Source organism: Brevibacterium sp. RIT 803 (assembly GCF_016892625.1).
Classification (GTDB): Bacteria; Actinomycetota; Actinomycetes; order Actinomycetales; family Brevibacteriaceae; genus Brevibacterium.
The window spans coordinates 57672-173014 of record NZ_JAFEMW010000006.1; the positions used below are offsets into that span (position 1 = coordinate 57672).

General features: G+C 63.0%; 108 protein-coding genes and 1 tRNA gene (1 of these 109 only partly in view). 32 read left to right on the forward strand and 77 right to left on the reverse strand.

Going from position 1 to position 115343, the window contains the following annotated elements; translation table 11 throughout:
• The 7 genes from JTF07_RS18230 to JTF07_RS18260 all read right to left on the reverse strand — a co-directional run.
• A protein-coding gene (locus tag JTF07_RS18230; RefSeq protein ID WP_353844018.1) for a transglycosylase family protein crosses the window boundary here: on the reverse strand, window positions 1–32 show its beginning. The gene continues 415 nt to the left of window position 1, outside the view; the window shows 32 of its 447 coding nt (coding positions 1–32); the start codon lies at window positions 30–32; the stop codon falls past the left edge of the window.
• 221 nt (window positions 33–253) lie between these two features.
• Complete coding sequence (locus tag JTF07_RS18235) at window positions 254–2635, reverse strand: ATP-binding cassette domain-containing protein (protein WP_204235646.1); 2382 nt, start codon at window positions 2633–2635, stop codon at window positions 254–256.
• A gap of 5 nt (window positions 2636–2640) precedes the next feature.
• Entirely contained in the window at window positions 2641–3060 is a 420-nt protein-coding gene (locus tag JTF07_RS18240) for a VOC family protein (RefSeq protein WP_204235647.1), read from the reverse strand.
• 1 nt (window position 3061) lies between these two features.
• Entirely contained in the window at window positions 3062–3505 is a 444-nt protein-coding gene (locus tag JTF07_RS18245) for a helix-turn-helix transcriptional regulator (RefSeq protein ID WP_204235648.1), read from the reverse strand.
• Complete coding sequence (locus JTF07_RS18250) at window positions 3502–5046, reverse strand: APC family permease (RefSeq protein ID WP_204235649.1); 1545 nt, start codon at window positions 5044–5046, stop codon at window positions 3502–3504. Before JTF07_RS18250 ends, JTF07_RS18245 begins: the two co-directional genes overlap by 4 nt.
• Window positions 5047–5070: 24 nt before the next feature.
• Window positions 5071–6423, reverse strand: a complete 1353-nt coding sequence (locus tag JTF07_RS18255; RefSeq protein ID WP_204235650.1) for a flavin monoamine oxidase family protein — start codon at window positions 6421–6423, stop codon at window positions 5071–5073.
• A 102-nt stretch (window positions 6424–6525) separates the two neighbouring features.
• Window positions 6526–7497, reverse strand: a complete 972-nt coding sequence (locus tag JTF07_RS18260) for an SDR family oxidoreductase (protein ID WP_204235651.1) — start codon at window positions 7495–7497, stop codon at window positions 6526–6528.
• Between the two features lie 64 nt (window positions 7498–7561).
• On the opposite strand from JTF07_RS18260, the gene JTF07_RS18265 reads away from it, so the two are divergent.
• Window positions 7562–8518: a helix-turn-helix transcriptional regulator gene (locus JTF07_RS18265; RefSeq protein WP_213018927.1), complete on the forward strand. Its 957-nt coding sequence runs from the start codon at window positions 7562–7564 to the stop codon at window positions 8516–8518.
• 16 nt (window positions 8519–8534) lie between these two features.
• On the opposite strand, the gene JTF07_RS20990 is transcribed toward JTF07_RS18265, so the two are convergent.
• Together JTF07_RS20990 and JTF07_RS18275 are read right to left on the reverse strand one after the other, a co-directional pair.
• On the reverse strand, window positions 8535–9356 hold the full coding sequence (locus JTF07_RS20990) for a septal ring lytic transglycosylase RlpA family protein (protein ID WP_204235653.1): 822 nt from the start codon (window positions 9354–9356) through the stop codon (window positions 8535–8537).
• 176 nt (window positions 9357–9532) lie between these two features.
• Window positions 9533–9856 carry a hypothetical protein gene (locus tag JTF07_RS18275; protein WP_252199936.1) on the reverse strand — a complete coding sequence of 108 codons (324 nt, stop codon included), beginning with the start codon at window positions 9854–9856 and terminating at the stop codon, window positions 9533–9535.
• Window positions 9857–9911: 55 nt separating this feature from the next.
• Here JTF07_RS18275 and JTF07_RS18280 point away from each other — a divergent pair, with 55 nt between their 5' ends.
• Together JTF07_RS18280 and JTF07_RS18285 are read left to right on the forward strand one after the other, a co-directional pair.
• Window positions 9912–10655, forward strand: a complete 744-nt coding sequence (locus JTF07_RS18280) for a glycerophosphodiester phosphodiesterase family protein (protein ID WP_204235655.1) — start codon at window positions 9912–9914, stop codon at window positions 10653–10655.
• 77 nt (window positions 10656–10732) lie between these two features.
• Window positions 10733–11074 carry an RNA polymerase-binding protein RbpA gene (locus tag JTF07_RS18285; RefSeq protein ID WP_143921669.1) on the forward strand — a complete coding sequence of 114 codons (342 nt, stop codon included), beginning with the start codon at window positions 10733–10735 and terminating at the stop codon, window positions 11072–11074.
• A 108-nt stretch (window positions 11075–11182) separates the two neighbouring features.
• Here the strand turns inward: JTF07_RS18285 and JTF07_RS18290 are convergent, their stop codons facing one another.
• Together JTF07_RS18290 and JTF07_RS18295 are read right to left on the reverse strand one after the other, a co-directional pair.
• Window positions 11183–11956: a polyprenol monophosphomannose synthase gene (locus tag JTF07_RS18290; protein WP_204235656.1), complete on the reverse strand. Its 774-nt coding sequence runs from the start codon at window positions 11954–11956 to the stop codon at window positions 11183–11185.
• 284 nt (window positions 11957–12240) lie between these two features.
• A complete protein-coding gene (locus tag JTF07_RS18295; protein ID WP_204235897.1) occupies window positions 12241–13194 on the reverse strand; it encodes a metal-dependent hydrolase in 954 nt (317 codons plus the stop codon).
• A 77-nt stretch (window positions 13195–13271) separates the two neighbouring features.
• Between JTF07_RS18295 and JTF07_RS18300 the strand changes: the two genes are divergently transcribed.
• Together JTF07_RS18300 and secA2 are read left to right on the forward strand one after the other, a co-directional pair.
• Window positions 13272–14987 (forward strand): 5'-3' exonuclease H3TH domain-containing protein, encoded by a 1716-nt coding sequence (locus tag JTF07_RS18300; protein WP_353844019.1) that lies wholly within the window; start codon window positions 13272–13274, stop codon window positions 14985–14987.
• Window positions 14988–15029: 42 nt separating this feature from the next.
• Complete coding sequence (gene secA2, locus JTF07_RS18305) at window positions 15030–17291, forward strand: accessory Sec system translocase SecA2 (protein WP_204235657.1); 2262 nt, start codon at window positions 15030–15032, stop codon at window positions 17289–17291.
• A 124-nt stretch (window positions 17292–17415) separates the two neighbouring features.
• Here the strand turns inward: secA2 and JTF07_RS18310 are convergent, their stop codons facing one another.
• The 5 genes from JTF07_RS18310 to JTF07_RS18330 form a co-directional block, all read right to left on the reverse strand.
• A complete protein-coding gene (locus tag JTF07_RS18310; protein WP_204235658.1) occupies window positions 17416–20139 on the reverse strand; it encodes a DEAD/DEAH box helicase in 2724 nt (907 codons plus the stop codon).
• Window positions 20140–20146: 7 nt separating this feature from the next.
• Window positions 20147–20974, reverse strand: coding sequence for a twin-arginine translocase subunit TatC (gene tatC / locus JTF07_RS18315; RefSeq protein WP_485933161.1), 828 nt, complete (start codon window positions 20972–20974; stop codon window positions 20147–20149).
• Complete coding sequence (tatA, locus tag JTF07_RS18320) at window positions 20971–21252, reverse strand: Sec-independent protein translocase subunit TatA (protein WP_204235659.1); 282 nt, start codon at window positions 21250–21252, stop codon at window positions 20971–20973. Before tatA ends, tatC begins: the two co-directional genes overlap by 4 nt.
• Before the next feature lie 99 nt (window positions 21253–21351).
• The gene (locus tag JTF07_RS18325) at window positions 21352–22239 is read right to left on the reverse strand and encodes a WYL domain-containing transcriptional regulator (protein ID WP_204235660.1); all 888 of its coding nucleotides are present in this window, start codon (window positions 22237–22239) and stop codon (window positions 21352–21354) included.
• Window positions 22223–23197 (reverse strand): helix-turn-helix transcriptional regulator, encoded by a 975-nt coding sequence (locus tag JTF07_RS18330; RefSeq protein WP_204235661.1) that lies wholly within the window; start codon window positions 23195–23197, stop codon window positions 22223–22225. Before JTF07_RS18330 ends, JTF07_RS18325 begins: the two co-directional genes overlap by 17 nt.
• Before the next feature lie 88 nt (window positions 23198–23285).
• Between JTF07_RS18330 and JTF07_RS18335 the strand changes: the two genes are divergently transcribed.
• Window positions 23286–24410: a DUF3866 family protein gene (locus tag JTF07_RS18335; protein ID WP_204235662.1), complete on the forward strand. Its 1125-nt coding sequence runs from the start codon at window positions 23286–23288 to the stop codon at window positions 24408–24410.
• A 29-nt stretch (window positions 24411–24439) separates the two neighbouring features.
• On the opposite strand, the gene JTF07_RS18340 is transcribed toward JTF07_RS18335, so the two are convergent.
• From JTF07_RS18340 to dop, 7 genes are all read right to left on the reverse strand, one after another.
• The gene (locus JTF07_RS18340) at window positions 24440–24814 is read right to left on the reverse strand and encodes an FKBP-type peptidyl-prolyl cis-trans isomerase (protein WP_204235663.1); all 375 of its coding nucleotides are present in this window, start codon (window positions 24812–24814) and stop codon (window positions 24440–24442) included.
• A gap of 61 nt (window positions 24815–24875) precedes the next feature.
• Window positions 24876–25832, reverse strand: coding sequence for an FKBP-type peptidyl-prolyl cis-trans isomerase (locus JTF07_RS18345; RefSeq protein ID WP_353844020.1), 957 nt, complete (start codon window positions 25830–25832; stop codon window positions 24876–24878).
• Window positions 25833–25868: 36 nt separating this feature from the next.
• The gene (gene pafA / locus JTF07_RS18350) at window positions 25869–27272 is read right to left on the reverse strand and encodes a Pup--protein ligase (protein WP_213018929.1); all 1404 of its coding nucleotides are present in this window, start codon (window positions 27270–27272) and stop codon (window positions 25869–25871) included.
• Window positions 27272–27961, reverse strand: coding sequence for a proteasome subunit alpha (gene prcA / locus JTF07_RS18355; protein WP_204235664.1), 690 nt, complete (start codon window positions 27959–27961; stop codon window positions 27272–27274). Before prcA ends, pafA begins: the two co-directional genes overlap by 1 nt.
• Window positions 27962–28027: 66 nt before the next feature.
• On the reverse strand, window positions 28028–28771 hold the full coding sequence (prcB, locus tag JTF07_RS18360) for a proteasome subunit beta (protein ID WP_353844021.1): 744 nt from the start codon (window positions 28769–28771) through the stop codon (window positions 28028–28030).
• Window position 28772: 1 nt separating this feature from the next.
• Entirely contained in the window at window positions 28773–28964 is a 192-nt protein-coding gene (locus JTF07_RS18365) for a ubiquitin-like protein Pup (RefSeq protein ID WP_204235665.1), read from the reverse strand.
• Complete coding sequence (dop, locus tag JTF07_RS18370; RefSeq protein ID WP_204235666.1) at window positions 28961–30502, reverse strand: depupylase/deamidase Dop; 1542 nt, start codon at window positions 30500–30502, stop codon at window positions 28961–28963. The genes JTF07_RS18365 and dop overlap by 4 nt, the downstream gene beginning before the upstream one ends.
• A 32-nt stretch (window positions 30503–30534) precedes the next feature.
• Between dop and JTF07_RS18375 the strand changes: the two genes are divergently transcribed.
• Window positions 30535–30927, forward strand: a complete 393-nt coding sequence (locus JTF07_RS18375; RefSeq protein WP_204235667.1) for a DUF3054 domain-containing protein — start codon at window positions 30535–30537, stop codon at window positions 30925–30927.
• A gap of 39 nt (window positions 30928–30966) precedes the next feature.
• Here JTF07_RS18375 and arc read toward each other — a convergent pair whose 3' ends face one another.
• From arc to JTF07_RS18390, 3 genes are read right to left on the reverse strand one after another with little or no spacing between them, the layout of a single operon-like run.
• Window positions 30967–32619 (reverse strand): proteasome ATPase, encoded by a 1653-nt coding sequence (gene arc, locus JTF07_RS18380; protein ID WP_204235668.1) that lies wholly within the window; start codon window positions 32617–32619, stop codon window positions 30967–30969.
• Window positions 32616–33683, reverse strand: coding sequence for a tRNA (adenine-N1)-methyltransferase (locus JTF07_RS18385; RefSeq protein ID WP_204235669.1), 1068 nt, complete (start codon window positions 33681–33683; stop codon window positions 32616–32618). The genes arc and JTF07_RS18385 overlap by 4 nt, the downstream gene beginning before the upstream one ends.
• A 46-nt stretch (window positions 33684–33729) precedes the next feature.
• The gene (locus tag JTF07_RS18390; protein ID WP_204235670.1) at window positions 33730–34890 is read right to left on the reverse strand and encodes a site-2 protease family protein; all 1161 of its coding nucleotides are present in this window, start codon (window positions 34888–34890) and stop codon (window positions 33730–33732) included.
• Window positions 34891–34996: 106 nt separating this feature from the next.
• On the opposite strand from JTF07_RS18390, the gene JTF07_RS18395 reads away from it, so the two are divergent.
• Window positions 34997–35806 (forward strand): RecB family exonuclease, encoded by an 810-nt coding sequence (locus tag JTF07_RS18395; RefSeq protein ID WP_204235671.1) that lies wholly within the window; start codon window positions 34997–34999, stop codon window positions 35804–35806.
• Here JTF07_RS18395 and JTF07_RS18400 read toward each other — a convergent pair.
• Window positions 35784–36443 carry an HAD family hydrolase gene (locus JTF07_RS18400; RefSeq protein ID WP_252199937.1) on the reverse strand — a complete coding sequence of 220 codons (660 nt, stop codon included), beginning with the start codon at window positions 36441–36443 and terminating at the stop codon, window positions 35784–35786. The genes JTF07_RS18395 and JTF07_RS18400 overlap by 23 nt on opposite strands.
• Window positions 36444–36465: 22 nt before the next feature.
• On the opposite strand from JTF07_RS18400, the gene JTF07_RS18405 reads away from it, so the two are divergent.
• Window positions 36466–37296 carry a proteasome assembly chaperone family protein gene (locus tag JTF07_RS18405; protein WP_204235673.1) on the forward strand — a complete coding sequence of 277 codons (831 nt, stop codon included), beginning with the start codon at window positions 36466–36468 and terminating at the stop codon, window positions 37294–37296.
• An 11-nt stretch (window positions 37297–37307) separates the two neighbouring features.
• Here the strand turns inward: JTF07_RS18405 and mshC are convergent, their stop codons facing one another.
• Genes mshC through JTF07_RS18420 form a run of 3 tightly spaced genes read right to left on the reverse strand, consistent with a single transcriptional unit; the run spans window position 37308 to window position 40011 of the window.
• Window positions 37308–38567 carry a cysteine--1-D-myo-inosityl 2-amino-2-deoxy-alpha-D-glucopyranoside ligase gene (mshC, locus tag JTF07_RS18410; RefSeq protein WP_204235674.1) on the reverse strand — a complete coding sequence of 420 codons (1260 nt, stop codon included), beginning with the start codon at window positions 38565–38567 and terminating at the stop codon, window positions 37308–37310.
• Between the two features lie 60 nt (window positions 38568–38627).
• The gene (locus JTF07_RS18415) at window positions 38628–39440 is read right to left on the reverse strand and encodes an SCO1664 family protein (protein WP_204235675.1); all 813 of its coding nucleotides are present in this window, start codon (window positions 39438–39440) and stop codon (window positions 38628–38630) included.
• Between the two features lie 7 nt (window positions 39441–39447).
• Entirely contained in the window at window positions 39448–40011 is a 564-nt protein-coding gene (locus tag JTF07_RS18420) for a DUF3090 domain-containing protein (protein WP_143921690.1), read from the reverse strand.
• A gap of 57 nt (window positions 40012–40068) precedes the next feature.
• On the opposite strand from JTF07_RS18420, the gene JTF07_RS18425 reads away from it, so the two are divergent.
• On the forward strand, window positions 40069–40350 hold the full coding sequence (locus JTF07_RS18425; RefSeq protein WP_198396201.1) for a hypothetical protein: 282 nt from the start codon (window positions 40069–40071) through the stop codon (window positions 40348–40350).
• Between the two features lie 24 nt (window positions 40351–40374).
• On the opposite strand, the gene JTF07_RS18430 is transcribed toward JTF07_RS18425, so the two are convergent.
• Window positions 40375–41277 carry an aldo/keto reductase gene (locus JTF07_RS18430; RefSeq protein WP_204235676.1) on the reverse strand — a complete coding sequence of 301 codons (903 nt, stop codon included), beginning with the start codon at window positions 41275–41277 and terminating at the stop codon, window positions 40375–40377.
• A gap of 69 nt (window positions 41278–41346) precedes the next feature.
• On the opposite strand from JTF07_RS18430, the gene JTF07_RS18435 reads away from it, so the two are divergent.
• Window positions 41347–42180 (forward strand): undecaprenyl-diphosphate phosphatase, encoded by an 834-nt coding sequence (locus JTF07_RS18435; protein ID WP_204235677.1) that lies wholly within the window; start codon window positions 41347–41349, stop codon window positions 42178–42180.
• Between the two features lie 40 nt (window positions 42181–42220).
• On the opposite strand, the gene JTF07_RS18440 is transcribed toward JTF07_RS18435, so the two are convergent.
• Window positions 42221–42925 (reverse strand): histidine phosphatase family protein, encoded by a 705-nt coding sequence (locus tag JTF07_RS18440; RefSeq protein WP_204235678.1) that lies wholly within the window; start codon window positions 42923–42925, stop codon window positions 42221–42223.
• A gap of 37 nt (window positions 42926–42962) precedes the next feature.
• Here JTF07_RS18440 and JTF07_RS18445 point away from each other — a divergent pair, with 37 nt between their 5' ends.
• The gene (locus JTF07_RS18445) at window positions 42963–43166 is read left to right on the forward strand and encodes a DUF5703 family protein (RefSeq protein WP_232488267.1); all 204 of its coding nucleotides are present in this window, start codon (window positions 42963–42965) and stop codon (window positions 43164–43166) included.
• A gap of 10 nt (window positions 43167–43176) precedes the next feature.
• Window positions 43177–44154, forward strand: coding sequence for a DMT family transporter (locus JTF07_RS20995; protein ID WP_204235679.1), 978 nt, complete (start codon window positions 43177–43179; stop codon window positions 44152–44154).
• Here JTF07_RS20995 and JTF07_RS18455 read toward each other — a convergent pair.
• From JTF07_RS18455 to JTF07_RS18475, 5 genes are all read right to left on the reverse strand, one after another.
• Window positions 44108–45415 carry a M20/M25/M40 family metallo-hydrolase gene (locus JTF07_RS18455; protein WP_204235680.1) on the reverse strand — a complete coding sequence of 436 codons (1308 nt, stop codon included), beginning with the start codon at window positions 45413–45415 and terminating at the stop codon, window positions 44108–44110. The genes JTF07_RS20995 and JTF07_RS18455 overlap by 47 nt on opposite strands.
• A gap of 186 nt (window positions 45416–45601) precedes the next feature.
• Window positions 45602–45689, reverse strand: a tRNA-Leu gene (locus JTF07_RS18460).
• Between the two features lie 115 nt (window positions 45690–45804).
• Entirely contained in the window at window positions 45805–46662 is an 858-nt protein-coding gene (locus tag JTF07_RS18465) for a MaoC family dehydratase (RefSeq protein ID WP_252199938.1), read from the reverse strand.
• Window positions 46659–48011, reverse strand: a complete 1353-nt coding sequence (locus JTF07_RS18470; RefSeq protein ID WP_204235681.1) for a 3-oxoacyl-ACP reductase — start codon at window positions 48009–48011, stop codon at window positions 46659–46661. The genes JTF07_RS18465 and JTF07_RS18470 overlap by 4 nt, the downstream gene beginning before the upstream one ends.
• Window positions 48008–49297: an acetyl-CoA C-acetyltransferase gene (locus JTF07_RS18475; protein WP_204235682.1), complete on the reverse strand. Its 1290-nt coding sequence runs from the start codon at window positions 49295–49297 to the stop codon at window positions 48008–48010. Before JTF07_RS18475 ends, JTF07_RS18470 begins: the two co-directional genes overlap by 4 nt.
• A gap of 58 nt (window positions 49298–49355) precedes the next feature.
• Here JTF07_RS18475 and JTF07_RS18480 point away from each other — a divergent pair, with 58 nt between their 5' ends.
• Window positions 49356–49943: a TetR/AcrR family transcriptional regulator gene (locus JTF07_RS18480; protein ID WP_204235683.1), complete on the forward strand. Its 588-nt coding sequence runs from the start codon at window positions 49356–49358 to the stop codon at window positions 49941–49943.
• Window positions 49940–52006, forward strand: coding sequence for an acyl-CoA dehydrogenase family protein (locus tag JTF07_RS18485; RefSeq protein WP_204235684.1), 2067 nt, complete (start codon window positions 49940–49942; stop codon window positions 52004–52006). Before JTF07_RS18480 ends, JTF07_RS18485 begins: the two co-directional genes overlap by 4 nt.
• A gap of 143 nt (window positions 52007–52149) precedes the next feature.
• Here the strand turns inward: JTF07_RS18485 and metX are convergent, their stop codons facing one another.
• The 6 genes from metX to JTF07_RS18515 form a co-directional block, all read right to left on the reverse strand.
• Entirely contained in the window at window positions 52150–53184 is a 1035-nt protein-coding gene (gene metX, locus JTF07_RS18490; RefSeq protein WP_204235685.1) for a homoserine O-acetyltransferase MetX, read from the reverse strand.
• Between the two features lies 1 nt (window position 53185).
• Window positions 53186–54508 (reverse strand): O-acetylhomoserine aminocarboxypropyltransferase/cysteine synthase family protein, encoded by a 1323-nt coding sequence (locus tag JTF07_RS18495; protein WP_204235686.1) that lies wholly within the window; start codon window positions 54506–54508, stop codon window positions 53186–53188.
• Between the two features lie 152 nt (window positions 54509–54660).
• The gene (locus JTF07_RS18500; protein WP_502710972.1) at window positions 54661–58041 is read right to left on the reverse strand and encodes an error-prone DNA polymerase; all 3381 of its coding nucleotides are present in this window, start codon (window positions 58039–58041) and stop codon (window positions 54661–54663) included.
• Window positions 58014–59720, reverse strand: a complete 1707-nt coding sequence (locus tag JTF07_RS18505; RefSeq protein ID WP_353844022.1) for a Y-family DNA polymerase — start codon at window positions 59718–59720, stop codon at window positions 58014–58016. The genes JTF07_RS18500 and JTF07_RS18505 overlap by 28 nt, the downstream gene beginning before the upstream one ends.
• Window positions 59710–60390, reverse strand: coding sequence for a DnaE2-dependent mutagenesis accessory factor ImuA' (gene imuA' / locus JTF07_RS18510; protein ID WP_252199939.1), 681 nt, complete (start codon window positions 60388–60390; stop codon window positions 59710–59712). The genes JTF07_RS18505 and imuA' overlap by 11 nt, the downstream gene beginning before the upstream one ends.
• A gap of 39 nt (window positions 60391–60429) precedes the next feature.
• Complete coding sequence (locus JTF07_RS18515; protein ID WP_204235688.1) at window positions 60430–62169, reverse strand: HNH endonuclease signature motif containing protein; 1740 nt, start codon at window positions 62167–62169, stop codon at window positions 60430–60432.
• A 262-nt stretch (window positions 62170–62431) separates the two neighbouring features.
• Here JTF07_RS18515 and JTF07_RS18520 point away from each other — a divergent pair, with 262 nt between their 5' ends.
• The 3 genes from JTF07_RS18520 to JTF07_RS18530 all read left to right on the forward strand — a co-directional run bounded on the left by JTF07_RS18520 (window position 62432) and on the right by JTF07_RS18530 (window position 64647).
• A complete protein-coding gene (locus JTF07_RS18520) occupies window positions 62432–63136 on the forward strand; it encodes a class I SAM-dependent methyltransferase (protein WP_204235689.1) in 705 nt (234 codons plus the stop codon).
• Window positions 63137–63312: 176 nt separating this feature from the next.
• On the forward strand, window positions 63313–63777 hold the full coding sequence (locus tag JTF07_RS18525) for a tRNA (cytidine(34)-2'-O)-methyltransferase (RefSeq protein WP_204235690.1): 465 nt from the start codon (window positions 63313–63315) through the stop codon (window positions 63775–63777).
• Window positions 63778–63822: 45 nt separating this feature from the next.
• Complete coding sequence (locus tag JTF07_RS18530) at window positions 63823–64647, forward strand: PfkB family carbohydrate kinase (RefSeq protein ID WP_204235691.1); 825 nt, start codon at window positions 63823–63825, stop codon at window positions 64645–64647.
• 115 nt (window positions 64648–64762) lie between these two features.
• Here the strand turns inward: JTF07_RS18530 and JTF07_RS18535 are convergent, their stop codons facing one another.
• Complete coding sequence (locus JTF07_RS18535; RefSeq protein ID WP_143921718.1) at window positions 64763–65017, reverse strand: type B 50S ribosomal protein L31; 255 nt, start codon at window positions 65015–65017, stop codon at window positions 64763–64765.
• A 176-nt stretch (window positions 65018–65193) separates the two neighbouring features.
• On the opposite strand from JTF07_RS18535, the gene JTF07_RS18540 reads away from it, so the two are divergent.
• Entirely contained in the window at window positions 65194–65745 is a 552-nt protein-coding gene (locus JTF07_RS18540; RefSeq protein WP_204235692.1) for a YbaK/EbsC family protein, read from the forward strand.
• Window positions 65746–65790: 45 nt separating this feature from the next.
• Here the strand turns inward: JTF07_RS18540 and JTF07_RS18545 are convergent, their stop codons facing one another.
• From JTF07_RS18545 to JTF07_RS18560, 4 genes are all read right to left on the reverse strand, one after another.
• Window positions 65791–66561: a phosphatase gene (locus JTF07_RS18545; protein WP_204235693.1), complete on the reverse strand. Its 771-nt coding sequence runs from the start codon at window positions 66559–66561 to the stop codon at window positions 65791–65793.
• 179 nt (window positions 66562–66740) lie between these two features.
• The gene (locus tag JTF07_RS18550; RefSeq protein ID WP_204235694.1) at window positions 66741–67673 is read right to left on the reverse strand and encodes a TrmH family RNA methyltransferase; all 933 of its coding nucleotides are present in this window, start codon (window positions 67671–67673) and stop codon (window positions 66741–66743) included.
• Window positions 67674–67677: 4 nt separating this feature from the next.
• A complete protein-coding gene (locus tag JTF07_RS18555; protein ID WP_204235905.1) occupies window positions 67678–68490 on the reverse strand; it encodes a sulfite exporter TauE/SafE family protein in 813 nt (270 codons plus the stop codon).
• Window positions 68491–68510: 20 nt separating this feature from the next.
• Entirely contained in the window at window positions 68511–69296 is a 786-nt protein-coding gene (locus tag JTF07_RS18560; RefSeq protein WP_143921723.1) for an ABC transporter ATP-binding protein, read from the reverse strand.
• Between the two features lie 44 nt (window positions 69297–69340).
• Here JTF07_RS18560 and JTF07_RS18565 point away from each other — a divergent pair, with 44 nt between their 5' ends.
• Window positions 69341–70075 (forward strand): hypothetical protein, encoded by a 735-nt coding sequence (locus tag JTF07_RS18565; RefSeq protein WP_204235695.1) that lies wholly within the window; start codon window positions 69341–69343, stop codon window positions 70073–70075.
• The gene (gene serB, locus JTF07_RS18570; protein WP_353844023.1) at window positions 70072–70752 is read left to right on the forward strand and encodes a phosphoserine phosphatase SerB; all 681 of its coding nucleotides are present in this window, start codon (window positions 70072–70074) and stop codon (window positions 70750–70752) included. The genes JTF07_RS18565 and serB overlap by 4 nt, the downstream gene beginning before the upstream one ends.
• Window positions 70753–70826: 74 nt before the next feature.
• On the opposite strand, the gene JTF07_RS18575 is transcribed toward serB, so the two are convergent.
• The 3 genes from JTF07_RS18575 to JTF07_RS18585 all read right to left on the reverse strand — a co-directional run bounded on the left by JTF07_RS18575 (window position 70827) and on the right by JTF07_RS18585 (window position 72939).
• On the reverse strand, window positions 70827–71330 hold the full coding sequence (locus tag JTF07_RS18575; protein ID WP_204235696.1) for a SixA phosphatase family protein: 504 nt from the start codon (window positions 71328–71330) through the stop codon (window positions 70827–70829).
• Window positions 71331–71372: 42 nt separating this feature from the next.
• Entirely contained in the window at window positions 71373–72131 is a 759-nt protein-coding gene (fabI, locus tag JTF07_RS18580; protein ID WP_204235697.1) for an enoyl-ACP reductase FabI, read from the reverse strand.
• A 97-nt stretch (window positions 72132–72228) separates the two neighbouring features.
• Entirely contained in the window at window positions 72229–72939 is a 711-nt protein-coding gene (locus JTF07_RS18585) for a beta-ketoacyl-ACP reductase (RefSeq protein ID WP_204235698.1), read from the reverse strand.
• A gap of 147 nt (window positions 72940–73086) precedes the next feature.
• On the opposite strand from JTF07_RS18585, the gene JTF07_RS18590 reads away from it, so the two are divergent.
• The 3 genes from JTF07_RS18590 to JTF07_RS18600 are packed head-to-tail and all read left to right on the forward strand — an operon-like array spanning window position 73087 to window position 74590.
• Window positions 73087–73479: a DUF3099 domain-containing protein gene (locus JTF07_RS18590; RefSeq protein WP_204235699.1), complete on the forward strand. Its 393-nt coding sequence runs from the start codon at window positions 73087–73089 to the stop codon at window positions 73477–73479.
• Entirely contained in the window at window positions 73476–73688 is a 213-nt protein-coding gene (locus JTF07_RS18595; protein ID WP_204235700.1) for a hypothetical protein, read from the forward strand. Before JTF07_RS18590 ends, JTF07_RS18595 begins: the two co-directional genes overlap by 4 nt.
• Entirely contained in the window at window positions 73688–74590 is a 903-nt protein-coding gene (locus JTF07_RS18600; RefSeq protein ID WP_204235701.1) for an SURF1 family cytochrome oxidase biogenesis protein, read from the forward strand. The genes JTF07_RS18595 and JTF07_RS18600 overlap by 1 nt, the downstream gene beginning before the upstream one ends.
• Before the next feature lie 39 nt (window positions 74591–74629).
• Here the strand turns inward: JTF07_RS18600 and JTF07_RS18605 are convergent, their stop codons facing one another.
• The 10 genes from JTF07_RS18605 to JTF07_RS18650 all read right to left on the reverse strand — a co-directional run bounded on the left by JTF07_RS18605 (window position 74630) and on the right by JTF07_RS18650 (window position 83702).
• The gene (locus JTF07_RS18605) at window positions 74630–76228 is read right to left on the reverse strand and encodes an ABC-F family ATP-binding cassette domain-containing protein (RefSeq protein ID WP_204235702.1); all 1599 of its coding nucleotides are present in this window, start codon (window positions 76226–76228) and stop codon (window positions 74630–74632) included.
• Complete coding sequence (locus JTF07_RS21000) at window positions 76225–76929, reverse strand: ribonuclease H family protein (RefSeq protein WP_204235703.1); 705 nt, start codon at window positions 76927–76929, stop codon at window positions 76225–76227. Before JTF07_RS21000 ends, JTF07_RS18605 begins: the two co-directional genes overlap by 4 nt.
• A 217-nt stretch (window positions 76930–77146) precedes the next feature.
• Window positions 77147–77482: a metal-sulfur cluster assembly factor gene (locus JTF07_RS18615; RefSeq protein WP_009881355.1), complete on the reverse strand. Its 336-nt coding sequence runs from the start codon at window positions 77480–77482 to the stop codon at window positions 77147–77149.
• A 2-nt stretch (window positions 77483–77484) separates the two neighbouring features.
• Window positions 77485–77952, reverse strand: a complete 468-nt coding sequence (sufU, locus tag JTF07_RS18620; protein ID WP_204235704.1) for a Fe-S cluster assembly sulfur transfer protein SufU — start codon at window positions 77950–77952, stop codon at window positions 77485–77487.
• A 10-nt stretch (window positions 77953–77962) separates the two neighbouring features.
• Entirely contained in the window at window positions 77963–79213 is a 1251-nt protein-coding gene (locus JTF07_RS18625; RefSeq protein ID WP_204235705.1) for a SufS family cysteine desulfurase, read from the reverse strand.
• The gene (gene sufC, locus JTF07_RS18630) at window positions 79213–79971 is read right to left on the reverse strand and encodes a Fe-S cluster assembly ATPase SufC (RefSeq protein ID WP_204235706.1); all 759 of its coding nucleotides are present in this window, start codon (window positions 79969–79971) and stop codon (window positions 79213–79215) included. Before sufC ends, JTF07_RS18625 begins: the two co-directional genes overlap by 1 nt.
• A 50-nt stretch (window positions 79972–80021) precedes the next feature.
• Entirely contained in the window at window positions 80022–80345 is a 324-nt protein-coding gene (locus JTF07_RS18635) for a non-heme iron oxygenase ferredoxin subunit (RefSeq protein WP_143921737.1), read from the reverse strand.
• Window positions 80342–81517 carry a Fe-S cluster assembly protein SufD gene (gene sufD, locus JTF07_RS18640; protein ID WP_204235707.1) on the reverse strand — a complete coding sequence of 392 codons (1176 nt, stop codon included), beginning with the start codon at window positions 81515–81517 and terminating at the stop codon, window positions 80342–80344. The genes JTF07_RS18635 and sufD overlap by 4 nt, the downstream gene beginning before the upstream one ends.
• Before the next feature lie 38 nt (window positions 81518–81555).
• Entirely contained in the window at window positions 81556–82986 is a 1431-nt protein-coding gene (gene sufB / locus JTF07_RS18645) for a Fe-S cluster assembly protein SufB (protein ID WP_143921739.1), read from the reverse strand.
• Entirely contained in the window at window positions 82983–83702 is a 720-nt protein-coding gene (locus JTF07_RS18650) for a helix-turn-helix transcriptional regulator (protein ID WP_143921740.1), read from the reverse strand. Before JTF07_RS18650 ends, sufB begins: the two co-directional genes overlap by 4 nt.
• Before the next feature lie 103 nt (window positions 83703–83805).
• Between JTF07_RS18650 and JTF07_RS20725 the strand changes: the two genes are divergently transcribed.
• From JTF07_RS20725 to JTF07_RS18670, 4 genes are read left to right on the forward strand one after another with little or no spacing between them, the layout of a single operon-like run.
• Window positions 83806–84732 (forward strand): ABC transporter ATP-binding protein, encoded by a 927-nt coding sequence (locus tag JTF07_RS20725; RefSeq protein ID WP_204235708.1) that lies wholly within the window; start codon window positions 83806–83808, stop codon window positions 84730–84732.
• 50 nt (window positions 84733–84782) lie between these two features.
• Window positions 84783–85514, forward strand: a complete 732-nt coding sequence (locus JTF07_RS18660; protein ID WP_252199940.1) for an ABC transporter permease — start codon at window positions 84783–84785, stop codon at window positions 85512–85514.
• An 8-nt stretch (window positions 85515–85522) separates the two neighbouring features.
• Complete coding sequence (locus tag JTF07_RS18665; RefSeq protein ID WP_204235709.1) at window positions 85523–86425, forward strand: COX15/CtaA family protein; 903 nt, start codon at window positions 85523–85525, stop codon at window positions 86423–86425.
• Window positions 86388–86852, forward strand: coding sequence for a VOC family protein (locus JTF07_RS18670; protein WP_204235710.1), 465 nt, complete (start codon window positions 86388–86390; stop codon window positions 86850–86852). The genes JTF07_RS18665 and JTF07_RS18670 overlap by 38 nt, the downstream gene beginning before the upstream one ends.
• A 134-nt stretch (window positions 86853–86986) precedes the next feature.
• On the opposite strand, the gene JTF07_RS18675 is transcribed toward JTF07_RS18670, so the two are convergent.
• Window positions 86987–87964: a heme o synthase gene (locus tag JTF07_RS18675; protein ID WP_204235711.1), complete on the reverse strand. Its 978-nt coding sequence runs from the start codon at window positions 87962–87964 to the stop codon at window positions 86987–86989.
• A gap of 255 nt (window positions 87965–88219) precedes the next feature.
• On the opposite strand from JTF07_RS18675, the gene tkt reads away from it, so the two are divergent.
• From tkt to JTF07_RS18690, 3 genes are read left to right on the forward strand one after another with little or no spacing between them, the layout of a single operon-like run.
• Window positions 88220–90301 (forward strand): transketolase, encoded by a 2082-nt coding sequence (gene tkt, locus JTF07_RS18680; protein WP_204235712.1) that lies wholly within the window; start codon window positions 88220–88222, stop codon window positions 90299–90301.
• On the forward strand, window positions 90298–91401 hold the full coding sequence (gene tal, locus JTF07_RS18685) for a transaldolase (RefSeq protein WP_204235713.1): 1104 nt from the start codon (window positions 90298–90300) through the stop codon (window positions 91399–91401). The genes tkt and tal overlap by 4 nt, the downstream gene beginning before the upstream one ends.
• A complete protein-coding gene (locus JTF07_RS18690) occupies window positions 91398–93020 on the forward strand; it encodes a phosphoglucose isomerase-related protein (RefSeq protein ID WP_204235714.1) in 1623 nt (540 codons plus the stop codon). The genes tal and JTF07_RS18690 overlap by 4 nt, the downstream gene beginning before the upstream one ends.
• A gap of 210 nt (window positions 93021–93230) precedes the next feature.
• On the opposite strand, the gene secG is transcribed toward JTF07_RS18690, so the two are convergent.
• From secG to JTF07_RS18740, 10 genes are all read right to left on the reverse strand, one after another.
• Window positions 93231–93476 (reverse strand): preprotein translocase subunit SecG, encoded by a 246-nt coding sequence (gene secG, locus JTF07_RS18695; RefSeq protein ID WP_198396247.1) that lies wholly within the window; start codon window positions 93474–93476, stop codon window positions 93231–93233.
• 43 nt (window positions 93477–93519) lie between these two features.
• Window positions 93520–94305 (reverse strand): triose-phosphate isomerase, encoded by a 786-nt coding sequence (gene tpiA / locus JTF07_RS18700; RefSeq protein WP_204235715.1) that lies wholly within the window; start codon window positions 94303–94305, stop codon window positions 93520–93522.
• Window positions 94306–94319: 14 nt separating this feature from the next.
• The gene (locus JTF07_RS18705; RefSeq protein WP_204235716.1) at window positions 94320–95537 is read right to left on the reverse strand and encodes a phosphoglycerate kinase; all 1218 of its coding nucleotides are present in this window, start codon (window positions 95535–95537) and stop codon (window positions 94320–94322) included.
• Entirely contained in the window at window positions 95534–96535 is a 1002-nt protein-coding gene (gene gap, locus JTF07_RS18710) for a type I glyceraldehyde-3-phosphate dehydrogenase (protein ID WP_204235717.1), read from the reverse strand. The genes JTF07_RS18705 and gap overlap by 4 nt, the downstream gene beginning before the upstream one ends.
• Window positions 96536–96544: 9 nt before the next feature.
• Complete coding sequence (gene whiA, locus JTF07_RS18715) at window positions 96545–97528, reverse strand: DNA-binding protein WhiA (protein ID WP_009881375.1); 984 nt, start codon at window positions 97526–97528, stop codon at window positions 96545–96547.
• A 26-nt stretch (window positions 97529–97554) separates the two neighbouring features.
• Window positions 97555–98550, reverse strand: coding sequence for a gluconeogenesis factor YvcK family protein (locus JTF07_RS18720; protein ID WP_204235718.1), 996 nt, complete (start codon window positions 98548–98550; stop codon window positions 97555–97557).
• Window position 98551: 1 nt separating this feature from the next.
• Window positions 98552–99448 carry an RNase adapter RapZ gene (gene rapZ / locus JTF07_RS18725; RefSeq protein ID WP_143921753.1) on the reverse strand — a complete coding sequence of 299 codons (897 nt, stop codon included), beginning with the start codon at window positions 99446–99448 and terminating at the stop codon, window positions 98552–98554.
• A 113-nt stretch (window positions 99449–99561) separates the two neighbouring features.
• The gene (gene uvrC / locus JTF07_RS18730) at window positions 99562–101421 is read right to left on the reverse strand and encodes an excinuclease ABC subunit UvrC (RefSeq protein WP_204235719.1); all 1860 of its coding nucleotides are present in this window, start codon (window positions 101419–101421) and stop codon (window positions 99562–99564) included.
• Entirely contained in the window at window positions 101414–104284 is a 2871-nt protein-coding gene (gene uvrA / locus JTF07_RS18735; protein ID WP_204235720.1) for an excinuclease ABC subunit UvrA, read from the reverse strand. The genes uvrC and uvrA overlap by 8 nt, the downstream gene beginning before the upstream one ends.
• A gap of 15 nt (window positions 104285–104299) precedes the next feature.
• Window positions 104300–106825, reverse strand: a complete 2526-nt coding sequence (locus tag JTF07_RS18740; protein ID WP_204235721.1) for a DEAD/DEAH box helicase — start codon at window positions 106823–106825, stop codon at window positions 104300–104302.
• Window positions 106826–106891: 66 nt separating this feature from the next.
• On the opposite strand from JTF07_RS18740, the gene JTF07_RS18745 reads away from it, so the two are divergent.
• Window positions 106892–107182: a YciI family protein gene (locus JTF07_RS18745; protein WP_204235722.1), complete on the forward strand. Its 291-nt coding sequence runs from the start codon at window positions 106892–106894 to the stop codon at window positions 107180–107182.
• Window positions 107183–107291: 109 nt separating this feature from the next.
• Here JTF07_RS18745 and JTF07_RS18750 read toward each other — a convergent pair whose 3' ends face one another.
• The 5 genes from JTF07_RS18750 to rpsA form a co-directional block, all read right to left on the reverse strand.
• Window positions 107292–108359, reverse strand: coding sequence for a TerC family protein (locus JTF07_RS18750; protein ID WP_204235723.1), 1068 nt, complete (start codon window positions 108357–108359; stop codon window positions 107292–107294).
• Window positions 108360–108561: 202 nt separating this feature from the next.
• Window positions 108562–110694 carry an excinuclease ABC subunit UvrB gene (gene uvrB, locus JTF07_RS18755; protein ID WP_252199941.1) on the reverse strand — a complete coding sequence of 711 codons (2133 nt, stop codon included), beginning with the start codon at window positions 110692–110694 and terminating at the stop codon, window positions 108562–108564.
• 65 nt (window positions 110695–110759) lie between these two features.
• The gene (coaE, locus tag JTF07_RS18760) at window positions 110760–111917 is read right to left on the reverse strand and encodes a dephospho-CoA kinase (RefSeq protein ID WP_204235724.1); all 1158 of its coding nucleotides are present in this window, start codon (window positions 111915–111917) and stop codon (window positions 110760–110762) included.
• Window positions 111918–111926: 9 nt separating this feature from the next.
• Window positions 111927–113747 (reverse strand): hypothetical protein, encoded by a 1821-nt coding sequence (locus JTF07_RS18765; RefSeq protein WP_204235725.1) that lies wholly within the window; start codon window positions 113745–113747, stop codon window positions 111927–111929.
• A 46-nt stretch (window positions 113748–113793) separates the two neighbouring features.
• Entirely contained in the window at window positions 113794–115281 is a 1488-nt protein-coding gene (rpsA, locus tag JTF07_RS18770) for a 30S ribosomal protein S1 (RefSeq protein WP_069600240.1), read from the reverse strand.
• Window positions 115282–115343 lie beyond the last annotated feature (62 nt).

A 115343-nucleotide genomic window follows, 5' to 3' on the forward strand; every position in this document is an offset into this window, starting at 1 on the left:
ACCTTGCGGAGGCTTGTGCTGTAGAGGTTCACTGTGTCATCTCCGTAATACGATTGCATTTCGGTTTTGTCACCCGGTCGTTACCGAGTCGTTATACACCGTAACGGATCTGACGCAAGGAGTGAACTGAAATCCACTCGTCCGCCCTCAGAATCGACACACAGAAGCCACAACGCGAACTGAAAGCGCTGCGTCTCTGCTCGACTCCCCTGATGGCGCTCGACTCCCCGTTGTCAGGCTCATACACACAGGTTCATACATCTGCGACATAGGCCGCCAGGTGCTGCGCAGTCAATGTCGCGTTCGGCCCTGGAACAGAGGCGACGAGTTGTTCCGGAGTGCCTTCGAAGACAACTCGACCTCCGTCGTGACCAGCACCGGGACCGAGATCGATGATCCAATCGGAGTGGGCCATGACCGCCTGATGGTGTTCGATGACGATGACCGTCTTCCCTGAATCTGCGAGACGATCCAGCATGTCCAACAGGTTCTCCACATCGGCAAGATGCAAGCCCGTCGTCGGTTCGTCGAGGATGATGACAGGTGCAGAGTCCGCAGCCTTGGCCGAGAGATGCGCAGCCAGTTTGAGGCGCTGCCGCTCGCCACCTGAGAGGGTCGTCAGAGGCTGACCCAGACTGACGTACCCGAGACCCACCTCGGAGAGGTGCCCGATGATCTTGCTGACAGCAGGGATTCGTGACTCCCCTGCGGCAAAGTAGTCGATCGCCGCAGTCACCGGCAGATCGAGCACCTCACGAATGTTCTTGCCGGCCAGGGTGTAGTCGAGGACTTCTGCCTGGAATCCCTTGCCCTCACACACATCACAGGGAGCCGACATTCCCGCCATCATTCCGAGGTCGGAGTAGATGATTCCGGCACCATTGCAGACCGGACAGGCCCCTTCCGAGTTGGCACTGAACAGAGCGGGCTTGACGCCGTTGACCTTGGCGAAGGCCTTGCGGATGGGCTCGAGCATGCCAGTGTAGGTGGCCGGGTTGCTGCGTCGTGAGCCTTTGATCGCCGCCTGGTCGATCATGATCACGCCGTCCCGGCGGCGCAGTGATCCTGCAATGAGAGTGCTCTTGCCGGAACCGGCCACTCCTGTGATGGCGGTGATCACACCCAGCGGCACATCGACGTCGACGTCGCGTAGGTTATGCGTCTTCGCTCCCCTGATCTCGAGATTCCCGGTGGGTTCGCGAGTTGTCTTCTTCACTTGGGAGCGGTCGTTCAGGTGTCGGCCTGTCAGCGTGTCGCTGGCTGTGAGCTGATCGAGGTTTCCGATGAAGCAGACCTCTCCTCCGGCCGTTCCTGCCCCCGGCCCAAGATCGACGATGTGATCGGCGATTCTGATGGTCTCTGGCTTGTGTTCGACGACGAGGACGGTGTTGCCCTTGTCGCGCAATGCGATGAGCAGCCCGTTCATCGCGGCGATGTCGTGAGGGTGCAGCCCGATCGTTGGTTCGTCGAAGATATAGGTGACATCCGTCAGCGAGGATCCGAGGTGACGCACGAGCTTGATCCGCTGAGCCTCTCCCCCGGACAGGGAACCAGCCGAACGGTCAAGGGAGAGGTACCCGAGTCCGATGTCGACGAAGGCCTGCACATCTGCCCTCAGCGACCTCACAAGGGGGCCGACTCCCCCGTCATCGATCTGTGCCAGCCAGTCGAGGAGGTCAGAGATCTGCAGAGCACACACTTCGGCGATGGAGAGTCCTGCCAGCGACGATCCCCGAGCCGCAGCGTTCAGCCTCGTGCCGGCGCATTCGGGACACTGCGTGTATACGACTGCCCGGTCGACGAACTCCCGCACATGCTTCTGCATCGCGTCGCGGTCTTTGGACAGAAACGAACGCCTGATCCGCGGAATGAGACCGTCGAAGGTCATGTTCGTGCCGTTGATGACGATCTTCTCGCCCTCGGCATAGAGAAGATAGTGCCGTTCGTCCTCTGAATAGTCAGCGATCGCCTTGTCTGGGTCGAAATAGCCCGACTCGGAATAGAACCGCACAGTCCACCCACCGGGTTTGTACCCCGGTATCGTGATCGCGCCCTCGTTGAGAGATTTCGCCTCATCGACCACCTCGGCGATGTCGATGTCTGTGGCTGTGCCCATTCCCTCGCAGTGCGGACACATGCCGCCGTTGACGGTGAAGGTCCGTCGCTCGACCTGTTTGTCGGCGCCTTTGTCGATCGTCACGGCACCCTTGCCGCTGATCGAGGCTACGTTGAACGAGTAGGCATTGGTCGACCCGAGATTCGGTTGAGCCAACCTGGAGAACAGCGTTCTCAGCTTTGCGTTGATGTCGCTGACTGTGCCCACGGTCGAACGCGGATTAGCTCCGATGCGTTCCTGATCGACGATGATGGCGGTGGTCAGACCGTCCAGCACATCCACTTCAGGTCGTGCCATCGCGGGCATGAACCCCTGAACGAAGGCACTGTAGGTTTCGTTGATCAGGCGTTGGGATTCGGCGGCGATCGTCGAGAAGACCAGGGACGATTTGCCGGACCCGGAGACACCGGTGAATACGGTGAGCCGCCGTTTGGGAATGTCGACGGAGATGTCCTTGAGATTGTTCTCACGGGCACCCTGGACGCGAATCAGGTCATGGTTGTCGGCTTGATACGGCATGCCGGTCAGCCGCGCTGCTGGACGCGCATCATGTTGCCGGCAGGATCGCGCAGTGCGAAATCCCGCAGACCATAGGGCTGGTCCATCGGCTCCTGCACGATGTCTGCTCCCCTGGCCTCCACCTCGGCGAATGCCTCATCGACGTTCGTGCTGGCCAACACGATGGCCGCATAGCTGCCCTTGGCCATGAGGGATTCAATGACCTCGCGCTCGGCATCGCTGATGGTCGGGTCGGTGATCGCCGGAGTGAGCACGATCGAGGTGTCAGGCTGGCCTTCGGGGCCCACTGTCAGCCACCGCATCTGTCCGGATCCGACATCGAGGCGGACCTCGAACCCCAGAACGTCGCGGTAGAAGATCAGCGATGCCTCGGCATCGGTGTGGGGCAGGAAACTGGCGTTGATCGAGATATTCATGATCGACATCCTAGTTCGGGTCGTCGGGCGGCACTTCTCGATTCCTGACTGGTCGAAGAACATTCTTGACGATGAACGTGGGCAAGTCGTGATCCCCGTGGGCGAGTCCGGCACGATATCGAGACGGTGAGAGCCCTACGAGTTCACTGAACCGAGTGCTGAACGTGCCCAACGACGAGAATCCGACCGCAAAGCAGATATCCGTGATCGATAGGTCACCGCGACGGATCAGTGCCATGGACCGTTCGATCCGACGCGTCATGAGATACGAATAGGGCGATTCGCCGTAGGCGGCTCTGAACTGGCGGCTGAGGTGACCGGCCGACATGTGCACCCCGGCGGCGAGCTCCTCAACATTGAGGGGACGGTCGAACTCTCTGTCGATCCGGTCGCGCACGCGTCGCAGGAGGACCAGCTGGTGCACAGGCACATGGTCGCTGCTGAACGTGTTCACCCCTCGTGGACTCCCTGGCTCAGGGTCTCACCACGGAAGTAGCCGGGATGCCTGCGGGATTGGATGATCATGATGACCACGCCCAGGAGCAGGACTCCGATGCCCAGCACGAAGACCAGTCCGATGCCGAAGACCGAGGATCCTGAGCCGTAGCTGGGGTCGAGGGAGTCGATCGCGGTGGTCACGAAGATCACCAGCAGGGTCACTCCCCCGACCAGTGGGAAGAGGAACCTGAAGAAGAAGTTCTTTGCCCCCGCAAACAGCGACCGGCGGAAGTACCAGATGCAGGCCAGACCGGTCACGCCGTAGTAGAAGCAGACCATGAGGCCCAGTGCCGTGATCGTGTCCCACAAGGCGTTCTCCGACAGCAGCCGCATCACGACGTAGAAGATGATCGCGGCGCCCGCCGAGGTGACAGTGGCCACCGACGGTGACTTGTACCTGGGTGAGATGTTGCCGTACTTCTTCGGCAGAGCACCGTAGTGGCCCATGGCCAGGATCGTGCGTGAGGGTGAGACCATCGTCGACTGCAGCGAGGCCAAGGAACTCGAGAGGACGGCGATCGAGATGAGGACTGCGAAGGGTCCCATCACCGGTTCGGCGATGGCTGCGAAGATGGATTCCTGATTCTCCGGATTCCCTGCACCCAATCCGTCTGTGCCGACTCCGGCGAATGAGATGACGGCGACGGTGCATGCGAGGTAGATGATGACGATGGCCACAATTGTGAGCATTGCTGCGCGGCCGGGGGTCTTCTGCGGGTCCTTCGCCTCTTCGTTCATGGTGATGACGGTGTCCCAGCCCCAGAAGAGGAAGATCGACAGGGACACTGCCGCCGCGACGGTCGAGAAGTCGCCGGCCTCGGCGGGGTTGAACCAGCCGAGTTCGACCGGTGTCGCGTCGAAGGCGGTCCCGTTGGACACGTGGACGAATGCCGCAATGACGAACCAGCCGAGGGCAAGGACTTGGAATGCGACCAGCCAGACCTGAATCTTCTGGGTTGCTTCGACGCCTCGGTAGGAGATCCATGCGGCACCCGCAGTCAGGAGGACGGTGACGGGAATGTTGATCCACAGCACCCGGGTGAGATCGGCGATCCCGGGGTCGGAGAAGATCTGAGCCAGCAGCAGGAACAGGAAGTCCACGGCTACTGCGGCCAAGTTCGAGAGCACGAGGACCGTGGCCGAGATCAGCCCCCACCCTCCCATCCAGCCCAGCCAAGGACCGAAGGCACGTGTCGCCCAGGTGAAGGTGGTGCCGGAATCGGGCATGGCGGTGTTGAGCTCGCGGTAGCCGAAGACGACGAGCAGCATCGGAACGAAGCCGATCAGCAGAATCGCCGGAGTGTGGACTCCGACCTGAGAAATCGTCGGCCCAAGACCCGAGGTCAGCGTGTAGGCAGGGGCAATGCAGGAGATGCCGATGACGGCACCGCCGATGGCGCCGACCTTGCCCGCGGACAGCCCCTTGGAGCTCAGGCCCGAGCCGGAACCGACCGACGGGCTTCCGGGCGGGCTGGAAGTTGGAGTTGCCGAGGTCATCAGCTCAACCTTTCAGGGGTGATTTCAGGTGCTCAGGATCTTTTCGGCAGTGTCGTGCCCGATTCTGACCGCACCGTCGACGTGCTGGTAGCCGTGTGCTGCGATGTCCGAACTCGCGAAATGGATGGGGCCGACCGGATCGTTCTGGAACCGCCCCCACCGGTGCAGTCCCCCGAGATCGTAGCTCGTGGCATAGGCACCTCGGGTCCATTCCTCGGCACCGAAGTCAGACAGGTAGAACACTTCGGGTTCCAGGGCCTGCGGGCCCAGGAAGTCAGCCAGTGATTCGAGGATACGCTGTTTGCGGGTGTCCTCGTCGAGGGCGAACATGGCATCAGCATTGACGTCGGAGATGAATCCGACGAGCGTCCCCTGCTCTTCACCGTAGTTGGTGTTGTCATAGACCTCCTGCACCAGTTGACCGGCACCGAATCCGGTTCCGCACAGGCCGTCTTCTCGCCAGAACGGTGTCTGATACGTGGCGTGAACCTTGATCACCAGGCCCATCGACTGGTGCTGGTGGAAGACCTGCTGGAGTCGGGGCAGATGCGGGGTGTAGCTGATACGCGAGTACAGGTTCGGTGGGACGGCCACAATGGCACGAGCGGCCGAGACACTCATCGCATCGGTGCCGACTCTCACAGAGTCGTCGGTCCACTCGATCGTGCGAACGGGGCTGTCCAGGAGGACGACGCCTTCCCCGAGGTCGGCTGCCATCTGCTCGGAGACCGACTGCATTCCACCCACGACACGGCGGTCGAGAATGAAATGGTCATCCACGAGGTGAGTGAACGATCCCGCCGAGGCGGCCATGAGGATCGCCTGCAGTGCGGAGAATGCAGTGGCAGGCTTGGTCAGCATTCCCCCTGCGATGAACATGCCGATGTTCGCGCACGCCGTCTCATCGTCGGATTGATTCCGGAGCCAATGATGGAAGGACACCGAATCGAGTTCGGCCGCGTCTTCGGCTTCCCACGGGGCGGTGGGTCCGATGCGGGCGGCGAGCTCGTCCAACTTCGCGATCAGGCGTTCCATCTCTGCTTGGGTGGACTCCCCCACCGGGAACATATCGCCGCTGTAGACGGTGCGTGTGCCGTCGGGTGCGATATAGACGCTCTCGCCCTCCCGGTAGCGCTGGTAGGTTTCCTTGCCCAGCTCAGTGACGAGTTGAAGCAGCGCCGTCTGGTCCGGTGAGATCCACTGGCCACCGATTTCGTACATCTGACCGTCGATGTGATCGGTCCAGGTTCGACCGCCGACCCTGTCTCTTGCCTCGAGGACGACGACGTTTTGGCCTGCAGCCTGCAACGTCCTGGCCGCACTCAGGCCGGTCGGACCGGCTCCGACGATGACCACATCGCATGTTCGATCCGACATTCCGCACTCCTTCGACAGTTCCGCTTATGTGCTCACAGTAACCAGGGAACATCACCCTGCCAAGGCGGGTTCAGGATCGCCTGCGGCGGTGCGAAATCGGTTTCAGCGGTAGTCACGTGCGTCCGCGCCCGAGTCGGCCTCTTTCGCTGCCATGAACGCCCAAGAATCCGGCCTGGAACCATCGATATCGTCGATGTCATAGAGATCGCCCAGTTCGCAGCTGTTGAGGGTTCTCGTATTGAAGCGGTGTCGGTCGGGATCGGATGCGAGTGCCACGAGCGTTCGTCCCAGAAATTGCGGAGTCTCCGAGATCGCGAATTCTGCAGGCGGCAGCTCGCGGCTCGGGTCGAGGGAATCCTTCAGCCAGCTCTGCTCGGTCGTGTCGAAGAAATCGAGCATCATCTCCGATCTCAACCAGCCGGGGGTGATCGCTACAGCTGTGCACCCAGATTCCGCCAGTTCGTGGCCGAGCCCGAATGCCAGCCGGCTGACTCCGGTCTTCGTCAGATCGAGATAGATGCTCTCCCGGTAGTGTGAAGCATTGAACTCGTCCGTTCCATCGGTGATCTCGATGTGCAGACCTCCGGGTCTGCGAGTGAGCAGCGGCAAGGCGGCGTGCGCCGTGTTCAGGTGCGTGATCAGTCCTGCATTCACCAGCCGCATTCCGGATTCGAAGTTAGTGTTCCAGAATTTCTCGCCCCAGGAGACATAGGCCTCTCCCCCGATGTCGTTGAGCAGAATGTCGAGTCGTCCGTGCTGCTCATCGATCCTCCGAATCACCTCGTCGATCATCGGCCGTTGCAGGTGATCGCAGACGATCGCCTCGGCGCGGCCGCCTTCTGCGCGTATCAGTTCGGCAGTGCCCTCGACGGTCTCGCTGCGGTCGTAGTCGGAGGGCCGTGTCGAGGTTGACCGACCAGTGCAGTACACGAAGGCACCGGCTCGGGCGAGGTCCCGGGCGATGGCACGTCCGGCACCGCGTGTGGCGCCGGCGACGAGAGCGACTCGGTCAGTGAGTGACCGCTGGTTGAGAGGAGCGAACTGGGATGCTGTCGATGCGTTGTGAGAAGTCATGGTGACACCGTCTCGTGCAATCACTGACACGCTATGTCAGTGTCCATGATTATTCTTGGTGGTTATGAAGGCAGCACGCTTGGTGTCGGAGATCGTCATCCTCAGTGCGCGGACGGTGCCCATCACTGCTGCACGTCTGGCGGCTCGCCTCGAGGTCACGCAGCGCACTGTCTATCGCGATCTCGCTGATCTGTCTCGTATTGGTGTCCCCGTCGTGTCGGAGTCCGGACCGGGCGGTGGTATCAGTCTGCTCGGGTCCTGGACCTCTCCCCTGTCGGGGATGACCCGTGATGAGCTGGATTCCGTGCTCATCGGAGGTTTCGCTGCGGCTGATCTCGGCTACTCCGGGGAGCTGGCGACCGCACGGGAGAAGATCCTCTCCGAGACAGATTCAGTCTTCTCATCGGATGTGCTCATCGACGGGCCCGATTGGTTCATGACACACGAGCGACCGGAGGAGCTGTCGGTCATCGTGGCGGCGCTGCGTTCGCACCGGGGTCTGCGATTCGACTACACAAGCGGCAGTGATTGCCTGAGTCGCACCGTCATACCGTTGGGACTCGTCGTCAAGGCAGGGCGGTGGTATCTGGCCGCACAGCCACCTGGTGGCAGGCCACGGACCTACCGGGTCTCGCGCATCAATGAGATCAGTCTCCACTACGTCTCAGTCTCACGCCCGCCGGGCTTCCACCTCGGCGACTACTGGGCGAGGTCTCAGACCGAATTCGACCGTTCGATCCGATCTGCGACGGTGAAGCTGCGGGTACCCAGAGAACGCCTCGGCGATCTGAGACGTGCGATTCCCGGTCGAATCACGGACGAGGCGATCGAGGCCGCCTCAATGGCAGATGGTGCCTCCTCAACAGAGGAAGCCATTGTCATCGACCTGCCGATGGAGCCAATGGATGTCGCTGTCTCGCAGCTGATCACCATTCGCGGGGTCGAGGTGATATCACCTCTGGAAATCCGTATGGCGCTGCGCGAACAGGCACGCCACACAGCTGTATGCAACGGCCTCTGAGGAATCAGAACGACACTTACTGAACCTCGTACTTGCCGTTGATCTGCCCGGCTCCGACTCCGCCGACCGCTTCCATGGCCGCTTTGGACAGGTCGATGCAGCGACTGCCGTGATAGGGGCCACGGTCATTGATGCGCACCGTCACGGACTTCCCGTTGGCCGTGTTGGTGATCTTCACCTGCGAGCCGAACGGCAGCGACTTATGCGCTGCAGTCAGCTTGTTGGTATCGAACAGTTCGCCACTGGCGGTCGGTTGACCATCGAATCCGTCGCCTCCACCGTAGTACGACATTGGGCAGGTACCTGACTGACCTGCAGAGTCGCCGGACTTGGACGGCTCGTCGTTGGCATCGGGCGTCGGCTCCTTCGAGTCTGAGCCACCGGTGGCGGCATCCTCGCTCGTCGTATCCTTGCTTGCGTTGTCCTTGGCTGCGGACTCGGTCGGGGTCGGGCTCGGTGTCTCGATCTTGGACTCGAGAGAGATCTTGCCCGGCTTCTCTTCGGCCTGCTTCTTCGCTTTGGCCAGGGACTCGTCGGGGGATTGTGTCGCTTCGGCTGCTGCGACGACCGGGGCTTCAGCAACGACCTGCTGGCCATCGCTCGTGCTGTCGGGAACCATCGCCAAGCTGGAGGCGACGACTGCGGCGGTCGCCACGGTGGGAACGATGAATGCGGAGAGGACCGGGCGCGAACGCACTGATGCCAGCACTCCCCCTGCGGTGTTCCCAGCGCCATCGGCCTGTTGCGGCGAATGCCTTCCGGACTTCTTCTTTGGTGCCTTGAGCGCAGAGAAGAGCGAGCCCGTCGTCGTCGAACGGGGCGAAGAGTGTTTTCCCACAGTGAGTCCTCGTAGTCATCGGCCGGTGTTTCGGCAACCAGGAGACTCAATGATCGAGTGCACCTCAACACTGGCTCCAAGTTATCGGATCGTTACCTGAAGACAGTGTAATTAAGAAACTGTTACAAAAGCAATGCGGCACGCTCGACGAGTATGCCGCAGTGGTGGGTCTCAGGTCACTTCGACTTGCGCGTCACCAGTCTGCGCATGCCATCGGCACCGGTGGTCACTGTTTCCTGTGCTTTGTCGAACGCACGTTCGACCTTCCCGCTGCGCACGGCGTCGTCGATCGCCTGGGAGACATTGCCCAGCGCCTTCTTCACGTTCGCCTCGGTCGTTTCGATGAGGCGGGAACCCGACGTCGCCTCGCGAACATTCCTCACGCTGCTGCTGGCCGCACCGTAGGCTCTGGTCGCGGCCGAACGCGCCTTCTCGGTCGGGGTCCTCTTGGTGGAATCGATGACGTAATCAGGTTCGATCGGATCTTGTGTTCGGCTCATGTCTCCATAGTTGTCGACCCCGACTCCAAGGTCAACAGCAACATAGGATTGGACCATGAATTCTCAGGCAGAGATCATCGCCCACAGAGGCGGGCAGTGGCCCGGTATGAGTGAGAACACTCTCGAGGCATTCACCGCCGCCCATCGGGCAGGTGTGCGGTGGATGGAGACCGACGTCCACGCCTCGGCCGACGGCGTCCTGTTCGCGGCCCATGATGCCGACTTGGACCGCATTGCCGATCGCCCGCACCGCATCGGCGATCTCACCGCCACCGAACTCGACTCCGTCGAACTCCTGGCCGGCGGTCATCTTCCTCGGCTGTCTGCTCTCCTCGAGTCGATTCCTGAGGCGGCGTGGAACATCGATGTCAAGGCTGCCGTCAGCATTGCGCCGATGGTTCGCTTCGTTCGCAGCCTCAACGCCGAAGGGAGGATCCGGCTTGCTTCGTTCTCGTCGTCGACCCTGCGCAGCCTGCGAGAGGCACTGCCCGGGGTCCGATCCTCAGCAGGAGTCTTGGAGTCCGCGCTGTTTGCGGCGGGAGGACTGCCCGGCGTAGCCGGGTCCGGGCCCTGTCCCCTGCCGGCCGGCCTCGATTCGCTGCAGGTGCCGATGTCGTTCAAAGGCGTACCCGTCATCACCGAGGATTTCGTGTCTCGGGCTCACCAGTCGGGTCTGCAGGTCCATGTATGGACCATCAACGACCCTGCTTCGATGCGCGTTCTCCTCGACCTCGATGTCGATGGGATCGTCACCGACGACGTTCCGGCGGGGCTGCGCGAGCTCGCGGCTCGGACCTGAGTGCTGGGAATAGGCGCAGACGGTAGACTGTTCTTTCGTATGAGACGTCTGCAGTCGAGTCGGAAGGTGAGAGAGATATGAGCGAACGCAGTCTCCGCGGTACACAGTTGGGCTCACGCAGCCTGGAAACGGAAGAGGGCGTCGAACCAGCGCCTCGCCAGATGGTCGAATTCGAGTGCGAAGACGGAACCAGGTTCAAGGTTCCCTTCTCGATCGAAGCTGAAGTTCCCTCCACCTGGGATTCGGGCATCCACGGCGTCGGCACCCGTGTCGGCGTGAACGAGCCCGATGGCGAGCCGGGCAAGCACGTGCGCTCCCACTGGGACATGCTGCTCGAGCGCCGCTCCTTCGACGAACTTCAGGTTCTGCTCGATGAGCGGCTTGCTGTGCGCCGCGGTGAGGTGCCCGCACAGGCCTGAGGGCCTCAGCGCTGAATCGCACGAGCACACCTGAGCAAGAAGGGCGGGGTGCAGGTCATCGGACCTGCACCCCGCCCTTCTTGACTGCCCGGAGCCTCCTCGGCGCCCTCAGGAAGTCGTCCTGCGAGCAGCGATTCGCTCGATGAAGTCTCGAGCCTGTCGTCTCCGGCGCGTCAGCCCCCAACCGGCCACCTTGGTGAATGCCTCGGAGATGATCGATCCGCTCATCTTCGATTCGCCCAGTTCTCGTTCGACGAAGACGATGGGAACCTCGGCCACGCGGAATCCGGCCTCAACCGTGCGGTAGGTCATGTCGATCTGGAAGCAGTACCCCTGGGACTGCACTCCGGAGAGATCAAGACTCTGCAGCACCTCTCGCGAATATGCACGGAACCCTGCTGTCGCATCCTTGACCCCGAGCCCCATGACCGCATTGACGTAGATATTGGCTCCGCGGGAGAGGAAGAAGCGAGAGCGAGGCCAATCGACGATCGCCCCACCCCGAACCCACCTCGAGCCGATGACGAGGTCGGCATGTCCCGCCTGGGTCACAGCCAGAAGCTGCCCGAGGTCCAGAGGACGGTGAGATCCGTCGGCGTCGAACTCGCAGATGATGTCGTAATCGCGCTCGAGCGCCCATTCGAATCCGGCGATGTAGGCCATCCCCAGGCCGGACTTCTCAGTGCGGTGCAGAACGTGCAGGCGCGAATCGGCGCGTGCCTGGTCATCGACCCAGTCGCCGGTGCCGTCGGGTGAACCGTCATCGACGACGAGAACGTCGACGTCGGGCTGATTCTCGAACAGGCCGGCCAATGTCACAGGAAGAGCGAGTCGTTCGTTGTAGGTCGGAATGACGACCAGAGTCTTAGAAACCACGGCCACAACGATACGCCGAGGGTGGCGGAATATATGAGCCGACACTCTCGCCTTCGGACCACGTTGGGAAACGAGTTATCTAATGACGAGAGTGCCGGCTCCATCCCAGCTGCTGTGGAATGTCAACAACGAATCTAGTGGCTGTCGTGATCTTTGCAAAATCTCTCTGACCTGCGGTTATGTTCAAATCTCCAGGTCAGACGCAAGGCAGAATGATAAAAATACTTCGCTTATCGGCGTGTCGTGTTGAATCGTGCGAGCAGGGCCGAGCAACACCACGTCGACGGGTGCTAAGCATCCTCGCGGAATGCGATGCGAGTCGGCAGCGCGACGTCGGGCGAGAGTTCCGGCAGTCCGGGTGTGCCCGAACGCGGATCGGTGCTCCACGCGGCAACGCGTGCATCTGCGACCTGAACGACGAGTCGTTCGACCTGCCACCGCACGAAGTCAGCGTCGGCTCCGGGAGCGAGGACTCCACCGTCCGGGTTGCCAGCGGCACGGTGAGCGAACCGGGTGGCTGCGTTGAACGCTGCACGTGCTCCGATTCCGTTCTCGCCGACGACGGCCGAGCGCACAGTAGCCCACGGTGAGCCCTGTGAGTTTGTCCACGACACTTGCGCACCTGCCGACAGCAGCTGCGCCAGCGGCTGCTGCTGCGCGGGGTCGAGGGTGATCGCGATGCCGGAGTAGCCCAGCGGCGTGATGAAGTCCTCAGTGACGCTGAAATTCAGCAGCAGCCGGTATCCGTTGCGCTGTGCCAGCGCGGCATGGTCGCGCACACGGTCCAGGACCTCGCCGAGGCGCTGATTCGACTCGACCTGGATGTACAGGGCCGTCTCCGGCAGCGTATCGAGGCGGAGGAAGTCGAGAGCAGCGATGCTCGCTCTGTCGGTGGTCGGGCCCGCCGCTTCAGAGGCCTCGGCGCTGATCTGGGGATACGCGACGATCCTCAGAGTCTTGGGCGCGCGATCGCTGAAGTCCTGCACAGCCTCAGCGGACCCGAGGACGTGCACGTGGGTGAATCCGGACTCGACGAGCCGGTCACCGTCGGGAGCGCCCTCGCGAAGAGTCAGCCCCGCGTGAACGAAACCGGGGGTGAGGAAATCCCCGTCGAGGTTGATTGCGTCGGGCTCCGATGCAAGCGCTGCCTCATCGGAGCCGATGAACGAGACCGTCCCGTCCTTCGTGCCCAAGGCGGTCGCAAAGGGGTCGACACTGCTGTATACATCTCCACCAAAGTACATAGTCACAGCCGATAGGCTACACCTCCGTGTCGGCGTCTTTGCACTCGAGTCAGGGGTGTCGGGTATCGTCAGCGAGTGTGAAGCCCTTGGTCCTGATCGATACGCCCGCCCTGTACTACCGTGCCTTCTACTCGGTCCCCGATTCGATCGTCAACGACGACGGCCAGCCGGTCAACGCCGTGCGCGGTGTCCTCGATGCGATCGCCCAGATGATTCGCCGATTCGACTCCCCGCGAGTTGTGGCGACCATGGACGCGGATTGGCGACCCGCCTTCCGAACCGCGATCATGCCCGAATACAAGGCGGCCCGGGTCAAAGATGCCGAAGCAGGCACCGAGATCCCACCCGAGCTGGCTGTGCAGCTGCCGATCATGACTCGCGTTCTTCAGTCTGCAGGAATCCCCATCGCCGAGGTGGACGGGACCGAAGCCGATGACGTGATCGCGACCATGGCCGCCCAGTCGCGCACCCCTGTGGTCATCGTCTCCCCCGATCGTGATCTGCTCGCACTCATCGATGAGGCCGCAGACGTCAGTGTGCTTCGCCCGCGTAAGGGCGGAGAGTGGGAGGCCATCACCCAGGCAGATCTGCCTGAGGCCTATGGTGTGCCCGACGGCACCCGATACCGTGAGCTCGCCGCGATGCGCGGCGATCCCTCGGACGGTCTGCCTGGCGCACCGGGGATCGGGGAGAAGACCGCCGCCACGCTGCTCTCGAACTTCGGTTCCCTCGCATCGGTCATCAAGGCCGCGAAGGCCGGTGTGAAGACTGGTGGTCTCAGCCCCAAACGAGCGGCGACGCTGATCGAAGAGGAGGACACGCTCTACAAGACCCTCGAGGTTATGCGGTGCCTGACCGATGTCGCTCACGGGCTCGATCTCGAATCCGTACCCGGCGAGCTTGATCGCACTGCGGTGGAGACTGCAGCCCGAGGCCAGAATATCCGCCGTTCGGTCGACACCCTCATCGCCGCCCTCGGCAGCGCCGATACAGACTCCGGTGCGAAGGCATCGGGCGAGTCTTCCCCTATGGCCACCGGCACAAGCGCGATCTCTCCGATTCAGGCGCCGGCTGCACAGCCCGCGGCCGCGTCGAATCCGAGCGTATCCACCGCTGATTCCTGGTCGCAGTCGCGGCTGGTCGGTTTCGATCTCGAGACGACAGGTGTCGACCCGTCGACTGCCAGGATCGTGACTGCTGCATTCGTCGAGTCCGTCGACAGCTCACGCACCTGGCTGGCCGACCCCGGAGTCGAGATTCCCGAACCGGCACGAGCCGTTCATGGAATCACCACCGAATTCGCTCAAGCCAACGGCGCTCCGGTGGCAGAGGTCGTCGCCGAGCTCTGCGCGGTCCTGGCAGATCTCAGATCGGAAGGCGCCGTCGTCGTCGGCCACAACATCGTCTATGACCTCAGCGTCATGGCGGCCGAAGTCAGACGCCATCAGCCCCATATCGATTTCGCGGCACAGCTGCCGACGATCGTCGATACATTTGTCCTGGACAAGCGCATCGAGCAGTTCCGTCGTGGCAAACGGACTCTCACGGAGACAGCCAAACGATGGAAGGTCACCCTGCTCGACGCCCACGATGCCGCAGCGGATGCCCTTGCCGCTCTGGACATTTCCCGAGCATTGGCCGAGAGCTCGGAGGAAATCGCGAATCTCACTCGGGCCGATATCATGTCCGCCCAGGGTGACTGGAAACGCGCCCAGGCCGCTGACCTGCAGTCTTGGTTGCGCAGAAAGGGCAACGCCGAGGCCGTCGTCGATGGCTCCTGGCCCATGGCCTGAACGATAGAATCAATTGCGACCATCACTCGACGAAGGACGATAATGGGTTTCTTTTCACGACTGCTCAACCGACCCGGCGCACAGGCCGACAAAGCCACGGGATGGTTCGATAGGGCCGCTGACGATATGGCGGCCGCGAGTCGTGAGTACGCGAAGATGGAAGACAGCGAGCTGACAGAGGCCGCTGCGGAGATCTTCACCTCAGGCTCCGCGCAGGACAATCTCATTCGCTATTGTGCGCTGGCTCGTGAGGCTGCCGAACGGTCGCTCGACGAGCGCGCCTATGACACGCAGATCAAGGGCCTGGTGGGACTGCTGCAGGCGAATATCGTGCAGATGGCCACCGGTGAGGGCAAGACCCTCGTCGGCGCTCTCGCTGCAGCCGGGTACGCTCTGCAGGGTCGTCGAGTCCACGTAGTCAGCGTCAACGATTATCTCGCTGTTCGCGACCGCACCTGGATGAAGCCGCTCTTCGACCTCCTCGGTGTCAGATCAGCAGCGATCTCCGGTACTCAGAGTGAGTCCGAGCGACGCGAAGGCTATGGTGCTGAGGTTCTCTATGCTTCCGTGACGGAGGTCGGCTTCGACGTGCTGCGCGACCGTTTCGTCACCGATGACGACCAGATTCGCGTCCCGGATCGTGATGTCGTCATCGTCGACGAAGCTGACTCTGTGCTCATCGACGAAGCGCGTGTCCCCCTTGTCCTCGCCGGATCGGCCAGCGTCGAAGACGCCAACGCTGCGATCGCGGCACTCGTCGAGACCCTCGATCCCGGCGTCGATTACGAGATCAGCCCGGATCATCAAGCGGTCTCACTCACAGACGAGGGAATCAACCGCGTCGAGGCTGAACTCGATGTCGAGCTCTTCGGTGAAGACGCATCCGATCTCGCTGCGGTCAACCTGGCCCTGTATGCGAAATCCCTGGTCAAGCGTGATGTGGACTATCTTGTCGTCGACGGACGGGTCAAACTCATCTCGGCTTCCCGTGGACGAGTGGCCGAACTGCAGCGCTGGCCAGACGGGCTCCAGGCAGCGGTCGAGGCCAAGGAAGGCGTCGGCACCACTGAGAGCGGTGAGATCCTCGACCAGATGACCGTCGAAGAACTCATCCACGGCTACGAGACCGTCTGCGGTATGACGGGAACCGCACTGGCTGTCGGCGATGACCTGCGCGAGTTCTACGACCTTGAGATCGTCCCCGTCGACACGCACCTGCCCGTCATCCGCAACGACGAACCAGACAGGCTCTACACGTATCAGGAGTCGAAGGAACGCGCGATCGTCGACGAGGTCGCCGATAACCATGCCAAGGATCGTCCTGTGCTCATCGGCACGTCTTCGGTGGCGGAAAGCGAATCGCTGGCGGCCCGGCTGACCGAGCGCGGCATCGATGTGGCTGTACTCAATGCCAAGGACGATTCGCTCGAGGCTGATGTCATCGCGGCTGCCGGTGCCCCTGGTGCGGTGACGGTGTCGACCCAGATGGCTGGACGCGGCACCGATATCCGTCTGGCCGATGACAGCGTCGCCGATGCCGGCGGGCTCTTGGTCATCGGCGCCGGACGCTACCTGTCCTCACGTCTAGATGATCAGCTGCGCGGTCGCGCCGGACGCCAAGGCGATCCAGGAACGTCCGTGTTCTTCACCAGCCTTGAAGATGAGCTCCTGACTCGTGTCCCGGAAATCCAACGTTTCGTCTCCGAAGGAGATGAGACCGGGTGGATCGAGTCGAAGCGGGCGCTGAGTCTCGTCGAACACGCTCAGCGCGTCGCTGAAGGTCAGAACACCGCACTGCACCGCGACACCTGGAAGTTCAACGAGCTCATGGCCAAGCAGCGTGATCTCGTCCTCGCTCGACGCCAAGAGCTGCGCGTCGATGATGAGGCCATCAACGAACTCAAGGGGCGCCTCGGCGATGTGGCGAAGGATCTGGCCGACGAGCATTCGCAGGAGCTCGTCGACGCAACGCTGCGCGAAGTGATGCTGTTCCACCTCGATGCACGCTGGGTCGACCACCTCGCCTTCCTCAACGATCTGCGTGAGGGCATCCATCTGCGCACCTTCGCACGCGAAAAACCGCATGAGGCATTCAACACGGAGTCCATCCGCGTCTTCTCCTCGTTCTGGTCCGACGTCATCGAGGATTCAGCGTCGACTGTCGAAGAGGCAGAGTTCACGGCTGCCGGAATCGATCTGGAATCGCACGGGCTCAAGCGTCCGTCGTCGACGTGGACCTATCTGACCACGGAGAGCGCGTTCGGCTCCGACATCGAGAACATCGTCAAGAAGGTCAAGCGCTGAGACGCATCTGGGCCCGTCTTCATTTCTGAAGGCGGGCCCATTCTGCCGGCATCACGGTCCTGTTGCCGAACCAGATTCCGCTGCTGAGCCAGATCCCATTGCTGAGGTCGCAACGATCTTCCGATCAGGAATCGGCGACGACTCCACGGCGAATCGCTTCGATCGTCCGACGAATGCGCCCCGCCGTCTCCGGTTCGGCCACCTCCGCAACCTGGCCGAGCAGGTCAAGGCTCTGCTTGGCCCATCGGACGAAGTCTCCGGCTGCGATGTCCGTGCCGCGCAGGGAGTCGGCAAGGTTCTTACCTTCGGTCCAGCGGTACATCGGCTTGAATAGTCCTCTGTCGGGTTCCTGCGTCGTCGACAGGGCGTGCTGCTCCTCGAGTTGGAACAACTTGCGCCAGATCGTCACTGCTTCATCTCCGTTGACCTTGAGGTCGCGGCTCGGGGCACGCTCCGGATGGAGGGTGTCACCGCGCCGGGATTGGAAGACGAAGCACGAGGCGAATGCGGCAAGTTCAGGTTCGACGAGGTTGTCCCACAGTCCCGAGCGAATCGTCAGCGCCACCAGCAGGTCGCGCTCCCCGTAGATCCGACGCAGCATATCTGACTGTTCGGGATCGAAGCCCAGCGTGCGCAGCACGTCCTGAACTCGTTCGAACACGAGAGCGATCGACGTCGTCCGACCTTCGATCCGGGCGATGAGCGAATCGTTCTCCTTGACCAGTTTGGCCGCTCGATTGGCCCACCTGGCGTGCATCTCGCGGTCCGGGCACTCGTGGCAGGGATGGGCTCGCAGCTGCGCGGTCATCTCCGACACGCTCGAGCTGACACCAGACGCACCGGGTGAGGATTCCCATCGGGCCTCTGGATCGACCTTGCCATCGTGTTTGGCATCGTTGAGGATGCCCAACAGCTGCCTCCGGTCCCCCGCCTGCCGGTGATTGAATTTCTTCGGCACACGGACCCGGCCCTGTGCTGCCAGCGGTTCGGTCACCTCGTGGGGGCGCAGGTGCCAGACTTTGCCCTGTTCGGTCAGGACCGTCGGCAGCCGTGAACCTCCGTCGCGGGAGCTCATGGGCGCGATGATGACGGCAGTGCCCTCAACTCGCTTCGCGGGCAGGGTGACGACATCGCCGATCTTAAGCGTACTCAGCGACTCGACGATCTCACGTTGCCGGTTCTTCGACTTGGTGCGAGTCTCCTGCTTCTCGGTATCGCTGATGGCCTGCCGCAGACGGGCATACTCGGCGAAGTCCCCGAGCTCGCACTCCATCGACTTCTCATAGGCTCCGATCGTCGCTTCGTTCTTCCGCACCTTCTTCGCCAGCCCCACGACGGCCTTGTCAGCCTGGAACTGTGCGAACGAGGTCTCAAGGACCTTCGCTGCTTCCGCCGAACTCATCCGCGACAGCAGGTTCGCCGTCATGTTGTAGGTGGGTCCGAAGGCAGAATTGAGCGCATAGGAGCGGTTGGAGGCGAGTCCTGCGATCTCGTTGACTTCGAAGCTGGGATGCCAGATGACGACTGAGTGGCCGATCTTGTCGATGCCGCGGCGCCCGGCCCGCCCGGTCAGCTGGGTGTACTCCCCCGGCGTGATCGAGACGTGGGCCTCACCGTTGAATTTCACGAGCTTCTCGAGGACGACTGTGCGTGCAGGCATGTTGATGCCCAGGGCCAGAGTCTCGGTGGCGAAGACGACCTTGATGATGCCCTGGGAGAAGAGTTCCTCGACGAGCTGTTTGAACTGCGGGATCATCCCCGCATGGTGGGCGGCGACTCCCAGCAGAAGGCCTTCCCTGAACGAGTGGAATCCGAGGATGCCAAGGTCCTCACTGGCCAGCTCATCGCGCAGCTTTTCCAGTGCGGCATTGACGATGACCTTCTCTTCACGGGAGTTCAGGTCGAATCCCGAGGTCAGGTACTGTTCCACCGCCTCGTCGCAGGCATTTCGGGAGAAGATGAACATGATCGCCGGCAGCATCCCGGTCTCGGCCAGAGAGGACACGACCTGGGTTCTGCTGGGCCTGCGGAATCGGGCGCGGGTGGCTCGTTCGCGCTTCGAGCGGGGCCCACCGTGAGTCCGGGTGGCATGGTTGAGGGCGGGGTCGATCCGGTCGGAGTCGTGGTGAGTGAACAGATCATACATGCGGTGGCCGACGAGGACATGGTTGACCAGCGGCACCGGGCGATGAGAGGTGGAGATGACGGTCGTGGGCCCACGCACCTCACGCAGCCAGGCGCCGAACTCCTCGACGTTGGACACGGTCGCCGACAGCGATACCATCTGCACCCGGTCCGGCAGGTGGATGATCACCTCTTCCCATACAGGTCCGCGGAAACGATCGGCGAGGTAGTGAACCTCGTCGAGGACGACGAATCCGAGGTCGGAGAGTCCCGACAGGTCGTTGTAGAGCATATTGCGCAGGACTTCTGTGGTCATGACGATGATCGGCGCATCACGCCGGATCGAGGTGTCACCAGTGAGCAGCCCGACGTTGTCGACACCATGGACTTCCATGAGGTCGTTGAACTTCTGGTTGCTCAGCGCCTTGATCGGGGTGGTGTAGAAGACCCGTTTGCCTTCGTCCCTGGCCAGTTCGACAGCGAATTCCGCAATCAGAGTCTTGCCGGCACCGGTGGGCGCAGTGACGAGGACGTCCTTGCCTTCCTGCAGCTGCGTGCACGCCTCGAGCTGGAAGTCGTCGAGTTCGAAGTCGGTCCTGGCCGCGAACCGCCCCAAGGGGGTCTGCGCCTTCTTCGTCCTGTCTCGATAGTCGGCATAGGCCGCCGCAGGACTCATCGGCTCAGTGTCTGCCGAGGGTTCGAGCGGGCTCACGGATTCAGTCATGCTTCTCTCAGTCAATCGGTTCGTCGGGGTCGACCCACAGGCCCTGCGCGATGAGCCTCTTCTTACGTCTCCGGTCACTGAACACGCAGATCACCCATGCCGCACAGAACAGCGTCATCATCGGGATCACGAGGAAGAACATCGACATTGCGTCGGGAGTGGGGGTGGCAATGGCCGCGAACAGGAACACGATCATCACGATCACCCGCCAGGATTTCTGGATCCGTGCGGCCGAGAGGATGCCCATCATATTGAGTCCGACCATGAGCACCGGAAGAACGAACGCCAGACCGAAGACCACGATGATGACCATCACGAAGCTCAGGTAGTCCTGCGCCGGGATGATGTTCGTACCACCAGCCGGGGTGAACGATGTCAGAGCCTTGACTGCGTTGGGAAGGGCGAAGAAGGCCATGGTCGATCCCGCGAGGAACAGTGGGATCGCAGCGCCGAGGAAGCCGAGCGAGTACAGCTTCTCCTTCTTCGTCAGCCCCGGAACGATGAATGCCCAGACTTCGTAGAGCCAGATCGGGCAGGACAGGAAGATGCCGATGAAGAACGACAGTTTGATCTTCAGATCGAACGGTGAGGCGACTCCGGCGAAGTTGATCTCAGCCGTCCGGTCCCCCGAAGCACGGATGCCGCGGATCGGCTCCTGCAGGATGTCGAGGACAGGGTCGTAGAGGAACCATCCGGCGACGGCTCCGAGGGCGATCGCGATCGCCGCGACAAGGAGACGATTCCGGAGTTCGATGAGATGCCCGACAACGGGCATCTTCCGCTCAGGGTTCTTCTTACGTGCCGAAGACGATCGCCGGTCGTGTTGCTCTTTCACGTCTCGCGAGACTGCGGATCCTGCTTTTCCTGTGCAGGCTGCTCAGGCTTTCGGACAGCCTCGGCGGTCGACGAGGTGTCGTTCTCCCCTGTCTCGCGGTTGAGCTCGCCAGGTTCGGTCTTCTTGGGCTCGTCATCATCACGGAGGTCCTTGACCTCTGACTTGAAGATCTTCATCGACTGGCCCAGGCTTCTGGCCAGCGCCGGCAGCTTGGGTGCGCCGAAAATGATCACGATGATGAGGATCACGATCGCGATCTGCACGAAACTCGGTTTCATGGGGACTCCTTGACTATTGTCTGCTCTCAAAGATTCTACGCTGTGTGGCTGTGCCTTTCATCCTCGCCGCACGGTTGGGCCGATGTGCCGTGACCGGCATCAGCCCAGGCGCGTCAGTGCGGCGTCCACCGCCTCACCGTCGTCGATGTCGGTGATGACGTCGGCATGGCACAGCAGGAATCGACTCAACCAGTCCACGGAGTGGACCAGGAATCTGATTCGCACACTCGGCTCACCGTTGGCGAAGTATTCACGCTCGCTCAACTCGAGTTCATCCGCGAGCCATGCGCCTGCTGCGGACAGCGTCATGGTGACTTCCCGCGGACTCGACTGCGCGGTGCTGACGGTCAGCGGCGGATGTGCGGCCGGAATCCAGGAGCGAATGCTGCTCAGGGCAAAACGGCGTGGAGCCTGGGCGGCATAGCACCAGGCATCCAGGTACCAGTCCGCCCCAGGCACCAGCCTGCTGGGGGCGATGATCCGCCGGGTCAGTTCATCTCGGGAACCGACGTAGTAGTCGATTTCGACCGCCGCTTCCGTGTCGATCGCCTGCTTGAGGAACGTCATCAGCTCTTCGTCCGCGGGGATCGGGCTGACCTCGACAGGTGTGTGGAGGTTCTCCCCAGCAGCCAGTCGCAGCTTCGACGCTGCCGTCCGCACCGCCTCGGTGTCGAGTCCGGGCAGGGTGTCGATGAGTTCGAGGGCCAGGACGAGGACGCCGGCCTCTTCGGCGCTGAGTCGGACGGGGACGGAGACCTCTTCAGCATTGGAGATGTAGATCTTCCCGCCTTCCCAGCTGGCGTCGATGAGATCATCGGGCATGTGGCCGGGTCGACCTGTCACGAACAGGAGCTGCAGGTCATCGATGAGGGTGTCCGAATCGATGTTGAAGTAGGCCGCGGTCTCCTCTAGATCGGCCCCCGGGTGGGCGTCGAGATACGGGACCAGGCTCAGCAGCCGGGTGAGTCGTTCACGCGCTGAGGACATTGCGACCTCCGAGTCGTTCGAGGGACTCTCTGACTGTGTGCCGTCGGTCCTCGACAGCCTGGGCCAGTTCGACCGGGGCAAGCACCTCGACGGCGGTGCCGAAGCTCACGATCTCTGCGGCCAGGGATGCGGCATCGGTGAACTCGATGATCACGGCATCATCCTCCGTGCGCACCTGTCGTCGGCGCAGGGGGTCCGCACGGTGGGCGCGGATGCGCAGCTTCGCCTCGGCGACGACAGCCATCTCCGTGCTTGAGCTCAGCGCCACATGTGGGGCGAAGTCCGCGGGGATGTCATAGTCGCCGGGGTCCCGTCCGCCGAGCTTCGTCAGCTTGCCCTCGACCCGGGAGAGTCGGAACGTGCGCTGGGCCTGCCGGTCGATGTCGTGGCCCAGCAGGTAGACCCGGTCACCGCGGCTGAGCAGCGCATAGGGTTCGAGCTTGACCTTGCGGGGGCTCTGCCCGGGCTTGTGATACTTGAAGCTGATCGCCTCACGGGCGTTGATGTGGTGGAGGGCTGTGGCGAAGTTCGCACTGCCGAGCTTCCGTGCCGCAGGCCCCTGATTGGCTTCGACATGCCCAGGTCCTGCCTCGGTGAGGTCGATGCCCAGGGCGCGCAGTTTCGTCAGCGCCTGCGCACTGGACTCACCGAGTTCGGTGTCGGACCAGAACTGTGCGGCAACTGCCACCGCGGCCGCTTCGGACGGGGTGAGCTCAACGTCATCCATCGCGTAGTCGTCGGCGGAGATCCGGTAGCCCGTCTCCCCCACATCTGAGTAGGCATCATGTTCGGCGCGAGTGGCGATCGTGATCCCCATGTGCCGCAGAAGCTCCTTGTCGCGGGAGAACTTGCGGTCGAAGGCAATGTCGTCGAGTCCCGCGTAGCCGTCGATGGCGCTCATCAGGGTCTTCCGCGAGACCCATCCGCGGGCGGCTCTCAGAGCGATCAGCACATTCATCAGACGTTCCGTCTGCTGCCTCTGTCTGCTGGGGCGGGGTGTATTCACAATTCCACCGTAACCTAATGCGGGCGATAGTCTTAGGACCATGATTCATTGGCGCAGAGGAACCGTGACCACGATTCGCTCCACCCGGCCAGGATACACAGAGGTCGAGGCCGATATTGATCAGGCACTGCCGGGCACGACGATCACCAGCATCAAGGCGGTCACGTATACCGAGGCCGTCGGACATCCGCAGGTAGGGGACACGGTCCTGCTCAATGTCTCGGCTCTGGCCAAACGCTTGGGCACCGGCGGTTTCGGTCTCGTTGTGGCTCTGCCCGATGCACTGCCGACCGACCCGCCCGAGGGGCCAGGGCATCTGGTCAAGGACCGCTACTCCCCCCTGCAGACGATGGTCCTCGGCGTCGACGATCAGGAATCTGAGCACCATGAGACCCTAGCCAGAGAAGAGTCCCTGGGTGGGATGCCCGTGCTCGTCGCGGATCTGCATTCGGCACTTCCCGCCATCATCGCCGGCATCCGCACGGTCGACCCCGAGCTTCGCATCGCCTATGTCCTCAGCGACGGCGCGGCTCTGCCCGCCAGCTTCTCCCAGGCTTGTGCCGGCCTGAAGGACGCAGGCTGGCTGCACGGAACCATCAGCACCGGCCAATCCTGGGGCGCTGATCTTGAGGCTGTGACGATTCACACGGGTCTGCTCGCCGCCCGGCATGTCCTCGGTGCAGATATCGCCATCGTCGCGCAGGGCCCGGGAAATCTGGGGACCGGAACCAAATACGGATATTCCGGCCTCGTCACCGGTGAGCACCTCAATGCGGCCGCTCTCCTGGGTGGGACCCCTGTGGGTGTCCTGCGCATGTCCAATGCCGATGCCCGCGGCAGGCATTTCGGAGTCTCTCATCACTCTCTGACCTCGCTGGCCGAGATCGCCCGCCCCGGCATGACGATTCCGGTCCCGGACTTCTCCACTCTCGCCGAGGCTGACCGCCGTGAGATGGAAACCGACCCTTCCGTCGTGGCCGAAGTCGCAGCCGCACAGCTGCCGATGCTGCACATGCACGATCAGGTCAGTGTCAGCCTTGAGGGTCTGTGGGCAGGCCTCAAGTCCTCGCCGGTGGGCCTGTCGACGATGGGACGAAAACTGCCCGCCGATGCAGCAGCATTTCTCGCTGCTGCCGCGGCGGGCAGATTGGCTGCCGAGAGCTGAGTCTCGCCAGCAGATTCACTGCTTGCGTCTCAGCGCACGTTCTCCAGATCGCAGACGAAGATCAGGGATTCGCCGGGCTTGATGACACCGCCGGCGCCCTGGTCGCCGTAGGCCAGGTGCGGAGGAATCTGCAGGGTGCGCCTGCCTCCGACCTTCATGCCCTGGATGCCCTGGTCCCAACCGGAGATGACCATGCCGGAGCCGAGACGGAACTCGAGCGGGGTGCCGCGGTTGTAGGAGGCGTCGAACTCTTCACCGGTCGAATGGGCGATGCCGACGTAGTTCACGCTCACGGTATTGCCGGGACCAGCCTCGGCGCCGTCACCGATGATGTCATCGACGATGACGAGCTCGGTCGGAGCCTCAGTCCCGGGGAAATCGACGACTGGTTTCTGCTTGCTCATGGTGTCTCCTGAGATCGTAGTTCTGTGGTGTCTGTGATCTCGGCCGCAGGCCGAGAGGTCTTCAGCCTTGGGCTGAGAGGACGTCGATGACGAATACGAGTGAGGCATTGCCGGGAATGTTCGGCGGGCTGCCCTGCTCTCCGTATCCCTTGTCGGGTGGGATGACGAGAACGATCTGGCTGCTGACCTTTGCACCGACAAGGCCTTCGTTCCAACCATCGATGACCTGAGCCTGGCCGACTGGGTCGACGGCGAAGGGTCCGCGTCCATCCTGCCAGCTCGAGTCGAAGTACTTCGAATTGTCGTCCCAGAGCCAGCCGGAGTAGTGCACAGCCACGCTCTGGCCTTCCTTGACCTTCGGCCCGTCACCTTCGATCGTCGTATACGATTCGAGTTCCTTCGGAGCCTTGCCCTTCGGCTTCGAGATCGAGGGTTCACCGTTGTCGGCCCATTTCACCGTGACGGGGTTCTTCGACTGATCGACCTTCTTGCCTTCGGCGCGTGTCAGGGGCTTCGTCGTCTTCTCGATATCGATGACGTAGACGAGGGTCTGCGCCGGCTGGCCCTCCTGCGCACTGCCGTTGAGCGACATGAGCACGCGCGAACCGACCTTCGCATCCAAGAGTGCACTGTAGAGCTGCTCCGAGATCTGGCTCTTGTCCATCGGGAACCCGGCCGGTGACTTCGAATCGTAGCTCGACTCGATCTGCTTGCCGGTCGTGCCCGAGACCAGGGTCATCTGTGCGGTGACCTGCTCACCGTCTGCGACCTTGTCGCCCTTGCCTTCGCTGATGACGGTGTCTCCGGTCTTGTCGACGACCAGGGGTGCGTCGAAGCTGACCTTCGGCTTCTCACCGACCTTGCCTTCGACCGTGATGTCGTCGAGGCTGGTCGACTTCGCGTCCTCGGCCGAGACTGAGGGCGGGGCGCTTGTCGTGTCCTCCGCCTCCTCGCCCTGTCCGCAGGCGGACAGCAGAAGTGTGGCGGCCGCGATGACGGCGAGCACTTTGGTGCGCACGTGGTTCCTTTCGTTCAAGACCAGATCACTGAGATCTTACAGGCCCGCGATGAGAGCTTCAGCCTGCGGGTGCGTGGGCTCGAAGGGGTTCTTCAGCGCCACGGCACGGCCGGATTCGTCGTTGAGTCGCAGATGCACCCAGTCGACGGTGTAGTCGCGGCGTGCGGCATGAGCGGCGCGGACGAATTCTCCGCGGATGGCTGCCCGGGTGGACGCCGGTGGGACGTCCTTCGCCTTTTCGCGTGCCTCGGGTGTGACCAGGTTCTTCGCCAAACCTGTGCGTTCCAGCTTGGGAAACAGGCCGGTGTCGGGGGTGATGTCGTGATAAGCGATGTCGAGGCGGGAGATCCGCGGATCTGTGAGGTCGTCGATGCCGCGGGCCAACGCCCGGTCGATGAGCGTCTTCTTCATCACCCAATCGATCTCCTGGTCGACGCCGGAGAAGTCCTGGGCGGCAATCGCCTCGAGCATCCGGGTCCACAGGTCGATGACGTATTCGGCCATCCCATCGTCGCCGAGGCTGTGGTCTCCCTTCTGCACGAGGACCTGAGCACGGTCGCGGTAGTCGGTGAGCAGGTTCAGCGGCGTGATCGTCGTCCCGTCCGTGCGCTCGAGCTGCACCGCCCCGGTGAGGTCCCTGGCGACGAGGCGGATGTCGCGCACAGCGTGGCGCAGACCGTGTTCGGGGATGCGTGCGCCCTGTTCGATGAGGTCGAGCATGAGTACAGCCGAACCGATCTTGAGCGCCGAGGTGGCTGTCGACATCGACGAATCACCGACGATGACATGGAGACGACGATACTTCTCCGCATCTGCGTGCGGTTCGTCTCGAGCGTTGATGATCGGACGTGAACGGGTCGTGGCCGAGGACAGTCCCTCCCACATGACATCAGAGCGCGCCGAGAGTCCGAACATCATGTCTGCTCGGTTCGCCTCGACGTCGGGCTGGAAGGACGACTGTGCCGGGATGATCGCACCGGCACCCACCAGCAGCTGTCTGGAGACGAGGAAGGGAAGCAGCACCGTGGTCAGACGGTTGAAATCGAGGTTGCGGCGGATGAGGAAGTTCTCATGGGAGCCGTAGGAGTTCCCCGCCGCATCCGTGTTGTTCTTGACCATGTGGATGCGGCCGCCGAGTCCATCGGCCTCGATGTTCGACTGTGCCTGAGTCAGCAGGTCGATCATGAGGGACTCGCCCGCCCGGTCCTGTGTGAGCAGATCGCTGAGATTATCGCATTCGGCGGTGGCATATTCGGGGTGAGAGCCCACGTCGAGGTAGAGCCGGGAACCGTTGGGCAGGAACACGTTCGAGGAACGTCCCCATTCGACGATCGGCCGAAACAGATAGCGTGCGATCTCCTCCGGACCGATGCGTCGGTCACCATCTCCTGCCGAATGGGCAAGCCCGTATTCGGTTTCGAGTCCGTAGATCCTGGCCATCAGTCCTCCCGCAGCTGCGCCATCATGGCGTCACTGAGTCGCTTGAATGTACGGTGTCCGCTCGCTTTCCGGTCGAGCACGGCTGCCTCGAGGTCCTGGGTCGGCAATGTGCCGGATGCTGCGGTGGCAAGAGCGCGCACACCATGGTCGAAGACCTCTCGCAGCGGCAGCACCGAGGTGGACAGGTCTTTCAGCGTTGCTGTGATGTCATCGGCCTGCCCTCCGATCGCCACATGTTCGGTCTCATCCATCACGGAACCGTCGTAGCTGAGCCGGTAGAGCTGATCGGTCTCGGCGGTGAGTCCGAGTTCAGCGACGACGAGTTCGACTTCGAAGGGCTTCGACTCGGTCGTGAAGACCCCGGCCAGCGTCTGCGCGTATGCGTTCGTCAGCCCCCGCGCTGTGACATCGCTGCGGTGGTAGGAATATCCTCGCAGATCCGCGTACCTCACACCGGCTTGGCGCATCGTTTCGAACTCGTTGTATTTGCCGACTGCGGCGAAGCCGATGCGGTCGTAGATCTCGGCGATCTTGTGCAGCGTCGGAGAAGGATTCTCGGCCAGAAGGAGGATGCCTTCGTCGTAGCGCAGCACCACGACCGACCGACCCCGGGCAATGCCCTTGCGGGCGAAGTCGGCCCGGTCCTTCATCAGCTGTTCGGGTGAGACGTAGAACGGTGCTTGGCTCATGGCCGTGCCTCAATCATGACAGTGCCTTTCTGGTCCGACGATCGATGACCTCAGTGGCAATCGACATCACGTCGGCCGAAGGGATCTCAACGACCCCGTGCTCAAGGTCAACGGTGCAGATCGAGCGATCTGTCTGACGAAGTCAGGGCCACCGGTGGCCGAGTCATCATCAGAGGCATCGAAGAGGGCTTCAACGGCCACCGAGATCGCAGCATCGGTGTGAAGGTCGGGCTGCCACAGCTTCTTCAGCGCCCCACGCGCGTAGCCGGAGCCGGAGCCGATCGAATGGAATCGATGCTCTTCGTATTTGCCGCCGGTGACGTCGAAGCTGAAGATCTGCCCGGCAGGGGTCACTTCGTCGACACCGGCGAAGAGCGGAACGACGGACAGCCCCTGCATGGCCAAGTTCAGGTTTCCCCGCAGCATCGACGCCAGACGGTTGGCCTTGCCTCCCAGCGACAGGCGTGCACCTTCGATCTTCTCGTAGTGTTCGAGTTCGAGCTGGTAGAGACGGATGAGATCGAGCGCGAGTCCCGCGGTTCCGGCGATGCCGATGACTGAGAAATCGTCGGCTGGTCGCACCTTCTCCATGGAATGGGAGGCGATCATGTTCCCGATCGTCGCGCGCCGGTCTCCTGCCATGAGGATGCCCGTGGCGGTGCGGAAGCAGATGATCGTCGTGCCCTCCGGAGCCAGATGCCCCAGATCCTGCCCGGCCGTGGTCGGCAGCGCTTCGGGTGCCACAGCTCGGGCGAGTTCGACGAACGAATTGCTCGTTGAACTCAGAAATGCAGGAGAGAATCCTGACATCTCATTGGCCGCCCTTCTGGACGAAGTTGCGTACGAATTCCTCTGCGTTCGATTCGAGGACTCCGTCGATCTCGTCGAGGATCGAATCCACGTTCTGCGTGTTGATCTGCCCTTGCACGGCCTCCGGCGGTTCGGTGGGTGGTTCTCCCCCGCCGGCCGAATGGTCTCTGTGAACCTGTTCCTGCGAACTCATATCGCACCTCTTTCGTCGTTCGTCGTTTTCAGTCTATCCACTCCCAGTGCCTGCAGCAGTGCCTGTGAGTCGTGCACTTCAGCCAATCTGTCCTCGAGGAGTTCACGGTTGCCCTTAAGCGGTTCACTCATCGGCAGACGCACGATTCCGTACTCCCCCGCGTCGAGGACGAGCGAGTCCCAGCTCGCTGCCACCAGCGAGTCCGAGAATCGGGTCACGGCCAGGGATCTCAGGTAGGCCCGAGTTCCGTCGGGCGCGGAGACCACGGCCCTCTCGACTTCATCATCAGTCGTCAGCCGGCGGATCCGGCCGGCTTTCTCAAGCTTGTAGAACAGACCCTTCTCGGGCCGAACGTCGTGGTACTGGACGTCGATGAGTGCGAGCTTCGGATGATCCCAGTCAAGGTTCTCTCTCGTCCGGTAACCTTCGAGCAGCACCCACTTGGCAATCCAGTCGATGGAGTCGGACAGGCTGCGGGGGTCGGTGGCCAAACCGTCGAGGAATCTCTTCCATTCGCTGAGAACCTCGGTGGTGTCCGCGTCATCGCCAGCGTTTTCGACGCAGGCCGAGTAGTAGGAGTTCTGGATCTCGAGAGCCGTCATCGAGGTGCCGTCGGACAGTGGAAGCTTCGTGCTCAGGCTCAGGTCATGACTGACGTCCCACAGGGCCTGCATCGGATCGTCAAGTTCGAGCTTGGGGACGAGTCCTGCCTCGATGAGGCCGAGTACGAGTGAAGTCGAGCCGAATCTGACCAGCGTCGCCGACTCTGCCATTGTGGCATCGCCGATGATGACGTGCAGCCGACGATATTTGGCCGGATCGGCGTGGGGTTCGTCGCGGGTGTTGACGATCGGCCTGCGCAAGGTGGTCTCGAGGCCCACCTGGGCTTCGAAGAAGTCCGCGCGCGAGGAGATCTGGAAGCCCGCGGTCTCACCTTCTCGTCCGATGCCCACACGACCGGACCCGCAGAGAATCTGCCTGCTGACGAAGAACGGGATCAGTCCGGCGACGAGGTCATCGAAATCCACTGCCCGATCAACGAGATAGTTCTCGTGGGTGCCGTAGGAGGACCCCTTCGAATCGGTGTTGTTCTTGTAGAGGTTGACAGGTTCCTCCGTGCCCTCCAGTCTGCGCACCGAGGCCAATGCCACCAGGTCTCCCGCACGATCGAAGGTGACGAGATCACGCGGAGTCAGCACCTCCGGTGAGGAGTATTCGGGGTGGGCATGGTCCACGTAGTAACGGGCGCCGTTCTCGGTCACGACATTGGCCAGATACTGTGCTTCGACAGATTCCTGGGGCATGTGGGTGAGCTGAGAGATGTCGGCGTCGGCGACGTTCATGAAGAAACCGCGTGCGTCCGCGAGCGGCGATTCGGTGGCGAAGTCCCAGAAGTTCTGTGAGGACCTGAGTCCGCGGGGTCCCGCGTAGGCGTCGACGACGCGCGCCGAGTCGCGCATCGGATTCGCTCCCGGATTGCCCGGTTGGCTCAGTCCGAACTCGGTTTCGGAACCCATCACACGGTGGACACTGAGCATCTGAACTCCCTCTAACGTTTAGACTCGGGGACGTGGCTGCGAAGAAATCTCATCTCCCGATCGCGTTGATCGTCGACCTCGTCCTGGTCGTCCTATTCACCATCATCGGTCATTACACACATTCTCATAATTTCGATCCTCAGGGGCTTCTGACCACAGCGTGGCCGTTCCTGGCCGGACTCGGCATCGCCTGGCTGCTGTCGGCTGTCTGGGATCGCCCGATTGCGCCGCTGGCGACGGGAACTGCCGTGTGGGCGATCACTGTGCTGGTCGGCATGGTCCTCCGCGCGCTCACGGGCGCAGGAACCGAAGGACCATTCGTCGTCGTCGCTGCCAGCCTCAACCTCATCACCCTGGTCGGGTGGCGGCTCATCGCCACAGCTGTGACCGGCGGCACCACCAGCTCACGCCGACGCCGCCGCTGATCCGCACCGGGCCGGCCCGGGCAGGTCCAGAGAGCCGGCTCAGACCAGGTCTGAGTTCGGATACACCTCGGCGATATCCCTCTCAAGCGGAAGCGCAGGAGCTCCACGCGTCGTATCCAGATGCATCATCCGCAGATGTGTCACCCGCTCGCCCTTGCGACCGGAGATCCGCGCCCATTCGTCGGGGTTCGTCGTATTGGGCAGATCCTCATGCTCGCTGAATTCCTCGGCGATGGCCTCGTCGAAGTGCTTCGGCTGGAGACCGCGTTCACCGGTTTCCAGCAGCGATTTGATCGCGCTCTTCTTGGCCCGGTCCACGATGTTGTGGATCATGGCTCCGGAGGCGAAGTCCGCGAAGTGGAGAACTTCCTTCGCACCGTCGGCATAGGTGACCTCGACGAATTCGTTCTCCGGTGACAGTGCATACATGCGGTCGACACAGAACGAGATCAGGGCCGACACCCCCTCGGCGGGGGTCTCATGCCCGGTCTGCACGCTCGCATGCAGCGGAAGTTCTGCGGTGAGGTACTTCTCGAAGATGTCGCGAGCCGCATCGGCATCGGGACGTTCGATGCGGATCTTCACGTCGAGGCGGCCCGGACGCAGGATTGCGGGGTCGATGAGGTCTTCGCGGTTCGACGCGCCGATCACGATGACGTTGTCGAGCTGTTCGACACCGTCGATCTCGGTCAGCAGCTGCGGCACGATGGTCGTCTCCACGTCCGAGGACTTGCCGGTACCACGGGTGCGGAACAGGGACTCCATCTCGTCGAAGAAGACGACGACGGGGAATCCTGCCGACGCTTTCTCCCTGGCCCGGGCGAAGATGAGACGAAGCTGACGTTCGGTCTCGCCGACGTACTTGTCGAGCAGCTCCGGGCCCTTGATGTTGAGGAAGTAGGTCTTGCGGGACTGACCGGCACCGGTCCGGTCGGCCAGAGAATTGGCCACAGCCTTCGCGATCAGGGTCTTGCCACAGCCGGGTGGGCCGTAGAGCAGGATGCCCTTCGGCGGCTTGAGACCGTGCTCGGTGTAGAGCTGCGGGTGCTCGAAGGGCAGTTCCACTGCGTCCTTGATCTGGCCGATCTGATCGGCCAGCCCACCGATGTCGGAGTAGGTGATGTCCGGGACCTCTTCGAGCAGAAGCGAAGAGACCTCCGGCTTCTCAACGACCTGAAGGGCATAGTGTGTGCGGGAGTCGACGACCACGGCATCGCCGATGCGCAGGCCGGCATCGACAAGGTCCTTGCCGAGGATGAAGACCTGTTCGTCGTCGCCGGGAGCACCGACGAGGATCCGGGTGTCGTCGACGAATTCGCGCACATTGACGACGGAGCCGACCGGGGCGAAGGACCCTGTCCCGATGATGACAAGACCTTCCGAGAGCAGGACATCGGCACCGGCACGCAGGTGCGCCGGCTCTACTTCAGGTCCGACGGCGACGCGCATTCTGCGGCCGCCGACGATGACGTCGGCGTTCAGCCCCGATTCACCGAGAGCGATGAGTGTGCCCCAGTTGTTGGGCGGCTCCGTCAGTCGACGGGCTTCCTCCTTGATCCGGTTCAGCTCATCTCGTGCTGTACGCAGGGTCTTCGACAGGGCTTCATTGCGTTTCCCGGCGCTGAAGAGCTGTTGGCGCAATGACGCCGTGTCCTCGCGCAGTCGTTTGACTTCGGTCGTGGTTTCGGTCATTGGTCCTCCTTCGACCCGGGGGTGTTCGAGGCTTGGCTGGCTGGCTCTCGGTCGTTGGCTTCGGGTGTCGACGGTTCTTGGTCCAACCGTTTTCCCGCCTCACGCATGACGCGGCGCAGCTTCTTTCCCTGTGCGACTCTGGCTCCGACTGCCTCATCGGTGACTTCCGGCTTCGTCCATGCATCGACGTCTTCGGTCGATGCCGGAGTGCCTTGGGGTCGCTTCTTCTTCTCCAGCGGGGTCACTCCGGGTGCCATGCGGCGGGCGATGACCAGGAAACCGGTGTGTGCGATCATCCGGTGGTCAGGCCGGACTGCAAGCCCATCCACATGCCACCCTCGGACCATGGCCTCCATCGACTGCGGTTCGCTGAAGCAGTCTGTGGCACGCAGTGCTTCGACGAAGCGGGAGAGCTGCGGGACGGTCGCAACGTAGGCGATGACGACTCCCCCGGGTGCCAGTGCGGTGGCGACTGCGTCCAATGTGTTCCATGGCGTGAGCATGTCGAGGACGACCCGGTCGACGGTGCCCGCCTCGTAGGAGCGCGGCAGCTCATCGGAGAGATCGCCCACTGTGACCGACCAGTTATCGGGTCGACCATCGAAGAAGTCTGCGATGTTACCCGCTGCGATGGTGGCGAATTCCTCGCGGAGTTCGAAGGAATGGAGCCTGCCTGTGGGGCCGACTGCCCGCAGCAGAGCCATCGACAGCGCCCCGGAACCGACGCCGGCTTCTACGACCACTGCACCGGGGAAGATATCGCCGAGGGTGACGATGAGCCCCGAGTCCTTGGGGTAGACGACAGCTGCCCCGCGGGGCATGGACAGGACGAAGTCCTCGTAGCGCGGACGGAAGACCTGGAAGTCGATGCCCCCGGTGTTCGCCACGATGATTCCCTCGGTGCGACCGATGATGGCATCGTGTTCGATGAGTCCCTTATGGGTGTGGAACAGCTCTCCGGGAGCCAGCACGATCGTGTGCATTCGGCCCTTGGGGTCGGTGAGCTGAATCTTCTCGCCGGTCTTCAGGGCCCGGTCGGGTTCGGTATGGCTTGCCTCAGTCATGATGCGTCCACTCTACGCTGATGAGAAGTGTCTCAGCACACCCGGTTCAGGCTGCGAGCAGCTCGTCGAAGAATTCCTGCAGATCGATCACGCCGATGAGGGTGTTCTCGTCCATGACCAGGCTGAACTGCGCCTTGGGGCGATGGGTCAGGGACTCGAGCAGGTGCGGTGCCGTGATGTCCTTGGGGACTCCGATCCACCCGGCCAGGGGCCTGGCCACTTCGCCTGCCGGGACCTGGTCGAGCGACTCGGCCAGACGGCCGGCTGCCGCATGCCTGTCGACGAGCCCGTAGGGCAGGCCCTTCTGGTCGAGGACGACGATGAGGGTGCGTTCCTTCGCATTGCCCAGCGTGTTCGCATAGTCGAGTGTGTCGGCCAGATCCGCGTCCCAGGTTGCTGCGATGGCAGGCTGGATGACCTGAGAGAGGTCGTAGGTCTCCATCTTCCGGGCTCGCTTCGCATGAGTCGCGGCGTCCCCTGCGGAGAACCACAGCATGATGGCGATCAGCGACATCCACGCCACGGTCAGCGGATCAGGGCGCTCACCTGCCAGCAGCGGTGTGATGACGGACCAGCCGATGAAGCCGACGGCGATGACTCGACCGACCCAACTGGCGACGATCGTTCCCAGGTACTGCGAACCTGTCAGGCGCCACATCAGAGCCTGCAGCGCCCACCCGCCGTCCAGCGGAATTCCGGGCAGCAGGTTGATGGCACCGAGTGCGACGTTCGCGAATGTCACTGCGATGAGCAGGAGCCATGGAACCGACGTCGGCGAGACCGCGCTCAGACACCACCAGCCCAACAGGGCCAAGACGATGTTGACGATCGGACCGACGATGGAGATGACGAAGCTGGTCAGCGCGGCCTTGTCACGCGGATTCTCCGCCTGAGGTTCGAACCTGGTGAACCCGCCCCAGATATTGAGCTCGATCGCGGCGACCTTGAGTCCGTAGAACTGTCCGGCGACACCGTGCGCCAGTTCGTGGAGGAAGACCGAGCCGAACAGCAGAACCGCATACGCGAACGCGACGAACCAGGCCCAGACACCGAGGTCTGGCCGCACGGTATTCACCCACGGGGCGAACAGAATCGTGATCACGAAAGCGGCGAGGAACCATGACCAGGCCAGGATCACCGGGGCGCCGAGAACAGTGCCAAGGTGCAAGCCCGAAGAGGCACCAGTCTGGTGTTTTTTCGCGGCCATCGATGGAGTTCCTCTAGCTTGGGGTCGGGTTCACTCAGCCTATCAGCGACAGGGTCGCCACCACGGTCTCACGCGTCGTGTCAGACCAAGTCGTTACAGTGGTGACATGGCCGAGCTGATCAGTCTTTCGCCCTCACGGGCCAACGACTTCGTACAATGTCCCCTGAAATTTCGATTCCGCAGCATCGACAAGCTTCCGGAACCGCCTTCGCAGGCCGCTTTCAGAGGAACCGTCGTCCATTCCGTCCTTGAGAAGCTCTTCGAACTCCCCGCGGCACAGCGGACGCAGGATGTCGCCGAGTCCCTGCTTCGTCCCAGCTGGGACGAGCTCGTCGAGAAGGACCCAGCTGTGCTCGAGATCTTCGGCGATGAAGGTGAGAAGGAGACATTCTTCACAACTGCGGGCAAGTTGCTGCAGGCTTACTTCACGCTCGAGTTCCCGGAGCACCTCGAGCCCGATGAGACGGAGAAGTACGTGCGCACACGGCTCGACAACGGCCTTGAGCTGCGGGGCTTCATCGACCGCGTTGATGTCGCACCGGGAGGTGAGAAGCGTCTGGTCGACTACAAGACCGGAAAGCAGCCCAAGCCCCAGTACGGCAGGGAGGCGCATTTCCAGATGGGCTTCTACGCCCTCGTCGAGTACCGCCTCACGGGTGAGCTCGTGCACACGCTCCAGCTCATGTATCTGGGGTCGCAGAGCGTCCTCAAGTCTCACCCCACGATGAGTGACATCGAACGCACGCAGTTCGAGATCGAGTCGATCTGGAAGGACATCATCGCCTCCGCCGAGGCGGACCGCTGGCGCCCGAAGAAGTCACCGCTGTGTAACTGGTGCACGTTCAAACCGCTGTGCCCCGCCTGGGGCAACACTCCCCCGCCGACCCCGGAGATCACACGGATTGTCGGGACGTGAGTTCTCTCAGGTCAGCAATTCCGCGCCCTTCGAGGCTCGACCACAGGATCCGGCCAGGGCGCTCCTCGAGCGTCACCAAGTGGGGAATGCCGATGGCGATGGTGCCTGCTGCCTCCGCGCTGGCGAGTCCGGGTTTCGAATCCTCGAGCGCCACACAGGCTCCCGGGTCGAGCTCAAGCAGTGCCGCTCCCTTGAGATAAGGCTCCGGATCGGGTTTGCCGGCGGTCACCTCGTCACCGGAGATGAGACCGACGAAGCTGCCGTCCGGACATGCTGAGATGACCGCCTCGGCGAGTCGCCGGTAGGACATCGTGACCATCACACAGGGAATGCCGGCGGTGACGATCGCAGCGAGGAATTCGAGAGCTCCGGGACGAAACGGCACTGCTTCCTCGATCTTCGCGACGACCTGGTCGAGCAGGGTGTCGACGATGACGGCTGCCGGAAGGTCGAGTCCGGCCTCCTGCATCATGGCCGCGGAGGTGAGGAGATCGTTGCCCACGAACTCCAGACCCTGTTCTTCGCTCCAGCTGATGCCGTGCGCGTTCATCAGTTCGGTCTCGGCTCTGATCCAATACGGTTCCGTATCAACCAGAGTTCCGTCCATGTCCCAGAGGACTGCGGCAGGATTCGTCATGATTCCAGCGTAATCTTGAAGCATGACTTTTCTTCCATCAGGGTCCGGGGCACTCGTGTTCATCGCCTTCGAAGGACAGGACGCGAATGCCTCCGAGGCCGCCAGTTCACTGGTCAAGGATCTCATCGAGTCATGGCGACTGGACGAGAGTGAGATCTTGGACACCGACGGATTCTACGAGTTCAGATTCTCAGAGCCCGAGATCGTTCGGGACGAAACAGGCCGAGCCACGATCGCATGGCCGGGAATAGAAGTCCATCGGGGGCAGCATCTGGGCATACCGGTCACCGTCATCCAGGGACATGAGCCGGGACTGAAGTGGCGCGAATTCCTCTCGCTCATCCTGTCCGAGGTCACCGCCGAGGATTGTGTGGTCCTCCTCGGAGGTCTGCACGCGGAGGTCCCCCATACGCGTCCTCTGCCTGTCGTCGCGAACACAGAGGATGCAGTGCTCGCCGCAGATCTCAACATCGACGTCAACGGCTATGCGGGACCGATCGGCATCCTCGGCCTCCTCGGCGTCGAATGCGACAGGCGTGGACGCCACGCGATCAACCTGTGGGTCGGTGTGCCCGACTATCTCACCGACTCCCCTTCACCCAAGGCTGAACTGGCCCTGGCCTCAGCGGTGGAGAAGTACACGGGACTCGAGATCGACATTCCCATCCTCGAAGAGGAGAGCCGTGCATGGGAGCTCGGTGCCGATGAGTTGGTCGCGAACAACCCGCACCTCGTCGAACTGCTCAAGGGACTCGAACAGCTCAACGATTCCACGGAGCTGCCCGAAGCCAGCGGCGATGCGATCGCCGCCGAGTTCGAACGCTACCTGCGCAAACGCGGTCGCGAGAAGTAGAGAGCTCCGGCTCAGCTGTGCAGATCGAGGCCGAGCAGGGCATCGACGGCGTCCGCGACCCGGTCACCGCACACCGGTGCGGTCTCGGCGGCAGGTGAGTCCGCATAGTGCTCGGCCCACTCGTCGAGGATTCCCAACGCACGGGGGCTGTCGAGGTCATCGGCCAAAGACTCACGCAGCAGACCGATGATGTGTCCGCGCAGCCCCTCTCGACATTCGGCTTCGCACATTGCCGCATGCTTCCACGCCTGCAGTCGCGCCGAGGCGGATTCGAGCAGATCGTCGGTGAAGATCCAGTCGCTGCGGTAGTGGTTGGACAGCAGCACTGTGCGAATGACCATCGGATCGACGCCCTGTTCGCGCAGCTTCGAGACGAGGACCAGGTTGCCCTTGGACTTGCTCATCTTCTCGCCCTGGTAGCCGACCATGCCTGTGTGCATATAGGTCCGGGCCAGCGGGGTCTGCTTCCAAGCCGCCGCATGAGCTGCGCTCATCTCGTGGTGTGGGAACACCAGGTCGCTGCCGCCGCCCTGAACGTCGACGGGCAGTCCCGCGTAGTTGTTGGCGATGACGGTGCATTCGATGTGCCAGCCCGGGCGCCCCGGCCCGAGTTTCCCGCCGTCCCAGGACGGCTCGCCCTCGCGTGCGGCCTTCCACAGCAGAGGATCGATCTGATTGTCTTTGCCCGGTGTGTCCGGGTCGCCGCCGCGCTCGGCCGACAGCTTGGCCATCGTGGCCTTGTCATCGTGGCTGACGCTGCCGAAGGGCGGATTGATCGGAGTTGAGACGCGGTAGTACACGTCACCGTTGTCGAGGGTGTAGGCAGCCCGCGACTCGACGAGGTCCTCGACCGCTGCGACGATCTGTTCGACTGACTCCACGACGCCGATGTAGCTCTGCGGCGGAAGCACGCGCAGCGCCGTCATGTCTTCGCGGAACAGCTCGATCTGGGACTCTGCGAGTTCACGCCAATCGACTCCGGTGGCGTTGGCCCGTTCGAGCAGGGGGTCATCGACATCGGTGGTGTTCTGCACATAGACGACGTCGAGCCCCGCATCACGCCACACCCTGTTCAAAAGGTCGAAGGCGACATAGGTCGCCGCGTGACCGAGATGGGTGGCGTCGTACGGGGTGATTCCACATACATAGAGACCGGCCGCCTGGTCACGCCCTTTGAGTCTGCGTGGGCTCCGGGTGCCGGTGTCGAATACTGTCGGCACCTTTCCGGAGCTGGTGAGGCGGGGTAGCTGAGGTTCGGACCATGACTTCACGGAGACCAGCCTAACGGAGTCATAGCAGAACGGCACCTCCGACCTCAGGCGGTGCCGTCTCTAGATCGGCGGCCAAGGAATGACGGTCCGATCCTGCGGCGGATCGGGGAACGTTCCGGCCTCTCCCAGATGCTCCGCCCGGGCGCGCAGGCTCTCGATCTCTGCCTCGTCCAAAGACTCGTCCAACACGGTCCGCAGCTCCGTGGGCATTCGGACCACCTCGTCGAGGGCGTCGATCTCTTCGGCCCGGAACGACTGATGAGAGAAACCCCACAGCACGGTGCGCACCTTCTCCTCGGCGTGGAACGTCAGACCGTTGTCGATTCCGTAGGTGCCGATGCTGGCCGCACCGCTGCCCGGCAGGTAGCTGCCGGTGATGATGTGGCCCGCCTTCCGGTCGGCATTGTTCGCGAGGAGGTCGAAGAAGGCGATCGCCCGCAGCCCCTCCCTTGTGTCGTGGGAGAGCACCAGATCGGTGCCATCCTCAGTCCGCAGGGCGAACATCGGAGTGTGATCGGCAGGGATGCCGTCGACCCCGGTGAGGGCGACGGCATCATCGTCCCCGGAGTCCTCGACATAGGCCTGGAGCGACCCTGGCCCCGCTCCGAGGTCTCCCCGCATGACGGTCGGCGGAACCACGTTCAAGTCGAGGTGAGCACTCAGCCGGTAGGACGCCACCTCGCGCAGCGAGAGGGTGTGCGGTGGGAAATCTGCCAGCGGTCGCTCTCCCGATGCCGGTTTGTAGACGGCTTTGAGGTGGGTGCCGGCGTGGTCGACGACCACGAGGCGGGTGTCGTTGCTGGCCCGCGGGATCGCTCCCATGACGGTGCAGGTACCCTGCTCCAGGGCCTGCTGGGCGAAAGCTTCGTGCATGACTCTCTTAAACGCGGGCGATGCCGTTGGCACGGGGGCACAGGTGCCCTTCGGGTTCCAGCGGCAGCGAGCAGAAGGGGCAGTCGCCGCGACCAGCAGAGACGACCTGGTCGGCCCGGCGGGCGAACTCACGTGAGCCGGCGGCGTCGAGAACGATGCGCAGCACCTCTCGCTCGACTTCATCGTCATCCGGTTCTGCAGAGGTGCCCGTCTGAGCATCCTCCTCGGTGAGTTCGAAGCATTCGACCACAAGCTCGTGGGCGACCGTGTCCCAGCCCAGGCTCATGGTGCCGACCCGGAATTCAGGTTCGATCGGGACGTTCAGACCGGCGTTGTCGATGCGTTCGTCGATCGCAGACTGGGGCACTCGCGCCGCGGGATCCTTGACCATGACCATATCGAGAAGTTCGGTGACGCGATCGGCGAGGATTTCGACCTGCTCCTTCTCGACCACCACTGTGGTCAGCGAAGTTCCGGATTTCGCCTGGAGGAGGAACGTTCGCTCGCCGGGCAGACCGATCGTGCCGACGACGAATCGATCTGGGGTGGGGTGGTCGTACAAAGCTGCCATGCCTTCAGCCTAGTTCAAAGACTTACATGTCCGACTTCCCTGGGATACATTTGAGTCATGAGCACTGATCCTCGTGAGGCCCTGGACGCATTCCTCGAAGCAGTGGGTGAACACTTCGCTGCATCCGCACACCGCAATGGAGACCAAGACCCCCGTGTCGAAGCCGCCTACATGGCCTTGGCTGACGCTTTCGAAATCTATGAAGACGCGATCTACACCGCGTACGACGAGGTCACTCCGTTTGAGCTCTTCGATGATGTCGAAGACGCCAAGGAGGATGACGAGAACAACGAACTCGACGGTGACTTCGCCATCGACGAGGACGACGAAGACGACTGAATCAGGTACGAACCGGCTGCGACCTCACGAGATCTGGTCGAGTACCTCGGCGATCTCGGGTTCGAGTTCGATTTCACTGCTGAGCAGCTGAGCCATCTGCTCAGGGGTGCGGGCCGAGACCAATGATGAGGCGACTCCCTGGTATCTGTTGAACGCCAGCGCGATGTCCGTCGTCGTCACTCCCAATGCCGCAGCCGCCTTGCGGACACCTGCCAGCACCCGCGTCGCTCGGTCGTCGAGATAGGCCCCGACATAGTCGGTGAGCTCCCCCACCGCGAAACGTGAGTCCTGTGGAGTGCCGCGCCGATATTTGTCGCTCAGCACTCCCCTGCCCAGGCCGGCACCGGCGATGAGTCCCACGCCTGCGTAGTTCGCAGCCGGCAGCAGATCGTGCTCTGCCTCCCGGTTGAGCAGGGAGTATTCGGCGATCGCGCAGGCGATCGGCAGACCTGCTCCGCGCATCTCTGCCAACTCCCAACCGGCATGGTGGGACACGCCGACGTAGCGGATCTTGCCCAGCGTCAGCAGCGTATCGATCGCCGAGGCGGTCTCTGCCCTGTCCACCTCAGCATCGAAGACATCGAGGATGAGCATGTCGATGTGGGAACGTCCGGTGGCACTGAGCAGGGCATCGACCTGGTTGAGGATCCGAGCCCTGCCCAGACCCACCTCGATGTGGGATGGCTCACTCATGGACACGCCCACTCGGGCAACCAACACGATCTGCTCAGGAAGACTCAGCTGAGACAGCACCTGAGCCGCGTGCACTCCCGAACTGGGAAGCTCGATGAGGTTCCCACCAGCGTCGACGTACTCATTGACGAGTCGCTGTGCGACTGCGGCGTCGACTCGGTGTCCCCACTCGAATGTGCCGAGACCCACATCGCTGACTTCAAGACCGGTTCTGCCGAGGCGTTGATGCTTCATGATTGTTGAGGTTACCTGATTCGGCGACTACCGTGGTTTCGTTCCCATCCCACTTTCTCAAGGAGACGCATGTACGACTGGCTGGTCGCAGCTGTGCTTGGAATCGTTCAGGCACTGACAGAATTTCTGCCGATCTCGTCCTCAGCGCATGTGCGCATCGTCGGTGAATTCATGTTGCCGGGCCAGGATCCGGGCGCGTTCTTCACCGCGATCATCCAGATCGGCACCGAGGCGGCTGTCGTCGTGTACTTCTGGCGCGACATCGTCTCCATCATCTCGAAGTGGTGCAAGGCACTGGTCGGCAAACACGACCGCAAGGACCCTGAAGTCCGACTCGGCTGGCTGATCATCGTCGGTTCGATTCCGATCGTCATCCTCGGTCTGCTCTTCCAGGACGCCATCGAGGGTGCCCTGCGCAGCTTGTGGATCACCGCGACCATGCTCATCGTCTTCGGACTCGTCATCGGCCTCGCCGACTGGGTGGGCAAGAGGGAACGCACCCTTGAGGACATGAGCTGGGGCCAGGGCATCGCCTACGGCTTCGCCCAGGCGCTGGCGCTCATCCCCGGTGTCTCCCGCTCCGGCGGCACGATCATGGCCGGACGCTTCATGGGCTTCGACCGTCCTGCCGCCGCCCGCTACTCGTTCCTGCTCGCCATTCCGGCAGTCTTGGGATCCGGTTTCTACAGCGTCTTCCAGACGCTCGGCAGCACGGACATGGTCATCGGCTGGGGACCGACTATCCTGGCCACCATCATCGCCTTCGGACTCGGACTCCTCGTCATCCACTGGTTCCTCGGCTACGTGAAGACCAAGTCCTTCGCGATCTTCGTCTGGTACCGCGTGGCCCTGGGCATCGTGCTCTACATCCTGCTGGGCACCGGAGTCCTCGCCGCCACCTGATCGGCGCCACCTGATCAGTGCTGACTGGCTCGGTTGAGCGTCAGCGCAGTCCGCCGCCGCCGGGTGTGCTCCCTTCGGAGAGCCCGGCTGCGGTGACCGACATCGCCGTCAGGACCGGCCGTGGCCCCGAGAAGTCGATGACGGTGAAGGAGCCCGGGGCAACGCTGATCCGCTGGAAATCATCGAGCGGCATCGCCAGCGCATCGGCAATGATCGCCTTGATGATGTCGCCGTGGGAGACCAGCATCGCCCAACGATCGGCTCTGCCCTGACGATCCTCTGTGCTGTCGCTGCGCTCTTCCTCGTCGCTGCGCTCCTCCGCACGGAGCTCGTCGACGATGGTTCTCACTTGTGACACGGCACGGTCGGCCGCCTCGGCGATGGATTCCCCACCGGGAAAACGCGCCCGCGATGCCTGTTCGACGACGGTCGTCCACAGCTCTTCGTTTCCGAGTTCCTTCAGGCTCCGCCCGGTCCATTCGCCGTAGTCGAGTTCGATGAGGTCATCGACGGCGGCAACAGAGCCGGCGGTGACCGCAGACGCCGCGATCTGAGCCGTCTGCTCACATCGCATGAGGGGTGAATGCAGCAGGCGGGAAAAGTGGCGCTGCGGAAGCATCCGCAGGGTGTCGCGAAGGGCGCTGACACCCTGATCGGTCAGCGACACGCCGGGAGCGCGCCCGGCGAGGATCCCTGCCGTATTCGCACTGGAGACGCCGTGCCGGAGGAGAACGATGACGGGCATGTGACCAACACTAGCCCAGATCGTTTACAGTGGGCCTATGAAGCGTCAGCGTCCCAGCATGGCCTATGAGTTTCGCAAGGTCTCGTTCTCCAGAGAAACACCGCGATCTGTCAGTCTCCAGGAACTCAATGATGAGGCGGAGTACGGCAAATGGGAGCTCGCACGGACCCGGATCTCCGTGGGAGGCACCAAGACCGTCTGGCTGCGTCGTAAGATCATGCCTCTGACGTTGAGCAGCTGACACCGGCCCTGTGAAGTCACCCGCTGCGCTCCTCCCCGTCCTCTTCGCCGGTCTCGTCACCATCGTGGCCGGCGGTGCCATGTCCCTCCAAGGTCGTGCCAACGGCCTGCTCGGTCCGATCCTGGGTCACTCTGTCTTCGCCGCACTCGTCTCGTTCATCATCGGGCTCATCCTCGTGGGCACGGCTCTGCTGTGCTCCTCCCGGTCTCGGGCCAGCGCCAGAATCCTGATCCGACTTCTCCGCACTCAGGCGATGCCGTGGTGGATGCTGCTCGGCGGTCTCAGCGGCGGCCTCGTCGTCATCGCTCAGGCATCCACCGTGCCGATCATGGGCGTCGCGATGTTCACCATGGCCTTCGTCTCCGGCCAGGTGACCGGTGGTCTCGCCGTCGATTCCACACGCCTGCCGCCGGGCGGGAGGCAGCGCCTGACGTTCCTCCGGGTCTTCGGGGTCCTCGTCGTCATCGCCGCCCTGGTCTACGGCGCGTCGGAGCGACTCAACCTGGGAGTGCCGCTCTGGGCCCTGCTGCTGCCCTTCGTCTCTGGCGCCCTGACTTCCGTCCAGCAGGCGTTCAACGGGCGGATCAAAGCCGCCACAGGCTCGGTCATCGTCGCCACCACTGTGAACTTCGCCGTCGGCTTCCTCGCCCTGCTCGCGGCCGCTGGGGTCATCATGCTCTCCGGGGTGACCTGGGCAGGATTCCCGACGGAGCCCACTCAGTGGTGGATGCTGCTCGGTGGTGCTTTCGGCGTCATCTTCATCGGGTTGACCGCGCTGACCGTGGCGAAGCTCGGAGTGCTGCTGCTCAGCCTGTTCTCACTGTTCGGAAATCTCCTCGGCGCGCTCCTGCTCGATCTCCTGCTGCCCTTGCCCGGATCCCTGGTGAGCACCACGACGGTCATCAGTGCCGCCCTGGTGCTCCTCGGGATCGCGATTACGATTATGCCTTCATCAGGAAATCGCCCAGAACCCTCGCCCCGAACTTGAGTGCGGAGATCGGCACTCGCTCGTCGACACCATGGAACATCGCCGGGAAGTCGAGGTCACCGGTCAGCTGCAGCGGCGCAAACCCGTAACCGGTGATGCCCAGCTCTGCCATGGACTTGTTGTCCGTTCCGCCCGACAGCGTATACGGCAGAACCTTCGCTGAGGGGTCGTCATCGAGCAGGCTCTTGCGCATCTGTGCGACCAGCGGCGTGTCGAAGGGCGCCTCCAAAGCATCTCCCTCGTCATTGGCCTCGATGTCGATGCCCTCCCCTGCGAGCTCCTTGATCTTGAGCATCACATCCTCGTGCTGACCTGGCAGGGTCCGGCAGTCGACGTAGGCCGTGGCCGTGCCGGGGATGACGTTGTGCTTGTACCCGGCATTGAGGAATGACGGATTCGACGTGTTCTGCAGCGTCGGGGCGACGAACTTCTCGACAGACCCGAGTTCGGCCAGGAGCTCACCGACCGTATCGGCCCGGAATTCGATGCCGGTGATCTCCGCAACTCCTTCGAGGAGCTGCCTTGTTGCGACCGGAATCTCCTGCGGCCATGGATATTCGCCGATGCGGGCGATGGCTGCGGCAAGCCGGGTGACCGGGTTGTCATCGTTGCGCTGGGAGCCGTGACCCGCCGTGCCGTGGGCGATGAGGTTGAGCCAGGCGAGGCCCTTCTCTGCGGTCTGGACGAGGTACACGCGCTGGCCGCGGACATCGACGGAATAGCCGCCGACCTCGGAGATGGCCTCTGTGGCTCCGGCGAAGAGCTCCGGGTGGTTGCGGACCATATAGCGGGCGCCGTAGTTCCCCCCAGCCTCCTCGTCGGCGAAGAAAGCGATGATGAGGTCTCGGCGCGGACGCAGACCCTGGCGGAGCATATCGCGGACAGCGGCGATGATCATCGCGTCCATGTCCTTCATATCGACGGCTCCCCGACCCCAGAGCAGCTCGTCCTCGATGACACCGGCGAAAGGGTCGACGCTCCAGTCCTCTGCCGCCGCCGGAACCACATCGGTGTGGCCGTGGACGACGAGCGCGTCCGCCTGGGGATCGGTTCCCTTGATCCGGGCGACCAGGGAGGCCCTGCCCGGTTCGGATTCGATGATCGTCGACGTCAGCCCCACCTCGTCGAACCAGCCTGCGATGAGATCCGCGGCTGGCCGTTCGGGGTTGACCTTGTTGCCACCCCAATTCTGTGTGTCGATGCGAATGAGCTGCTGGCACAGAGAGGTGACCTCGGCCTCGGCGGCGCTGAAATCGTACACGGTGTCTCCCGTCGGATAGGTGCAAAGATGCTGACGTGATCCACGTTATAGCACCTGCGGCAGTCCGACCCATGGTGTCCGCCGATCGTGATTTTCGGGTCAGCGCCTCAGCGGGTCACCGTCTCAGCGGCAGGAGTGAATGAGAAATGGCCTCCGGATCAGATCCGGAGGCCATTTCCTCTGTTGTGCGCGAAGGGGGACTTGAACCCCCACGCCCGATAAGTTGGGCACTAGCACCTCAAGCTAGCGCGTCTACCAATTCCGCCACTCGCGCTGGCAACAGAGATTACTTTACACGCGACTTTCGGCCGTGCAAAATCAGATCGGCCGATTGTGACGCACGGCACTCAACTGATTCTGCTGAGGTCCTCACCGGCGCCTGCACAGGCTCATTCACCGAGTTCTGAGACCTCGGAGAGGATGTGCGGTTTGCCGGATTTGAGATCGAAGACGGCGAATTTCGCGGCCTCATGCCTCTGGCCCTCGGTGATGGCGAAGCCAACGGTCGAGGGCAGCAGCACGGGTTTGGCGAACGACACATCCCATCGGTAGGACTCGAGCCTCGTATCGACCGCGGACAGGGCGCGCGAGGCGCCGTACATTCCGTGGGCGATGAGGCGCGGGAAGCCGAAGCCCTTCGCCGCCAATCCGTTGAGGTGGATCGGGTTGTAGTCACCCGAGGCGTGGGCATAGCGCTGGCCGATGATCGGGTCGAGTCGCCACAGTGCACTCGGGGTGGGAGCAGTGAACTCCTCTCGCGGCGGCTGTGGCTTCGCTTCTGCATTGGGCAGCTTCTTGCCCTTGGCCAGATAAGTCGTGGTCTCCCGCATGCGCAGGGCACCCTCAACCTTCGCTTCGACGATGACCTCGATCGTGGTTCCGGCCGAATGCTGGTAAGGACCGGCCAACTCCACATGGAAGTCGACGCTGTCACCGACATGCACGGCGCCGAGGCTGTCGATCCTATTGTGGATATGGACCATGCCCATCATCGGCAGCGGCACCTCAGGATCGCCGAGCAGCTGCATGCTCAGAGGGAATGCGAGGACGTGAAGGTAGCCCGGATGGACGGTGTTGCCCAGCCCGGCACCGATGACGGTGGTGAAACCGGCGTAGGCATCGGCCTCGATCGGCATACTCCGATCCAGGGCACGACTGGGCAGGTCCGGGCTCGTGCGCGTGCCCAAGGGCAGAGCCTTGAGCACGGCCTTCGCATAGAGCGGAAGCATCGAATCCTTCGCCATCATGCACCCACCATGTTCTGGCCGCACACCCGCAGCGTCAGACCGTTGATCCCACGGGCCCCCGCCGAGGCGAGGAATCCGATGGTCTCGGCCACGTCGACGGGCTGTCCACCCTGCTGAAGGCTGGAGAGCCTGCGTGCAACCTGCCTGGTCAAGGCTGGCATCTTGGCTGTCATATCGGTTTCGATGAAGCCGGGAGCCACAGCATTGATCGTTCCTCCACGCTGCGCGAAGTCCGGCGCCGAGGCGGCGGTGAGTCCGATGACTCCGGCCTTCGAGGTTGCGTAGTTCGTCTGCCCGCGGTTGCCTGCGATTCCCGAGGTCGAGGCCAGTGACACGACCTGTGCGCCCTCGGCGAAGAGGCCCTCAGCCTGCAGATGGGCGTTGATGCGGGCTTGGGAGGCGATGTTGACGGCGATGACGGAGTCCCAGCGGGAGGCATCCATATTCGCCAGCATCTTGTCCCGGGTGATTCCGGCATTGTGCACGAGGATGTCGACGGGACCCCCGACTGCCTCGGCAATCTTCTCCGCAGCGGTCTCCGTGGTGATATCGAGCTGGAGCGATCTGCCGCCGACTTCGTTCATCACCTCTGCCAGAGCCTGCCCGGCCTGCGGCATGTCGACGCCGATGAGCTGTGCACCGTCACGGGCCAGGTTGCGCGCAATCGCGGCACCGATTCCCCGGGCGGCACCGGTCACGACTGCGGTGCGTCCTGCCAGCGGGCCGGCTTCACCGGTGGAGAGGAACTCCTTCATCCCCATCGGGGTGCCGGCCTGCGTCGAGACGGTGATGAACTGGCCCGAGACATAGGCTGATTTGCCTGAGAGGAGGAACCAGAGTGCGGTGGACACCGAGGGTGCCTGCACGTCGACGCCGTCGAGGAGGATCCCGTTGGCGGTGGCTCCTCTGCGCATCTCGTGAGCCATGGACCGTGTCAGGCCGGTGATCCCCTGTGTCGCAGCCGCGAGTTCGGGGCTCTGCTGCTGCGGGTTCGGGGCAGCAGAGATCGTGATGACGCGTCCGCAGCGGGCCAGCGACCGCAGAGCAGTTCCGACTTCGAGCACGGTCGCCGACAGGTCGGCGGGCGCGGTGGCTTCGTCGAAGACGGCGATGATGGCTCGCAGGGACTCCCCCGAGGTGGCGTGGCGTCGAACCTCGAGGCCGTTGTCCAACAGCAGGTCGGCCAGCTTCTGCGCCTCGGGTCCGGCGCCGAGTACGAGCACCGGTTTCCGACGGTAGTCCGCCGGAGTTGAGTCGAAGCGGTGCAGTTCGACCGGCTGCGGCAGGCCCAGTGTCTTCGCGACCTGTTTCAGTGGGCCGTTGACCAAGTCCAGGTAGGTGTCTTTCATGCTGCCTCCACAATCGCGGTGAGTCCCTGGCCGCCTGCAGCGCAGATCGAAACCAGCGACCTCTTCTTGCCGGTGAGCTTGAGGTACTTCGCGGTGGAGGCGATGATGCGCCCACCGGTCGCCGCGAACGGGTGTCCGGCGGCGAGGCTTGAGCCGAGCGGATTGAGCTTGGCCCGGTCGATGCTGCCCAGGGCCCCGTCGAGACCGGCCTTGTTTCGGCAGAACTCCTCAGACTCCCACGCTGCCAGATGAGCGAGCACTGTCGAGGCGAAGGCTTCGTGGATCTCGAAGACGTCGAAGTCTTCGAATGTCAGACCGTTACGGGCCAGCAGACGAGGAACCGCGTAAGCGGGAGCCATGAGCAGCCCTTCGGAACCGTCAACGAAGTCGACGGCGGCCACTTCGGCATCGACGAGTCGAGCCAGCGGGGTGTATCCGTGTTCGTTCGCCCAATCTTCACTGCCCAGCAGCACTGAGGAGGCGCCGTCAGTGAGTGGAGTCGAGTTGCCCGCAGTCATCGTTGCCGGGGTCTTCAGGTTGCGACCGAAGACCGGCGCCAGCTTCGCCAGCGATTCGACGCTCGAATCCGGGCGCAGGTTCGTATCGCGACTCACGCCGAGATAGGGAGTCGAGAGATCATCGAAGAAGCCCTCGTCCCAGGCCTGGGCCAGGTTGCGGTGCGAAGCCGCCGCGAGTGCGTCCTGAGCCTCGCGAGTGATCTGCCACTCGGCTGTGGTGATTGCCTGATGCTCCCCCATACTCATACCTGTGCGAGGTTCACCCGTTGAGGGAGCCTGCGGGGCCAGGTATGCCGGACGAATCTGAGCGGCGATCTTAGCCCTCTGGGCCAGCGTCTTCGCCCGCGAGAGTTCGAGCAGAATCTCACGCATCGAATCGTTGACGACGATGGGGGCATCCGAGGTCGAGTCGACGCCCGAGGCGATACCCGACTCGAGCTGACCCGCATTGATCTTATTGTTGAGGCTGACGACGGTCTCAAGACCGGTCGCGCAGGCCTGCCCGACATCGAAGGCCGGAGTAGTCGGCGATAGGGCAGAACCGAGAACAGCCTCGCGGGTCAGGTTGAAGTCCTTCGAGTGTTTGAGGACTGCGCCTCCGGCGACTTCGCCGATGCGTTCTCCGGCGAGCCCGAAGCGAGCGACGAGACCATCGATGGTGCTGGTGAGCATATCGAGATTGCTGGCCTTCGAATACTGCTTGTTCGAGCGAGCGAACGGAATGCGGTTGCCGCCAAGGATGACGGAGCGCTGGGTGGGAGTGGACATTTGCACCTCCGGTATATGGATTTAACTGCTACCGACAGTACCTGATACTGTCTGTCATATGAAATCGCTCACAGATGGTCGTTCCACCCGGTGGCAGCAGCATCGCGACCTCAGACGCCGTGAACTGCTGCGCGCGGTCCGGCATGTCGTCGACGAGCACGGAGACGAACTGTCGATGGAGCAGATTTCGGAATACTCGGGAACGACGAAGTCGGTGCTCTACCGGTATTTCACGGATCGTGCCGGACTGCAGGCGGCAATGGGCGAATGGGCGATGGATGTCATCTCCAAATCACTCGATGACGCAACAGCAGCCTCGGCGCAGGATGCACTGGCGGAGATGATTCACGCCTTCGTCGCGCTCGCTGCAGAGTCACCGAACATCTACCGATTCTGCGATACCGCGGTCAACCGCTTCGCCCCCACAGAGACTGGTGGCTTCTTCAATTCCATCGCCGGCCTTCTGGCCGAGCGGCTCGGTCTCGGAGGATCACAGGGGCAGCTGTGGGCAGCGGGTGCAATTGGCTTCGTGCGCGCTGCAACCGAAAACTGGCTGACCGACCCCAGCCGCCCCGATGAATTCGCCACCGCAATCAGTCAATGGCTCTGGGCCTCGCTGCCCGCAAAACTAGGAGTAGACGAATGAAGCTTTCCCTTGATCCACAGGCGATCAACACCGCACTCGACGGCCAGTGGGCCGAGGCTCGACGCCAGGGGCGCACCCTGGCACTCGAAGAGATCACCCATGAAGACCCGGCCGATGACCTTGAGACCACACGAGCGAAGACGCTCGCCGGGGTGAGGCTCATGGCTGACACCGGACTGCCGATGGTGGCCCTGCCACCCTCCCTCGGCGGGCGCAATAAGCATGCGACCAATATCGCCAGCTTCGAGGAGACCGTCACCGCCTCCCCCAGTCTCCAGGTCAAGGCAGGAGTCCAGTTCGGACTCTTCGGCGGAGCGATCCTGCACCTGGGCAACCCCGAACAGCACGATGCGTGGCTGGTCGCAGCACAGAAGGGCGAACTTCTGGGATCCTTCGCAATGACGGAGATCGGACACGGCTCCGATGTGGCCGCGGTCGGCACTACGGCGACCTATGAGGCCGAGAAGGAAGAGTTCGTCATCAACACGCCCTTCCGTGCCGCGACCAAGGAATACATCGGCAATGCCGCCCGTGATGCACGTGCCGCGGTCGTCTTCGCCCAGCTCATCACCAATGGGGTCAACCATGGTGTGCATGCGTTCTTCGTGCCGATCCGTGATGAGAACGGGAGTGTCCTGTCGGGCATCAGCATCGAAGATGACGGCTATAAGGGTGGGCTCAAGGGCGTCGACAACGGCCGGCTCGTCTTCGAACAGGTTCGCATTCCTCGATTCAATCTTCTCGATCGCTATGGCGCTGTGAATCCCGCGGGCGACTACACCTCCCCCATCGACTCCCCCGGACGTCGCTTCTTCACAATGCTCGGGACTCTCGTCCAGGGCCGTGTCTCCCTCGACGGCGCGGCCATCGTGGCCTCGAAGCTGGCGCTGGACATCGCTGTGCGGTACGGACTCGAACGCAAGCAGTTCACCTCCGTCGACGACATCAACGAGACCACCCTGCTGGACTATCAGCAGCACCAGCGCCGCCTCATGCCAGCCATCGCCTCGGTCTACGCCTCGGCCTTCGCTCACGAGAAGCTGCTCACCTCGTTCGAGGAAGTCTTCTCCGGTGCCGATGAGAGCGAGGAGAATCGGGCTCTGCTCGAAACCCGAGCCGCAGCGTTCAAAGCCGACACGACATGGATGGCCCTCGATGTCATCCAAGAGGCCAGGGAAGCCTGCGGCGGCGCCGGCTACATGGCCGAGAACCGCCTGGTGGGACTGCGCGCCGACCTCGACATCTACGCCACGTTCGAGGGCGACAACACGGTGCTCCTGCAGCTGGCAGCCAAGCGCCTCCTCGGCGACTATGCGAAGGAATTTGCGAACATCGACGTCGGCGGGGCCGCCCGCTACATCGGCACCCAGGCAGCCGAGCACACGCTCTACCGCACCGGACTCGCCAATGCGGGACTCGCCATCTCCGACGTATTCACCCCCAACCTCGGCGAGAAGCGGATCCGCTCCGGACGTCTGCAGCGCTCCCTTCTCGAGACCAGGCTCGAAGTCATGGTCTCCGGACTCGCCCAGGCGCTGCGGCCGGCGATGAAGATGTCGGCCGCCGATGCCGCGGACCTGTTCAACTCCAATCAGCATGAGTTCATCGAGATGGCTCGTGCCTACGTTGAGTTGGAGAAGTGGAAGGCCCTCGACGAGGCGATGAGGGAGCAGCAGGACCCTGACCAGAACAAGCTGTTCCGGCGTCTGCGCGACACCTACGGTCTCAGCCTCATCGAGAAGCACGTGGGCTGGCACCTCATGTACGGTCGTCTGCCGATGCTGCGCGCCCGGCAGCTCAATGAGACGCTGAATCGCCTGTGCGAGAAGCTGTCTGCCAATGCCTTGGATCTGGTGGACGCATTCGGCTATGGCGACGATCACCGCCGTGCCACGATCGCGACCGGTGTCGAGGCTGAGCGACAGGACGAAGCCGCCGACTATTACCGTCACTCCCGTGCACAGGAGGACTATGCGGTACCGGAGAAGCAGCTGCGCAAGGCAGAGAAGGCAGCGCGAAAGGCAGCTGAGAAGGACGGCCGCAAGGCGAAGGCCGGAAGGTAGAAAGCCTGTCAGGCAGTGAGGCCTGACACGTAGGTGAGAGGGCCGTGCGGCGAATCAGCCGCACGGCCCTCTCACGTTGAGCCCGGGGCTGTGTCCAGCACAATCGGAGGCATCTGAGCGCGGTCAGGATCGGAGGACCGCGCTCAGGAACGGAGAAAGTCCTTCAGCGCCGCCGAGACCGCCGCAGTCTCCGTGAGGAAACCGTCGTGACCGACCTCGGATTCGATCACCTGGTGGGTGACGCCTCCGGGCAGATTCTGCGCGAGCAGTTCGACCTGTGCGGTCGGGAACAGCCGATCGGAGGAGACTGAGACGACGAGGTTGTCGGTGCAGGCATCGGCCAAGGCAGTCGCCAAGTCCTGCGAGCGACCGGTGCGCACGTCGTGATCGCGCAGGGCGCGAGAAAGCACGACATAGCTGTGTGGGTCGAATCGGGCAGTGAGCTTCTTCGCCTGGTAGTCGAGATACGAAGTGACCTCGTGATAGTCAGACGATCTGCGCCGGCTGGAGAACCGGTGGTTGAGCTCCACATCATTGCGGTAGGTCAGGTGGGCGATCTGGCGGGCCAGGCCCAACCCTTGTGCAGGGAAGGCGCCGACCGCAGTGTAGTCACCGGAATAGTAGTCGGGGTCGAGCTCGATCGCGCGTTCCTGCATCATCGCCCAGGCGATCTGATCGGCGTCACAGAAGGCCGGCGCTGCGATGATCGCGCACTTCTTCACCTTGCGCTTGTCGAGAAGTGCGAACTCGAGAGCTCTGGCTCCGCCCATCGATCCGCCGATGACGGCGTGCCACGAGTCGATGCCGAGGATCTGTGCGAGATGGTGTTCCAGTCGGGCCATATCGCGGATCGTGACCGCAGGGAATCGTGATCCGTAGGGCAGGCCGTCGGAATAGACAGACTGCGGGCCGGTGGTTCCCGAGCACCCGCCGAGCGAATTCGCACACACCACGAAGTATTCGTCCGTGTCGATCGCCTCGCCCGGGCCGACGACTCCTGCCCACCATTCGGTGACGCTGGTATCGCCGGTCAGAGCGTGTTCGACCAGGATCGCATTGCTGCGGTCCGTGTTGAGTGTGCCGAAGGTCTCATAGGCGACTTCGACAGTCCCGAACGTGTGTCCGGATTCTGTGACGAAGCCCAGAATTCGCTCGACGGAAGTGCTCTGGGTAGTCATGTCAGGCGGCGGCCGATGCCTTCGCTGCGGCAGCAGCGAAGCCCTTGTCGATGTCGGCGATGATGTCGTCGATGCCTTCGAGTCCCACGGAAAGTCGCACGAAGGCGGGGTTCACGCCGGCGGCGATCTGCGCCTCTTCGTCCAGCTGGGCATGGGTTGTCGATGCCGGGTGGATGACCAGCGAGCGGACGTCGCCGATATTGGCCACGTGGGAGTGGAGTTCAAGCGCATTGACGAATGCCACGGCGGCGTCGAAGCCTCCGGCGATGTCGAATCCGAGGACCGATCCGACACCGTTCGGCAGGTACTTCTTGGCTTTATCGTGCCAGGGGCTGGACTCGAGTCCGGCGAAGGCGACCCGGCTGACCTGTTCGTGGTTCTCGAGGTAGGTGGCAACCTTGTTCGCGTTCTCGACATGGCGGTCGATGCGCAGGCTCAGTGTTTCGATTCCCTGGGCGATGAGGAATGCGTTGAACGGGCTGGCTGCCGGTCCGAGGTCGCGCAGACCCTGCACACGGGCTTTGAGGCCGAAGGAGACGTTTGCGCCGAACGGCGAATCCGCGCCGAGATCGCGAGCGTAGACCAGACCGTTGTAGGACTCATCCGGGGTGTTGAAGCCGGGGAACTTCTCCGGCTGCGTGCCGTAGTCGAAGTTTCCGCTGTCGATGACGACACCGGCGATCGAGTTGCCGTGTCCGCCGAGGTATTTCGTGGCCGAGTGGAGGACGACGTCGGCACCGTGCTCGATCGGGCGCACCAGGTAGGGGGTGGCCAGTGTGTTGTCGGTGAAGAGCGGAACACCGGCCCCGTGAGCGACGTCAGCCACAGCGGCAATGTCGAGGACATCGGAGCGGGGGTTGGAGACAACCTCGGCGAAGAAGAGCTTGGTGTTGTCCTGCACTGCTGACTTCCAGCCATCGAGGTCATCGACGTCGACGAACGTAGTCTCGATGCCCAGCTTGCGCAGGGTCACGTGAAGCAGGTTGTAGGTTCCGCCGTAGAGGCTGGAGCTGGCGACGATATGGTCACCGGCCTCGGCGATGTTCGTGATCGCCAGCAGGGCTGCTGACTGTCCCGATGCGGTGAGTACGGCGTGGACGCCGCCTTCGAGGTCGGCGATGCGGTTCTCCACGACCTCAGTGGTCGGGTTGGTGATCCGGGTGTAGATGGGGCCGAGCTCTGCGAGTGCGAAGCGATTCGCGGCAGTCTCGTTGCTGTCGAAGACGAACGAGGTCGTCTGGTGGATGGGCAGTGCGCGGGCCCCGGTGACCGGATCGGGTGTCTGACCGGCGTGGATCTGGCGGGTTTCGAATGACTGAGCCATGATGTCTCCTTCGGATGCGACAGGTTCGCCCGCAATCGTTCATGCGGGTGATGCGAGTGGTGGTGATGGCTCTACTCTCATGGACTCTGTGACTTCCCCGATGTGATCTCGTCATCTTCGTGTCATGTGTCGTCATGTTCCGTCACACATCATCAGCGGAAGTTGCGGGCCTTGGTCGGCAGCTGCACCTCGAGCGGGATGAGCTTGTGGGCGTAGAGGCTCACGACCTCTCCCCCGCGTTGGATCAGCCCGGTGACCACGAGCGCGTTGCGCGAGGTCGCGATCGGCCGGAACCGTTTCATCAGCCCGGCCGTGGCGACGACGTTGAGCATCCCGAATTCGTCCTCGAGGTTGATGAATGTGATCCCCGAGGCGGTGGCCGGGCGCTGTCGGTGTGTGACGATGGCGGCCACCGTCATCCGGGTCCCGTCCGCAGCCGCTGCGGCATCCGCCGTCGAGGCATAGCCCCGTTCGATCAGGGACGCTCGCAGGATCTCGGTCGGGTATCCGTCGACGGTGATTCCGGTGGAGAAGAGTTCGGCCAGGGTCGTGTCGAAGGCATCCATGGTCGGTAGGCTCGGCGCCGAGGAGATCGTGGCGGTTCCCGGGAGCACGCCCGGGTGTGCTCCGGCGACGCCTCCGGCCAGCCACAGTGCCTGTCTGCGGTCGAGATCGAAGCTGCTCAGCGCCCCTGCGGTGGCGAGCCCTTCGAGTGCCTGCTTTCCGATTCCGGTCCTCTCCGCCAGGTCCGTCACCGAGGTGAATGGGGCGTTCGCGCGTTCGGTCACGATCACCTCGGCGAAGGAGCCGACATGGGCCACCGAGTCCAGACCCAACCGGATCCCGAACTCGCCTGAGGTCTCGACGCGCTCCAGATCGCTGCCGGCCATCGAGTGGCGAATGTCCACGGGCAGGATCTTCACACCGTGGCGACGGGCGTCGGCAACGAGGGACTGCGGTGAGTAGAAGCCCATCGGCTGGCTGCGCAGCAGCCCCACGGTGAACGCCGCATGGTGGTGGTATTTGAACCAGGCCGACTGGTAGACGAGGTTCGCGAAGCTGATCGCATGGGATTCGGGGAACCCGTAGTTCGCGAACGCGGCAATCGTGGAGAAGATGGACTCCGCGGTCTCCTCGTCGACGCCCTTGGCTGCGGCACCGGTTTGGAACTTCTGCGCCAGTTCGGTCATCCGCTTCTCTGACCGCCGTGATCCCATGGCCTGCCGCAGCTGGTCGGCATCGGCACCGGTGAAGCCGCCGACGTCGATGGCCATCTGCATGAGCTGCTCTTGGAACAGCGGCACCCCGTAGGTCTTGGCCAGGGACTTCCGCAGCAGCGGGTGGAGATATTCGACCTCGTCGAGGCCCTGCCGTCTGCGGATGTAGGGGTGGACGGATCCGCCTTGGATGGGGCCGGGCCGAATGAGTGCGACCTGGACGGCGAGATCGTAGAACGTCTCCGGGCGCAGACGGGGAAGGGTCGCCAGCTGGGCTCGCGATTCGACCTGGAAGACACCCACCGCATCGGCTTTCTGCAGCATCTCGTAGACACGGTCGTCCTCGTCGTCGATGTGGGCGCGTTCGATGAGCTCGCCCGTGTGCCGGTGGACGAGATCGACCATCTCATGCAGTGCTGTGAGCATGCCCAGCCCCAACAGGTCGAACTTCACCAGGTCCATGGCGGCGCAGTCGTCCTTGTCCCATTGGACGACGGTGCGATGGCCCATCGTGGCCTTCTCGATCGGGACGACCTCACCGATGGGACGGTCGGCAAGGATCATGCCCCCGGAGTGGATGCCCAGGTGACGGGGTGAGCCCAGGAGGTCACCGGCGATTCTGAGCACCGGGGCCGGGACCGGGGAATCCTCGGCTTCGGGCAGGGTCGACCAGCGGTTGCTGGCTTTTGAGAACGCATCCTGCTGACCCGGTTCGTAGCCCAGGCTGAAGGCCGCGTCACGGATCGCCGACTTCGCCCGGTAGGTGATGACGTTGGCGACCTGAGCGGCACGTTCACGACCGAAATGATCATAGACGTATTGGATGACCTCCTCCCTCCTGCCCGATTCGATGTCGATGTCGATGTCCGGATAGCCCTTGCGGTCCGGTGAGAGGAAACGGTCGAAGAGGAGTTCGTGTTTGACCGCGTCGACGGCGGTGATGTCGAGGACATAGCAGACGGCGGAGTTCGCAGCCGAGCCTCTGCCCTGGCAGAAGATGGCCACCCGATGGCAGAACTCGGTGATGTCGTAGACGATGAGGAAGTATCCGCAGAACCCCAGCGTCGCGATCATGTTCATCTCCCGATCGAGCTGCGCCCATGCCTTCGGGTTCGCAGCCCGGGATCCGTAGCGTCTGGCGCCGCGGTCTTCAATGAGCTCGCGCAGATACTCTTCGGCCCCGCGGGCTTCGGGCATCGGAGCACGCGGCAGATCCGGACGAGCCGAGTTGAGGACGAAGGAGCATTCTCTGCCGAGGGCCACCGCGTTCTCCAGAGCCTGCCGAGGGAAGCGTGCGGCCATCTCCTCGCCCGTATGGATCCGGGCATTCGCTGTCGCCGGCAGCCACCCGGCCAGCTCGTCGAGGGACAGCCGAGACCTCACCGAGGCCCTCACCTGAGCGGACTTCCATTGCGCCCGGGTAGCGAAGTGCACACTGTTGCTGGCCACGACCGGCAGATTGGTCCGCTGTGCAAGCTCGCCGAGGTGGCGCAGGCGTTCATCGTCGTCCGGGGTTCCGTCCCGGCTGAGTTCGACCGCGATCCGGTCGGCTCCGAAGAGCGCGATGAGTTCACGCAGGGCTCCGAGCCCACCGTCAGGATCGTTCAGGGCTCGGCGCAGAGGGCCTTTGCGACAGCCGGTGAGGATCGTCCAGTCCCCGCTCATCGCGGCCAGCTCTTCGAGACCGAACACCGGCCGGTTCTTCTCCCCTGCCAAGTTGGCCCCGGTGATGGCCATCGACAGTCGGTGGTATCCCTCGACCCCGCGAGCAAGGACCAGAAGGTGGGTGGCATCGGGATCGGTCTGGCCGGGGATCTTCTCCTCCAACCCCACGGACAGCTCCGCACCGAAGACGGTAGGCAGCCCCACCTCGGCGGCGGCATGGGCGAACCTCACCGCACCGTAGAGACCGTTGTGATCGGTCAGCGCCAAGGACGTCAGCCCCGCGGCCGCACCTGCGGCCACGAGCTCCTCCGGGTCGGAGGCCCCGTCGAGGAAGCTGAACTGGGAGTGCACATGCAGCTCGGCCCATTCGACGGTCGAAGTGCGCAGAATGGGCCCCTGGCCAAGTCCCGAATACCGGCCGGTGCCATCGGAGCCGCCGGGTCCCACCGATACCTGATGGCGGTCGGGGCGGGAGAAGGCGGGCGCGTCGGATCCGTCGGCGTGTTCGTCAACCGCCTGCCTGTTGACCGTCTGCCTGTCGGCGACCTGTTTGCGGCTGGCCTGTTTGCCCTCCAGCCTCTGAGCCAGCTGGGACCAGGGGGTGCGCGGATTCGAGAAGCCCATCAGCGGTACCGGCCGGTGATGTACCACTGGCCGTTCTCTTTGCTCAGCAGCAGTGCCTGCCCCGAGTCGGTGACGACCTGCAGCCGGGTCCGGTAGATGGCTTTCGTCGGATCCCACCAACCGGATTCGACAGGCCAGGAGCCCGAATAGTCAATGACCGCCTCGGCGGTTCCGGTTGGAAAGCGGATCGCATACGGCGCCGATTCCAGGCCAGCGGGACGTGCTCCCACTGGTCGACCCCCCGCGGCGAGCACGTCGACGGGCAGACGTTCGACCGTCGTCGGTCGGGGCGCGTGCAGCGCCCCGGGCCAGGGTGCGCCGGGGCTGCGCACAGGTGATGCTGCTTGCTGCCACGGTGTCCACAGGTTCGTCTCGGCCGGATCCCATCCGCCCTGCAGCCCCGGGACCAGGACCGAATCGGGACCGAACAGTCCCTGCAGTCGCTCCAGCGTGTGGGTGACCTGCCCGGTGTTCTCATCGAACAGGCTCTTCGTCGCACCGATGGGGGTGGTCAGCTCCGCAGCCACGAGGCCCAGAGCGATGATGCCCTCTTCGGAGAAGTCTTCCGGGTCGGGACCGGGCTCGTCGGGAGCCGACCTGAACTGGGGAGTCGACCCGAGCTGGGGTGCGGCCGGTCCCTTTCGAGCGGCCCCTGCCAACCATCCCTCTGCCTGCCATCGCAGACGATCGGCGATGGTGTTCTCGTTCATGTCCTCGATCCGCCAAGTCCGCTTCGAGGACTGCCCTGAGACAGCGATGAGCTCGATTGTGATCTGCGTGCACACGAGCCCTCGGCGCCGCACTGTCGTCAGCAGGTCGGCGGCGAGCTGGCGGGTCAGGAATCCCAAAGTATCGCTGCGGGTGGTCGGTGTGTCCAGGCCGAGTTCGACATTGAGTCGTTCCTCCCGGACATGATCATTCAACGGCGTCCACTTGGTTCCTGTGGCCAGATCGTGCGCGCGTTTGCCCAGTGCTCCGAATCGTGAGTTCACGTCTCGCGCGTCGATGTCGGCCAGATCCCCCAGGGTCCGCAGACCCAGCTGGGTGAAGGTGTCGATGAGTTCGGTCGCGCCTGCCCCGGCGTATTCGAGGGTGCTGATCGGCTGAGCGGCCAAGAACTCCGTGGTCTGCCCTGGCTCGACCCGGCGCGCCTGTCCCGCGGCGAGGACTGCCGCGAACACGGTGTCAGCAATGCCGGGGAAGAACTCCCACCCGGTGACCGATACGAGTGCGGAGATCAGCGCCTCCACAGCGGTGGGCTCATCGTCATACCCGTGTTTGAGCGAGTCGAGGGGAATGGCGAGCGTGCCGGGGCTGAGCAGAGTGAACCGCGCCACGAGTTCTTCGAGCGCTCCGACTCCTGCGGAGAAGTGTCTGTTGTCTGCTTCCTCGTCCCAAGCCACCACGTGTGCTTCGGGACAGCGGTACCCGACCGCACGTTTGTTGTTGCCCAGAGCGATTCCGGCTGCGCGCGCAGGCGCATTGGCTGCCATCACCTTGCCCCCGCTGAGAACCGCCACCGGAGTGCCAGGGCTGAGGTCATGCTCGGTCGCGGCCGCCACCGCGGACCAATCGGGAACGGTCAGAACCAGCGTGCGACGGTCAGAGGTGCCCCCGTCGGCAAAGACACTGCCCCCACCTGCGGGATCGCTGCTTGTGGTGCCGGTGCGCACAGCCCTGGGCTCAGCAGCGGCGTCAGCTGACACTGCGGATCACCGGCCGTTCGAATACACCCTCAGATGAGGAAGGTGCGGGCGCCTCGGCAGGAGTCCCGTCCGGTCCTGGCAGCAGGAACCGGTGGACGCCGGTCTGAGATCGGGCCTGCACGAGGCAGGAGCGGAGACGTCCATGGCCGTGCTCCGTGCCCGACCACTGTGTGTCGGTGATCTCGATCTGCTCCGTGCTTCCGGGCATCGATGTCAGACTGATGAGGCTGATCTTACGTTCGCGCACCTTCGCCAGCAGTCGGGCGCGTTCCCCAGCGCTGGGCAGAAATCCCGGGTCGATGACGAGGATATCGAAGGACTCGATGAGGATGGAGGCCACCCGCAGCCAGTCCTCGGCGGGGGTGACGAGGTTGACGAAATGGTCGAGGTCGACGCCCAGATCGGCAATGGACGACACGGCCGGTTCTCCGAGTCCGATGCCGGCGCACCATTTCTGCTCCTGGGTTGCGACGGCGATCGCAGCGAGGGCACAGCTCAAGGACTGGCCCCCGGTCAGTGTCACGATCTCGCCTCTGGGAAGACCGCCTCGGCGAAACATCGGTGCCAGCACCGGATCCACAGCGCGGGGGGCAGGCCCATCGAACAGAGCAGTGGCCGTGGAGATACCCATCTCCCGGCTGAGCTGTTCAACGAGTGGCACTGCAGACATGACATCCATTATCGAACTAGTGTTCTAAATAGGCAAGATTTACGCAGCGGCATTGTTCGCCCGGGCGTGTCGCCATTCCGCTTCGAACATCCACGCAATGCAATAGTCCAGGCTGAAGCCGTACCCGCCGCCGAGAGTACTCGGATCCGCTTCGGCTACCGCCTTTTCGGCAACTTTCACCAGCCGCGCTGTGTCGAAGACGTGGCGCCCTCGCCTCCTCTCCTCGAGGGGAAGCAGCGGCGAGCCGTCGGGCAGGAAGAAGGCGAATGCCGCCTGTCCATCCAGCGTTCCGGCGAAGGGCGCTGGGGTCCGTGAGATATTCAACTCATATCTGTGCACGGCCGTGTGGTGCGTGCGGCAGAGCAGGATGAGATTGTCCAAGTCCGTTGCTCCACCCTGTGACCACGGACGGATGTGGTGAGCGTCGCACCTCCTGCGGGCGCGGCAGCCGGGGAATTGACATCCCATGTCCCGGGCACTCAGCGCCAGGCGCTGGCGTCTGCTCACCAGCCTCTTCGAACGGCCGAGCATGAGCACGTCTCCATCGGCGTCCTTGATCACCCCGCTGATCAGGGCTTCGCAGCTCAGCCGCTCCGCCGTCGCCGAGGTGATGCCTCCGAAGCCGTCAACCCGACAGGTCAGGTCCCTCTTCCCGACCGCAGACGTCCCCGCGGGGACGTCGTCGAGGACAGTATCGGTGGTCTCGTGCTCGGTGGTCTCGTGCTCGGTGGTCTCGTGCTCGGTGGTCTCGTGCTCGGTGGTCTCGTGCTCGGTGGTCTCGTGCTCAGCGACTGCAGCATTGAGGGCACTGAATCTGGTCACCACCTCGGCGGAGGCATGCACGAGCATGCGGGCGCGGTCGACGTCAACGACGCCGGGCGACTCTGCCTGCGGAAACGCATGCACGATCTGCATCAGGCACATGACCTGCGAGATCGGCTCGTCCGGCGGCTTCTCCTTCTGCTCGTCCGCGTCGACCCCTTCCGTGTCAGACTGCCCTTCCGTGTCAGACTGCTGCTCGAGGACATGCCGAGCAGCGTCGAGCATCGAGGAGAACTCAGCGGCTTCATCCTCGCCCAGGTCGATCGTGATGCGGGTCCGCCCGGGTTCGGTGGTCCGCATACTCACGCTGTCGCGTGGAAGGAAGCGGGGTGGCCCACCTGCCTCGTTCGCGCCTGACAGCTGGAGGTAGTTGCGAGCTATCACACCGATCTGGCTTCCGGTGGAGACATCGGCTAAGCGCAAGGCTTCCTCATCAGGGATCCGCCCCACCAACCTGGTGACCTCGCGCACCTTGGAGAAGCTGACATTCCCCTCCCCCAGACTCTCCTTGACCTTGGGCATTTCGCGCAGCGCCATCATCACGCGGACGTATTCCCGAGCGGTGTGTGCGCTGACAGCAGCGATGTGCATGACCCACTGAGGCAGCGATGTCACGCCCACCCACTGTGCCCACAGACCTCGGCGTTCGACCTCGTCGATGAGTGCAATGACACGGGCATGGCAGAAGGCGATGCACGAGATGTTGCGTCGAATGTCGGCAACCAGCTCCTCGGAGGTGAGGTCGCCGAGCGCAGTCCCCGTGTCCGCCTCAGGATTCGCATCCGTCTCACCGCCAGCGCGATCTCCAGGACTCGGCTCGGCGTGCGGAGCTTCCACCTGCGCCCTCGAGCCTCTTCCGTAGTCACTGGGATCAACACTCATCGATTTGAGAATCTCTGAATCTGAGAACGGATCCGGAGAGTCCGCAATTGGATCTGCCGCCGTGTTCTCGACCATGGTCGCCACCTTTCCCCTTCGGCCCCTGTGGCCGTTCGGTTCGCGAGTCCCCATGACCTCGAACCATACTTTCACCATACGAGGCACCACTGACATGACATCCGGATCATCATGAATTACTCTGCCGAATCAGTGCGTCATCTTCTAATCTCATTCGCTTTACCACTACGATGTTCTAGGTCATTAGAATCTCCCGAATGTGGGTGCGTCCCCGCGGGGACGCACCAGGCTCGATCGCAACGTCACGCCGTAGGCTGTTCGCATGAGCGATGAGACGAATGACGACGCAGTCCTCTCCCCTAGCAGCCCCCAGGATTCGGACCGAGAGGCAGCCACTCGAGCCTCCTACGATGCGATCGCTGAGACCTATACGAGCTGGATTGCCGACGAGCTCACGGCCAAGCCACACGATCGAGCAGTTCTCGGTGCCTTTTCGGAACTCGTGCTCGCCACAGGGGATTCCCAGACGCTGGAAATCGGGTGCGGCCCCGGTCGGATTACCGCATTCCTTGCCGCCCTGGGTCTGACTCCGTCGGGCCTCGACCTCTCCCCCGCCATGATCGCCCTGGCAACGCGCCACTACCCCACCCTCGACTTCGCCACGGGAACCATGACAGCACTGCCGTACGGCGACGACAGCTTCTCCGGACTCCTCGCGTGGTATTCCATCATCCACGTTCCCGATGAGTCCCTGCACACGGTCTTTGCTGAGGCGGCACGAGTGCTGCGGCCGGGTGGGCTGTTCCAATTGGCCTTCCAGCTCGGCGATCGAATCGACCATCAGGCGAAGGCCGCCGGCTTTACGGTCGATCTCGACTTCCACCGTCGCTCGATCGATCAGGTTCTCACGGTTCTCGCTGATCATGGCTTCGTCCCCGTGACCCGGCTCGAACGGGAACCGGACCAAGCGGGCCGATTCCCAGAGGCGACACGACAGGGCTACCTGCTCGTCCGCCGGACAGCGTGATTCCCGTCCCCACGAAACAGCCCGTAGCGCCTCCCCTGTCACAAGGAACCAGACCAACAGTCACGAGAGTATGACATCAGCCGCCGAGGTGGGGCGACGTCCTTCCCCGCATTCGAGACCACCTGGATGGAATGACGGCAGAAGCGACTTGCGAACAGTGACAAAATGGAACTCATATGAACATCGACATCGTCTTCCACACACCTGAGATCCCCGGCAACACCGGCAACGCCATACGCCTGGCCGCGGTCACGGGGGCCCACCTCCACCTCGTCGAGCCCTTGGGCTTCGACCTCTCCGATGCCAAGCTGCGTCGTGCGGGACTCGATTATCACGATCTTGCCCACGTCACTGTCCACGCCTCTCTGACGGATCTGTGGAACCACCTCGGCGATCGTCGGGTCATCGCATTCACCACCCATACGGAGCAGTCCTTCGCCGAGGTGGACTACTGTGACGGTGATGTCCTCCTCTTCGGTCAGGAGTCGACGGGCCTGCCCGATGCGGTCGTCGATGATGAGCATGTGGACCTGTCCGTGCGCATCCCGATGCTGCCGTCGCGGCGTTCGCTCAACCTCGCCAATTCCGCGTCGATCGCGATCTACGAGGCCTGGCGACAGCAGGGATACGCCGGTGCCTGAACGCGCGTAGACTTCTGCCCGACAGCAATTCCCGAAAGGACCACTATGACCTCCAAAGTGCTCACGATCGCCGGCTCTGATGTCTCAGGCGGAGCAGGGCTCGAAGCTGACCTGAAGATGTTCGAAGAGTACGGCGCGTTCGGCACCGCCGCCGTGACCTGCATCGTCACCTTCGATCCGAATGACGGCTTCAGCCACGTCATCGAATTCATCGACCCTGAGGTTGTGACGAGGCAGCTCGAATCGACGCTGGCCGTGCACACGTTCGATGCGATCAAGTCGGGCATGCTCGGGTCCGTGGAGAACGCTCTCGTCCTGGCGGAGAAGCTGAAGACGAATGAGCTGCCCTATGTCTTCGACCCAGTCCTCGTGTGCAAAGGGGCGGGCACAATGGTCGATCTCAAGGATCTCTTCGTCGACAATCTCGTCCCCTTGGCCACCGTCATCACCCCGAACCTCGAGGAGGCCGCGACGCTGGCCGGCATCGATCCGATCGATTCGGTTGAGGGAATGATCGAGGCCGCGAAGATCATCCACGCTCAGGGTGCCGAAAACGTCGTCGTCAAGGGCGGTGCACGCCTGGCCGGAGATGACGCAATCGACATCCTCTTCGACGGCGAGAGCGTCACGACGCTGCGTTCACCCAAGGTCAATGAGAAGCTCGTCAACGGTGCAGGCTGTTCGTTCGCCTCCTCCATCGCCGCTGGCATCGCCACCGGGTTGAGCATTGAGGACGCGGTCGTCTCAGCCAAGGAGAAGGTCGCCCACGGCATCGCGAACTGCCTCGACAATGCCACCGGCGTCGCCTCGCTGTTCCATCCCGCGGCACGGACTCAGCCGTCGCCAGACGTCCGCGTCAGCGTGGACTGACAACTGAGCACAGAGCAAAAGAACTGCCCCGCACACCATCTCAGGTGCGCGGGGCAGTTCGCATGGTTCATGCGTGACGGTCGGAACCGTCTGATCGGTCGAAACCGACAGGGGATCAGCGCTTGCCGAAGCCCTTGTAGCGATCCTTGAACTTCTCGACGCGGCCTGCGGAGTCGAGGATGCGCTGCTTTCCGGTGTAGAACGGGTGCGATGCGCTCGAGATCTCAACGTCGATGACTGGGTAGGTGTTGCCGTCTTCCCATTCGATCGTCTTTTCGCTCTTCGCGGTCGAGCGGGTGAGGATCTTGGTTCCCGACGACAGATCGTTGAACACGATCGGTGCGTATTCCGGGTGGATGTCCTTTTTCATATTCTTACCTTTGCTGAATCCGCTCAGGCGCCTGGTATGGGTCGACCCATCCGCCAGTGCCCGAATTCGTCTGCTGGACACGCCCCGTACCGTAGGAACCGGACACGAAGCGACAGCCCAGTCTATCTGATGGACCGGCCCAAAGCGATTCCCCTGCCGTCTCCTAAACTGTGGCCATGGACACCAAGGAACGCATCTCCGCGCAATTCGACCTCATTCCCGCAGCATCGGCTCCCGATCTCATGGCCAAGCCCACCGCCGAGGCGATCCCGTCGATCTCCGGCGATGTCGTCGCCTTCGCCATCGACCCGCAGATCGCTGACACTTCGGCCCTGCTCGACGCCACCGGCCTCGGGCCCGAGACGTCTGCCAACTGTGTTCTCGTCGCAGGTTCACGCGCCGGTGAGGAACGGATCGCGGCCTGCATGGTGCTCGCGAACACGCGCGCCGATGTGAACAAGCGCGTGAAGAAGCTCCTCGACGTCCGTAAGGCCTCGTTCCTGCCCATGGACCGTGCGGTCGGCGAATCGGGTATGGAGTACGGCGGCATCGGGCCGATCGGACTGCCCGCCAACTACCGGATTCTCATCGACTCACGTGTGGCCGAGGCCAAAGAACTCATCATCGGCTCGGGCATCCGCGGGTCCAAGCTCATGCTCTCAGGCACGGCATTGGCATCACTTCCCACCGCCGAGGTGGTCGAGGGGCTCGCCAACGAGATCAGCTGAGCGCACCAGATCTCAGTCGACTGACCCCCTGGTCAGGAACGTCGATCAGCTCAGCCCGGCTCGTTCGAGGACGAAGTCGATGAGCGGTTCGTAGAGGTAGGGGACGACGTCGTCGTCGAGGGGCACGGTGGCCTCGATGGCTCCCTGAGCTTCGGCGACGAAGAGGGCAGGATCGTTGCAATCCGCATACCCCAGAGTGCGCAGTCCCCGCGTCGAGGCCGCACCGGCCCACCCGTGATCGGCCACGATCAGATCCGGGATCGGGCCGCCTCGGCGGGTGACGTCGTCGAGAAGTGCGTGCATGGGTTCGGCGAGGTGGGTGTGCGGGGTACCACCGTGCTGATGCCAGGTCCACACACGGCTGATCTGTCGGCAGTCGCCGCCGATTCCGGGGACGGGAACGGCATTGGTCTGCTGTGCGATGGTGGCACCGTGGGCTTCGGCTGCCGCGGCGATGCTCATATGCACGGGAAGCAGACCCGCGGGGTGTCCGGTGGCGAAGAGGATCTCTCCCCCGGCTCGAGTGACATCCCCGATTGCCGTTGCCAACTGCTCGAGTGCCTCGATGCAGCGTTGCGTCGAAATCGTGTCCACGCCCTCAATGAAGTCCGTCTCGGGACGCAGACCGCAACGGTCGACCATGAGGTCGAACACGGAGTCGAAGTCCCAGTTGCGGGTAAGTTCGACGCCGAAGTCGAACTGCTTCTCCTGTGTGAGGAATCGGTGGATGTGGGAGAGATTGTTCTCTCTGGGTGTGGCGACTTCGCCGGTGATGCGAGCGGTTTCGAGGGCGTTGGCGAGTGTGGTGCGATCCACTGGTCTCCTCAGTCAGAGTCATGATGGTCGAGGTTACGAAAACTGCGGGTGAAATGCCCGCCACCAGTCTCCCACAGCCGATTTCGTCCCCGGTCAGCGCGCCGGAGGACTCTTACCCAGAGGCCCCTGTTCCGTCAGGGCTCCGCGTCGGCGAGGGCGGACGCGTCCGGTGCTTCGACTCAGAGAGCTCGGGCAGGCTCCGTCTGCAGGGCGAAGCAGGCCACCGCCGAGGCGGCTGCGACGTTGAGGGAGTCGACTCCCCCGGACATCGGGATCATGACAGTCGAATCGCAGGCGGCGATCGTTGCCCGCCGCAGACCGTCGCCCTCTGTGCCGAAGACGATGGCGGTGCGTTCGGGGGCATCAGCGGCGAACTCTCGGATCGCCACGGAATCCTCGTCGAGGGCCAGTGCCGCGACATGGAAACCGAGCTCACGCAGGGCATCGACTCCGGCGGGCCACGCTTCTATTCGCGTCCACGGCACCTGGAACACGGTGCCCATGGACACTCGGATGGAACGTCGGTAGAGAGGATCGGCGCACCTCGGCGTCACCAGAACAGCGTCGACGCCGAACGCGGCAGCGGACCGGAAGATCGCGCCCACGTTCGTATGATCGACGACGTCTTCGATGACGACGATGCGACGGGCCTTGGCCACGAGCTGGCCGACATCGGCCATCTCCGGGCGATGCATGGCCGCCAGAGCACCTCGGTGCAGGTGGAAGCCGGTGAGGGCTTCGACTGCGGCATCGGTGCCGATGAAGATCGGAGCATCGTTGGCGGCGATGAGGTCGGCCAAGTCGAAGAGCCATTTGGGGCTCGTCAGGTAGGACCGGGGAACCATTCCTGCAGCGTGGGCGCGGCGAATGATCTTCGAAGACTCGGCGATGAAGAGCCCTTCGGCTGGTTCACGGATGCTGCGCAGAGCCACATCCGTCAGCTGAGTGTAGTCATACAGGTCGGTGGCAGAGACACCGCCGTCGGCACCGCGCTGCTCGCCGTTGACCGTGTCCGCGTCGAAGAAATGCAGTCGCTCGGCAGTGATCCCGAGGTCGGCGGCACGGTCGATGACCTGCTGCCTTGTCAGTGGTGCCTTCGCAGGAGTGTTCATGCGATCACAGAGTGAGGATGCGCCAGATGGCGACGAGGCCGAGGATGACGATGACGGTGCGCAGCAGCACAGGTGAGAACCTGCGTCCGACACGGGCTCCGAAGTAGCCGCCGATGAGCGAGCCGATCGCGATGCAGATCACGGCGATCCAGTTGATCCGGTCGTGACCGACGATGATGTACGTGCTCGCCGAGACCGTGTTGACGACGAGGACCAGAACGTTCTTCAGTCCGTTGAGTCGCTGCAGGTCATCGGGCAGGATCAGCCCGAGCAGAGCGATGAGGATGATCCCCTGAGCTGCGGCGAAGTAGCCGCCGTAGATCGCGGTGAGGAAGACGACGAGCAGGACTAGGACGTAGCGACCGGTGGAGAGCTTGTCACCGACTGAGGCGGCCACATGCTCTCTGCCTGCCTTTTCAGCACGACGAACCGCTCGGCTCTTCAGATGACGCGAGAGCGCCGGCTGGGCCACGACCATGACGAGGGCGATGACCAGGAGCACCGGGACGATCGTCTCGAAAGCATCTTCGGGCAGATGGAGCAGCAGATAGGCACCCGTCAGCGAGCCCAAGATGGAGGCTGGCACGAAGCCGAGGATCCGTCGCCATTGGCCCTTCAGCTCCTCTCGATAGCCGAAGGACGACGCAATGTTGCCGGGGATCAGTCCGACAGCATTGCTCATCGTCGACACGACCGGTGGCACGCCGAAGGCCACGAGAACCGGGAAGGTGATGAGGGTACCGGAACCGACAACGGCGTTGATGCCGCCAGCACCGATTCCGGCGAGGACGATCAGCGCAATCTGCCACAGTTCCATTCCGAGAACTGGGTCCATGTTCAGTAAGGGGATCGGGCGTGGAACCGCTGCCCGTCGCGGGTGAGCTTCACGTCGATGCCGAAGGTCGCCGACAGATTGTCGGCGGTCAGGGTCTCATCGATGGGGCCGGCGGCAAGATCAGTGCCCTCGGCCAGCAGCAGCACGTGTGTGATGCCCGCAGGGATCTCCTCGACATGGTGGGTGACCATGATCGTCGCCGGAGCCCACTTCGAGGACAGGATCTCCGTCAACGCGGCCAGCAGCTCTTCGCGTCCACCCAGGTCGAGTCCGGAGGCAGGCTCGTCGAGCAGCAGCAGCTCCGGGTCGGTCATGAGCGAGCGGGCGATCTGCACGCGTTTGCGCTCGCCCTCGGATAGGGTGCCGAAGGTGCGATCGGCCAGATGCGAGATGTTGAACGCGGCGAGGAGATCCTTGGCCCGTTCGATGTCGGTGGTCTCATATTCCTCGACCCAGCGACCGGTGACGCCATAGGCGGCGGTCAGCACAGTGTCGAGGACGGCTTCGGACAGAGGAATGCGGTTGGCCAGTGCCGTCGAGGAGTAGCCGATGCGCGGGCGCAGTTCGAAGACGTCGACGCGCCCGAGGCGCTCCTGAAGAATTCCGACCGAACCTGTCGTCGGGTGCATTCGTCCTGCGGCCAATTCCAGCAGAGTCGTCTTCCCGGCGCCGTTGGGTCCGAGAACGGCCCAATGCTCACCTTCAGAGACGGTCAGGGAAAAATCTTGGAGGAGGAAATTCTCTCCTCGGCGCACGGAAACAGAATCCAAAGTCAGGACATCACTCATATCAGCCAACTCTATCGCAGCCTCGGCGTCTATTCTGGTTCGACATGGACTTGACTACCGACTCACTGCTGCTGACCCTGGCGATGAACCATCGTCTGCACTCCAGCCTCGCCCCTGACGAGGTCAGTGCCGCATTCCTCGACGATGATCGTGATGTCCCTCTCATCGTCGCCGACGAGGTCTTCGGCAGCTCGCCGCCGACGGGTCTGCTGCTCTTCATCGCCGAGGCGCGCGCCGCTGGAATCACGCATGCCCGGCTCGCACTGCATCACCCTTCGCTGCCGCATACGACTCCGCCGGTGGACAAGGCCGATCGGCTCAAGGTCGGCCGGCATACGGCGCCGATCGTCCTCCACTCCGGCTCCCACCAGGTTGCGGTGGTCCTCCTGGGCGCCGAGGCGAACGTCGAGGTCATCGCCTGCCGTGACACGGTCTTTCATCCGGTCACCGTGGCTACCCCCGCCGAGGCGCTGCGCCGACTCCGGCTCCTTGTGATGGAAGGACTGAGCCTCATCGAGTCGATCGAGGTTCCCGCCGACTGGCGAGAGGGACCGTGGCGGGACTGGCAGGAGGAGCTGAGCCTGAGCCATCCGATCTCGAAGCTCATCCCCTCAGTCGCCGACGCTCGAGCCATCTATGCCGCCCTCGACATCCATGAGCGGATGCGCACAGTGCTGGCTCCGGCCACGGTCGCACCTCCCGCCTTCGGTGATCTGCTCTCGCGTCTCCACCCCGCGGCCGCCGACTACGTCATGGCGGTCGCTACGATGAAGGGGTGAATGACTCAGACTCCGCAACCCCGATGCCAGGCAACACCGTCCAGCTCCTCGTCATGGACGTCGATTCGACGTTCATCAATGAGGAGGTCATCGACCTCATCGCCGTCCATGCCGAGGTGGGCGCCCAGGTTGCCGACATCACGGAACGTGCCATGGCGGGCCAGTTGGACTTCGCCACATCGCTGGCCGAGCGAGTGGCGCTGCTCAAAGGTCTGCCGGTCTCCGTCCTCCATGAGGTGCGAGCCCAGATCACGCTGACCGAAGGTGCCCGCGAACTTGTCGCGGCTGTTCAGGCAGGCGGTGGCGTCGTTGCCCTGGTCTCCGGTGGCTTCACCCCGATCATCGCGCCGGTCGCGGAGTCGATGGGCATCACCGAGGTCTACGCCAATGGTCTCGACTCCGACGATGGACTGCTGACCGGCGTCACGAGCGGTCGCGTCATCGATCCGAGTGCGAAGGCGGAGATCTTCGCCCAGCTGTCGTCGAAATACGGATGTGATCGGGCCCGGACTGTGGCCATCGGCGACGGCGCCAACGACATCGGCATGATCCAGGCCGCAGGTCTGGGTGTCGCCTTCTGTGCGAAACCGGCGCTTGTCGCCGCCGCAGACGTCTCGGTGACGAATCGGGATCTCCGTGAGGTGCTCACCCTCATCGAGGCACGCGCACAGGTGTGAACGTCGCCGCGGGTGAAGAGAACTCAGGCGCCTGAAACTCGTTCAGACGCCTGGTTGCGTGTCAGCGGCAGGGCTCAGACCCCGAGGAAGACCCTGAGCTCGGCTGAGGGATAGTTCCCAGGCTCGACGTCCCAGCTCTCAAGGACGAACACCGCAAGTGAGGAAGGCCGGAACTCGTCCGGGACTCCGGTGGCAGGGCTCAGGTGGCCGACCACCTCGGCGACGGTGGGCTGATGGCCCACGATATAGGCGCACTGGGAATCGGACGGGATCGAATTGATCGCGTCGATCCAGTCGCCGACTCCCCCGTTGTAGAGCGACTTGTCCTGGCGCAGTTCGAGGCCCGCACCGGTCTCAGGTTCCCCATTGTGCCGGTTGACGGCTTCGACCACGGCCTGTCCTGTCTGGACGGTGCGCCTGGCCGCCGAGGCGATGGCCACGTCAGGTGACCAGCGCTCGGCGATCTCGGCTCCGGCTTCGACGGCTTGAGCAAGACCTTTGGCGTTCAACGAACGTTCGAAGTCCGTCGGCCCCTCGGCCTCGGCCTTCGCATGGCGGGCGAGTATGAGCACAGGCATCGTCGTGTTCTCCGGATCAGTGTGGGAGTCGGGTGGTCCGGTTCAGGCGCCGGTGGAGTGGAATCCGCCGTCGACGTGGACCATCTCGCCGGTGGTGGCGGGGAACCAGTCCGAGAGGAGGGCGACGATCGCCTTGCCTGCCGGAGTGGTGTCCTTCTGGTCCCAGCCCAGCGGTGCGCGGTCGCCCCACATGTCTTCGAGGGTCCCGAATCCGGGGATCGAGGTGGCGGCGGTGGTCTTCAGCGGTCCGGCCGAGACGAGGTTGACGCGGACTCCGTCCTCGCCGACATACTTCGCGAGGTAGCGAGCGGTGGACTCGAAGGCGGCCTTGGCCACGCCCATCCAGTCGTAGACCGGCCAGGAGATTGTTGCGTCGAAGGTCAGGCCGACGACACCGGCACCCTTGTTGAGCACGGGCTTCGCGGCGACGGTGATGGCCTTGAGTGAGAACGCCGAGACATGGATCGCTGCGGACACGGAGTCCCAGGGGGTGTCGAGGAACACGCCGCCGAGCGCGTCCTTGGGGGCAAACGCGATGGCGTGGACGATGCCGTCGATGTTGCCTTCGAGGCGCTCAGGCAGTGCGGCCAGGTCATCCTCGTTGGTGGCATCGAGTTCGATGACCTTCGGGGTCTCGGGCAGGCGTTCGGCGATCACCTGGGTGATCCTCATCTGGCGGCCGAAGCTGGAGAGGATGACTTCGGCACCCTGTTCCTGGGCGATGCGGGCGGCTGCGAAGGCGATGGATGCCTCGGTCAGAACGCCGGTGACGAGGATGCGCTTTCCGTCAAGAATTCCCATTGTGGTCCTTTCGAAATGTTCAAACGTGGGTGAAATCGTTGCCATCGACGCCGTTGGAGCCGATGTCCTTGATGTGAAGTCTAGATGTTGACGGGGCTCAGTGCCCCATCCCGAGTCCGCCGTCGACGGGAATGACGGCGCCGGAGATGTAGGCGGCGTCGTCGGAGGATACCCAGCGCACGACCTTTGCGACCTCGCTCGCCTCGGCGAATCGCTTGGCGGGGATCGTGGCGAGGTATTCCTTCTGCTGTTTCTCGGGCAGCTCATCCGTCATGTCGGTGCGGATGAAGCCCGGTGCGACGACGTTGGCGGTGATGCCGCGCGAACCCAGCTCACGGGTGACCGAGCGGGCGAGGCCGACGAGCCCGGCCTTCGACGCCGAGTAGTTCGCCTGACCGGGAACTCCGTAGAGTCCCGACACGGACGAAATGAGCACAATGCGGCCCTTCTTCGCGCGAATCATTCCGGTGATGGCACGTTTGACGGTGCGGAAGGTGCCGGTGAGGTTGGTGTCGACGACGGCCTCGAACTCCTCGTCACTCATCCGCATGAGCAGATTGTCGCGGGTGATGCCGGCGTTCGCCACGACCACCTCGACTGGGCCCAGCTTCTCCTCGATCTGCGCGAACGCCGCGTCGAGGGACGCGGTATCGGTGACGTCCGCGGACACGGCCAGAGCACCTTCCGGTGCGTCTCCGTTGCGGGAGGTCACAGCAACCGTGTCGCCCTGGGCGAGGAATTCCTCGGCGATGGTGCGGCCGATTCCGCGGTTTCCTCCGGTCACGAGGACTATGCGTGGTTCTGACACGAATCTCTCCTGTTGGTGGACAATACAGATTGATCAGCCTTTGAGATCAAACTTACCGTCACTAACCTATCGCGAACCGGCAGGCGTCGATACGACTCACACAAACGAAGAGTATGATTTTGTAGCAGTAATCGAACGAAGAAGGCTATGTCCAAGCACCCCCAGCAGATCACCACGGCAGACGCCGCCCTTGATGACGACATGAAGTCGCGGATCATCAAATACTCGATCACCATGGCGATTCGCACGCTCTGCTTCGTGGCGGCCTATCTCATGTTCCGGGCAGATCTGACCGTGTTGATGTGGATCTGCGTGGCCGGTGCCGTGCTCCTCCCCTATCCGGCTGTGATCTTCGCCAATGCCGGGCGTGAGCGCACCACCAATGACGATTCGGCGCTGCTGGACAACGCGCCGATGCCCGAGCTGCCGCCGGCAACTGGTGAGACCATCGCCGGGGAGACGATCGCCGGGGAATTCGACGACTCCGCGCCTGACGATGGTGAGACTTCGGCAGACCCGACTCGAGGTGATGAAGCATGACCGAGACGCTCCAGTGCTCGGCGAAGGGATGCCGGGCGGAGGCCACCCGCGCAATTCTGTGGAACAATCCCCGCCTGCACATGCCCAAACGCCGCAAGACCTGGCTGGCCTGTGACGAACATCTCGACTATCTGCGAGAGTTCCTGACTATGCGCAGCTTCTATCACAGCGACGTTGCCGTCGACGACATCCCGGAGGACGCCGGTTGATGTCACGCTATTCCTTCCTCTTCAGCGCACGGTGGCTGAAATACATCGCCATGACCGTCATCATCGTCATCGCCTGCATCTTCCTGGCACTGTGGCAGAAAGACCGACAGGATCAACGGCAGCACGAGATCGCTACGATCAACGCGAACTATTCGTCAGCACCGGTCGACATCACGAGCATCCTGGATTCCACCTCGGCGAACCTCGATGAGTCCGATGAATGGCGACAGGTGTCGCTGACCGGACACTTCCGGACGTCCGATACCGTCTTTGCGCGCAACCGCACGGTCAATGACAAGGTCGGCTACTACGTCGTCGTTCCGTTCGAACTCACCTCCGGAGACACGATCGCAATCGTCAGGGGATGGATCGCGGAACCCGATCAGGTCCCGCCGACGCCCACCGGGGAGCAGACCATCGCTGCCCGTCTCCAACCGGCCCAGGACGGCTCCGAGGACAATAATCCGGATGGGTTGATCAAGGCCATCGATCCCGCCCGGATCCCCGGTATGGACTCGGCATACGAAAACGTCTACGCGGAGATCGTCCACACCGGCGGCGGCCTGCCCGGCGAATCTGGGCTGACGCCTCTGCCTGCACCGGATCTCGACCCGGGCAACCACCTGTCCTACATGCTTCAGTGGTTCACCTTCGGCATCATGATCATCATCGCCGTGTCGATCTCTGCCAGACGAGAACGCAGAGCCGACGCCGAGGCGGCTGAGAGATCCACCGGCGACGTCGAATACGTCGTGGTGGACAAGGAAGCGCTGGGAGCGGGAGCGAAGATCTCCCAGCCGGGCAACCGCTATGGCCGCAACCGGTTGAGATCACCGGGCGTGCACGGCCGTGACGAGGCCGAAGAGGACGAATTCATCGAGGACCGGTTCAGGCACTCCTGAACCGGTCGTCGATGGGACCACCGGCGAAGAGGTCAAGCCTCAGGCCAGTGTGACGAGATCCAGGTAGGTGTCGTTCCACAGGTCCTCGTCGCCGTCGGGCAGCAGCAGCACACGGTCGGGGTCGAGCGCGGAGACGGCTCCCTCATCGTGGGTGACGAGGATGATGGCGCCCTCATACCGGCGGATGGCTGAGAGGATCTCCTCACGAGAGGCCGGATCGAGGTTGTTCGTCGGCTCATCGAGGAGGAGGACGTTAGCGCTGGAGACCACGAGTGTGGCCAGCGCCAGACGGGTCTTCTCACCACCGGAGAGCACCTTCGAAGGCTTGTGCACGTCATCGCCGGAGAACAGGAAGGAACCGAGCACATTGCGCACCGCGGTGTCATCGAGGTGCGGGGAGTTGCGCTTCATGTTCTCCAACACGCTGCGATCGAGATCGAGCGTCTCGTGCTCCTGAGCGTAGTAGCCGAGCTTGAGGCCGAAGCCCGGGACGACCTCACCCGAGTCCGGCTCGTCGAGACCGGCCAGCAGGCGCAGCAACGTTGTCTTGCCGGCACCGTTGTAGCCGAGGATGACCACTCGTGAGCCCTTGTCGATGGCCAGGTCGACGCCGGTGAAGACCTCTGTCGAACCGAAGCTGCGAGAGAGTCCCTCAGCCGTCAGCGGCACCCGTCCGCAGTCTGCAGGGGCCGGGAACCGCAGGTTCGCGACCTTCTCGGAGCTGCGTTCGGCATCGAGTCCCGACAGTAGGCGTTCGGCACGTTTGGCCATCTGCTGGGCGGCCACGGTCTTCGTCGCCTTCGCCATCATCTTGTTCGCCTGGGCGTTCAGTGCAGAGGCCTTCTTCTCGGCATTGGCACGCTCGCGACGGCGACGGCGCTCATCATCTTCGCGCTGCTTGAGGTAGAGACGGTAGCCCATCGAATAGATGTCGATGGTCTGGCGGGTCGCATCGAGGAAGAACACCTTGTTGACGACTTCGTCAATGAGGTCGAGGTCGTGACTGATGATGATGAGTCCGCCGGAGTAGCCCTTGAGATAGTCGCGCAGCCACAGCACGGATTCTGCGTCCAGGTGGTTCGTCGGCTCATCGAGGATCATTGTGTCCGGGGCTGAGAAGAGGATCCGGGCAAGCTCGACGCGGCGCCTCTGACCGCCCGAGAGGGTGCCGATCTCCTGGTTGATGAGATCTTCGTCGAGACCCAGGTTCGCTGCGATCGCATAGGCTTCAGACTCCGCTGAGTAACCGCCTGCGGCCATGAATTCGGCTTCGATGCGCGGGTAGCGCTCGATGGCCTTCATCGAGACGTTCTCATCAGGCGAGGCCATCTGGTGTTCTGCCTTGCGCAGACGCTTGACGAGGACGTCGAGCTCGCGGGCGGAGAGGATGCGTTCCATGCCGGTGGCGGTTGGGTCGCCGCTGCGCGGATCCTGAGGCAGGTATCCCACCGACCCGGACACGGACACACTGCCCTTCGAGGCACTGTGTCCACCCATGATCACCTTCGTCAGGGTGGTCTTGCCTGCCCCGTTGCGTCCGACAAGGCCGACACGGTCACCCTTGTCCACGCGGAAGGAGACCTCGGACATCAGCGTACGGGCGCCGACGGTGACTTCGAGGTCGGATGCCTGAATCATTCATTCTCCAAACTGCGACCGATGATGTCGGCCAAGAATTCTTGCGGGTGGATTCCCTGAGCCTGTGCCCGGGAGACGAGTTCGTCTGCGATGTGCGTGGGCACTCGACAGGACACGAGCGTGGTGGTCCCGCCTCCCTGCGCCTCAACGGCCACCGGAGCCTCGACGCCGACAGGAGCTTCCTCAGCGACCGGTGCGTCTGCAGCTGAGGCCGCCGTGATCGACTGGGACGTCCCCGCGGGGACGTATCCGGGTCCGGCTGGAACCGTCGTGCCCTTCTGATACGCCGTGGCGGCTGCCCGTGCACGGTCGTCTGCCGCCTCGTTCATTGCGTGGTTGCTATGACCCTTGACCCATTCGAATTCGACCTCGCGGCCCTTCAGCGCGGAATCGAGCTGTTCGAGGAGATCTTTGTTGAGGACATCCTTGCCGTCAGCCTTCTTCCATCCTTTGCGCTTCCAGCCGGACATCCACTTCGTCAGTGCGTTGATGACGTATTTGGAGTCGCAGAAGACCTTGAGATCCTCCTCGGCTTCCGCTGTCGAGTTCAGCAGGTCGAGGACGGCCATGAGTTCGCCGCGGTTATTCGTCGATTCCTTCCAGCCCCCGGCGTGCCAGCAGTCATCGTTGACGTACCAGGCCCAGCCGGCGGGTCCGGGGTTGCCGAGGGCTGACCCGTCTGCGGCCGCGATGATCGTCAATGGTTCTCCTAGGAAAGTCGGTCTTCATTCTTTCATGCCGAGCCTGGTCCCCTGCATTCAGGGCAGGTGATCTCGGCAACCTCCGCCGGCCCGGCCGATGATCCACAGCTGCGACCCGATCATGAACATCGCCGAGGTGGGGGCACCGGAATCAGCGCTCCCACCTCGGCGAGGTGAAGGTTCGACGTCCCCGCGGGGACGTCGGCAGTATCAGAACTCAGATGTTGAACCCGAGGGCACGCATCTGTTCACGACCGTCGTCGGTAATCTTCTCTGGACCCCATGGCGGCATCCAGACCCAGTTGATCCGGTATGCCGGCACGATGCCTTCGAGGCACTGAGCGGTCTGGTCTTCGATGACATCCGTCAGCGGGCAGGCCGCAGACGTCAGGGTCATCTCGACGACGGCGGTGCCGTCGTCTTCGACGGAGAGTCCGTAGACGAGTCCGAGATCGACGATGTTGACGCCGAGCTCCGGGTCGACGACATCCATCATCGCTTCGCGGACCTCGTCGATGCTGGCGTTCTGCGGTGCGTCTATCACTTCGGGCATTCTTACTCCTTCAGAGACGTTTGGGCTTGGTTGAGTGCGTCCTTGAACGCGACCCAGGACAGGAGCGCGCACTTGATCCTGGCGGGGAACTTCGACACTCCGCTGAACGCCGCAGCGTCGCCGAGTATTTCCTCATCTCCCACAATTGTCCCACGAGAGTGCATCAGCTCGTGGAACTTCGCTTCGATGTCGAGCATGCCCTCCACGCTGTTCTCCGAAGCGAGCTCAGAGAGGACTGAGGCCGAGGCCATCGAGATCGAGCACCCGTCGCCGGACCAACGCACGGCGATTGCGCCGTCATCGCTGATCTCGGCCTCGAGTTCGATCTCGTCTCCGCACGTGGGATTGATCTGGTGCGAGGAGCCGTGAGGTCCCGCTGCCCCCTCGCGCAGCAGAGCCGCGTTGCCGATCCGCGACCGGGAGTGGTCGAGGATGACCTGTTGGTAGAGCTGTTGCATCTGCGTGCTCATAACACGATCCTCACTGAACTCCGAAGAAGGGGCGGACCTCGGCCAGAGCGGCTAGGAACTGTTCGCAGTCCTCGGTGTTGTTGTACAGATAGGTGCTCGCCCGCGTCGTGGCGGTGACGCCGAAGCGCCGGTGCAGCGGCTGAGCGCAATGGTGGCCGACACGGACCGCAACTCCCTGGGAGTCGAGGTACTGTCCCACGTCGTGGGCGTGGACGCCGTCGACATCGAAGGCCACGGTTCCGATCCGATTGTCGGCGGCGCCGAGCACGGTGATACCGGGAATCTTCGCGATGCCGTCGAGGAGGACTCCGGCGAGCTCTCGCTCATGGTCGAAGATCTTCTCCAGGCCCACCTCGGCGAGGTAGTTGACCGCTGTGGTGAACGCGGCGACCTCGGCCACGGGCTGTGTTCCGGCCTCGAACCGCTGGGGTGCGTCCATGAACGCCGAGTCCTCCATGGTCACCGTGGTGATCATGGATCCGCCGGTCAAGACCGGGGGCAGCGAGTTCAGCAGGTCCGTCTTCCCCCAGAGAGTACCGAGGCCGGTGGGCCCCAGCGCCTTGTGAGCGGAGAACGCCGCGAAGTCGACATCGAGGTCGACGAAGTTCACGGGCATGTGCGGGACCGATTGGCAGGCGTCGAGGACAACGAGCGCACCCACCTGCCGGGCCCGAGCGACGAGTGTGTCGACCGGGTTGATGGTCCCGAGCACATTCGAGACATGGGTGAAGGCGAAGACCTTGGTCGTCTCGTCGACGATGGATTCCAGATCGCTGAGATCCAGTTCTCCGGCGTCCGTGACCGGCAGCCAACGGAGTTGAGCACCTGTGGACTGGGCCAGCTGCTGCCAGGGGACGAGGTTCGCGTGGTGTTCCATCTCGGTGACGACGATGGAATCGGCGGGTCCGAGACTAAAACACTGAGCCGCCTCTCCCCCGAAGCCATGGCTGGCTCGGTCGATGCCCAATGCGACCACGTTGAGTGCCTCGGTGGCGTTCTTCGTCCAGACCACCTGTTCTGGTGCTCCGCCGACGAGGTCTGCCACTGCCTCACGGCCTGCTTCGAACGCGTCGGTGGCCATCACCGCAAGAGAGTGTGCTCCACGGTGGACGGCGGCATTGCGCTGCGAGTAGTACTCGGTGAATGTGTCGATGACGCACTGCGGCTTCTGGGAAGTCGCGCCAGAGTCGAGATAGCTCAGAGACGACTCCCCGACCCTGGTGTCCAGGATCGGGAAGTCGTTCCGCAGGCGGGAGAACATCAGGCCGAGGCCTGCAGGAAGCGGTCGTAGCCCTCGTTCTCGAGGCGCTCGGCCAGCTCGGGTCCGCCCTCTTCAGCAACCTTGCCCTTGATGATCACGTGCACGTGGTCGGGCTTGATGTAGCTGAGGATGCGGGTGTAGTGCGTGATGAGCAGGACACCGACATCGGTCGACTCGCGCACCCGGTTGATGCCCTCGGACACGATGCGCAGCGCATCGACGTCAAGGCCGGAGTCGGTCTCATCGAGGACGGAGAACTTGGGCTTGAGCATCTCCATCTGCAGGATCTCGTGGCGCTTCTTCTCGCCGCCGGAGAATCCTTCGTTGACGTTGCGGCTGGCGAACTCAGGATCCACACGGAGGTTCTCCATCGCGGACTTGAGGTCCTTGGTCCAGTTGCGCAGCTTCGGTGCTTCACCGTCGATGGCGGTCTTGGCCGAACGCAGGAAGTTCGTCACGGTCACGCCGGGAACCTCGACGGGGTACTGCATGGCCAGGAACAGACCGGCCTTGGCGCGCTCGTCGACGGACATCTCCAGGACGTCCTCGCCGTCGAGGGTGACAGAGCCCGAGGTCACCTGGTACTTCGGGTGACCGGCAAGGGAGTAGGCCAGAGTGGACTTGCCCGAGCCGTTGGGCCCCATGATCGCGTGGGTCTCGTTGGAGTTGATCTCCAAGTTGATGCCGTTGAGGATCGGCTTGGGACCGGTTTCGGTGTTGACGCTGACGTGCAGGTCAGTGATTTTCAGAGTGGACATGTCAATCCTTTTCAATTCAGGTAAGCGTGGTGATCAGTTGAGCGTGCTGGTCAATTGACCACTGTGCTCGGGTCAAGCAGGATGCGGCCGGCGATCTCCTTGCAGTCATAGACTGAGACGGGTTCGAAGGCCGGTGGGCTCAGTGGGCGGCCGGTCTTGAGGTCGAACTGGGAGCCGTGCAGCCAGCATTCGATGGCGCAGCCCTCCACTTCGCCCTCGGCCAGCGATACCTCGCCGTGAGTGCAGAGATCGTCGATGGCATGGATTGTGCCGTCGGAGTCGCGGGCGATGCAGATCTCGTGGTTGTCCACTTCGATCCTCATCGTCGCGCCCGCGGCCACCTCGTCGGCAGCCGCAACGTCGATCATGGTCACAGAACGCTCCGGGAGAGTTCTTCCTCGATTCGTTCGTTGAGGACCTCTTCGATCTCAGGCACCTGGATCTTCTGGATCACTTCGTTGAAGAATCCGCGGACCACGAGCTGACGGGCAACATCCTCGGGAATGCCGCGGCTCATCAGGTAGAAGAGGTGCTCCTCGTCGAAGCGTCCGGTCGACGAAGCGTGGCCGGCGCCGGCGATGTCGCCGGTCTCGATCTCGAGGTTCGGCACCGAGTCCGCCCTGGCTCCATCGGAGAGGATGAGGTTGCGGTTGAGCTCGTAGGTGTCGATGTCGAGTGCCTCGGGGCGGATGAGCACATCGCCGATCCAGACGCTGCGTGCGTCCTTGCCTTGGAGAGCGCCCTTGTAGTGGACGTTCGAGGTGGCCTTCGGCGTGTTGTGGTCGACGTAGGTGCGGTGTTCGAAGTGCTGGCCGGCATCGGCGAAGTAGAGTCCGAGCAGTTCGGCCTCTCCCCCGGCTGCCGAGTAGCGCACGTTCGTGTTCAGGCGCACGATGTCTCCGCCGAGGCTGATGACAATGTGCTTGAATTTCGCGTCCTTGCCCACGATCGCGTCGTGCTGGCCCAGGTGCTGCGTCTCGTCGTCCCAGAGCTGCAGGGACACGAAGGTCACATTCGCGCCATCACCGATGACGAGGGACACGAGCTCGGAGTGCCGAGCGAGTCCTTCGTGCTCGATGACGATGGTCGCCTTGGCATTCGCTCCGACGGAGACGACGACATGCCCATGGGAGACGTCGTTGCCGGTGCCGTCGGCGTGGATGATCACGGCGCCGTCGATCTCGGTTCCCGCGGGAACCGAGTAGTGGGTGACGGTGGCGGCACGGTTGGCTGCCACGGCGGCGGCCCGATCCTCGGGTTCGAGGATGCCCAGTTCCTGCGCGGCCTCGAGCGAGATCTCCTCCACGGAGATGCCTTCAGGCAGGTCGCCGGACGTGGTCAGCTTCGTTTCGGAGGCAGCGTCGGTGAAGAAATCGCTGAGCTTGCGCACCGGCGAGAACCGCCACTCCTCTTCGCGTCCGTTCGGGACGGCGAAGTCGGAGACGTCGAAGCTGCGTGTGCGAGCGTCCCGCTTGGAATCGGGGACTTGGACGTCGGCGCCATGAGAGTGCTCATCGAGGCCCAACGGATTGGTGGTATCAGTCACTTAGAAAACTCCTTGTCGTGGTCGGTGGTGGGCGCAGATCAGCCCACGCCACCTTCCATCTGGATTTCGATGAGGCGGTTGAGCTCGAGTGCGTATTCCATCGGCAGTTCGCGAGCGATCGGCTCGACGAATCCGCGCACGATCATCGCCATTGCCTCGGTCTCCTCCATGCCGCGGCTCATGAGGTAGAAGAGCTGGTCCTCACTGACCTTCGACACGGTCGCCTCGTGACCCAGCGTCACATCGTCCTCACGGATGTCGATGTACGGGTAGGTGTCAGAGCGAGAGATATTGTCGACCAGAAGTGCGTCACAGAGGACATTGTTCGATGAGCCCTTGGCTCCCGGGTGCACGTGGACGAGTCCGCGGTAACCGGAGCGTCCGCCGCCACGGGCCACAGACTTCGCAACGATCGAGGAGTGGGTGTTCGGTGCGGCGTGAACCATCTTCGCACCGGTGTCCTGGTGCTGGCCCTCGCCGGCGAATGCCACGGACAGCGTCTCGCCGCGTGCGTGCTCACCGGTGAGCCAGATGGCCGGGTACTTCATGGTGACCTTCGAGCCGATGTTGCCGTCGACCCATTCCATGGAAGCGCCCTCTTCGGCGATCGCGCGCTTGGTGACGAGGTTGTACACGTTGTTCGACCAGTTCTGGATCGTCGTGTAGCGAACCTTCGCGTCCTTCTTGGCCACGATCTCGACGACCGCGGAGTGCAGCGAGTCGGTCTTGTAGATCGGTGCGGTGCAGCCCTCGACGTAATGCACAGACGAGCCTTCGTCGGCGATGATGAGGGTGCGCTCGAACTGGCCCATGTTCTCCGTGTTGATGCGGAAATAGGCCTGCAGAGGGATCTCGACGTGGACGCCCTTGGGGACGTAGACGAAGGAACCGCCCGACCAGACTGCGGTGTTGAGTGCCGAGAACTTGTTGTCTCCGGCAGGGATGATCGAGCCGAAGTACTCTTCGAAGATCTCCGGGTACTCGCGCAGTCCGGTGTCGGTGTCCATGAAGATGACACCCTGCTTCTCAAGCTCTTCGTTGATCTGGTGGTAGACGACCTCTGACTCGTACTGAGCGGCCACACCCGCAACGAGACGCTGCTTCTCAGCCTCGGGGATGCCGAGCTTGTCGTAGGTGTTGCGGATGTCCTCGGGCAGATCCTCCCAGGAGGTCGCCTGACCCTCTGTCGAGCGCACGAAGTACTTGATGTCGTCGAAGTGGATGCCGGTGAGGTCTGCACCCCAGCTGGGCATCGGCTTCTTCTCAAACAGCTTGAGCGCTTTGAGTCGGCGCTGCAGCATCCAGTCCGGCTCGTCCTTCAACTTCGAGATGTTGCGGACGACGTCTTCCGAGAGACCGCGAGCCGCGAACTCTCCGGCGTCGTTTCCGTCGTGCCAACCGTATGCGTACTGCCCGAGGTCTTTGAGCTCGGGGTTAGCATCGATGATCCGATTGCCTGTGTCAGTCATCGGGAACCTCCTTGAGGTCGATCATTGCTGTGGATGAGTGGTCTGGTGAGTTCCGAGGTCGGAATGTGGGTGGTGCAGACATGATCGCCGTGGGCCAATGAGGACAGACGGCGAACATCGACGCCCAGGTAGTCCGAGAACATGGCAAGCTCTGCTTCGCAGATCTCGGGGAACTCGGAGGCGACTGCCTGGATCGGACAATGTCCTTGGCACAGCTGCATTGCTTCGAGAGGGGTGCCGGCCGCCACCGGTGTCGCCGAGGCGGCATATCCCTCCTTGGTCAATGCCGCAGCCAGTCCCCGGGAGCGGGAAGCCACTGTGGTGCCTCCCCGTCGATCCAGTTCCCCGCCGAGGCGGTCGCGGAGTTTCGCCACCAGGTCCTCGGTGAACTCCTCAACGGCCTCATGGCCGACTCGGTCCTTCATGAACCGGAGGATGTCGACTGCCAGCTGGTCATAGGAATGGGTGACCGAGCCATGCCCACGTGAAGTGACCACGTAGTGTCTGGCCGGCCTGCCGCGGCCTGCCTGCTTGCCGGCGAGCTCTCGGACCTCGATGAGGCCCTCGCTCTCCAGCGCATCCATGTGACGACGAATCGCCGCAGGAGTCAGGTCAAGCCCCTTCGCCAACGCCGAGGCAGTGATCGGCCCTTCATCGAGCACCGATCGGAATACCTTCTCTCGGGTACGTCGATCTTCTGTGTCGTTCGCAGCCATTCTCCACCTCCTTGACTAACACAACACTATTGTTGCGTAATTTGTTTCGTAAAACTAGGTGAGCCTAACTACGGGCCGATTCGACGCGTCGTAGAATGGTCAGGTGTCAGAATCGGCCCTCACCATACGTGGTCTCCATTACTCGTACGGCGCACACCACGTCGTCGACGGGATCGACCTCGATGCCTCCACCGGATCCATCCTCGGTGTGCTCGGACCCAATGGTGCAGGCAAGTCGACGACGATCTCCCTGGCGGTGGGCACACGGGCCCCCGATGCCGGGCGCGTGGAGATCTTCGGCCACGATCCGTTTCGTGACCATGCCTCGACATCTCTGCTCGCAGGCGTCATGCTCCAGGACGGCGGACTGCCGATGAGCGCTAAGCCGCTCCAGGTTCTGCGACACCTCGCGTCCCTCTATCCCAATCCGCTCAGCGTCGATGAACTCGCCGACCCCTTGGGCCTGCACGAGTTCTCCACACGCACGATTCGGCGCCTGTCAGGAGGCCAGAAGCAACGTGTGGCCCTGGCCGCCGCGCTCATCGGCCGACCGCGCCTGGTCTTCCTCGATGAGCCCTGTGCCGGGCTCGATCCTCAGGCACGGGAGGTCGTCCACGATTTCATCCGGAAGCTGGCAGCAGCCTCGGTGGCCGTGGTCCTGACGACCCATGACCTCGCCGAGGCGGAAGAGCTCGCCGACGAGGTCGTCGTCATCGATCGCGGTCGCATCATCGCCCAGGGTGCTCCCGAGGATCTGCGCAACGCCTCTCCCTCCGGTCGCCGACTCGTCCTCAAGGTCAGTCAGCCGCTGGAGCCGGCGCCTCGAGAGCTCCTGTCCACGATGAATAGGATCGCGGCCACCTCGGTGGTGGGACCGGCCCTCGTCGTCGACGGGGACCTCGACAGCACCCAGATCGCAGGCCTGTGCACGGCCGTCGCCGAGGCGGGGCTGGCGATCACGGACATCGACATGCACTCCCAATCATTGGCAGATGTGTTCTTCGAACTCACGGGCAGGCCGCTGCGATGAGCCAGATGCCACCCACAGGCCAGATGCCACCGACCAGCCAGAGGCCGCGAATGAGGACGAAGCGCGTCATCGCGCAGACTAAGTTCGAGACGATCTCCGTCCTGCGCAACGGCGAACAGCTGCTGCTCTCACTCATCCTGCCGCTGGGTATGCTCATCTTCCTCGCGAAGGCTCCACTGCTCAGCGGCCTCGGCATCGTCGGTCCTGGAACGGACCCCCTCACCGTGGCGCTGCCCGGTGCACTGAGCCTGTGCCTGGCTTCGACCGCCTTCACTGGTCAGGCGATCGCCACGGCCTTCGACCGCCGCTATGGGGTGCTGCGACAGCTGGCGACGACTCCGCTGGGTACGAATGGCCTCATCCTCGGCAAGCTCGGCGCCGTCATCGCCGTCGTCATCATCCAATTCATCCTTGCCTTCGCCATCGCTGCGGTCCTCGGCTTCAACAGTCCCGTGAACCCACTCGCACTGGTGCTGACCACGCTTCTTGGCACAGCAGCGCTGCTGTCCTTAGGCTTGCTCATGGCAGGAACCGTACGTGCAGAGGCCACCCTGGCCGGCGCGAACCTGATCTGGGTGCTCATGGCCGGGGTCGGCGGGCTCGTCATCGCCCACCCCGGAGAATGGGGCACGGTGGTCAGCTATCTGCCCTCCGGCGCGCTCGGCGATGCGATGCGTGCGGCCGTCGGCGGCGCAGGCTTCGATGTCAAAGCACTGATCGTGCTCCTCGTGTGGGGGCTGGTGGGGACGCTTGCAGCACGCAGGTGGTTCCGATTCGAATGAGGAGAGAAATGGTCACTAAGAGGATCCGTGTAGCTGCTTGGGCCATGCTCATCGCGCAGGCCACCATCATCGTCAGCGGTGGCATCGTCCGGCTCACCGGCTCCGGCCTCGGCTGCACGGACTGGCCCAAGTGCACACCCGATTCGCTCGTGTCGACCCCGGAAATGGGCATCCACGGCCTCATCGAATTCGGCAACCGCACGCTGGCGGTGGCGCTGGCCATGCTCGGAGTCGTCATCGTCTTCATGCTCTGGAAGCATCGGAAGCAGCGCCCCGACCTGTTCTGGCTCAACCTCGGGCTGCTGGCCATCGTCCCTGTCCAAGCCGTCGTCGGCGGGATCACCGTGTGGACGAAGCTCAACCCTTGGGTCGTGGCCGGACACTTCGTGCCCTCTGCCATCGCCGTCGGCGTCGCCGCTTACTTCGTTCGCCGCACCTACGACACCGGCGTGCGCACAGCTGAGAAGGCTCCGTCTCCGCTGCCGGGCCTCGGCTGGACCATCCTCGGGCTGACTGCGATCGTCGTGGTCTTCGGTGTCCTGACCACGGGCGCGGGTCCGCACTCGGGCTCGACGATGTCGACCCGCAACGGCCTCGACAACGTCTGGATCACCCGCGCACATGCCGCCCCGGTCTGGCTGTTGGTCATCGCGACCATCACCTCGCTCGTCGTGGCGGTGAAGAAGCACACCGTCATGGTCCGACCCCTGGTCGTCCTCCTCGTCATCGAGGTGCTGCAGGGGATCATCGGATACGTCCAATACTTCACCGGCGTGCCCATCGTGCTCGTGGCATTCCATATGATCGGCATCTCAGCTACTATCGCGGCAAGCGTTGCCGTCCTCGACAGCGCATACCCGAGGAGCACCCATCATGCCGACACCGATCACGCCGTGCCTGTGGTTCACTGACCACGCCGAGGAGGCGATGGAGTTCTACTGCTCCGTCTTCCCCAACTCGCACATCGTCTCCATCGAACGTTACCCCGATGAATCCCTCGATCCGCATTATGCCGGGATGCGCGGCAAGGTCATCAACGGGGTCTTCGAGCTCGACGGCAATCCCTTCATCTGCCTCGACGGTGGACCTGCATTCACGTTCAACGAGGCGATCTCACTGACCGTCAGATGTCGCGACCAGGCCGAGATCGACCACTATTGGTCGGCGCTGTCGGCCGTTCCCGCCAGCGAACAGTGCGGCTGGCTCAAGGATAAGTTCGGAATCAGCTGGCAGATTGTTCCCGCCCACCTCGACGAGCTGATGACCGGAGACGCTCAGGTCAAGGCGCTGATGGGCATGAAGAAGATCGTCATCAAGGAACTCATCGACGCAGGCTGAACAGCTCGTACGCTGCAGCTTCGGATGAGTCAGATCGTTCATGTCCGCACGTTGATGTCCGCGTGTGCTCACGGCCTCTGCTCGACCGACCAGCTGCTCGACGGGGAAGAACCCGCCGGTCTCAGGATTGGGACCTACCAGAAGCCGGGGAGGACGAACGGGTCGATCGCGACTGCAAGGAAGAGCAGCGACAAGTAGGTGATCGAGCCGTGGAAGACCTTCATCGCCTTCAGCGAGGTTCCGCTCTTGCCCTTCTTCGCCCGGGAGACGAGCGCATAGCAGGAGAACAGGAACCAAGCGCCGGCGAGAACCGCGACGACTGTGTAGACAGGGCCCATCGGCGCGAGCGGAATGAGTGCCAGCGAGCACGCCACCATCGCCCAGGTGTAGGCGATCATCTGGCGACCGACGTTCGTCGGCGGAACCTTCGAGGGCAGCATCGGAACGTCTGCGGCATCGTAGTCGGCCTTGTACTTGATCGCCAGCGGCCAGTAGTGCGGCGGCGTCCAGAAGAAGACCACGAGGAAGAGCAGGAGAGCTTCCCAGGCCAGTCCTCCGGTGACGGCAGACCAGCCGATGAGCACAGGCATGCAGCCAGCGGCGCCGCCCCAGACGATGTTCTGTGTGGTACGACGCTTGAGGATCAGGGTGTAGAAGACCGCGTAGAGCAGGATCGCGCAGGCGGTGAGTCCAGCGGTCACCCAGTTCGTGAATCCGCCGAGCCAGAAGATCGATCCCAGGCCCAGTGCGAAGGCGAAGATGAGTGCGGCCCGTGGTGTGATCTCACCGGTCACGAGTGGGCGATGCTTGGTGCGTTCCATCTTCGCGTCGATGTCACGATCGACGTAGCAGTTGAAGACCGAAGCGGAGGCTGCGGCAGCTGCGCCGCCGATGAGGGTGTTGATGACCAGCCAGATATTCGGCATTCCCTGCGCGGCGAGGAACATCACCGGAGCAGTGGTCACCAGCAGGAGTTCGATCACTCGAGGCTTGGTCAGGGCGATGTAGGCGCTGATGATCGAGCGGGGGCGTTTTGAGAGTCGTTCCTCGTCGACTGCCCTCTGCAGAGGGCGTTCACTCTGCGTGTCCTGGTTCTGACGAAGTTCACTCACGATGTCGATTCTACCCTCTGTCGAATTTTTCGCCAGTCGGTGGAGGATGTGTTTCGGAGCCGGATTGCACAGAAGATCTCAGCCACAGGATGCAGGCGTCGGGTGCGACCGCCGCGAACAGGAACCACGACCCCGCTGCCGAAGGACGACGCGCCTGCGATATCAGGGTCGGCGATCTCACCCCTCGCGTTTGGGACCCGGCGCGGTAGAGTTTGAGTGCACGCCTCTAAGACGAACGAAGGATCGCTCGAAGACATGAACTCCCTGTCCTGGACAGAACTCGACAATCGCGCAGTCGACACCGCCCGCCTCCTCGCCGCAGATGCAGTGCAGAAGGCCGGACACGGTCACCCCGGAACCGCGATGAGTCTTGCTCCCGTTGCACACTACCTCTACCAGTACGGACTCAATCACGATCCAGCCGATCCGAGCTGGGCCGGCCGCGATCGCTTCGTTCTCTCCTGCGGGCACAGCTCGCTGACCCAGTACGTCCAGCTCTACCTCTCGGGCTTCGGCCTCGAGCTCGACGATCTGAAGGCGCTGCGCACCTGGGGTTCGCTGACTCCCGGCCACCCGGAGGTCGGACACACTGCAGGCGTCGAGATCACGACGGGACCGCTGGGATCCGGCCTCGCCTCGGCGGTGGGAATGGCCATGGCCTCTCGCCGCGAACGCGGCCTCTTCGATCCTGATGCCGCTCCCGGCGCCTCACCCTTCGATCATTCCGTCGTCGTCCTGGCATCCGACGGTGACCTCGAGGAAGGCGTGTCAGGGGAAGCTTCGTCCCTGGCCGGAACCCAGGAGCTGTCCAACCTGGTCGTGATCTGGGACGACAACCGGATCTCCATCGAAGACGACACCGCGATCGCCTTCAGCGAGGACACCGCAGCCCGCTACGCCGCGTACGGCTGGCACATCCAGCACGTCGACTTCAGAGCCGGCGACGAATACAAGGAGGACGTGGAAGCCTTCCACGCCGCTATGGAAGCGGCAAAGGCTGATCCCCGCCCCTCCTTCATCCGCCTCTCGACCATCATCGCCTGGCCCGCTCCGAACGCACAGAACACCGGCGGCTCTCACGGTTCGGCACTCGGCGACGACGAGATCAAGGCGACGAAGGAGATCCTCGGCTTCGATCCCGACGAGACCTTCTCAGTGCCCGCCGAGGTGCTCAACCACACCCGCTCGGCATTGGACCGCGGTCGCGGAGCCCACATCGAGTGGAACGAGTCCTACAGCGCCTGGCGTGCGGCGAACCCGACCAACGCCGAACTCTTCGACCGCCTGGCCAAGCGCGAACTTCCAGCAGGACTCGACGACCAGTTCCCTGTCTTCGAGACCAGCGACAAGGGCATCGCGACTCGCGCCGCCTCCGGGCAGGTCCTCAACGCCATCGCGGCAACCATGCCCGAACTGTGGGGCGGATCCGCCGACCTCGCCGGATCGAACAACACACTGATCAAGGGCGACCCGAGCTTCCTGCCCGAACATCGTTCGACCGGTGCATTCTCCGGCAACGAATACGGGCGCAACATCCACTTCGGCGTCCGCGAATTCTCCGCCGGACTCATCGGCAACGGCATCGCCCTGCACGGCGGCACGCGCCCCTACAGCGGCACCTTCCTCGTCTTCAGCGACTACCAGCGTCCGGCCATACGGCTGGCTGCTCTGCAGCAGCTGCCGAACGTGTTCGTGTGGACCCACGATTCGATCGGCCTCGGCGAAGACGGACCCACGCACCAGCCGATCGAGCACCTCTCCGCCTTGCGTGCGATTCCCGGTCTTGACCTGGTGCGCCCAGCCGATGCGAATGAGACCTCGGTCGTGTGGCGCAGGATCCTCGATCGCACCGACGGTCCCAGCGGAATCGTGCTCACCCGTCAGGCCGTTCCGGTCCTCGACCGTGAGAAGTATGCCCCTGCCTCCGAGGCGGCTCGTGGCGGCTATGTTCTCTTCGACACCGCAGATGAGCCCGAGGTAGCCATCCTCGCCAGCGGTTCCGAGGTCGCCATTGCGATCGCAGCAGCCGAAGAGCTGCAGGCCGCAGGCACCGCCGCACGCGTCATTTCGATGCCGTGCCAGGAATGGTTCGATGCTCAGCCCGAGGACTACCGCAGAGCGGTCCTGCCCCGGACCCTCAAGGCTCGTGTGAGCATCGAAGCCGCCTCGGCGATGAGCTGGCACAAGTACCTCGGCGATGCCGGCCGTGCTGTGTCGATCGAGCATTTCGGTGCTTCGGCCGATTACGCCACACTGTACGAGAAGTTCGGAATCACCCCGGCGGCCGTCGTCACCGCCGCCGAGGAATCGATCGCAGCGGCGAAGGAGGACGCATGAGCAGCAATCTGGCACAGCTGAGCGAGCACGGAGTCTCCATCTGGCTCGATGACCTGTCACGGACACGGCTCGAGTCCGGCGACCTGGCACGCCTCATCGAGGACTCGAACGTCACCGGAGTGACGACGAATCCGACGATCTTCGCCAATGCCATCGCCGGCTCGGACAGCTATGACTCCGCCGTCGCAGAGCTCGGCGAGGGCAAGGTCTCCGCCGATGAGGCGATCGAGTCCCTGACCACCTCGGACGTCGCGGCCGCTGCCCGACTCTTCCGTCCTGTCTACGACGCCACCAACGGCGAAGACGGGCGCGTGTCCATCGAGGTCGCTCCCCCGCTGGCGCACGATGCCGAGGGCACCGTCGCCGCGGCGAAGGCTCTGTGGGAGCGCGTGGGCGAACCCAATGCGATGATCAAGATCCCCGCGACCGAAGCCGGACTGCGCGCGATCTCCGAGACCATCGCAGCAGGCATCAGCGTCAACGTCACCTTGGTGTTCTCCCTGACCCGCTACCGCCATGTCGTCGAAGCCTTCCTCCAGGGACTGGAGAAGGCTCGAGTCGCCGGGCATGATCTCAGTCAGATCAAGTCCGTGGCCTCGATCTTCGTCTCCCGCGTGGATGCGGAGATCGACGCACGGCTCGACGACCTCGATGATCCAGCCGGGGCAGACCTCAAGGGGCGGGCGGGAATCGCGAACTGCGTGCTGGCCCATGAGATCCACTCGCAGCTGTTCACATCCGAGCGCTTCAGGGTCCTCGAGCTCGCGGGTGCCACGCCGCAGCGACTGTTGTGGGCGTCGACCGGAGTCAAGAACCCCGATTACCCCGACACGATGTACGTGGCTGGACTCGTTGCCCAGAACACTGTGAACACGATGCCCGAACCGACGATGCAGGCCTTCGCCGATCACGGTGAAGTGACTGCCGAGATCTCACCGGAGAACTACCGGGCCGCCGACGAGGTCTTCGACCGTCTGGCACGGCTCGGAATCGACTACGCGGAGGTGATGACCGTGCTTGAGACGCAGGGACTTGAGAAGTTCGATGTCAGCTGGGCGGAGCTGCAGGACACGATTCGCACTGCATTGGACCGTGCATGAGACTCCAGCACAGCGTTCCGGTCTCTGAGGACTACGAGGCCGAGGTAGGGCGTCTCCTCGAAGCGCGCGTCCCCTCCCGCCTGGCGGCCAAGGATGCGTCGTTGTTCACGGACGACGAGCAGCCTGTGCCACGCATGGGCTGGGTGGATCTGCCGCAGCGGGCCGCGGAGCTCGTCGATGAGATCGAGGCTCTGCGGACCCGACTGGAGGCGCAGGGTCTGCGCTCAATCAGCCTGACGGGGATGGGCGGTTCGTCGCTGGCCCCGGAGGTCATGGCTCAATCCGCGGGGGTCAGGCTCGAGGTCGTGGACTCCACCGATCCCAATCAGGTCGCCGAGGCGATCGGGACCGATCTGTCCCACACCGTCCTGATCGTCGCTTCCAAATCAGGCACGACGATCGAGACAGATGCGATTCGCCGCGCATTCTCAGCAGCCTTCGAATCGGTGGGTATCGATCCAGCGTCTCGTCTGATCGCCATCACCGATCCGGGGACCGAGCTCGACGCTTTGGCCACCGAGCAGGGCTTTCTGGCCACCTTCCACGCGGATGAGACCGTCGGCGGGCGCTACAGTGCGCTGTCGGCCTTCGGACTCGTCCCTGCCGGTCTTGCCGGTGTCGACGTCCGCGCGATCGCGGAGTCCGCGGCAGAAGCTGTCGGAGGTCTGGGGACTGATGCTCCTGACAATCCAGCACTGCAGTTCGGGACCTGGCTGGGCATCGGCCATGCCAGGGCAACAGAGAAGCTCGTCCTCGCCGAGACCACCCCAGCGTTGTCGGGGATGAGCAAATGGGTCGAGCAGCTCGTGGCAGAGTCCTTGGGCAAGGACGGTCAGGGCGTCCTGCCCGTCGTCGTCGACGGTGCCGCTGACGTCGGCTTCTTCGACGCCCGTGCAGACGCCATGCTGTGCACTCTGGGTCCCATCACCGAGGTCGAGGCACCATCCGGTTTCAACGCGGAACTCGAAGGCGACCTTGGTGAGCTGTTCGTCTTCTGGGAATTCGCCACTGCGATCGCCGGCTACAGCATCGGGGTCGATCCCTTCGACCAGCCGGATGTCGAGGCCGCTAAGGAACATGCCAGGCAAGCCCTCTCACACGGTTCGTCGGCAGCACCGGCAGAGCCTGCGTTCCGTGAGGAACAGGTCGAGGTCTTCGGTGAGTTCGAGGAGGCCACTGACCTCGTCGGTGCCATCGGAGAGCTCTTCGCACAGGTCGACGAGTACGGATACGTCGGTGTGCAGGCGTTCATCGACCGCATCGCCGACGCAGAGGCTGAAGGCCTCCGAGCCCTGGTCTCACAGCATTCGGGTGTGCAGACGACGTTCGGATTCGGACCGCGCTATCTGCATTCGACAGGTCAGTACCACAAGGGTGGTCACCCCAACGGAGTGTTCCTGCAGATCACAGCCGAACCTCGGACGGATCTGCTGGTTCCCGGTCGCCCCTATGGCTTCACTGAGCTGCAGCGTGCTCAGGCCCTCGGCGATGCCGCGGCTCTGCGGGACAAGCGACGCCCAGTACTCAGAGTTCACCTGCTCGACCGCGCACAGGGTCTTGATCAGCTGCGTCGCGCGATCAGCGACGTCGAGCCCCTGCACCACTACGGAGTTGACTGACTTCGGGCCTGTGCTGACTTCGGGCCTGTGCTGACTTCGGGTGGAGGTCACTCCTCTGGGCACGACGAAGGACCCTGACCAATCGGTCAGGGTCCTTCGTCGTGGTCGATGAACTAGGCGTCGTGGCGGCTGGAACGCCGAGGTGGCCTCAGACGAGATTCCGTCCCCAGCGCTCAGGCAGTGCCTTCGCAGCCAAGATCGGGGCCTACGTCAGGCGTTGAAGCGGGTGATGAGGCCCAGCAGGATGATGCATGCGCCCCAGATGATCGCCATCAGAGTCGTGAACCGGTTGAGGTTGCGCTCAGCCACGCCAGAGGAACCCAGCGACGAGGACATGCCGCCACCGAACATGTCTGACATGCCTCCGCCCTTGCCTTTGTGCATGAGGATGAGGAGTGTCAGGAAGATGCTCGTGAGAACGAGCAGCACGATGAGTATGATGTTGAGGATTTCCACGTCGAGAACTACCTATATTTCGTCAGAGGATTTGTTGGTCAGTCTACTTGGCTACTGCGGCCTTGCACAAAGCGGCGAAATCAGGCCCGTTGAGGCTCGCTCCCCCGACGAGCGCGCCGTCGACATCGTCAGAGGCCAGGATCTCAGCGACGTTATCGGTCTTGACCGAACCACCGTAGAGGATCCGGGTGCTCGACGCCAATGCGGAGCCGTACTTCTCTTCCAGGCGGGCGCGGATGGCCGCGGCCATCTCGGCTGCGTCCTCTGCCGTCGCAGTCTCGCCTGTGCCGATCGCCCAGACAGGTTCGTAGGCGATGACGAGCCCGTCGAGCGCGGCGGCATCGAGGCCGGCCAAGGACTCCTCGAGCTGCGTGAGAGTGAAGTCCACGTGGGTCTTCTCCTGACGCTGTTCCAGTGATTCACCGATGCACAGGATGGGTGTGATCTCCTGCGCCAGTGCGGCCTTGACCTTGGCTGCGACGACGTCGTTGCTCTCGTCGTTGTTCGCACGCCGCTCGCTGTGACCGACGACGACATATGTGCAGCCGAGTCGGGCCAGGAACGATGCCGCGATCTCACCGGTGTGCGCTCCCGGCTCGTGCTGCGAGACGTCCTGTGCACCGTAGGTCAGCCACAGTTTGTCACCCTGGATGAGAGTCTGCACGGATCGGATGTCGGTGAACGGAGGAATGACGACGACATCGCACTGCGTCCCGTCGAGTTTTGCGTCCTCAAGTGCCCAAGCAAGCTTCTGGACACTCGAGATCGCTTCGAGATGATCGTGGTTCATCTTCCAGTTGCCGGCCAGCAGCAGGGTCCGATCGCTCATTGTCGTCTTCTTTCTCACGCGAGTGCTTCGAGTCCGGGCAGCGTCTTGCCTTCGAGGTATTCGAGGCTGGCACCGCCTCCTGTGGAGATGTGCCCGAACTCGTCATCGCCGAAGCCGAGTGTGCGCACGGCAGCAGCAGAATCACCTCCGCCGACGACAGTCAGTCGAGACGAGTCGGTGTCTGGCTTGTTGGTCAGTGCCGCTGCCACTGCCTTGGTTCCGGCAGCGAAGGCAGGGAATTCGAAGACCCCCATGGGGCCGTTCCAGAAGACGGTGGTCGAGCCTGAGATCACCTCGGCATAGGCTGTGGCCGATTCGGGACCGATGTCGAGACCCAGGCCCTGCGCACCTGCTTGTGTGGCCTCGAGCTCCGCGACTGGGCGCACCCAGTTCTCGGCGTCAGCGGCGAAGGAGGCGGCCATCACGATGTCCGTGGGCAGGACGATGTTCGCTCCCCCGCCTTCGGCACGCTTGAGGTAGCCCTTGACGTCGTCGATTCGATCCCTCTCCACGAGACTGGATCCGATATCGTGGCCGAGCGCGGCGAGGAAGGTGAAGACCATCCCGCCGCCGATGAGCAGGTTGTCAGCACGTTCGATGAGATTGTCGATGACGCCGAGCTTGTCGGAGACCTTCGATCCGCCGAGGACGACCGTGAATGGCGCCTGTGGCGAGTTCAGCAGCCGATCACTGACTTCGACCTCGGCGCGGACGAGAGATCCGGCATAGTGCGGCAGCAGGGCTGCGATGTCATAGACCGATGCCTGTTTGCGGTGGACGACTCCGAAGCCGTCGGAGACGAAGTCATCGGCCAGTGCGGCCAGCTGCTCTGCGAAGGCCTTCCGCTCGCCATCGTCCTTTGAGGTCTCGCCGGAGTTGAAGCGCAGATTTTCGAGCAGAAGGACTTCACCGTCGTCCAGTGCCGCCGCTTTGGTCGTCGCTTCGTCACCGACGGTGTCGGCGGCGAATACGACGTCGCGACCGATCGCCTCGGCGAGTTCCGGAGCCAGCGGATGCAGCGAGAACTGCGGATCGGGAGTGCCCTTGGGCCGCCCCAGGTGGGACATGACGATCACCCGTGCCCCCGCCTCGGCGAGGGACTTGATCGTGCCGGCCGAAGCCAGGATGCGACCACGGTCGGTGATCGTGCCTTCGTCCATCGGCACGTTCAGGTCGCTGCGAACGAGGACCGTGCGGTGGGAGAAGATCTGCGGGTCGTCGTATGTCCTCATTTGTTCCTTTCACCGAGGATGTAGCTGACCATGTCCTTGAGGCGGTTGGTGTAGCCCCATTCGTTGTCGTACCAGGCCACGACCTTGATCTGGTTGCCAAGCGTCATTGTGAGCTGGGAATCCACGATCGCCGAGGCGCTGGTGCCGACGATATCGGTCGACACCAGAGGTGCCGTGGAGTATTCGAGGTACGGCGAGGACTCTGCGGCCTTCGCCAGGATCTCGTTGACCTCTTCGGTCGTGGCGCCCCTCTTCGGGGTGAAGGTGAAGTCGATGATCGATCCGGCGGGGACGGGGACGCGGATCGCGAGTCCGTCGAGCTTGCCTGCCAGGTGCGGCATCACCTTGCCGACGGTGCGTGCGGCACCGGTTGTCGTCGGGACGATGTTGACGGCTGCGGCTCGGGCGCGACGCACGTCGCGGTGCGGACCGTCGACGAGCATCTGATCGCCGGTGTAGGCGTGGACCGTGTTGAGCAGGCCGGATTCAACACCGATGGCGTCGTCGACGGCCTTGACGATGGTGGCCATGCAGTTCGTCGTGCACGAGGCATTGGAGACGACCGTGTGCTGTGCCGGGTCGAAGTCTGCTTCGTTGACGCCCATGACGAAGGTTCCATCCACGTCCTTGCCCGGCGCCGAGAGCACGACTGTCTTCACAGTCCCGCCGAGGTGGACCTCGGCCTGGTCACGTCGGGTGAAGCGTCCGGTGGATTCGACCACGAGTTCGGCTTCGTATGCTGACCAGTCGATCTGCGAAGGATCGGCCTGGCTGATCACTGCGATGGTGGTTCCATCGACGGTCAGTGAGTCTTCGCCGGCCTCGACCGTGTGATCGAAGCGAGGCCACACGGAGTCATAGGCCAGCAGATGAGCCAGAGTCTGAGTGTCGGTGAGATCGTTGATGGCGACGACCTCGAAGTCAGATGAGGATTCGAGGGACAGGCGGTACAGGGCACGACCGATACGGCCGAAGCCGTTGATAGCGATTCGTCTCATGCCTCGATCTTAACGATCTTCGAGCATTTCCGGGGTGAGACTGGCCTCTGTGCCCGGAATTCCCAGATCTTCGGCATGTTTGTCGGCAGTCGAGAGCAGTCGCCGGATACGACCGGCGACGGCGTCCTTGGTCATCGGCGGATCGGCCAACTGGCCCAGTTCCTCAAGCGATGCCTGTTTGTGCGTCACACGCAGCTGACCGGCGTAGCGCAGGTGTTCGGGCACCTCGTCACCGAGGATCTCCAAGGCGCGCTCGACTCGGGCTCCGGCGGCCACTGCAGCTCGGGCGGAGCGGCGCAGATTCGCATCGTCGAAGTTGGCCAGACGGTTCGCTGTGGCACGGACCTCGCGCCGCATTCGACGCTCCTCCCACACGAGGACAGCGCTGTGGGAGCCCATGCGCGTGAGCAGGGCCGCAATGTCGTCACCGTCGCGGATGACGACGCGGTCCACGCCGCGAACCTCGCGTGCCTTCGCGCTCAGTCCCAGTCTTCGGGCCGCGCCGACCAGGGCGAGTGCCGCCTCTGGTCCCGGGCAGGTGACTTCGAGGGCAGAGGAACGGCCCGGTTCGGTCAGGGAACCGTGGGCGAGGAACGCTCCACGCCAGGCGGCTTCGGCATCGGCAACAGAGCCGTTGACGATTGCAGATGGCAGTCCACGCACTGGTCGTCCGCGGTTGTCGACGAGGCCAGTCTGGCGAGCCAGAGCACCCCCGTCGCGGGTGACGCGCAGGAGATAGCGGTTCGAGCGGCGGATTCCGGCGGCGTTGATGACGACGATGTCAGCGTATTGGCCGTAGAGATCCTTGATCTCGCTGCGCAGACGCTTTGCCGCCTGTGCGGTGTCGAGTTCGGCTTCGAGCACGATCGAGCCATTGACGAGGTGAAGTGCGGAGGAGAAGCGGAAAATCGCCGACACTTCGGCTTTGCGAGCAGAAGTGCGGGTGATCTTCACCCGTGCCAACTCGTCCTTGACCTGAGCGGTCAGTGCCATTGTTCGTCCTCCTGCAACTGGATTTGCTACCACTGCTCGTCCACGCCGATCCCAGCGTCCACCAACATGTCACGGTAACACGCGGCGAGCTTGAGGGTGTCATGCTGTCCTGCCCGCCGTGAGTGCAGCGGACGGGCCCACAGTTTGGCGTTGAACATCTCACGTGCACACCGCTCGAGATCAGGTTCCACCTGGGTTGCGGCCTCGTCGACGAGCACGTAGCTCAGCTCGAGCGAGGGTGCGTGCCTGTGCAGTGAGACGAGGTGTTCGCTGAGACTGAGATCTCTTGTTTCGCCGTCGCTGGAGCTGAGGTTCAACGTGAGAGACTTCACGGCGGAGGATCGTCCGATGGCTTCCGCAAGGGAGGGAACGAGGAGGTGCGGCATCACAGAGGTGTACCAGGAGCCGGGTCCGAGATTGAGCACATCCGCCTCGGCGACGGCCTCGATCGTCTCGTGTCGGGCCGGTGGTACCGGAGGATCGAGCCGGACGGTCTCGACATGGCCCAGGGTGGAGGCGAGCACGGACTGACCGCGCACGACTTGGAAGGATCCCGGGAACTTCACATCGGCCTCGATCGTCAGTGGGACCGAGGACATGGGCAGAACCCGACCGTGGGCACGCAGCAGCTTGGCCATCCAGTCGAGGCCGGCGACATGATCTCCATGGATCTGCCATAGAGCCGAGATGAGGAGGTTGCCCACGGAATGTCCGCTGAGCTCTCCGTCGGAGTCGAAACGGTGCTGGATCACGTCGCGCCAGGTCTTACCCCAGTTCCCGTCGTCACAGAGAGCAGCCAGGGCCATTCGCAGGTCTCCGGGAGGCAGGCCGCCGAGTTCGTCGCGGAGCCTGCCGGAGGAACCTCCGTCGTCGGCCACCGTGACGACTGCTGTCAGAGACTCAGTGAGCAGACGGAAGGCCCGCAGAGCAGAGTAGAGGCCGTGGCCTCCCCCGAAGGAGACGATCTTCGGTCCCTTGTCTTTGACGGCAGGGATGATCTGCGGGAGATCTTCGGTCTCCATCTCACTCTCTCCCCAGATCACGGTGGCGGACGGTGACCGGGATACCGGTCTGCGCGGCGAGGCTCTTGGCGACGCGTTCGCTGATCGCCACCGAGCGATGCTTTCCGCCGGTGCAGCCGATGCCGATCATCGCGTAACCGCGACCTTCGTGGAGGTAGCCCTGTGAGACCGTGTCAAGGGTCGCGGTGTAGCGCTCGATGAACTCTTCTGCCCCGTTCTGACCCAGGACGAAGTCCGCGACGTCGGAGTCTAGTCCGTTGTGTCCGCGCAGATGCGGAATCCAGTACGGGTTGGGCAGGAAACGGACATCTGCGATGTGGTCGGCGTCCTTGGGCAGTCCGTATTTGAAGCCGAAGCTCATCACGGTCAGGCGCAGCAGCGGAGTGTCGACGGTGCTGAAGCGCTTACGCACCTGGGTCGAGAGCTGATGGACGTTGAGTTCTGAGGTGTCGATGATGATATCGGCCCGGTGTTTGAGCGATTCGAGGGCCGAACGTTCGCCCTCGATCCCTTCCAGCAGCGTCCCTTCGCCCTGGAGCGGGTGGGGGCGGCGAGTGGACTCGAATCGTCGGACGAGAACCTCATCGGCTGCTTCGAGGTAGAGGATGCGCAGGGACAGCCCCTGATCGAGGAAGTCACTGATCGTGTCTTCGAGCTCCTCATACTTCGCCCGTCCCTTCGAATCGGTGACGATGGCGATCTTGGGCAGAGCCCCATCGGCACGGGCGACGAGTTCGACGAGGGGACGCATCATCTGCGGAGGCAGATTGTCGACGACGTACCAATCCATGTCTTCGAGCACATTGGCCACTGTGGTCCGACCCGCTCCGGACATTCCCGTCACAAGGACGACCTCGATGGGATGGTCGGAGCCGTTCGATTCGGCCTGCGTACTCACACGTCCTCCTTGGGGCTGCGCGGTTGAAGACAGCTGTCGAGAACTACTCTAGAGCAGTTGTCCGCCTGTGGGCTCAGTGCCTGCTGCCCTGTCGGTCTCCGAGCACCGTGAGATCATTCCGCGAGGGCGGCCGCGACCTTCTCAGCGAGAGCCCGGCCGATGCCCTGAACCTCGCACAGTTCTTCGATGCTGGCCGCTCGCACCCTCTTCACAGAGCCGAAATGGCGCAGCAGCGCGGTCCTCTTCGACTCGCCCAGTCCGGAGATGTCATCGAGGACGGAGCTGGTCATCGCCTTGGCCCGCTTCGATCGGTGGTAGCTGATGGCGAAGCGATGAGCCTCATCGCGCAGGCGCTGCATGAGGAACAGTCCCTCTGAGTTCCGGGGCAGGATGACGGGGAACGGATCGTCTGGGACCCAGACCTCTTCGAGTCGCTTGGCCAGACCGACTACCGAGATGTCGACGATGCCCAGATCGTGCAGGGCTCTGGTGGCCGCCGCGACCTGCGGGCCGGCCCCATCGACGACGAGCAGGCTGGGACGGTACCCGAACCGTTCATCGGGCTCATCGGAGCTCATCTGTTCGAGATAACGGCTGAAGCGACGTGAGACGACGTCATACATCGACGCCGTGTCATCGGTTGCGGCCTCGCCGTGAATGGCGAAGTGACGGTAGTCGCGCTTCTTCACGAGACCGTCTTCGAACACCACGAGTGAGGCCACGACATTGGAGCCTTGAGTGTGAGAGATGTCGATGCATTCGATGCGCAGGGGCGCCTCGGGCAGCGACAGGTACTCCTGGATCTCCTTGAGCGCCGTGCTGCGCGTGGTCAGATCGGAGGAACGCTTGAGCTTATGCTGGAGCAGAGCTTCTTTCGCGTTCTTCGCCACGGTCTCGAGAACGGCCTTCTTCTCTCCGCGTTCCGGAACCCGCACGGCGACTTTGGATCCGCGCTGTTCACTCAGCCAGCTCTCGAGCGAGTCGATATCTGCAGGGACCGTGTCGACGAGGATCTCGCGGGGAATGGCATCCGCATCGAGACCCGTGTAAGCCTGACGCAGGTAATCGGTGGTGAGTTCGGCAGGGCTGTGGTCGTCAGAGCGTTCGATGATCCAGCCGCGCTGTCCCCGAATGCGTCCCTGACGGACGTGGAAGACCTGCACCGAAGCTTCGAGCTCCTCGGTGACGAGAGCGAATACGTCGCAGTCTGCGTTGACGGAGAGCACGACCGCTGACTTGTCGAGCACCTTCTGCAGCGCCGTGATCTCGTCCCGCAGGCGGGCTGCCCGTTCGTAATCGAGTTCCTCGGCAGCCGAAGCCATCTCCTTCTGCCGGTAGCTGATGAATCGACCCGTGTTGCCGGACATGAAGTCAGAGATGCTGCGGGCCAGATCCTTGTGGCCCTCAACGCTGATCTGTCCCACACAGGGGGCGGCGCATTTGTCGATGTATCCCAACAGGCAGGGACGCCCGCTGCGTTCGGCTCGTCTGTACACTCCGGCGGTGCAGGTGCGCATCGGAAAGGCCCTCAGCAGCAGGTCGAGCGTGTCCTTGATCGCCCACACCTGGGCAAAGGGTCCGAAGTACTTCACGCCCTTACGACGTTTGCCACGGGTGATGAAGGCCCGCGGCACCTCGTCGTTCATCGTGATCGCGAGATACGGGTAGGACTTGTCGTCGCGGAACATGACGTTGAACCGCGGGTTGAACTCATTGATCCACGTCCACTCGAGCTGCAGCGCCTCGACCTCAGTGTCGACGACAGTCCATTCCACTGAGGCAGCGGTGTGGACCATCGTCGAGGTCCGGGGATGCAGCTGCGCGGGGTTCGAGAAGTACGAGTTCAACCGATTGCGGAGGTTCTTCGCCTTCCCGACATAGATCACACGCCGGTCGGGGTCACGGAATTTGTAGACCCCGGCCGAGGTCGGAATGCTGCCTGTGGCCGGGCGGTAGGACGCTGGATCAGCCATCGAGCAACGCTTTGAGGAATCGCCCGGTATGGCTCTTCTTATTGACCGCCACCTCTTCCGGGGTGCCCTGGGCGATGATCTTTCCACCGCCTCGTCCGCCCTCCGGGCCGAGGTCGATGACATGGTCGGCGTTGCCGATGACATCGAGGTTGTGTTCGATGACGATGACCGTGTTGCCCTTTTCCACGAGCCCCTGCAGCACATGGAGCAGCTTCGAGATGTCTTCGAAGTGCAGTCCGGTGGTCGGTTCGTCGAGAACGTAGGCGGTGCGACCGCGGGACCGTTTCTGGAGCTCAGCCGCGAGTTTGACTCGCTGGGCTTCACCACCGGAGAGAGTGGTTGCGGGCTGGCCGAGGCGAACATAGCCCAGCCCGACCTCCACAAGGGTGTTGAGGTGTCGGGCGATGGCAGGGATCGCGGCGAAGAACTCGGCACCCTGCTCGATCGGCATCTCGAGCACCTCGGCGATGGACTTGCCTTTGAAGGTCACTTCAAGCGTCTCGCGGTTGTAGCGGGCTCCCCCGCAGACCTCGCAGGTGACGTAGACGTCGGGCAGGAAGTTCATCTCGATCTTGATCGTGCCGTCGCCGCTGCAGTTCTCGCAGCGTCCGCCCTTGACGTTGAAGGAGAACCGCCCCGGCTGGTAGCCGCGGATCTTCGCCGATTCGGTCTCTGCGAACAGACGCCGGATGCGGTCGAAGACCCCGGTGTAGGTCGCCGGGTTCGACCGTGGGGTACGGCCGATCGGTGATTGGTCGACGTGGACGACCTTGTCGAGATTGTCCAGTCCGGTGACTCGCTTGTGTCGGCCCGGAACCCGAGAGGCGCCGTTGAGGACATTGGCCATCTGGGTGTAGAGGATCTCGTTGACCAGGGTCGACTTGCCTGAGCCGGAGACACCGGTGACCGCGGTGAGCACACCGAGGGGGAAGGAGACAGAGACGTCACGGAGGTTGTTCTCGACGGCCTTCTCAACCGTGACGACACGGTCTTTGTCCACGGGCCTGCGAGTGGTCGGGACCTGGATGGCTCTGCGTCCGGCGAGATAGTCACCGGTGATGGAGCGATCTGCGTCCTTGAGACCGTCGACTGGGCCCGAGTAGATGACCTCTCCCCCGTGCTCGCCCGCACCTGGACCGATGTCGACGATCCAGTCGGCCGAATAGATGGTGTCTTCGTCGTGTTCGACGACGATGAGGGTATTGCCGAGCTCCTTGAGCTTGTTCAGTGTCTCGATGAGTCGTCGGTTATCGCGCTGGTGGAGACCGATCGAGGGCTCGTCGAGGACGTAGAGGACCCCGACGAGGCCGGAGCCGATCTGTGTGGCCAAGCGGATGCGCTGCGCCTCACCGCCGGACAGCGAGCCAGCGGGCCGGTCGAGGCTGAGGTAGTCGAGCCCGACGTCGAGGAGGAAGCCGAGACGTGCGTTGATCTCCTTCATCACCTGGGCCGCAACTGCCGCATCGCGAGAGTCCAGTTCCAGTTGTGAGAGGAACTCGGCGGATTCGTCAAGAGCCAGCTCGGAGACCTCGGCAATCGACTTTCCGCCGACCTTGACGGCGAGGATCTCCGGTTTGAGTCGGGCACCGTTGCAGCTCGCACAGGGAATTTCGCGCATGTAGGACTCGTAGCGTTCCCGCGACCATTCCGACTCTGTTTCCTCGTGCTTGCGCTGGATGTACTGGTAGACGCCTTCGAATCCGGTGGAGTAGGTGCGTTCGCGTCCGAACCGGTTCTTGTATTTGACGTGGACCTTGTAGTCCTTGCCGGTCAGGATCGCAGTCTTGTCGGAGGTGCGCAGATCCTTCCACGCGGTCTTCATATCGAAGCCGAGTTCATCGCCGAGACCTTTGAGGAGGCGGTTGAAGTACTTCGTCACCTGTTTTCCGCCGGCCCAGGGGGCGATCGAACCCTCGCCGAGACTGAGGTCCTCATCGGGAACGACGAGTGACTCATCGACCTGGAGCCGAGTGCCGATGCCGTCACAGGTGGGGCAGGCACCGAAGGGCGAGTTGAACGAGAATGTGCGGGGTTCGATCTCGTCGATCGCCAGCGGGTGCTCGTTCGGGCACGACATGTGCTCCGAGAAGGTTCGGGTCACGCCTTCGTCGACCATCTCGACATCGATACGTCCGTCGGCCAGGCCCAGCGCAGTCTCGACGGAGTCGGTCAGGCGTGGGCGCAGACCCGACTTCGCCACCAAACGGTCGACGACGACGGAGATCGTGTGCTTGTACTGCTTCTCCAAGGTGGGAGGTTCGCTGAGGCTGATCTGCTCTCCATCGACGATGGCGCGAGAGAAGCCCTTGGCCTGCAGCTCGGTGAAGAGGTCGACGAACTCGCCCTTGCGGGAACGGACGATGGGAGCCAGCACGAGGAACTTCGTCCGCTCCTCGAGTTCGAGCAGCTGGTCCACGATCTGCTGTGGAGTCTGCTTCGTGATGATCTCACCGCACACGGGGCAATGCGGCACGCCGATGCGAGCCCACAGCAGGCGCAGGAAGTCATAGACCTCGGTGATGGTGCCGACCGTGGAGCGAGGGTTGCGGGAGGTCGACTTCTGGTCGATCGACACCGCCGGCGACAGGCCCTCGATGAAATCGACGTCGGGTTTGTCCATCTGGCCCAAAAACATTCGGGCATATGAGGACAGGGACTCGACGTAACGGCGCTGCCCCTCGGCGAAGATCGTATCGAAGGCCAAAGATGACTTCCCCGACCCCGAGAGACCGGTGAAGACGATCATGGAATCGCGAGGTAGGGCGACCTCCACGTTCTTGAGGTTATGGGCGCGTGCGCCCTTGACCCACAGAGTGTCGAGATGTGACACGCCTGTCGACTGCTCACCGCTGTTAGTTTTCATCACCTGACCACTGTATTACTCGGCACTGACATTGCTTGTATGGGGACGGGCGCTGATCTCTCCGACCGCGAGGATTCGGAGCACGATGTCTCCGGCTTCGTCGCTTGCCGGCACATCCACCTCGGCGTCGATGGCCCAGTCCCTGTTGTCATCGGGATCGGCCAAGGTCTGACGGACGGTCCACGTCTGGGAACCAGGTTCGATCGAGATATATTCCTTGCCTCTGGCCTTCCCATCGGTGAGGAGGTCGCCGTATTCCTCGTAGAAGTCTTCGATCGCGTCCTCCCACGCCGTGGCATCGAAGCCGCTGTCGGCGTCGAGGCGGCCCAGTTCGGCGTAGTCGGCACGTTCTGCCAACAGCACCCGGTGGAACAGGGCATTGCGCACCTCGGCGGTGAAGACTCGCTCGTTGTCTGAGAACTTGCGATCGAGGTCTGGCAGCTCTTCGTCGGCGAAGTCCGTCGGGGACAGCCCCTGCAGGGTGCGCCATTCGTCGAGCAGAGACGAGTCGGTGCGGGCGATCGTCTCCCCCAGCCATTCGATGATGGTCGAGAGCTCCTCCGTCCTGTTGTCGGCGGGCACATTGTGTGTCAGCGCGCGGAACACGTCGGTGAGGTAGCGAAGGAGGCTGCCCTCCACCCTGGTGAGAGTGTAGTAGCTGACGAATTGGGTGAAGCCCATTGCCTGTTCGATCATGTCACGAACGATCGACTTCGGTTCGAAGTTCCCCGCCCGCAGCCACGGGTGCACCACGATGAAGTGCTCGAAGGCGGGATCGAGGACATCTGCCAGCGGCTTCGGTCCTTCGATCTCGTCAAGGATGGCCATGCGCTCGGGGTATTCGAGGCCGTCTGCTTTGAGTTCGGCCAGGGTGTCCTTCTTGAGCCGATCGAGTTGGCCCTTAAGGACGGGAAACGGCACCGGCGTGGTGGATTCGACGAGCGAGACCACATCGAGGGCGTAGGTCTCCGACTCCGGGTCGAGGAGTTCGAGACCGGCGAGCACGAAGGGCGCCAACGGCTGGTTGAGGGCGAATTGGGGCCCAAGGTCGGTGGTCGGGACCAGTTCGCCTCCCCTCGCTTCGATGAGGCCGGCATCGATGAGAGAGCGGCCGATGCTCAAGGCTGTGAGTTTGAGGTCAAGGTGACGTTCCCGGCTTTCGTGGGTTTTGTCGATGAAGCGGCTGATCGTGCCCACGTCCGATCCCGGCCGGGCGACGAGGTTGAGGATCGTCGAATGGTCGATCTTCATACGTGAGCGCAGAGATTCGGCCTGGGATTCGATGAGTTTGGTGTAGGTCTCCTCCGACCAGCCGACGAATCCGGCCGGGGCTGATTTCTTCTTGACCTTCTTCTTTTTCTTGTCGGCATTGGCCGCCTTGGCCTCTGCCCGCATGTTCTCGATGACATGTTCGGGTGCCTGCGCGATGACGTAGCCACGGGTGTCGAACCCCGCGCGACCCGCGCGGCCTGCCAGCTGTTGGAATTCGCGGACGCTGAGTTTGCGCATCTTCCGGCCGTCGAATTTCGTCAGTCCTGTCAGCAGCACAGAGCGGATGGGAACGTTGATGCCCACGCCGAGCGTGTCGGTGCCTGAGATGACCAACAGCAGACCCTTGAGTGCGAGCTGTTCGACCAGACGGCGATATTTGGGCAGCATGCCCGCGTGGTGGACACCGACGCCATGCAGGAGCAGCTTGCGCAGGCTCTGTCCGAATCCCTTCGCGAAGGTGAACCCCTTGATGGCTGCTGCGACCGCGGCCTTCTGTTCCTTCGACGCCAGATCGACGGACAACAGGCCTGTGGCCAGATCGATTGCGCCTGCCTGGGAGTAGGACACGACATAGACGGGAGCTTTGTCGTTGCGCACCAGGGAGCGCAATGTGTCAGAGAGTGTCTCGGTGGAGTACTCGTACTCGAGTGGAACCGGTCGGGTCGCCGAGGTGACGACGGAGCTGTCGCGGCCGGTGGTCTCTTCCATGGTGCGACAGATCTCGCTCGTGTCGCCCAGCGTCGCCGACATGAGTACGAACTGCGCCTGTGGCATCTCGAGCAGGGGCACCTGCCATGCCCACCCGCGAGAAGGATCGGCGACATAGTGGAATTCGTCCATCACGACCATGCCTGCGTCGACCATTCCGCCTTCGCGCAGAGCCTGGTTCGCCAGGATCTCGGCCGTCGCACAGATCACGGGCGCTTCCCCGTTGACGGTGGAATCGCCGGTGATCATACCGACGTTCTCCGCGCCGAAGGCGTCGATGAGGGAGAAGAATTTCTCGCTCACCAGCGCCTTGAGCGGGGCCGTGTAGTAGGCCCTGATCCCGCGGGTGAACGATTGGTAGAGGGCGAACAGTGCCACGAGGGACTTGCCCGAACCTGTGGGAGTGGCCACGATAGTGTTGTCGCCGGCCAAAATGTTGAGGATGGCTTCGTCCTGGGCGGGATACGGTTCGATCCCCAGCTCTTCGCAGTAGTCGCCGAACGCCTCATACACTGCGTCTTCATCAGCGAATTCCGCTGGGATCTCCTGCAATCGCACCACAAATATGCACAGACCTTTCCGTTTAGACTGATGTCCATCCTATTGATCGAACCTCAGGAGTTTCAGATGCCGGTTTTCGCTGTCAACTATGTCTATGGACCAGATACCGACGCCCGGATGGAGTCACGACCTGCGCACCGTGCGTGGCAGGCCGATCTGTACGAAGCCGGAACCGTTTTGGCCTCGGGCCCGTTGGACAATGAACCGGTTCCCGGAGGTCTGCTGTTGCTGCAGGCCGCCGACCGCAAGGAAATCGACGCTCACTTGGCGAACGATCCCTATGCTTCGATCGGTGTCATCGACGAGACGATCGTTCGGGAGTGGACCCCAGTCTTCGGTCCGTTCTCCCAGGACTGAGCCTGCTCTCAGAGACTTGAGTCTCGTGCCGCATGGCCCACGCGCGCGGGTGTCCCCACTCGGGAGGACACCCGCGCACAGCCGCACCTGCGGCAGCAGGATCGGTCACTCAGTCCTGCGAGGCGTCTGACTCCGCTGAGCTGGAGTTCGAGCTGCGAATAGGGATGCCGTCCTTCTTCATCTTCGCCAATGAGGCGAGTGTCGCCACCACCATGGCAAAGACGATGAAGCTCAGCGACAACCAGGTCGGCACCTCTGGGATTGCTTTGCCCCAGGACAGGAAGCCCCAGTCCGATTCGTGCAGAGCATGGATGAAGAGCTTCACACCGATGAAGGCGAGGATCGCCGCGATTCCGTAATGGAGGTAGACGAGCTTGTCGACGAGACCTCCGAGCAGGAAGTAGAGCTGGCGCAGACCCATCAGCGCGAAGACGTTCGCGGTGAAGACGAGGAACGTGTTCTGTGTGACGCCGAAGATCGCTGGAATCGAGTCGAGGGCGAACATGACGTCCGTGGACCCGATCGCGATGAAGACGATGAACATGGGCGTCCAGTATTTCTTGCCCTCGATCGTCACGCGCAGGCTGTTGCCGTGGTACTCGTCGACGACGTTGATCCGCTTGCGCAGGAGTCGGATGAGACCGTTCTCTCCGTCGCCCTCATCTTCATTGCTGAATGCCTGGCGGAAGGCGACGATGAGGAGGAAGATGCCGAAGATGAAGAAGACCTCGACGAATGCGGTGATGATCGCGGAACCGGCCAAGATGAAGATGCCGCGGAAGACGATGGCGATGATGATGCCCACCATCAGGACTTCCTGCTGATATTTCCGCGGTACCGAGAAGCTGCCCATGATGATGATGAACACGAACAGGTTGTCGATGCTCAGCGAGTATTCGAGCAGCCAGCCGGTGAGGAACTCACTGCCGTGAGTTGAGTCTCCGATGGCGAAGAGCGCTCCGGCGAAGATGATGGCGAGGCCGACGTAGAAGGCGACCCAGATGCCCGCTTCCTTCATCGACGGAGTGTGCGGCCGTTTGATCACGAGAAGCAGGTCGAAGACGAGGATCGCAACGACGACGATGCCCGAGGTGATCATGAACCACGCGGGGATGACGGACTCACTCCCAGCTGCGGCTTGACCGCCTGCTGCGAGTGTGGAGGACAGGATATCCATGGATGCCTTTCAAAGGTGTCAGTGATGTATCCGTGCCGAAAGTCTCTCCCACGCTATGACCACTGTGACAGTGGCGGCGTGCGCTCCGTGCCCGGACCCTCTGACGGATCGTGGTGACGAGCACGGATGGACGGGATACTCCCTTTCGCCAGCCACACCAGTATAGTCGTGCGGATGCATGTGCATGAGCACGTGGGTCGAATCAGGCGTGCCCGGCCTGCTTCATCTGCCGCAGTTCCTTCTTGAGATCCGAGAGTTCGTCCCTCAGCCGGGCCGCGAGCTCGAACTGCAGCTCCGCTGCCGCCGTGTGCATCTGCGAGGTCAGTGACTCGATGAGTTCGGTCAGGTCGGCTGCCGGTGGGCGCAGGGAACCGGACGTGCCTGCTGCCTGACGCTGTTCGTCGGTGAGCGTCGAGTTGTAACCGCGTTTGCCCTTGCCGTAGTCGAATTCGGTGAGGAGCTCACGCGTGTCCGCGTCCTCTCGCTGCAGGCGTTCGGTGATGTCGGCGATCTTCTTGACCAGCGGCATGGGGTCGATGCCGTGTTCCTTGTTGTGCGCGACCTGTATCTCGCGTCGACGATCGGTCTCGTCGATGGCCTCACGCATGGACCGCGTGATGGTGTCGGCGTACATATGAACCTGGCCGTTGATGTTACGAGCCGCGCGACCGATCGTCTGGATCAGGGAGGTGGCCGAACGCAGGAAACCCTCCTTGTCAGCGTCGAGGATGGCCACAAGGGAGACTTCTGGCAGATCGAGGCCCTCACGCAGAAGGTTGATTCCGACGAGGACATCGAACTCGCCGGCCCTGAGCTCTGTCAGAAGTTCGACTCGGCGCAGTGTGTCGACGTCCGAGTGGAGGTACTGCACTCTCACATCGTGTTCGAGGAGGTAGTCAGTGAGATCCTCGGCCATCTTCTTCGTCAGCGTGGTGACCAGGACTCTCTCCTGTGCATCGACGCGAGTTCTGATCTCGTCGAGCAGGTCGTCGATCTGTCCCTTCGTCGGCTTGACGACGATCTCCGGATCGACGAGACCTGTGGGTCGGATGATCTGCTGGACGTAGCCATTTGCATTTCCCAGTTCGAAGTTGCCCGGAGTCGCCGACAGATACACGGCCTGTCCGATGCGTTCACGGAACTCGTCGAACTTCAGTGGCCTGTTGTCCATCGCGCTGGGGAGTCGGAATCCGTGTTCGACCAGCGTGCGCTTGCGTGACATGTCGCCTTCGTACATGCCGCCGATCTGAGGGATCGTGACGTGGGATTCGTCGATGACGAGGAGAAAGTCCTCTGGGAAGTAGTCGAGCAGACAGTTCGGTGCCGACCCGGCGGGACGTCCGTCGATGTGCCGCGAGTAGTTCTCGATGCCGGAGGTGAACCCCATCGACTCCATCATCTCGAGATCATAGGTGGTGCGCATCTTCAGGCGTTGGGCCTCGAGAAGTTTGTTCTGCGATTCGAATTCGCTCAACCGCGTCTGCAGTTCGTTCTCGATCTCGCTGACGGCTCTCCCCATCCGGTTCTCACCGGCGACATAGTGCGAAGCGGGGAAGACGTGGATCGTCTCCTCTTCCCGGACGATCTCGCCTGTCAGAGGATGCAGCGTCTGGAGAGTTTCGATCTCGTCGCCGAAGAACTCGATCCGCAGGGCGAGTTCCTCATATTGCGGGATGATCTCGACGGTGTCGCCTCTGACGCGGAAGGTGCCACGTGTGAATGCCATGTCGTTGCGTGCGTACTGCATCGATACGAAGCGTTTGAGGAGCTCGTCGCGGTCACACTGTTCGCCCCGTCTGAGGGTCACCATCCGATCGACGTACTCTTCCGGTGTACCCAGGCCGTAGATGCAGGACACGGTGGAGACGACGACGACGTCTCGCCGGGTCAGCAGAGAGTTCGTCGCGGAGTGGCGCAGGCGTTCGACCTCATCGTTGACCGAGGAGTCCTTCTCGATGAAGGTGTCGGTCTGCGGGACGTAGGCCTCGGGCTGATAGTAGTCGTAGTAGGAGACAAAGTATTCGACCGCGTTGTTGGGCAGCAACTGCCGGAACTCATTGGCCAGCTGCGCGGCCAGAGTCTTGTTCGGTGCCATGATCAGGGTTGGTCGCTGAACTTGTTCGATCAGCCAGGCCGTGGTCGCGGACTTGCCTGTACCGGTGGCGCCGAGCAGCACGATGTCCCGCTCTCCCTGGTCGAGGCGCTCCGAGATCTCGGTGATCGCGGTGGGCTGATCGCCGGATGGAGAGTATTCGGAGACGACTTCGAACGGGGCGACTGTGCGCGTGACATCGGGCCTGTGGCCGATGGCTGGCAGGGGACGTTCTGAGCTCATGGTCCAACACTAACCCTCGCCCATGACACAGTGAACCGCTGAGCCGAGACTCCGCTGTGAACTGCTCAGTCGAAGCTTGCTGGGACGAGTCGTCGGCGCATCGTCAGGAAGTACGGTTCCTTGGCGTCGGCATATCCCGCGGTGTGCGCATCGCGGGCGTGGTCATCGGCCAGAGTTCGCTTCACCTGTGCGTACTTCTCGCGTTCGGCTGAGTCCGTGCGCATCAGTTCGACGAATTCCTGTGCGAAGACGGCACCGACTGAATCCTCGGTTCGGACATGAAGATTGACGGCCCGCCCCGGGTCCGTGTTCGCGTGGAACCGTTTGGACTCGAACTGCCCCTGGCCGAGGTTGTCGACGGCGTCATCGCCCGGATACCCCAGATCGGCCAGAGTGTCAGACAGTCCACGTGCGGTGTCGAGATCGGGCACCAGGAGCTGCAGGTCGATGACGTCCTTGGCCGCCAGGCCGGGAACTGCTGTGGAACCGATGTGGTCGATGCGCAACCGTGAGCCGATGCCGTGGTGCAGCTTTGCGATGATCCGCTGCGCCTGCATCTGCCAGTCCTGATCAGTCGGGTCGACGAGCTCGACCGGCCCCCGTGCCGCACGACGCTGAGCTTCCAGATTGGCCGCGAACGGCAGGATCCGATCGTCGAGGAGGCGCGCAACTCGCTCCTGCGTCTGATTGACCGAACCAGCATTGTCGATGATCACGTCGCAGACTGCATAGCGTTCTTCGTCGTCTGCCTGCCGTGCGATACGCGATTGGGCATCGGCACGATCCATGCCCCGGGCACTCATCAGACGCTGCAGCCGGAGATCGGACGGAACGTCGACGAGGAGATTGAGGTGATAGGCAGGGGCCATCGCATTCTCGACCAGCAGCGGCACATCGTGGACGACCACCTCGGCGTCGGAATGCCTGGCGAAGTGCTCGAGGGTGCGGTCGCGGATCGCGGGATGCATGAGCGCATTCAACGCATCGGTCGACTCCTCGTCGACGAATGCCGCTGCTGCCAGCTGGCCCCGGTCGAGCCCGCCGCCGGTGATGACATCCTCGCCGAATCTCTTCGCAAGCTCCTCGAGTAAGGGCTCCCCCGGCGCGACGACCTCCCGGGCGATCTTGTCGGCATCGATGATCACAGCACCATGTGCGGCGAGGATCTCGGACACGGTTGACTTCCCTGCACCGATTCCACCGGTGAGACCAATTTTCAGCATGAGCTCAGCCTAGCGATTCAGCGGGTAGACCAGTACCCCGTCGTCGGCGAAGGAAGGTTTGCCGAGACTGGCGTCGAGGAAGTCCTCGTATTCTCCGTCCCCGCCGGGAAGGAGCGGCGCCTCAGGGGCAAGGACCACATAGTCGACTCCTGAGCCACGCAGCTCATCGACAGCTGTGCTGACCTCACTGCTGTCAGGGTCCGGGAAGGGGCCGCCCGAGTACACCGTCTCGTGCAGCAGCTCGTCGAGAGCGTCCTCGGGTGCGACATATGTCACCGCCGCGTCGGGACTCGAACCGATGAAATAGCCGCCCGTCTCCCGATAGTGGAAGCCGCTCACGGACTGCCACACCATGGCTTCATCGGCATGTGGTTCGGCCCAGGCCAGGGGGCGTGGCACGGTCTTGACGACGGCTCCGGCGGGAACGGCCTCGGCGATGGAATCGGTGTAGAAGTCGGGCACGTAGACCTCACGTGAGTTCTGCACGCCGGGGATCACGCAGACCGCGGCGACCGCCAGCAGGCCCAGCAGGGCTTGGGCGAAGCGCCTCCGAATATGGTCGAGAGCCCATTGCAGACCGCAGCCGAGGATCGCGAACAGCGCAATCGTCGAATGCAGGACCAGGCGCATGGGCAGGATGTTGTTGAGCACCGGTATGGCTTCGACGAGCGCGAAGGGACCGGTTGCGAAGACCGCCGTCCCGTTGAAGAGGACCGGTGAGCCCAGTGACAGGACGAAGACCAGGAGCCCCGTCGCCGAGGCGATGCGCAGAATCCTCGCATACCTGGGGCTGCGCGCGAGGCAGATGACGATGATGGCAGCGGCGATGAGCGCTGGAACTCCGACGTAGGCCCCGAGCTCTGCGGCATCGATGTCCATCACGCGCGGGATCGGCGAGGAACCAGTCCCGAGAAGGGTCGGACCTGCGGGGATGATGGGATCGAGGAGGTCTGTGTTCCATACTCCGTGAGGTCTGATCGCACCGTCGGGAGCGTTCGGTCCACGCATCGTGAGCAGGAGCGGCAGTGCGATGAGCAGGGAAAGTGCGGAGCCGAGCACGCCTCCCAGCGCCAAGCGCACCCAGCTGGTCAGCGTCCAGGCCTTTCGTCCGAAGGCGGCGATGCCCACCAGCAGACACAGAGCGGCGATGAAGGTGCCGGCGAGGACCTCGGTGGAGACGTAGAACTGGAATCCCAGGACGGCTCCCAGGCCGAGGCTCAGCGTCCAGAACTCACGGTTGAAGAGCACGGACGAGGGCGTGCGGAACACCAGCCGGATGATGATGAGTGCCACCAGCGGTGGTGCCACGGCGAATGCGAGGTTGGGATGGCCTGAGGACTGGGCGATCACGTAGCTGGAGAAGCCCACACCGCCGGCTGCGACGAAGGCGGGGATTCGGGTCAGGAAACGCGTGAAGAGTGCCGCAGTCGCGAGGCTGACCAGGACCGGGATGGAGATGATGAGCAGGTTGTAGCTGACGATGGGCCCGGCCGCCCAGGTGACGGGGGCCAGGATCAGGGCCAGTCCGGCCAGGGAGGTGTTCCAGGCACCGTTGACACCCCCGTTGAGGGTATTCATCGCCTCCGTGTAGAGTAACCCGTTCGCTGTTCCCGATGGGGTTTCATCGGTGCCCAATCCCAGTTGGTTAGCGACGATATCCGCTGCGTGCCCGAGCCACCAGATGAAGAGTGATGAGTCGTCGTTGCCGGCGGCTACCTGCCCTCCGGGATCGGCGGCAACCTGTCCGAACACGCAGATGCTGGCGACAGTGAGCAGCAGCGCGTACCACAGCCATGGTCGGGCTCGCTGCAGCAGAGTGGGTGCATACACAAAGGGCTCCCGATCAATCGACCGGGAGCCCTTGTGAGTGCTGTTATCAGCTGCCTGCAAGCTTCTCACGCAGAGCTGCGAGAGCTTCGTCGCTGGCCAGTGTTCCTTCGTCGCCTGCCTCTTCCGAGGAGAACGATCCGGTGGCTGGTGCAGCCTCGGCAGGAGCGCTTCCGGCCTCTTCGGAGCCTGCTTCGGCGTCCGCAGCGATGGCCTTGGCGACCTGCTTCTTGTGCTCTTCCCAACGCTCCTGAGCGGCAGCGTACTGCTGCTCCCAGACCTCGCGCTGTGAGTCGAAGCCTTCCATCCACTCGTTGGTCTCGGGATCGAAGCCTTCTGGGTACTTGTAGTTGCCGTCTTCGTCGTACTCCTGCGGCATGCCGTAGAGGGCAGGGTCGAGGAATTCGTCGGCCTCGGGGTCGACGCCCTCGTTCGCCTGCTTCAGCGACAGCGAGATGCGGCGGCGCTCGAGGTCGATGTCGATGACCTTGACGTAGATGGTCTCGTCAACGGAGACGACCTGTTCTGGCAGGTCCACGTGGCGAACTGCGAGTTCGGAGATGTGGACGAGGCCTTCGATGCCGTCTTCGACGCGCACGAAAGCACCGAACGGAACCAGCTTGGTGACCTTGCCGGGAACGATCTGTCCGATGACGTGGGTGCGAGCGAAGTGCTGCCATGGGTCTTCCTGAGTCGCCTTGAGCGACAGGGAGACACGTTCGCGATCCATATCGACGTCGAGCACCTCAACGGTGACCTCGTCACCGACGGTGACGACCTCACCTGGGTGATCGATGTGCTTCCAGGACAGTTCGGAGACGTGAACGAGTCCGTCGACACCACCGAGGTCGACGAATGCACCGAAGTTGACGATCGAAGACACGACGCCGGGACGGACCTGGCCCTTCTGGAGGGTCTGCAGGAAGTCGTGGCGGACCGCGGACTGGGTCTGCTCGAGCCATGCGCGACGGGACAGAACGACGTTGTTGCGGTTCTTGTCCAGTTCGATGATCTTGGCTTCGACCTGCTGGCCGATGTAAGGAGCCAGATCGCGGACGCGACGCATCTCAACGAGGGAAGCAGGCAGGAAGCCGCGCAGACCGATGTCCACGATCAGGCCGCCCTTGACAACCTCGATGACGGTACCGGTGACAACACCGTCGTCTTCCTTGATCTTTTCGATGTCGCCCCAGGCGCGCTCGTACTGCGCACGCTTCTTGGACAACATGAGTCGGCCTTCTTTGTCTTCCTTCTGAAGAACGAGGGCTTCGATTTCGTCCCCGACCTCGACAACTTCGCCGGGATCGACATCATGCTTGATGGAGAGTTCTCGCGAAAGGACGACGCCTTCCGTCTTGTATCCGATGTCGACGAGCACTTCGTCGCGATCGACCTTGACGACGGTGCCCTCAACGATGTCGCCATCGTTGAAGTACTTGATCGTCTCGTCGACTGCGGCGAGAAAGTCCTCAGCGGTTCCGATGTCGTTGACAGCGACCTGCTTCGGCTGCACCGATTCCGGCGTGGTGGTGGTCATATAGGTTGGGACTCCGATGGAATTATGGTCCAGATCCGATACTCTGAGGCGATGCTGTGAAA

Coding starts and splice junctions, on each gene's coding strand:
- JTF07_RS18235 (WP_204235646.1), bottom strand. CDS start 2,635: ATGCCGTATCAAGCCGACAACCATGACCTGATTCGCGTCCAGGGTGCC.
- JTF07_RS18240 (WP_204235647.1), bottom strand. CDS start 3,060: ATGTCGATCATGAATATCTCGATCAACGCCAGTTTCCTGCCCCACACC.
- JTF07_RS18250 (WP_204235649.1), bottom strand. CDS start 5,046: ATGACCTCGGCAACTCCAACTTCCAGCCCGCCCGGAAGCCCGTCGGTC.
- JTF07_RS18255 (WP_204235650.1), bottom strand. CDS start 6,423: ATGTCGGATCGAACATGCGATGTGGTCATCGTCGGAGCCGGTCCGACC.
- JTF07_RS18260 (WP_204235651.1), bottom strand. CDS start 7,497: ATGACTTCTCACAACGCATCGACAGCATCCCAGTTCGCTCCTCTCAAC.
- JTF07_RS18265 (WP_213018927.1), top strand. CDS start 7,562: ATGAAGGCAGCACGCTTGGTGTCGGAGATCGTCATCCTCAGTGCGCGG.
- JTF07_RS18275 (WP_252199936.1), bottom strand. CDS start 9,856: ATGAGCCGAACACAAGATCCGATCGAACCTGATTACGTCATCGATTCC.
- JTF07_RS18280 (WP_204235655.1), top strand. CDS start 9,912: ATGAATTCTCAGGCAGAGATCATCGCCCACAGAGGCGGGCAGTGGCCC.
- JTF07_RS18285 (WP_143921669.1), top strand. CDS start 10,733: ATGAGCGAACGCAGTCTCCGCGGTACACAGTTGGGCTCACGCAGCCTG.
- JTF07_RS18295 (WP_204235897.1), bottom strand. CDS start 13,194: ATGTACTTTGGTGGAGATGTATACAGCAGTGTCGACCCCTTTGCGACC.
- secA2 (WP_204235657.1), top strand. CDS start 15,030: ATGGGTTTCTTTTCACGACTGCTCAACCGACCCGGCGCACAGGCCGAC.
- JTF07_RS18310 (WP_204235658.1), bottom strand. CDS start 20,139: ATGACTGAATCCGTGAGCCCGCTCGAACCCTCGGCAGACACTGAGCCG.
- tatA (WP_204235659.1), bottom strand. CDS start 21,252: ATGAAACCGAGTTTCGTGCAGATCGCGATCGTGATCCTCATCATCGTG.
- JTF07_RS18325 (WP_204235660.1), bottom strand. CDS start 22,239: ATGTCCTCAGCGCGTGAACGACTCACCCGGCTGCTGAGCCTGGTCCCG.
- JTF07_RS18330 (WP_204235661.1), bottom strand. CDS start 23,197: ATGAATGTGCTGATCGCTCTGAGAGCCGCCCGCGGATGGGTCTCGCGG.
- JTF07_RS18335 (WP_204235662.1), top strand. CDS start 23,286: ATGATTCATTGGCGCAGAGGAACCGTGACCACGATTCGCTCCACCCGG.
- JTF07_RS18340 (WP_204235663.1), bottom strand. CDS start 24,814: ATGAGCAAGCAGAAACCAGTCGTCGATTTCCCCGGGACTGAGGCTCCG.
- pafA (WP_213018929.1), bottom strand. CDS start 27,272: ATGGCCAGGATCTACGGACTCGAAACCGAATACGGGCTTGCCCATTCG.
- prcA (WP_204235664.1), bottom strand. CDS start 27,961: ATGAGCCAAGCACCGTTCTACGTCTCACCCGAACAGCTGATGAAGGAC.
- prcB (WP_353844021.1), bottom strand. CDS start 28,771: ATGTCAGGATTCTCTCCTGCATTTCTGAGTTCAACGAGCAATTCGTTC.
- JTF07_RS18365 (WP_204235665.1), bottom strand. CDS start 28,964: ATGAGTTCGCAGGAACAGGTTCACAGAGACCATTCGGCCGGCGGGGGA.
- dop (WP_204235666.1), bottom strand. CDS start 30,502: ATGCTCAGTGTCCACCGTGTGATGGGTTCCGAAACCGAGTTCGGACTG.
- arc (WP_204235668.1), bottom strand. CDS start 32,619: ATGACCGAAACCACGACCGAAGTCAAACGACTGCGCGAGGACACGGCG.
- JTF07_RS18385 (WP_204235669.1), bottom strand. CDS start 33,683: ATGACTGAGGCAAGCCATACCGAACCCGACCGGGCCCTGAAGACCGGC.
- JTF07_RS18390 (WP_204235670.1), bottom strand. CDS start 34,890: ATGGCCGCGAAAAAACACCAGACTGGTGCCTCTTCGGGCTTGCACCTT.
- JTF07_RS18395 (WP_204235671.1), top strand. CDS start 34,997: ATGGCCGAGCTGATCAGTCTTTCGCCCTCACGGGCCAACGACTTCGTA.
- JTF07_RS18400 (WP_252199937.1), bottom strand. CDS start 36,443: ATGACGAATCCTGCCGCAGTCCTCTGGGACATGGACGGAACTCTGGTT.
- JTF07_RS18405 (WP_204235673.1), top strand. CDS start 36,466: ATGACTTTTCTTCCATCAGGGTCCGGGGCACTCGTGTTCATCGCCTTC.
- JTF07_RS18415 (WP_204235675.1), bottom strand. CDS start 39,440: ATGCACGAAGCTTTCGCCCAGCAGGCCCTGGAGCAGGGTACCTGCACC.
- JTF07_RS18420 (WP_143921690.1), bottom strand. CDS start 40,011: ATGGCAGCTTTGTACGACCACCCCACCCCAGATCGATTCGTCGTCGGC.
- JTF07_RS18425 (WP_198396201.1), top strand. CDS start 40,069: ATGAGCACTGATCCTCGTGAGGCCCTGGACGCATTCCTCGAAGCAGTG.
- JTF07_RS18430 (WP_204235676.1), bottom strand. CDS start 41,277: ATGAAGCATCAACGCCTCGGCAGAACCGGTCTTGAAGTCAGCGATGTG.
- JTF07_RS18435 (WP_204235677.1), top strand. CDS start 41,347: ATGTACGACTGGCTGGTCGCAGCTGTGCTTGGAATCGTTCAGGCACTG.
- JTF07_RS18440 (WP_204235678.1), bottom strand. CDS start 42,925: ATGCCCGTCATCGTTCTCCTCCGGCACGGCGTCTCCAGTGCGAATACG.
- JTF07_RS18445 (WP_232488267.1), top strand. CDS start 42,963: ATGAAGCGTCAGCGTCCCAGCATGGCCTATGAGTTTCGCAAGGTCTCG.
- JTF07_RS18465 (WP_252199938.1), bottom strand. CDS start 46,662: ATGATGGCGAAGGATTCGATGCTTCCGCTCTATGCGAAGGCCGTGCTC.
- JTF07_RS18470 (WP_204235681.1), bottom strand. CDS start 48,011: ATGAAAGACACCTACCTGGACTTGGTCAACGGCCCACTGAAACAGGTC.
- JTF07_RS18475 (WP_204235682.1), bottom strand. CDS start 49,297: ATGTCCACTCCCACCCAGCGCTCCGTCATCCTTGGCGGCAACCGCATT.
- JTF07_RS18480 (WP_204235683.1), top strand. CDS start 49,356: ATGAAATCGCTCACAGATGGTCGTTCCACCCGGTGGCAGCAGCATCGC.
- JTF07_RS18485 (WP_204235684.1), top strand. CDS start 49,940: ATGAAGCTTTCCCTTGATCCACAGGCGATCAACACCGCACTCGACGGC.
- metX (WP_204235685.1), bottom strand. CDS start 53,184: ATGACTACCCAGAGCACTTCCGTCGAGCGAATTCTGGGCTTCGTCACA.
- JTF07_RS18495 (WP_204235686.1), bottom strand. CDS start 54,508: ATGGCTCAGTCATTCGAAACCCGCCAGATCCACGCCGGTCAGACACCC.
- imuA' (WP_252199939.1), bottom strand. CDS start 60,390: ATGTCTGCAGTGCCACTCGTTGAACAGCTCAGCCGGGAGATGGGTATC.
- JTF07_RS18515 (WP_204235688.1), bottom strand. CDS start 62,169: ATGGTCGAGAACACGGCGGCAGATCCAATTGCGGACTCTCCGGATCCG.
- JTF07_RS18520 (WP_204235689.1), top strand. CDS start 62,432: ATGAGCGATGAGACGAATGACGACGCAGTCCTCTCCCCTAGCAGCCCC.
- JTF07_RS18525 (WP_204235690.1), top strand. CDS start 63,313: ATGAACATCGACATCGTCTTCCACACACCTGAGATCCCCGGCAACACC.
- JTF07_RS18530 (WP_204235691.1), top strand. CDS start 63,823: ATGACCTCCAAAGTGCTCACGATCGCCGGCTCTGATGTCTCAGGCGGA.
- JTF07_RS18535 (WP_143921718.1), bottom strand. CDS start 65,017: ATGAAAAAGGACATCCACCCGGAATACGCACCGATCGTGTTCAACGAT.
- JTF07_RS18540 (WP_204235692.1), top strand. CDS start 65,194: ATGGACACCAAGGAACGCATCTCCGCGCAATTCGACCTCATTCCCGCA.
- JTF07_RS18550 (WP_204235694.1), bottom strand. CDS start 67,673: ATGAACACTCCTGCGAAGGCACCACTGACAAGGCAGCAGGTCATCGAC.
- JTF07_RS18555 (WP_204235905.1), bottom strand. CDS start 68,490: ATGGAACTGTGGCAGATTGCGCTGATCGTCCTCGCCGGAATCGGTGCT.
- JTF07_RS18560 (WP_143921723.1), bottom strand. CDS start 69,296: ATGAGTGATGTCCTGACTTTGGATTCTGTTTCCGTGCGCCGAGGAGAG.
- JTF07_RS18565 (WP_204235695.1), top strand. CDS start 69,341: ATGGACTTGACTACCGACTCACTGCTGCTGACCCTGGCGATGAACCAT.
- JTF07_RS18575 (WP_204235696.1), bottom strand. CDS start 71,330: ATGCCTGTGCTCATACTCGCCCGCCATGCGAAGGCCGAGGCCGAGGGG.
- fabI (WP_204235697.1), bottom strand. CDS start 72,131: ATGGGAATTCTTGACGGAAAGCGCATCCTCGTCACCGGCGTTCTGACC.
- JTF07_RS18590 (WP_204235699.1), top strand. CDS start 73,087: ATGTCCAAGCACCCCCAGCAGATCACCACGGCAGACGCCGCCCTTGAT.
- JTF07_RS18595 (WP_204235700.1), top strand. CDS start 73,476: ATGACCGAGACGCTCCAGTGCTCGGCGAAGGGATGCCGGGCGGAGGCC.
- JTF07_RS18600 (WP_204235701.1), top strand. CDS start 73,688: ATGTCACGCTATTCCTTCCTCTTCAGCGCACGGTGGCTGAAATACATC.
- JTF07_RS18605 (WP_204235702.1), bottom strand. CDS start 76,228: ATGATTCAGGCATCCGACCTCGAAGTCACCGTCGGCGCCCGTACGCTG.
- JTF07_RS18615 (WP_009881355.1), bottom strand. CDS start 77,482: ATGCCCGAAGTGATAGACGCACCGCAGAACGCCAGCATCGACGAGGTC.
- sufU (WP_204235704.1), bottom strand. CDS start 77,952: ATGAGCACGCAGATGCAACAGCTCTACCAACAGGTCATCCTCGACCAC.
- JTF07_RS18625 (WP_204235705.1), bottom strand. CDS start 79,213: ATGTTCTCCCGCCTGCGGAACGACTTCCCGATCCTGGACACCAGGGTC.
- sufC (WP_204235706.1), bottom strand. CDS start 79,971: ATGTCCACTCTGAAAATCACTGACCTGCACGTCAGCGTCAACACCGAA.
- sufB (WP_143921739.1), bottom strand. CDS start 82,986: ATGACTGACACAGGCAATCGGATCATCGATGCTAACCCCGAGCTCAAA.
- JTF07_RS18650 (WP_143921740.1), bottom strand. CDS start 83,702: ATGGCTGCGAACGACACAGAAGATCGACGTACCCGAGAGAAGGTATTC.
- JTF07_RS18660 (WP_252199940.1), top strand. CDS start 84,783: ATGAGGACGAAGCGCGTCATCGCGCAGACTAAGTTCGAGACGATCTCC.
- JTF07_RS18665 (WP_204235709.1), top strand. CDS start 85,523: ATGGTCACTAAGAGGATCCGTGTAGCTGCTTGGGCCATGCTCATCGCG.
- JTF07_RS18670 (WP_204235710.1), top strand. CDS start 86,388: ATGCCGACACCGATCACGCCGTGCCTGTGGTTCACTGACCACGCCGAG.
- tkt (WP_204235712.1), top strand. CDS start 88,220: ATGAACTCCCTGTCCTGGACAGAACTCGACAATCGCGCAGTCGACACC.
- tal (WP_204235713.1), top strand. CDS start 90,298: ATGAGCAGCAATCTGGCACAGCTGAGCGAGCACGGAGTCTCCATCTGG.
- JTF07_RS18690 (WP_204235714.1), top strand. CDS start 91,398: ATGAGACTCCAGCACAGCGTTCCGGTCTCTGAGGACTACGAGGCCGAG.
- tpiA (WP_204235715.1), bottom strand. CDS start 94,305: ATGAGCGATCGGACCCTGCTGCTGGCCGGCAACTGGAAGATGAACCAC.
- JTF07_RS18705 (WP_204235716.1), bottom strand. CDS start 95,537: ATGAGGACATACGACGACCCGCAGATCTTCTCCCACCGCACGGTCCTC.
- gap (WP_204235717.1), bottom strand. CDS start 96,535: ATGAGACGAATCGCTATCAACGGCTTCGGCCGTATCGGTCGTGCCCTG.
- whiA (WP_009881375.1), bottom strand. CDS start 97,528: ATGGCACTGACCGCTCAGGTCAAGGACGAGTTGGCACGGGTGAAGATC.
- JTF07_RS18720 (WP_204235718.1), bottom strand. CDS start 98,550: ATGGAGACCGAAGATCTCCCGCAGATCATCCCTGCCGTCAAAGACAAG.
- uvrC (WP_204235719.1), bottom strand. CDS start 101,421: ATGGCTGATCCAGCGTCCTACCGCCCGGCCACAGGCAGCATTCCGACC.
- uvrA (WP_204235720.1), bottom strand. CDS start 104,284: ATGAAAACTAACAGCGGTGAGCAGTCGACAGGCGTGTCACATCTCGAC.
- JTF07_RS18745 (WP_204235722.1), top strand. CDS start 106,892: ATGCCGGTTTTCGCTGTCAACTATGTCTATGGACCAGATACCGACGCC.
- JTF07_RS18750 (WP_204235723.1), bottom strand. CDS start 108,359: ATGGATATCCTGTCCTCCACACTCGCAGCAGGCGGTCAAGCCGCAGCT.
- uvrB (WP_252199941.1), bottom strand. CDS start 110,694: ATGAGCTCAGAACGTCCCCTGCCAGCCATCGGCCACAGGCCCGATGTC.
- coaE (WP_204235724.1), bottom strand. CDS start 111,917: ATGCTGAAAATTGGTCTCACCGGTGGAATCGGTGCAGGGAAGTCAACC.
- rpsA (WP_069600240.1), bottom strand. CDS start 115,281: ATGACCACCACCACGCCGGAATCGGTGCAGCCGAAGCAGGTCGCTGTC.